This is a genomic window from Herbidospora sp. RD11066, from assembly GCF_054661255.1.
Genome location: NZ_BAAGDO010000001.1, coordinates 57,672 through 173,014, shown reverse-complemented (window position 1 = coordinate 173,014; position 115,343 = coordinate 57,672). Strand labels below are relative to the sequence as shown.

The 115,343-nt window shown below is 69.8% G+C and carries 98 protein-coding genes (1 of these 98 only partly in view); 44 read left to right on the top strand and 54 right to left on the bottom strand.

Translation table 11 applies throughout. The features are described from left to right. The 3 genes in view from ACYQ78_RS00725 to ACYQ78_RS00715 are tightly spaced (each overlapping or abutting the next) and all read left to right on the top strand, a layout consistent with a single transcriptional unit that may run on beyond the window. On the top strand, nt 1–2,148 hold the 3' portion of the coding sequence (locus ACYQ78_RS00725) for a hypothetical protein (RefSeq protein WP_459798659.1). Its footprint begins 525 nt before the window's first position; the window shows 2,148 of its 2,673 coding nt (coding positions 526–2,673); its start codon lies beyond the left edge, outside the window; the stop codon is at nt 2,146–2,148. Further along, nucleotides 2,145–3,068, top strand: coding sequence for an ABC transporter ATP-binding protein (locus ACYQ78_RS00720; protein ID WP_459798658.1), 924 nt, complete (start codon nt 2,145–2,147; stop codon nt 3,066–3,068). Before ACYQ78_RS00725 ends, ACYQ78_RS00720 begins: the two co-directional genes overlap by 4 nt. Next, nucleotides 3,065–3,751, top strand: a complete 687-nt coding sequence (locus ACYQ78_RS00715) for an ABC transporter ATP-binding protein (RefSeq protein ID WP_459798657.1) — start codon at nt 3,065–3,067, stop codon at nt 3,749–3,751. Before ACYQ78_RS00720 ends, ACYQ78_RS00715 begins: the two co-directional genes overlap by 4 nt. Here ACYQ78_RS00715 and ACYQ78_RS00710 read toward each other — a convergent pair. From ACYQ78_RS00710 to ACYQ78_RS00690, 5 genes are all read right to left on the bottom strand, one after another. Next, nucleotides 3,681–4,196 (bottom strand): HAD domain-containing protein, encoded by a 516-nt coding sequence (locus ACYQ78_RS00710; RefSeq protein ID WP_459798656.1) that lies wholly within the window; start codon nt 4,194–4,196, stop codon nt 3,681–3,683. The genes ACYQ78_RS00715 and ACYQ78_RS00710 overlap by 71 nt on opposite strands. Nucleotides 4,197–4,291: 95 nt before the next feature. Then, complete coding sequence (gene holA, locus ACYQ78_RS00705; protein WP_459798655.1) at nt 4,292–5,257, bottom strand: DNA polymerase III subunit delta; 966 nt, start codon at nt 5,255–5,257, stop codon at nt 4,292–4,294. A 17-nt stretch (nt 5,258–5,274) separates the two neighbouring features. Further along, nucleotides 5,275–7,455, bottom strand: a complete 2,181-nt coding sequence (locus tag ACYQ78_RS00700) for a DNA internalization-related competence protein ComEC/Rec2 (RefSeq protein WP_459798654.1) — start codon at nt 7,453–7,455, stop codon at nt 5,275–5,277. A 941-nt stretch (nt 7,456–8,396) separates the two neighbouring features. Beyond that, a complete protein-coding gene (locus ACYQ78_RS00695; protein ID WP_459798653.1) occupies nt 8,397–9,023 on the bottom strand; it encodes a helix-hairpin-helix domain-containing protein in 627 nt (208 codons plus the stop codon). A gap of 392 nt (nt 9,024–9,415) precedes the next feature. Next, nucleotides 9,416–9,895, bottom strand: a complete 480-nt coding sequence (locus tag ACYQ78_RS00690; protein WP_459798652.1) for a hypothetical protein — start codon at nt 9,893–9,895, stop codon at nt 9,416–9,418. A 152-nt stretch (nt 9,896–10,047) separates the two neighbouring features. On the opposite strand from ACYQ78_RS00690, the gene ACYQ78_RS00685 reads away from it, so the two are divergent. Further along, nucleotides 10,048–10,614, top strand: coding sequence for a cysteine hydrolase family protein (locus ACYQ78_RS00685; protein WP_459798651.1), 567 nt, complete (start codon nt 10,048–10,050; stop codon nt 10,612–10,614). A 126-nt stretch (nt 10,615–10,740) separates the two neighbouring features. Here the strand turns inward: ACYQ78_RS00685 and ACYQ78_RS00680 are convergent, their stop codons facing one another. The 5 genes from ACYQ78_RS00680 to ACYQ78_RS00660 all read right to left on the bottom strand — a co-directional run bounded on the left by ACYQ78_RS00680 (nt 10,741) and on the right by ACYQ78_RS00660 (nt 18,545). Next, complete coding sequence (locus tag ACYQ78_RS00680) at nt 10,741–11,325, bottom strand: GIY-YIG nuclease family protein (protein WP_459798650.1); 585 nt, start codon at nt 11,323–11,325, stop codon at nt 10,741–10,743. A gap of 24 nt (nt 11,326–11,349) precedes the next feature. Beyond that, nucleotides 11,350–12,189, bottom strand: coding sequence for a DegV family protein (locus ACYQ78_RS00675; protein WP_459798649.1), 840 nt, complete (start codon nt 12,187–12,189; stop codon nt 11,350–11,352). Next, on the bottom strand, nt 12,190–13,398 hold the full coding sequence (gene hutI, locus ACYQ78_RS00670) for an imidazolonepropionase (protein WP_459798648.1): 1,209 nt from the start codon (nt 13,396–13,398) through the stop codon (nt 12,190–12,192). 419 nt (nt 13,399–13,817) lie between these two features. After that, nucleotides 13,818–15,215: a GTPase HflX gene (gene hflX, locus ACYQ78_RS00665; RefSeq protein ID WP_459798647.1), complete on the bottom strand. Its 1,398-nt coding sequence runs from the start codon at nt 15,213–15,215 to the stop codon at nt 13,818–13,820. 84 nt (nt 15,216–15,299) lie between these two features. Next, nucleotides 15,300–18,545, bottom strand: coding sequence for a BTAD domain-containing putative transcriptional regulator (locus tag ACYQ78_RS00660; RefSeq protein ID WP_459798646.1), 3,246 nt, complete (start codon nt 18,543–18,545; stop codon nt 15,300–15,302). Nucleotides 18,546–18,623: 78 nt separating this feature from the next. On the opposite strand from ACYQ78_RS00660, the gene ACYQ78_RS00655 reads away from it, so the two are divergent. Further along, nucleotides 18,624–19,961: an FAD-binding oxidoreductase gene (locus ACYQ78_RS00655; RefSeq protein ID WP_459798645.1), complete on the top strand. Its 1,338-nt coding sequence runs from the start codon at nt 18,624–18,626 to the stop codon at nt 19,959–19,961. On the opposite strand, the gene ACYQ78_RS00650 is transcribed toward ACYQ78_RS00655, so the two are convergent. Beyond that, nucleotides 19,943–23,221 carry a BTAD domain-containing putative transcriptional regulator gene (locus tag ACYQ78_RS00650; RefSeq protein WP_459798644.1) on the bottom strand — a complete coding sequence of 1,093 codons (3,279 nt, stop codon included), beginning with the start codon at nt 23,219–23,221 and terminating at the stop codon, nt 19,943–19,945. The two genes, ACYQ78_RS00655 and ACYQ78_RS00650, sit on opposite strands and share 19 nt — an antisense overlap. A 141-nt stretch (nt 23,222–23,362) precedes the next feature. On the opposite strand from ACYQ78_RS00650, the gene ACYQ78_RS00645 reads away from it, so the two are divergent. Further along, entirely contained in the window at nt 23,363–24,709 is a 1,347-nt protein-coding gene (locus tag ACYQ78_RS00645; protein ID WP_459798643.1) for an FAD-binding oxidoreductase, read from the top strand. Nucleotide 24,710: 1 nt separating this feature from the next. Here the strand turns inward: ACYQ78_RS00645 and ACYQ78_RS00640 are convergent, their stop codons facing one another. Then, nucleotides 24,711–25,403 (bottom strand): DUF4097 family beta strand repeat-containing protein, encoded by a 693-nt coding sequence (locus ACYQ78_RS00640; protein ID WP_459798642.1) that lies wholly within the window; start codon nt 25,401–25,403, stop codon nt 24,711–24,713. A gap of 141 nt (nt 25,404–25,544) precedes the next feature. Between ACYQ78_RS00640 and aceB the strand changes: the two genes are divergently transcribed. The 6 genes from aceB to ACYQ78_RS00610 are packed head-to-tail and all read left to right on the top strand — an operon-like array spanning nt 25,545 to nt 31,852. Continuing rightward, a complete protein-coding gene (gene aceB / locus ACYQ78_RS00635; protein ID WP_459798641.1) occupies nt 25,545–27,134 on the top strand; it encodes a malate synthase A in 1,590 nt (529 codons plus the stop codon). Beyond that, complete coding sequence (locus ACYQ78_RS00630) at nt 27,131–28,549, top strand: FAD-linked oxidase C-terminal domain-containing protein (protein WP_459798640.1); 1,419 nt, start codon at nt 27,131–27,133, stop codon at nt 28,547–28,549. The genes aceB and ACYQ78_RS00630 overlap by 4 nt, the downstream gene beginning before the upstream one ends. Next, nucleotides 28,549–29,661: an FAD-binding oxidoreductase gene (locus tag ACYQ78_RS00625; protein WP_459798639.1), complete on the top strand. Its 1,113-nt coding sequence runs from the start codon at nt 28,549–28,551 to the stop codon at nt 29,659–29,661. Before ACYQ78_RS00630 ends, ACYQ78_RS00625 begins: the two co-directional genes overlap by 1 nt. 1 nt (nt 29,662) lies before the next feature. Further along, nucleotides 29,663–30,889, top strand: coding sequence for a (Fe-S)-binding protein (locus ACYQ78_RS00620; protein WP_459798638.1), 1,227 nt, complete (start codon nt 29,663–29,665; stop codon nt 30,887–30,889). Then, nucleotides 30,886–31,626 (top strand): IclR family transcriptional regulator, encoded by a 741-nt coding sequence (locus ACYQ78_RS00615; RefSeq protein ID WP_459798637.1) that lies wholly within the window; start codon nt 30,886–30,888, stop codon nt 31,624–31,626. The genes ACYQ78_RS00620 and ACYQ78_RS00615 overlap by 4 nt, the downstream gene beginning before the upstream one ends. A 10-nt stretch (nt 31,627–31,636) precedes the next feature. Beyond that, nucleotides 31,637–31,852, top strand: a complete 216-nt coding sequence (locus ACYQ78_RS00610; protein WP_459798636.1) for a DUF2277 domain-containing protein — start codon at nt 31,637–31,639, stop codon at nt 31,850–31,852. A gap of 3 nt (nt 31,853–31,855) precedes the next feature. Here the strand turns inward: ACYQ78_RS00610 and ACYQ78_RS00605 are convergent, their stop codons facing one another. The 5 genes from ACYQ78_RS00605 to ACYQ78_RS00585 form a co-directional block, all read right to left on the bottom strand. After that, nucleotides 31,856–32,596, bottom strand: coding sequence for an HNH endonuclease family protein (locus ACYQ78_RS00605; RefSeq protein ID WP_459798635.1), 741 nt, complete (start codon nt 32,594–32,596; stop codon nt 31,856–31,858). 69 nt (nt 32,597–32,665) lie between these two features. Beyond that, entirely contained in the window at nt 32,666–33,427 is a 762-nt protein-coding gene (locus ACYQ78_RS00600; protein WP_459798634.1) for an SDR family NAD(P)-dependent oxidoreductase, read from the bottom strand. Between the two features lie 25 nt (nt 33,428–33,452). Next, nucleotides 33,453–35,738, bottom strand: a complete 2,286-nt coding sequence (locus ACYQ78_RS00595) for a tetratricopeptide repeat protein (protein ID WP_459798633.1) — start codon at nt 35,736–35,738, stop codon at nt 33,453–33,455. Between the two features lie 58 nt (nt 35,739–35,796). Continuing rightward, a complete protein-coding gene (locus ACYQ78_RS00590) occupies nt 35,797–36,531 on the bottom strand; it encodes an SCO6745 family protein (RefSeq protein WP_459798632.1) in 735 nt (244 codons plus the stop codon). A gap of 37 nt (nt 36,532–36,568) precedes the next feature. Further along, nucleotides 36,569–37,513, bottom strand: a complete 945-nt coding sequence (locus tag ACYQ78_RS00585; protein ID WP_459798631.1) for a GlxA family transcriptional regulator — start codon at nt 37,511–37,513, stop codon at nt 36,569–36,571. Nucleotides 37,514–37,584: 71 nt separating this feature from the next. Between ACYQ78_RS00585 and ACYQ78_RS00580 the strand changes: the two genes are divergently transcribed. After that, entirely contained in the window at nt 37,585–38,157 is a 573-nt protein-coding gene (locus tag ACYQ78_RS00580) for an HD domain-containing protein (protein ID WP_459798630.1), read from the top strand. 7 nt (nt 38,158–38,164) lie between these two features. On the opposite strand, the gene dapF is transcribed toward ACYQ78_RS00580, so the two are convergent. Further along, on the bottom strand, nt 38,165–38,971 hold the full coding sequence (dapF, locus tag ACYQ78_RS00575) for a diaminopimelate epimerase (protein WP_459798629.1): 807 nt from the start codon (nt 38,969–38,971) through the stop codon (nt 38,165–38,167). After that, the gene (gene miaA / locus ACYQ78_RS00570) at nt 38,959–39,864 is read right to left on the bottom strand and encodes a tRNA (adenosine(37)-N6)-dimethylallyltransferase MiaA (protein ID WP_459798628.1); all 906 of its coding nucleotides are present in this window, start codon (nt 39,862–39,864) and stop codon (nt 38,959–38,961) included. The genes dapF and miaA overlap by 13 nt, the downstream gene beginning before the upstream one ends. 40 nt (nt 39,865–39,904) lie before the next feature. Here miaA and ACYQ78_RS00565 point away from each other — a divergent pair, with 40 nt between their 5' ends. Further along, nucleotides 39,905–40,132, top strand: coding sequence for an antitoxin (locus ACYQ78_RS00565; RefSeq protein ID WP_459798627.1), 228 nt, complete (start codon nt 39,905–39,907; stop codon nt 40,130–40,132). Nucleotides 40,133–40,143: 11 nt separating this feature from the next. Then, on the top strand, nt 40,144–40,404 hold the full coding sequence (locus ACYQ78_RS00560) for an antitoxin (protein ID WP_459798626.1): 261 nt from the start codon (nt 40,144–40,146) through the stop codon (nt 40,402–40,404). 101 nt (nt 40,405–40,505) lie between these two features. Here ACYQ78_RS00560 and ACYQ78_RS00555 read toward each other — a convergent pair whose 3' ends face one another. Further along, the gene (locus tag ACYQ78_RS00555) at nt 40,506–41,114 is read right to left on the bottom strand and encodes a methylated-DNA--[protein]-cysteine S-methyltransferase (RefSeq protein ID WP_459798625.1); all 609 of its coding nucleotides are present in this window, start codon (nt 41,112–41,114) and stop codon (nt 40,506–40,508) included. A 10-nt stretch (nt 41,115–41,124) separates the two neighbouring features. Continuing rightward, a complete protein-coding gene (locus ACYQ78_RS00550) occupies nt 41,125–41,571 on the bottom strand; it encodes an SMI1/KNR4 family protein (RefSeq protein WP_459798624.1) in 447 nt (148 codons plus the stop codon). 54 nt (nt 41,572–41,625) lie between these two features. Between ACYQ78_RS00550 and ACYQ78_RS00545 the strand changes: the two genes are divergently transcribed. Beyond that, entirely contained in the window at nt 41,626–42,543 is a 918-nt protein-coding gene (locus ACYQ78_RS00545; RefSeq protein WP_459798623.1) for a ribonuclease Z, read from the top strand. On the opposite strand, the gene ACYQ78_RS00540 is transcribed toward ACYQ78_RS00545, so the two are convergent. From ACYQ78_RS00540 to miaB, 4 genes are all read right to left on the bottom strand, one after another. After that, nucleotides 42,471–43,172 carry a class III extradiol ring-cleavage dioxygenase family protein gene (locus tag ACYQ78_RS00540; RefSeq protein ID WP_459798622.1) on the bottom strand — a complete coding sequence of 234 codons (702 nt, stop codon included), beginning with the start codon at nt 43,170–43,172 and terminating at the stop codon, nt 42,471–42,473. The genes ACYQ78_RS00545 and ACYQ78_RS00540 overlap by 73 nt on opposite strands. 188 nt (nt 43,173–43,360) lie before the next feature. Continuing rightward, on the bottom strand, nt 43,361–43,864 hold the full coding sequence (locus tag ACYQ78_RS00535) for a hypothetical protein (RefSeq protein ID WP_459798621.1): 504 nt from the start codon (nt 43,862–43,864) through the stop codon (nt 43,361–43,363). 91 nt (nt 43,865–43,955) lie between these two features. After that, complete coding sequence (locus ACYQ78_RS00530) at nt 43,956–44,600, bottom strand: CAP domain-containing protein (RefSeq protein ID WP_459798620.1); 645 nt, start codon at nt 44,598–44,600, stop codon at nt 43,956–43,958. A gap of 270 nt (nt 44,601–44,870) precedes the next feature. Beyond that, a complete protein-coding gene (miaB, locus tag ACYQ78_RS00525) occupies nt 44,871–46,346 on the bottom strand; it encodes a tRNA (N6-isopentenyl adenosine(37)-C2)-methylthiotransferase MiaB (protein WP_459798619.1) in 1,476 nt (491 codons plus the stop codon). A 93-nt stretch (nt 46,347–46,439) separates the two neighbouring features. Between miaB and ACYQ78_RS00520 the strand changes: the two genes are divergently transcribed. Then, nucleotides 46,440–48,341, top strand: a complete 1,902-nt coding sequence (locus ACYQ78_RS00520) for a GAF domain-containing sensor histidine kinase (protein WP_459798618.1) — start codon at nt 46,440–46,442, stop codon at nt 48,339–48,341. Further along, complete coding sequence (locus ACYQ78_RS00515) at nt 48,342–48,977, top strand: response regulator transcription factor (protein ID WP_459798617.1); 636 nt, start codon at nt 48,342–48,344, stop codon at nt 48,975–48,977. Here the strand turns inward: ACYQ78_RS00515 and ACYQ78_RS00510 are convergent. Continuing rightward, complete coding sequence (locus ACYQ78_RS00510) at nt 48,949–49,590, bottom strand: hypothetical protein (protein ID WP_459798616.1); 642 nt, start codon at nt 49,588–49,590, stop codon at nt 48,949–48,951. The genes ACYQ78_RS00515 and ACYQ78_RS00510 overlap by 29 nt on opposite strands. 150 nt (nt 49,591–49,740) lie before the next feature. On the opposite strand from ACYQ78_RS00510, the gene ACYQ78_RS00505 reads away from it, so the two are divergent. Genes ACYQ78_RS00505 through ACYQ78_RS00480 form a run of 6 tightly spaced genes read left to right on the top strand, consistent with a single transcriptional unit; the run spans nt 49,741 to nt 55,534 of the window. Next, nucleotides 49,741–50,496, top strand: a complete 756-nt coding sequence (locus ACYQ78_RS00505; RefSeq protein WP_459798615.1) for an amino acid ABC transporter ATP-binding protein — start codon at nt 49,741–49,743, stop codon at nt 50,494–50,496. Nucleotides 50,497–50,507: 11 nt separating this feature from the next. Then, the gene (locus ACYQ78_RS00500) at nt 50,508–51,314 is read left to right on the top strand and encodes a glutamate ABC transporter substrate-binding protein (protein WP_459798614.1); all 807 of its coding nucleotides are present in this window, start codon (nt 50,508–50,510) and stop codon (nt 51,312–51,314) included. A 59-nt stretch (nt 51,315–51,373) separates the two neighbouring features. Next, on the top strand, nt 51,374–52,042 hold the full coding sequence (locus ACYQ78_RS00495) for an amino acid ABC transporter permease (RefSeq protein ID WP_459798613.1): 669 nt from the start codon (nt 51,374–51,376) through the stop codon (nt 52,040–52,042). Next, entirely contained in the window at nt 52,039–52,893 is an 855-nt protein-coding gene (locus tag ACYQ78_RS00490) for an amino acid ABC transporter permease (RefSeq protein ID WP_459798612.1), read from the top strand. Before ACYQ78_RS00495 ends, ACYQ78_RS00490 begins: the two co-directional genes overlap by 4 nt. A 53-nt stretch (nt 52,894–52,946) precedes the next feature. Then, nucleotides 52,947–53,681 carry a type 2 periplasmic-binding domain-containing protein gene (locus tag ACYQ78_RS00485; protein ID WP_459798611.1) on the top strand — a complete coding sequence of 245 codons (735 nt, stop codon included), beginning with the start codon at nt 52,947–52,949 and terminating at the stop codon, nt 53,679–53,681. Between the two features lie 41 nt (nt 53,682–53,722). Next, nucleotides 53,723–55,534, top strand: coding sequence for a S9 family peptidase (locus ACYQ78_RS00480; RefSeq protein ID WP_459798610.1), 1,812 nt, complete (start codon nt 53,723–53,725; stop codon nt 55,532–55,534). Between the two features lie 906 nt (nt 55,535–56,440). Here the strand turns inward: ACYQ78_RS00480 and ACYQ78_RS00475 are convergent. The 3 genes from ACYQ78_RS00475 to ACYQ78_RS00465 all read right to left on the bottom strand — a co-directional run bounded on the left by ACYQ78_RS00475 (nt 56,441) and on the right by ACYQ78_RS00465 (nt 61,294). Next, on the bottom strand, nt 56,441–57,235 hold the full coding sequence (locus tag ACYQ78_RS00475; protein WP_459798609.1) for an alpha/beta fold hydrolase: 795 nt from the start codon (nt 57,233–57,235) through the stop codon (nt 56,441–56,443). A gap of 850 nt (nt 57,236–58,085) precedes the next feature. Continuing rightward, entirely contained in the window at nt 58,086–59,726 is a 1,641-nt protein-coding gene (gene rny / locus ACYQ78_RS00470) for a ribonuclease Y (protein WP_459798608.1), read from the bottom strand. 659 nt (nt 59,727–60,385) lie between these two features. Continuing rightward, nucleotides 60,386–61,294, bottom strand: coding sequence for a regulatory protein RecX (locus ACYQ78_RS00465; RefSeq protein WP_459799728.1), 909 nt, complete (start codon nt 61,292–61,294; stop codon nt 60,386–60,388). A 717-nt stretch (nt 61,295–62,011) separates the two neighbouring features. Here ACYQ78_RS00465 and ACYQ78_RS00460 point away from each other — a divergent pair. Continuing rightward, entirely contained in the window at nt 62,012–62,182 is a 171-nt protein-coding gene (locus ACYQ78_RS00460; RefSeq protein ID WP_459798607.1) for a hypothetical protein, read from the top strand. 152 nt (nt 62,183–62,334) lie between these two features. Here the strand turns inward: ACYQ78_RS00460 and recA are convergent, their stop codons facing one another. After that, the gene (gene recA, locus ACYQ78_RS00455) at nt 62,335–63,432 is read right to left on the bottom strand and encodes a recombinase RecA (protein ID WP_459798606.1); all 1,098 of its coding nucleotides are present in this window, start codon (nt 63,430–63,432) and stop codon (nt 62,335–62,337) included. 299 nt (nt 63,433–63,731) lie between these two features. Between recA and ACYQ78_RS00450 the strand changes: the two genes are divergently transcribed. Further along, entirely contained in the window at nt 63,732–63,995 is a 264-nt protein-coding gene (locus ACYQ78_RS00450; RefSeq protein WP_459798605.1) for a hypothetical protein, read from the top strand. A 66-nt stretch (nt 63,996–64,061) separates the two neighbouring features. Further along, complete coding sequence (locus ACYQ78_RS00445; protein ID WP_459798604.1) at nt 64,062–64,814, top strand: SDR family NAD(P)-dependent oxidoreductase; 753 nt, start codon at nt 64,062–64,064, stop codon at nt 64,812–64,814. Between the two features lie 22 nt (nt 64,815–64,836). Here ACYQ78_RS00445 and ACYQ78_RS00440 read toward each other — a convergent pair whose 3' ends face one another. Genes ACYQ78_RS00440 through ACYQ78_RS00430 form a run of 3 tightly spaced genes read right to left on the bottom strand, consistent with a single transcriptional unit; the run spans nt 64,837 to nt 65,829 of the window. Then, nucleotides 64,837–65,097, bottom strand: a complete 261-nt coding sequence (locus tag ACYQ78_RS00440) for a hypothetical protein (protein ID WP_459798603.1) — start codon at nt 65,095–65,097, stop codon at nt 64,837–64,839. A 17-nt stretch (nt 65,098–65,114) separates the two neighbouring features. Then, a complete protein-coding gene (locus tag ACYQ78_RS00435) occupies nt 65,115–65,309 on the bottom strand; it encodes a DUF3046 domain-containing protein (RefSeq protein WP_459798602.1) in 195 nt (64 codons plus the stop codon). 31 nt (nt 65,310–65,340) lie between these two features. Next, nucleotides 65,341–65,829: a VOC family protein gene (locus ACYQ78_RS00430; RefSeq protein WP_459798601.1), complete on the bottom strand. Its 489-nt coding sequence runs from the start codon at nt 65,827–65,829 to the stop codon at nt 65,341–65,343. A gap of 98 nt (nt 65,830–65,927) precedes the next feature. Between ACYQ78_RS00430 and ACYQ78_RS00425 the strand changes: the two genes are divergently transcribed. The 4 genes from ACYQ78_RS00425 to ACYQ78_RS00410 all read left to right on the top strand — a co-directional run bounded on the left by ACYQ78_RS00425 (nt 65,928) and on the right by ACYQ78_RS00410 (nt 73,279). Beyond that, entirely contained in the window at nt 65,928–70,589 is a 4,662-nt protein-coding gene (locus ACYQ78_RS00425; RefSeq protein ID WP_459798600.1) for an ATP-dependent helicase, read from the top strand. A gap of 47 nt (nt 70,590–70,636) precedes the next feature. Then, entirely contained in the window at nt 70,637–71,563 is a 927-nt protein-coding gene (locus tag ACYQ78_RS00420) for an oxidoreductase (protein WP_459798599.1), read from the top strand. A gap of 1,067 nt (nt 71,564–72,630) precedes the next feature. After that, complete coding sequence (locus tag ACYQ78_RS00415) at nt 72,631–72,861, top strand: hypothetical protein (RefSeq protein WP_459798598.1); 231 nt, start codon at nt 72,631–72,633, stop codon at nt 72,859–72,861. After that, nucleotides 72,848–73,279, top strand: a complete 432-nt coding sequence (locus tag ACYQ78_RS00410; protein WP_459798597.1) for a VOC family protein — start codon at nt 72,848–72,850, stop codon at nt 73,277–73,279. The genes ACYQ78_RS00415 and ACYQ78_RS00410 overlap by 14 nt, the downstream gene beginning before the upstream one ends. Here the strand turns inward: ACYQ78_RS00410 and ACYQ78_RS00405 are convergent. The 5 genes from ACYQ78_RS00405 to ACYQ78_RS00385 form a co-directional block, all read right to left on the bottom strand. Then, complete coding sequence (locus ACYQ78_RS00405; protein ID WP_459798596.1) at nt 73,269–74,378, bottom strand: 2-oxo acid dehydrogenase subunit E2; 1,110 nt, start codon at nt 74,376–74,378, stop codon at nt 73,269–73,271. The genes ACYQ78_RS00410 and ACYQ78_RS00405 overlap by 11 nt on opposite strands. Then, the gene (locus ACYQ78_RS00400; RefSeq protein ID WP_459798595.1) at nt 74,375–75,352 is read right to left on the bottom strand and encodes an alpha-ketoacid dehydrogenase subunit beta; all 978 of its coding nucleotides are present in this window, start codon (nt 75,350–75,352) and stop codon (nt 74,375–74,377) included. Before ACYQ78_RS00400 ends, ACYQ78_RS00405 begins: the two co-directional genes overlap by 4 nt. Before the next feature lie 63 nt (nt 75,353–75,415). Continuing rightward, nucleotides 75,416–76,267 (bottom strand): thiamine pyrophosphate-dependent dehydrogenase E1 component subunit alpha, encoded by an 852-nt coding sequence (locus ACYQ78_RS00395; protein WP_459798594.1) that lies wholly within the window; start codon nt 76,265–76,267, stop codon nt 75,416–75,418. After that, nucleotides 76,264–78,090, bottom strand: a complete 1,827-nt coding sequence (locus ACYQ78_RS00390; protein WP_459798593.1) for a condensation domain-containing protein — start codon at nt 78,088–78,090, stop codon at nt 76,264–76,266. Before ACYQ78_RS00390 ends, ACYQ78_RS00395 begins: the two co-directional genes overlap by 4 nt. Beyond that, nucleotides 78,087–79,457, bottom strand: a complete 1,371-nt coding sequence (locus tag ACYQ78_RS00385) for a class I adenylate-forming enzyme family protein (protein ID WP_459798592.1) — start codon at nt 79,455–79,457, stop codon at nt 78,087–78,089. Before ACYQ78_RS00385 ends, ACYQ78_RS00390 begins: the two co-directional genes overlap by 4 nt. Before the next feature lie 282 nt (nt 79,458–79,739). Between ACYQ78_RS00385 and ACYQ78_RS00380 the strand changes: the two genes are divergently transcribed. Genes ACYQ78_RS00380 through ACYQ78_RS00365 form a run of 4 tightly spaced genes read left to right on the top strand, consistent with a single transcriptional unit; the run spans nt 79,740 to nt 88,378 of the window. After that, on the top strand, nt 79,740–85,079 hold the full coding sequence (locus tag ACYQ78_RS00380; protein WP_459798591.1) for an amino acid adenylation domain-containing protein: 5,340 nt from the start codon (nt 79,740–79,742) through the stop codon (nt 85,077–85,079). Further along, a complete protein-coding gene (locus ACYQ78_RS00375) occupies nt 85,039–85,281 on the top strand; it encodes an acyl carrier protein (protein WP_459798590.1) in 243 nt (80 codons plus the stop codon). The genes ACYQ78_RS00380 and ACYQ78_RS00375 overlap by 41 nt, the downstream gene beginning before the upstream one ends. Beyond that, nucleotides 85,278–86,546 (top strand): condensation domain-containing protein, encoded by a 1,269-nt coding sequence (locus tag ACYQ78_RS00370; RefSeq protein WP_459798589.1) that lies wholly within the window; start codon nt 85,278–85,280, stop codon nt 86,544–86,546. The genes ACYQ78_RS00375 and ACYQ78_RS00370 overlap by 4 nt, the downstream gene beginning before the upstream one ends. After that, entirely contained in the window at nt 86,543–88,378 is a 1,836-nt protein-coding gene (locus ACYQ78_RS00365; protein ID WP_459798588.1) for a N,N-dimethylformamidase beta subunit family domain-containing protein, read from the top strand. The genes ACYQ78_RS00370 and ACYQ78_RS00365 overlap by 4 nt, the downstream gene beginning before the upstream one ends. A gap of 104 nt (nt 88,379–88,482) precedes the next feature. Here the strand turns inward: ACYQ78_RS00365 and ACYQ78_RS00360 are convergent, their stop codons facing one another. Further along, a complete protein-coding gene (locus ACYQ78_RS00360) occupies nt 88,483–89,121 on the bottom strand; it encodes a M15 family metallopeptidase (RefSeq protein WP_459798587.1) in 639 nt (212 codons plus the stop codon). Between the two features lie 4 nt (nt 89,122–89,125). After that, entirely contained in the window at nt 89,126–90,292 is a 1,167-nt protein-coding gene (locus ACYQ78_RS00355) for an ROK family transcriptional regulator (protein ID WP_459798586.1), read from the bottom strand. 204 nt (nt 90,293–90,496) lie between these two features. On the opposite strand from ACYQ78_RS00355, the gene ACYQ78_RS00350 reads away from it, so the two are divergent. The 4 genes from ACYQ78_RS00350 (at nt 90,497) to ACYQ78_RS00335 (ending at nt 95,283) form a co-directional block, all read left to right on the top strand. Next, on the top strand, nt 90,497–91,822 hold the full coding sequence (locus ACYQ78_RS00350) for an extracellular solute-binding protein (protein WP_459798585.1): 1,326 nt from the start codon (nt 90,497–90,499) through the stop codon (nt 91,820–91,822). Nucleotides 91,823–91,827: 5 nt separating this feature from the next. Further along, nucleotides 91,828–92,853 carry a carbohydrate ABC transporter permease gene (locus ACYQ78_RS00345; RefSeq protein WP_459798584.1) on the top strand — a complete coding sequence of 342 codons (1,026 nt, stop codon included), beginning with the start codon at nt 91,828–91,830 and terminating at the stop codon, nt 92,851–92,853. Between the two features lie 26 nt (nt 92,854–92,879). Continuing rightward, a complete protein-coding gene (locus tag ACYQ78_RS00340; protein ID WP_459799727.1) occupies nt 92,880–93,737 on the top strand; it encodes a carbohydrate ABC transporter permease in 858 nt (285 codons plus the stop codon). 91 nt (nt 93,738–93,828) lie between these two features. Beyond that, on the top strand, nt 93,829–95,283 hold the full coding sequence (locus ACYQ78_RS00335) for a glycoside hydrolase family 3 protein (RefSeq protein ID WP_459798583.1): 1,455 nt from the start codon (nt 93,829–93,831) through the stop codon (nt 95,281–95,283). Here ACYQ78_RS00335 and ACYQ78_RS00330 read toward each other — a convergent pair. Beyond that, nucleotides 95,280–96,458 carry an ROK family transcriptional regulator gene (locus ACYQ78_RS00330; protein WP_459798582.1) on the bottom strand — a complete coding sequence of 393 codons (1,179 nt, stop codon included), beginning with the start codon at nt 96,456–96,458 and terminating at the stop codon, nt 95,280–95,282. The two genes, ACYQ78_RS00335 and ACYQ78_RS00330, sit on opposite strands and share 4 nt — an antisense overlap. Nucleotides 96,459–96,584: 126 nt before the next feature. On the opposite strand from ACYQ78_RS00330, the gene ACYQ78_RS00325 reads away from it, so the two are divergent. The 3 genes from ACYQ78_RS00325 to ACYQ78_RS00315 all read left to right on the top strand — a co-directional run bounded on the left by ACYQ78_RS00325 (nt 96,585) and on the right by ACYQ78_RS00315 (nt 99,790). Then, nucleotides 96,585–98,336, top strand: coding sequence for an endonuclease/exonuclease/phosphatase family protein (locus tag ACYQ78_RS00325; protein ID WP_459798581.1), 1,752 nt, complete (start codon nt 96,585–96,587; stop codon nt 98,334–98,336). A gap of 51 nt (nt 98,337–98,387) precedes the next feature. Beyond that, nucleotides 98,388–98,855, top strand: coding sequence for an RrF2 family transcriptional regulator (locus tag ACYQ78_RS00320; protein ID WP_061294310.1), 468 nt, complete (start codon nt 98,388–98,390; stop codon nt 98,853–98,855). Between the two features lie 155 nt (nt 98,856–99,010). Beyond that, nucleotides 99,011–99,790 (top strand): DNA-formamidopyrimidine glycosylase family protein, encoded by a 780-nt coding sequence (locus tag ACYQ78_RS00315; protein ID WP_459798580.1) that lies wholly within the window; start codon nt 99,011–99,013, stop codon nt 99,788–99,790. On the opposite strand, the gene ACYQ78_RS00310 is transcribed toward ACYQ78_RS00315, so the two are convergent. The 7 genes from ACYQ78_RS00310 to ACYQ78_RS00280 form a co-directional block, all read right to left on the bottom strand. After that, nucleotides 99,787–100,143, bottom strand: coding sequence for a helix-turn-helix domain-containing protein (locus ACYQ78_RS00310; RefSeq protein WP_030450836.1), 357 nt, complete (start codon nt 100,141–100,143; stop codon nt 99,787–99,789). The two genes, ACYQ78_RS00315 and ACYQ78_RS00310, sit on opposite strands and share 4 nt — an antisense overlap. A gap of 253 nt (nt 100,144–100,396) precedes the next feature. Continuing rightward, nucleotides 100,397–100,894: a CinA family protein gene (locus ACYQ78_RS00305; RefSeq protein WP_459798579.1), complete on the bottom strand. Its 498-nt coding sequence runs from the start codon at nt 100,892–100,894 to the stop codon at nt 100,397–100,399. Beyond that, nucleotides 100,891–101,475, bottom strand: coding sequence for a CDP-diacylglycerol--glycerol-3-phosphate 3-phosphatidyltransferase (gene pgsA / locus ACYQ78_RS00300; RefSeq protein ID WP_459799726.1), 585 nt, complete (start codon nt 101,473–101,475; stop codon nt 100,891–100,893). Before pgsA ends, ACYQ78_RS00305 begins: the two co-directional genes overlap by 4 nt. 53 nt (nt 101,476–101,528) lie before the next feature. Further along, on the bottom strand, nt 101,529–102,935 hold the full coding sequence (gene rimO, locus ACYQ78_RS00295) for a 30S ribosomal protein S12 methylthiotransferase RimO (protein ID WP_459798578.1): 1,407 nt from the start codon (nt 102,933–102,935) through the stop codon (nt 101,529–101,531). Nucleotides 102,936–102,964: 29 nt separating this feature from the next. Beyond that, the gene (locus ACYQ78_RS00290; RefSeq protein WP_459798577.1) at nt 102,965–103,690 is read right to left on the bottom strand and encodes a helix-turn-helix domain-containing protein; all 726 of its coding nucleotides are present in this window, start codon (nt 103,688–103,690) and stop codon (nt 102,965–102,967) included. 59 nt (nt 103,691–103,749) lie between these two features. Continuing rightward, on the bottom strand, nt 103,750–106,269 hold the full coding sequence (locus tag ACYQ78_RS00285) for an FtsK/SpoIIIE family DNA translocase (protein ID WP_459798576.1): 2,520 nt from the start codon (nt 106,267–106,269) through the stop codon (nt 103,750–103,752). A 279-nt stretch (nt 106,270–106,548) separates the two neighbouring features. Beyond that, nucleotides 106,549–108,000, bottom strand: a complete 1,452-nt coding sequence (locus ACYQ78_RS00280; RefSeq protein WP_459798575.1) for a pectate lyase family protein — start codon at nt 107,998–108,000, stop codon at nt 106,549–106,551. Between the two features lie 181 nt (nt 108,001–108,181). On the opposite strand from ACYQ78_RS00280, the gene ACYQ78_RS00275 reads away from it, so the two are divergent. After that, nucleotides 108,182–109,666: a sodium:solute symporter family protein gene (locus ACYQ78_RS00275; protein ID WP_459798574.1), complete on the top strand. Its 1,485-nt coding sequence runs from the start codon at nt 108,182–108,184 to the stop codon at nt 109,664–109,666. Between the two features lie 9 nt (nt 109,667–109,675). Here the strand turns inward: ACYQ78_RS00275 and ACYQ78_RS00270 are convergent, their stop codons facing one another. Next, nucleotides 109,676–109,861, bottom strand: coding sequence for a tautomerase family protein (locus ACYQ78_RS00270; RefSeq protein ID WP_459798573.1), 186 nt, complete (start codon nt 109,859–109,861; stop codon nt 109,676–109,678). Nucleotides 109,862–109,907: 46 nt separating this feature from the next. On the opposite strand from ACYQ78_RS00270, the gene ACYQ78_RS00265 reads away from it, so the two are divergent. Then, nucleotides 109,908–110,864, top strand: a complete 957-nt coding sequence (locus ACYQ78_RS00265) for a sugar kinase (RefSeq protein ID WP_459798572.1) — start codon at nt 109,908–109,910, stop codon at nt 110,862–110,864. Between the two features lie 60 nt (nt 110,865–110,924). Here ACYQ78_RS00265 and ACYQ78_RS00260 read toward each other — a convergent pair whose 3' ends face one another. The 5 genes from ACYQ78_RS00260 to ACYQ78_RS00240 form a co-directional block, all read right to left on the bottom strand. Beyond that, nucleotides 110,925–111,689: an IclR family transcriptional regulator gene (locus ACYQ78_RS00260; RefSeq protein ID WP_459798571.1), complete on the bottom strand. Its 765-nt coding sequence runs from the start codon at nt 111,687–111,689 to the stop codon at nt 110,925–110,927. A gap of 12 nt (nt 111,690–111,701) precedes the next feature. Next, nucleotides 111,702–112,454, bottom strand: a complete 753-nt coding sequence (locus ACYQ78_RS00255; protein WP_459798570.1) for an SDR family oxidoreductase — start codon at nt 112,452–112,454, stop codon at nt 111,702–111,704. Further along, nucleotides 112,451–113,257, bottom strand: a complete 807-nt coding sequence (kduI, locus tag ACYQ78_RS00250; RefSeq protein WP_459798569.1) for a 5-dehydro-4-deoxy-D-glucuronate isomerase — start codon at nt 113,255–113,257, stop codon at nt 112,451–112,453. The genes ACYQ78_RS00255 and kduI overlap by 4 nt, the downstream gene beginning before the upstream one ends. Nucleotides 113,258–113,334: 77 nt before the next feature. Continuing rightward, nucleotides 113,335–114,276 (bottom strand): aldose epimerase family protein, encoded by a 942-nt coding sequence (locus ACYQ78_RS00245; RefSeq protein ID WP_459798568.1) that lies wholly within the window; start codon nt 114,274–114,276, stop codon nt 113,335–113,337. Continuing rightward, entirely contained in the window at nt 114,254–115,249 is a 996-nt protein-coding gene (locus ACYQ78_RS00240) for a LacI family DNA-binding transcriptional regulator (protein ID WP_459798567.1), read from the bottom strand. The genes ACYQ78_RS00245 and ACYQ78_RS00240 overlap by 23 nt, the downstream gene beginning before the upstream one ends. Between the last annotated feature and the right edge of the window lie 94 nt (nt 115,250–115,343).

The window sequence follows — 115,343 nt, the reverse complement described above, 5'->3', positions numbered from 1 at the left end:
GCCGAGGCCCGGGACAAGATGAAGATCCCGGTCGGCGCGACCCTGCTGCTGGGCAACAGCTATCCGGTCGTGGCCCGCATCACGGGGATCTACGAGGTCACCGACCCGTCCGACCGGTTCTGGGAGCACAACTACGAGGTCACCCGGGCGATCATCCGGCCGATCCCCCGCGACACCGAGAGCGAGTGGCTGACCACCGGCCTGGTCGGCGACGAGGGTCTGGAGGACCTCGACGACCGCCGCGAGCTCAGCTACTTCTGGGTCTTCGGGCTGAACCGCGGCCAGGTCGCCGCGGCCGACGTGCAGCCGATGATCACCCAGGTCGACGACTTCACCCGGATCCTGACCGACCTGTCGGGGGGCCGCGCGGGCAGCCCGTTCGACCTCCGCTTCGAGCTGCACACCGGGCTCGTGCTGGTGCTGACCAACTTCACCGGCGTGCTGCGCACCGCCGAGACCCTGCTCTTCCTGCTGCTGGGCGGGCTCGCGGTGGTGGCGATCGGGGTGCTGGCGCTCGCCGTCCAGTTGCTCACCGAGCGGATGCGGACGGGTCTTTCTCTGGTACGAGCTCGCGGTGCCTCCCTCGGCCAGGTCGTGCGGGCCGGGGTATCGGTGATCACGCTGGCCGTGCTGCCCGCCGCCCTGGTCGGCTACGGCCTGTCCTACCTGGTCCCGGGCCCGACGTCGCTGGTCTCGCACCTGGTGCCGGTCGTGCTGACCGTCACGACGCTGCTGTTCGCGACCGGCCGGCTCGCGCTGGCGCACCGGCGTCCCCTGAAGGACACCCGCTCCGATCTCGTCTCTGTACGTTCGTCGCCCCGCCGCGTCGCCCTGGAGCTCCTCGTGGTGCTGCTCGGCGCGGGCGGCGCCTATCTGCTGCGCTCGCGGGGTGTGGCGAGCGAGGCGCAGGAACTGGGCGCCGACCCGTTCCTGATGCTGGCGCCCGCCGGGCTGGCCCTGGCCGCCGGGATCCTGACCCTGCGCCTGTACCCCCTGCCACTGAAGCTGCTCACGAAGTTCGCCGGACGGCGTCCCGGCGCGGTCCCGTTCCTCGGCCTCACGCTGGCCGCCCGGTCGCGCGGCGGGGCGGCGCTGCCGGTGCTGATCCTGCTGCCCGCGCTGGCCGTGTCGGTGTTCGGCGCGCTGGTCTCCGGCGCGATCGCCGACACCCAGAGCCGGGCCGCCTGGCAGGACGTCGGCGCCTCCGCCCGCATCGAGCGGTCGGCCGAGATCCCCGAGGACGTGGTGGCCAAGGTCGAGGCGCTGCCCGGGGTGAACCGGGTGGTGCGGGCGGGCAAGGGCAGCGTCCAGGTCGAGGTCGGCGGGCTGCGGGCCACGGTGGTCTCGATCGACCTGAAGGACTACCGCGAGCTCGTCGCCGGTTCGCCCCTCGTGGTGCCCGACCCCCCGCGCGGGCTCGGCATCCCCGCGTTGCTGTCGCGGACGCTGGCGCCGTACCAGGAATTGGAAATCGGGTGGCACACCCGGATGACGGTCCGCAACATGGGCCGCCTCGACGAACTGCCCGGCCTGACGTTCCCCGGCGAGAACCTCATCGTGATGCCGTTCGACGGGCCGGAGCGGGCGGGGCTGCGGACGTACACGAACATGCTCCTCATCGACGGCGACGTCGACCGCGAGGCCCTGATCCGCGCGGTGGGCCTGGCCGACGCGGAGGTCGACACCTATGCGACCTCGCTGGCCGACGTCAAGGACACCCCGCTGACCAGCGCCGTCACGACCGCCTTCACGATCGCGACCGTGGCCATGGGCGTCTACGCGCTGATCGCGGTGATCGTGGCCCTGGTCATCGGCGCCGCCGACCGCACCAAGGCGCTGTCGTTCCTGCGTACGCTGGGGCTGTCCCAGCAGCAGGCCCGCACGCTGACCGTGCTGGAGGTGGCACCGCTGATCGTCCTGACCGCTTTGGCCGGTCTCGCGCTCGGCCTGGCCCTGCCCCTGGTGCTCGGCCCCGGCCTCGACCTGTCGGCGTTCGCGGGCCTGAGCGTCACCGACTTCCCGCTGACCTTCACCACACCCGCCCTGCTGGCGGCGGGCCTGACCGCCGTCTCGATCCTCGGCGCCTTCGCCCACGCGACCGCCGGCCGCCGCGTCACCACCGCACTCCGAGTGGGGGAATCCTCATGACCACACTGTCCGATCTGGAGGCCCAGGCGACGCGGCTCAAGCCCGCGTTCGGCGAGCACGCCCACATCCTGTGCGACAACCTGGTCCGCATCTACAAGACCGAGGGCGTCGAGGTCGTCGCCCTCCAGGGCCTCGACCTGCTCATCGAGAAGGGCGAGCTGATCGCCATCGTCGGAGCGTCGGGCTCGGGCAAGTCGACCCTCCTGAACGTGCTCTCGGGCCTGGACATCCCGACGGCCGGCCTGGCGCGGGTGGCCGGCATGGACCTGCTGTCGATGACCGCCAAAGACCGGCTGCACTACCGTCGCTCGGTCGTCGGCTTCATCTGGCAGCAGACCGCCCGCAACCTGCTCCCCTACCTGACGGCCCGCGAGAACGTCATGCTCCCGATGAAACTGGCCGGCCGGAAGGCGGGCCGCGACCGCGCCGACGAACTACTCGAACTGCTCGGCGTGGCCGACTGCGCCCTGCGCCGCCCCGGCCAGATGTCCGGCGGCGAACAGCAGCGCGTGGCGATCGCCGTGGCCCTGGCCAACTCCCCCGAGGTGATCCTGGCCGACGAGCCGACGGGCGAACTCGACAGCGACACCTCCGAAGAGGTGTTCGGCGCCCTCCGCCGCGCCAACCGCGAACTGGGCGTCACCGCCGTGATCGTCACCCACGACCCGCTGGTGTCGGAGCAGGTCGACCGCACGGTGGGCATCCGCGACGGCCGCACCTCCAGCGAGACCCTCCGCCGCACCTCGGAGGACGGCGACGTCATCGCCGAGGAGTACGCGGTCCTCGACCGGGTGGGCCGCCTGCAGCTCCCCAGGGATTTCACGAACGCGCTGGCCATGGAGCGGCGCGTCCGTCTCGAACTCGAGCGCGACCACATCGGGGTGTGGCCGGCCGGCGCTGGTGAGGAGAACGGCGAATGAGCGAACCGCTTGTTGTGGTGGACGGGCTGCGGAAGGTCTATCCGCGCGGGGTCGAGGCGTTGCGGGGGCTGTCCTTCTCGGCCTACCCGGGCGAGCTGATCGCTGTTCGAGGGCGGTCGGGGTCAGGGAAGACGACCCTGCTCAACCTGCTCGGTGGGCTGGACGCTCCTACCGAGGGGCGGGTGGTCGTGGATGGGAAAGAGGTGACGTCTCTTCCCGAGGCCGGGTTGCTGGAGCTGCGGCGTGATGTGATCGGGTTCGTGTTCCAGTCGTTCGGGCTGATTCCGGTGCTGTCGGCGGCGGAGAACGTGGGGGTGCCGATGCGGCTCAGCCGCACTGCGCCCGGTGAGCGGGATGAGCGGGTGAAGTCTCTGCTCGCGCTGGTCGGGCTTGAGGCTCATGCCAATCAGCGGCCTTATGAATTGTCCGGAGGGCAGCAGCAGCGGGTGGCGATTGCGCGGGCCCTCGCTAATCGGCCCAAGTTGCTGATCGCGGATGAGCCTACGGGGCAGCTCGACTCTCAGACGGCGCGGCAGATCATGCAACTGATCCGGGCTCTGGTACGGAGTGAAGGGGTCACGGCTGTGGTGGCCACTCACGATCCGAGTTTGATCACCTTGGCTGATCGGGTGCTGGAGCTGCGGGACGGGGTTTTCCTGGAAGCCGAGCCGGCCACGACCTGACGGTCTGGAGGTCTTCGTCGGTGATTCCCTGGGTGGGGTTGACCTGGTGGACCAGAGCTCTTGCCGGGTGGTGGCGGGTGATCCAGCGGCGGTCCAGGTCGGTGGGTTCGTCGTCCAGCCAGATGAAGTCGCGGCCGTTGGCCCAGGTGACCAGGTGGGCGGTCTTCCAGTGGAGTTCGCCCCAGGTGTCGGTGTCGGGCCAGTCGACGTAGGGGAGGTCGGGGAGGCCGAGAAGGGGGGCGATGACGTCGTTGGCCTCGGAGGTCCAGGTGGTGGCCCAGACGAGGGTGACCGGGAGGGCGGCTAGTTTTTCGCCCAGGGTGGGGTCGATGCGGGAGAGCAGCGGGTTCGCGCCTTGGATGGTGGTCCTCGGGGGGTGGTGACCGCCGAAGGGGATGATCGGGCCGTCTACGTCGAGGAAGAGGATGGGGAGATCATCCGGCATTGACGGAGCATACGCGGCGGGACGTCCTCGGCCGCCTTACCGAACACAACGATCACTTACGGATAGCGATATGTAGAAACGCTCCCTGTGGTGCGTCAGCGGCCGTTTCGGCTGTGGACGATCGTCTGGATGGTGTTCTCCAGAGCGTAGGCCGCGTCGGTTCCGCCGCCCTTGACCTGTTCGTCCGCAGATGCGACCGCCTGGATGGCCCGGGTCAGGCCACCGGGCCCCCACCCGTTGAGCTGGCGGCGGGCGTTGCGGATCTTCCAGGGCGGCATGCCCAGCTTGCCGGCGAGCTGGTTCTCGTTGGCGTTCCTGGGCGCGCCCGACACCTTCGCGAGCCCGCGCAGGCCCCCCGCCATCGCGCTGACGATCAGCACCGGGGCCACACCGGTCGACAGCGCCCAGCGGAGTTGTTCGAGGGCTTCGGCGAGTTTGCCCTCGATGGCCATGTCGGCCACGTTGAAGCCGCTCACCTCGGCCCGGCCCCGGTGGTAGCGGGCCACGGCGGTCTCGCCGACCGTCTTCTCCTGGGTGTCGAACGCCAGCTGGCTGCACGCCGCCGCCAGCTCACGCAGGTCGCTGCCGACCGCGTCGAGGAGGGCGTGGGCGGCGGCGGGGGCGATCGTGCGGCCGAGGTTGCGGAACTCGTTGCGGATGAAGTCGATGCGTTCGCCCGCTTTGGTGAGCTTGGCGACCGTGACCACCTGGGCGCCGGACTTCTTCAGCCCGTCGACCAGCGCCTTCCCCTTCACCCCGCCCGGATGGACCAGCACGAGCGTCACGTCGTCGGACGGGTGCGCCGCGTATTTGACCGTCTCGGTGATGACGTCTTTCGACAGGTCCTGGGCGTTGCGGACCACCACGACCGAACGGTCGCCGAACAACGAGGGCGACATCAGCCGGGTCAGCTCGCCGGGCTCGACCTTCCCACCGGTGAGGTCGTGGACTTCGGCGGTGGGCTCCGAGGTGCGTACGGCCGAGACGACCGACGCGACCGCCCGGTCGGCGAGCAGTTCCTCGTCACCCGACACGAGCGTCACCGGCGCGGCGTTCCCCATCCCGGCAGCATGCCACATCACGGCCCCCGCGCGACCACGGCCAGCACGCCGTCCCTGGTCACGACCGCGATGTCGCCCTGAAGATCGGTGCGGTGGATCCGGTTGCCGAGCATGGTCAGGGTGCTGACCGTCGAGGGCGCCGGGTGTCCGTAGTCGTTTCCGGCGCCCACACTGATCAGGGCCAGCCGGGAGCGGGTGGCGGCGAGGAAGGCGGGGTCTTGCCTGGCGCTCCCGTGGTGGGGGACCTTGAGGATGTCGGCGGGCGGGAGACTGCGTACGAGAGCGGACTCCGCCTCGGTCTCCAGGTCACCCGCGAGCAGCGCCGACGTCTCGGGCCACTTGGCGTGCAGCACCACACTCGCGTTGTTCAGCACCGACCCCTCGCCCGCGCCCTTCGGCGGCGCGTCCGGCGGGGGCGAGACGACGGTGAGGACGAGATCGCCGAACTTCCACGTGGTGCCCGGCGTGACGACCCACTCGGGCACGCGGCGCGTGACCAACTCCGGATTGACCACCCGGCGCGGACTGACCACGACGGCCCCGACCTGACGGTCGCGGAGAACCCCGGCGAGCCCGCCGGTGTGGTCGGCGTGCGGATGGGTCAGCACGAGGAGCGGCACCGCCTCGATCCCCAGCCGGTCGAGGCAGGCGTCGACGAGGTCGGGCTCCGGCCCCGCGTCCACGACCACGCCTTTCCCGTCTCCCGCGTCGAGCACGATCGCATCGCCCTGCCCGACGTCGCACATCACCATGAGCCACCCACTGGGCGGCCAACCGGACACCACCGGCCCCGCCACGAGCGTCGCGACCAGCACCCCCGCCGCGACGGCGAGGCTCACGCGCCTGGCCCCTCGATGCCACAGGGCGAATCCGATCGGTACGAGTAACGCCACCCCCACCAGCCCGCCGGGCCACCCGATGGTCGCGGCCGGTACGTCGGCCGCCCGATCGGCGACCAGGATGATCCACCCGACGGCCAGCCCCGCCGGACGGGTGACGAGCTGGGCGAGGTCCATGCTGATCGGCGCCGTGATCGCGGCGACGAACCCGATGATGGTCGCCGGAGCCACGGCCGGACCGGCGAGCAGGTTGGCCGGGATGGCGATCAGCCCGATCTGCCCCGACATGAGCACCAGGACAGGCGTGACCGCGACCTGCGCCGCCGCCGGGACCGCGATCGCCTCCGCGCACCAGCGGGGCATCCGCGTGGCCATCCGATCGCGCCAGTACGGAGCCAGCAGGATGATCCCGGCGGTCGCGCACACCGAGAGGGCGAAGCCGTACTCCCTGGCCAGCCCGGGGTTGAACAGCAGCAACAGCAGCACAGCGACCGAGAGGGCGGAGACGCCGTCCCGCTGACGCCCGGTGCCGAGGGCGAGCGCGGCGACCGTCCCCATGACGAGGGCCCGCAGCACACTCGGCGAGAACCGCGCGACGAACGCGAACGCGACCATGGCGGCCACGACCAGCACGGCCCGCCAGACGAGCGTGAGCCCGACGGCCCTGCCCAGGAGGAGGATCGCTCCGCCCATGATGGCCAAGTTGGCGCCACTCACCGCCGTGAGGTGGGAGAGGCCGGCGGTTTTGAAGTCGGCTTTGACGTCTTCGCTGAGATTGGTCACATCGCCGACGACCAGGCCGGGGAGGAGGCCGCGTTCGGCGGGGGCGAGTACGGAGCTGGCCTCGCGGAGACCCGCCCTGATGACGCCCGCGAGACCGTGTGAGGTGGACGGCGGGGTGAGGACCTGCGGTCGTCCTCTCGCCATGAAGACGGCGGCGAGGAGTTCGCCCGGTTCGGCGACTCCCAGACGGCCGGAGACTTTGACGTGCTGGCTGGGGAGAAGGGTTGCCCAGGTGTCGCCTCGGGCGAAGACGAGCACCGGGGCATCGAGCCTGAGCTGATCCACTGCGACCACTCGGGCCTCGACGAAGACGAGGTCTTCTTTGACGCGCGGGTCGGCGGAGATGATGAGTTCGGCCGAGACGGTGGCGTTCTTCTGCGCCATCTGGGTCAGCGGGCCCGAAGTGACGCCGTGCACCTTGATCCCGACGATGACCGAGACCGCGCATCCCGCGATGGCGACCGCGACCAGGACTCTCTTCCTGGCCAGAGCGACCAGGCAGAAGACACCTGCGGCCATGAACGAGACCCAGGCCGGAAGCCCGATCAGGAACAGCGCCGCTAACCAAGCGACCACGGCCGGGACGACCAACTCGACGGAGTGCCCCTGCCAGACGTTGGCGGGCGGGACGATGACCTCGTCGTCAGGCCTCGGCCGTTTGGGGCGATACCGATCCTTCCGCCGCTGGACGTGAGCCCTCAGCTCATCGGCGACTTTAAGCCCTCTGCTTGAGCGCAACCGACTGCTCATCGGGAGCCACCGCACTGGCCGCCCAATGAAGAGGCGGCCGAACGGAACCCCCGAACCCGGCAACTCACGGAAACTCCTTTCACTGAGCTGAACCGATACCTTCCACACCACCGCCCGCGGTTGAAGCAGGTGATCAGTGGCGTACGACCGCACCAGCACCAAGGCGGCTTTGGTGGAACCCTTCCTCAAGGGGAGCGATGGACCTTTGCCGTCAACAGCCTCGGGGAAGCAGGACCGGATCGCAGCGCCGCACCAGAACCAAGGCAGCCGACGACCTTGGTGGAACGCGTTCAGCCAGGATCGCGGTGGGTCCCTCGCGTTCACCGGCCTCGCGGAGGTGGCGCGGGACCGCACCAATACCAAAGCGGTCGGCCACCTCGGCGACGCCGAACGGCCAAGGCCACAGTGCGCCTTCACCTTGTTGAAGCGGGAACGCAGCGCTTCACCAGCACCAAGGCGGCTGGCAAGCTCCGCGAACTCGGACGGCCAGGATTGCGACGCGACGGCCGCTTCCCGTTGCTTCCTCCCGTCAAGCTTGCGGCTGCGTGGGCGCTTGCTCTCTCGGGCTCAGAAACGTAGGGAAGCAACGCTGCCCTACCGGACCCTCCGCTTGAGTTTCTCAGCGCCTGCCAAAGGCGACCTGGAGCATCACGCCCATCCCTTACACCGTTCGTCAGTCGCATGTAATAGAAGCCGACATGGCATAGCCGGCCAGGTCGTCGAGCAACTCCGTTCAATCCAGTCGTACAGAAAACGGGTTTGGGCTTTTAGAGGGTGACCTGGTCTTTCAGGTCGGCGAATTTTGCTTCGCCGATTCCTTCGACCTCGCGTAACTGTTCGATGCTCTGGAAGCCGCCGTTGGTGTCGCGGTATTCGACGATGCGTTCCGCCAGGACTTCGCCCACACCGGGTAGCTGATCGAGTTGATCGGCGGTGGCGGAGTTGAGGCTGACCACGCCAGAATCGGTGACTCCCGGCGGCGGGATGGCCGAACCAGGTTCTCCGACCGCGATCTGTTCTCCGTCGATCACCCGTCTGGCGAGGTTCAGCCCTCCCGGGTCGGCGCCCTGTTTGAGGCCGCCCGCCGCCATGATCGCGTCGACCACGCGTGATCCCAGCGGCAGTGCGATCACACCCGGGCGCCTGACCTTGCCGGTCACATAGACCGTCACCTCGCCGGTGGGAGCCGATTTCGACGGGGTCGGAGCCACAGACGAACCGGCCACGGGGGTGGGTGGGGCCAGTGGTTCCTCGCGTGGACGTGTCCAGATCGCGATGGCCACCGCGACCAATGCGGCCACGATGCCCACCACGATCAGGCCCTTGATCCCCCGGCGACCGGGGTCGAGCGGGCCGTCGAGTTCGTCTTCCTCGGGGAGAGGCCATCGGGGCAACGGTGGTGCCTTGCCGAACGAGGGTGGTACGCCACCGGGAGAGAAAGGCTGAGCGTCGGGCGACGGCTCTGGACGGTAGGGGTCGCGCCCACGGGGGCGGGCCGGCCTCGGGGCCCTGGACTCCGACTGCACCGGGTATTTCGGCATGGGCTGATCAACGCCGAAAGACGGCGGCGGCCCATCGACGATCTGGTTCAGACGCGCCTGCGCCACGGCCTGGTGACTTTCCCGCTCCCTGCTACGCACCCGGCGAAGGTAAAGCCTCACGCGGTGATCCCGCCGCCACAGAAAACGATTCTGTGGATAACTCCTCGAAAGCAAATGCCAAAATACCGAGCAAGCCGGACTTTATGACTCGGCTTTCCCCATCTGTGATCCTGAATGACGGGGACTCATCGAAACGGCCCGGAGCGCCTTATCTCCGCGATCCTGGTCAGGCAGTAGCAGTAGCCCTGTTCGTTGACCGGCGCCAGTTCGATCATCTTCTCGAAGAACGTCGTGGCCTGATCGCACAGGGCGGAGCGGAACTCGTCCTCGGGCACCATGGCCGTCCGGGTCGTGCTCGCCCAGGTGAGGGAGACCTTCAGCATCCCCCGCCATCGCACGCGCTCGCATTTGAGCTTCAGGGGCTGGTCGGGGAAGTACGTCTCGGCCGAGTCGCCGGTCTCCAGCTCCTCCATCATGTTGACGATGTAGGCCCACAGCACATCGACGTCATCCCAAAGGGTCGTGTCCAGGATCGCGGTGCCGTCGATGACCAACTCGATCGCGCCCTCGATGTACCGCCCATCACCTGGGAGAACGTCCACATCGAGCACTCGAACGAAACCACCGCCGACCAGCAGATAACTCTCCACGACCACGTCCGCCAAGACGCCTCCTCTTGCCTCCGCCCTGGTGGGGACGGCATCCGAAATTGTCGGTGGCCCGGCCTAGTGTGGACGGGTACGTCGTCGGCCGTGAACAGCCGGACAGTCCCCGCCGGTGAGTGCGAGGCCATCCCTACGGAGCACCAGGAGGTCCCATGACGACCCTGCCCAACCGCCCGAACAGCGCGCTGCTCATCATCGATGTGCAGAACGGAGTGGTGGAGGGTGCGCTCCGCCGAGACGAAGTGATCGCCAACATCAACACTGTGATCGGCAAGGCCCGCGCGGAGGACGTTCCGGTCGTCTGGGTTCAGCATTCGGACGAGGGTCTCAAATACGGCAGCGACATCTGGGAGTACGTCCCCGAGCTGGCGCGGGAGGAGTCGGAGCCGCTGGTGCACAAGCTCTACGGCGACTCGTTCGAAGACACCGAGTTGGAGACCCTGCTCGCCGAACGTGGTGTGGGCCGTGTGATCGTCACGGGCGCCCAGACCGACGCGTGCATCCGCTCGACCATGCACGGCGCCTTCACCCGCGGCTACGACGTCACCCTCGTCGCCGACGCCCACACCACCGAAGACCTCACCGCCTACGGCGCCCCGCCGGTCGACCAGGTCATCGCCCACACGAACCTGTACTGGAAGTTCCAGTCCGCCCCCGGCCGCGAAACAGCCGTGGTCAACGCCGCCGACGTGACCTTCGCCGAGCCCGAGGAGAAGTGATCGACACGGCGGGAGCGCGGGAACCTACGCCCTAATTCGGCACAGGCGTTCAGAGCATCGGACTCATCATCCGTTGGTCGTTCACGTCACACTCGCGCCCCCGCCGACAGACCGGTTGCGGAACGATCACGTTCTCTCAACCGGCAGCGACCGGGCGAGCGCCTTCTGCTCCGCACGACGTGCGGAAAGCTCTTGGTGAAAAGGGCTGTGGCGGTTCTGATCAAGGTTGAGCGGCAGCACCAGCGACCGAATCAGCTGCTCCTCGATCTCCCAAGGACGGTCCGCGACCATCCAGACGACACGAGCATGCCGAGCCATCCACTCCGTGAGCCGCGCCTCCCCCTCACGGCCGAACGTCATGCGCTTACCACTCCCCACCCGGCGCAGACCGATCTCCAGCTCATCCGCCAGAAGACACCCAAGAGTCAGGCGAAGGGTCGAACCTTCCGCGTTGCCCCGATAGTGATACCGGACCCTGCTCCGGATCGTCTGCCGACTGGGGGCACGTCCGTTGACAGGTGGCGCCTTCGGCGAGATGCCCACATAGAGGAGCACCGCGTCCTGCCACACGTGACAGCCCTCCAGCGGCACACCAGGCGGCGCCGCCGTGAAATACCAGGCATAAACACCCGCAGCCGCCGGCATCGGGCAGTCCCGTGAGCGAATCTCCTCGGCCCTGTAAAGCCGGGCCGGATCGAGTAACGCTTCCACCCAAGACCCCCACACTGACGACGCTCACGCAGGTGAAACCGTGACCCCCACCACGCCAGGCCCCGTATGGACCCCGATCGCGGCCCCCATCTCCCCCACCCAAACTTCTCCCAGCTTGGGCACCCGCCCCCGCAACCTCTCCACCAACGACTCAGCCCGCGAAGCAGCCCCCAAATGCTGCACCCCCACGTTCACGAGCTCCTCCCCCGCCGCCACCACCGCCAGATCCTCCAGCCGCGCCAACGCCCGAGAAGCAGTCCGCACCTTCTCCAAAAGAGAAACAGCCCCGTCGTTCACATAAAGCAGCGGCTTAACGGAAAGCGCCGTCCCCCATAGCCCGGCCGCCACCCCGATCCGCCCACTCCGCCGCAGATACTCCAGCGTGTCCACGTAAAAGAACGACCGCGTCCCATAAGCACACCACCGCGCACCCGAAACCACCGCAGAAAGCGATTCCCCCCGAGCAGCCGAATGCGCCGCGGCCAGAACGGAGAACCCGAGCCCCATCCCCACCGACCGGCTGTCGACGACCTCGACGGGCAGAGGCGCGGACTGGGCGGCCAGACGAGCCGCGTCCACCGTCCCCGACAGCACCCCCGACAGGTGCACGGACACCACCCCCGTGGCGCCCCGGGCGGCCGCCGCCGCGTACACCTCGGCGAAGCGCGAAGGAGAAGGCCGGGAGGTCGTCACCCCACCAGGCTCACGCAAAGCACCGGAAACGGCCTCAGCGGAGATCTGGGCTCCGTCCAGGAACTCCTGTCCGCCGATGACCACGGTCACCGGCACCACCGCGATTCCGTACCGGGAAACCTCCCCGGGCGGGAGGTAGGCGGTCGAGTCGGTGACGACGGCGACCGTCATCTACTGCACGGGCACGCCGCCACGCCAGACGCGGCGCGGCTTCAGTCCGAAGGCCCAGGCGAAGGCGCCCTCGTGGTCGGCGTCCCACTGGACGATGTCGGCGAGCCGCCCGGGGGCCAGGATGCCCCGGTCGGGGGCTCCCAGGACCTGGGCGCCACCGAGGGTGGCGGCGCGCAGGGCGTCGCCGACGCTCATACCGAACGCGGCGACGGCGAGGCTGATGACGAGGGACATCGACGTGATGCCGCAGTGGCCGGGGTTGTGGTCGCTGCCGAGCGCGACCGGCACGTGCTGCGAGAGCAGGCGGCGGACCGGCGGGAGCGAGCCCTGCTGGAGGGCGGTGCCGGGGCAGACGACCGCGGGCACGCCGTAGCGGGCCATCAGCGCGATGTCCTCGTCGGTCACGTGGTGGAGCAGGTCGGCGGAGGCGCAGCCCATCTCGGCGGCGAGCTGCACGGCGCCGCGCTTGGCATAGGCGCCGGCGTGGACGCGCGGCAGCAGGCCGACGTTGCGGCCCGAGGCGAGCACCCAGCGGGCCTCCTCGGTGGAGAAGTGGCCGTCGTCGCAGTAGACGTCGACGGAGTCGGCGCCGGCCGCCGCGGCGTCGGCGCACCACGCCGCCACGGCCTCGACGTAGTCGCGCTGACGGCCGAAGTATTCCGGCGGGACCACGTGGGCGGCCATGAACGTCACGTGGACGCGCGGCATCATCGGTTCCTTCTCCAGTTCACGGAGAAGGCGCACGTCGGCGAGTTCGCCGTCGCGCGTGAGGTGGTAGCCCGTCTTGGCCTCGACGGTCGTGGTGCCGCTGAGGAGCCATTCGCGCAGCCGCTCGCGGACACCGTTGCACAGCGTCCAGGGGTCGGTGCCGCGCGTCACCGTGACGGTGGAGCCGATGCCGCCACCGGCGGCGGTGATCGCCGACGCCGACGAGCCACCCGACCGCATCGCCAGTTCGGCGTAGCGGTTGCCCGCGTAGACGGGGTGGGTGTGGGCGTCGATGAGGCCGGGCGTCACAAGGGCGCCGCCCAGGTTCTCCACCTGGTCGACGTCGGTGATGTCGTCGACGACTCCGGGGACCGATTGCGGCAGGTCGGCCGCCCGGCCGACCCAGGCGATGCGGTCGTTGTGGACGAGAATAGAAGCGTTGCTGCAGACATCGTGGCCGGTCCAGAGACGGCCGATGTTCGTGAGCAGCCGAACGGTCATCCGACCACCGCCAATGAGGACGCCAATGCCGTCGCCACTGGTGAACCCACTGGGTCCGCGCCGTGTCCGGACGTCATCGGGGGGTCTCCTGCTCTCATCGCGCACCGGGTTGTGCGATGGACCGATCGCCGGGGGGGTTACCTCGGCGATTTCAGTCCAGTTACGTTATTTCACAGGTCGGCTCGCTGTACAGGGTTATTGAGAAGAACGCCGGTTCGCCTCCTGGGCATCCGGTTGGCCCGTCCTGCTCTCCTGTCACGCCGGGACCCATTCCCCCAGGTAGGGCCCGGTAAAGCGCGCGTCCCCCACGCGTAACCACACTCACAGCGAAACTCGCCGCAAGTTTCGGCATATCGTACCAACGGCGAAGCATGCTAGCTACCGCCGCTTTCCTGCCGTTTTGCGGGAATGGTACGAAATTAGACGGTTTCTACCGGCTTGGCCACCCGGTCGAGCTCGTGGAGCAGGGCCGACGGGACCCGGGCGTGCAGAACCGTGCCGTCGCCGGTGTGGTCGACCGACAGGACCTCGCCCTCCTTGTGGGCCCGCGCGACCAGGTCGCCCCGGTCGTAGGGGACCAGCATGTGGATCTCGTGGTCGAGGTGCGGGAGCTCCTGCTCGATGAGGTCCATCAGCTCGGCGATGCCCTGGCCGGTGCGGGCGCTGACCACGATGCTGTGGCGCTCGCGCATCGTCAGGCGGTCGAGCACCTCACGGCTGGCGGCGTCGGCCTTGTTGATGACGACGATCTCGGGGATGTCGCGGGCGCCCTCGATCTCCGAGAACACCTCGCGGACGGCCGAGAGCTGCGACTCGGGGTCGGGGTGGGAGCCGTCGACCACGTGGAGGATCAGGTCGGCGTCGCCGACCTCCTCCAGGGTCGAGCGGAACGCCTCGACGAGCTGGTGGGGCAGGTGGCGCACGAACCCGACCGTGTCGGCCAGGGTGAACAGGCGGCCTTCGGGGGTGCGCGCGCGGCGTACCGTCGGATCGAGGGTGGCGAACAGGGCGTCCTCCACCAGCACACCCGCGCCGGTCAGGCGGTTGAGGAGCGACGACTTGCCCGCGTTGGTGTAACCCGCGATCGCCACGGCCGGCACCTCGCGGCGCTGGCGGCGGTTGCGCTTGGTGTCGCGCGCGGTCGACATCTCCTTGATCTGGCGGCGCAGCTTCGACATGCGCTCGCGGATGCGGCGCCGGTCGAGCTCGATCTTGGTCTCACCGGGGCCGCGGCCGCCGATGCCGACGCCGCCGGCCGCCCGGCCACCGACCTGACGGGACAGGTTGCCACCCCAGCCGCGCAGGCGCGGCAGCAGGTAGGAGAGCTGGGCCAGTTCGACCTGGGCCTTGCCCTCACGGCTCTTGGCGTGCTGGGCGAAGATGTCGAGGATCAGCGCGGTGCGGTCGATGACCTTGACCTTGACGACCTCTTCGAGCTGGCGGAGCTGACCGGGGCTCAGCTCACCGTCGCAGATCACGGTGTCGGCGCCGGTCGAGGCGACGATGTCGCGCAGTTCGACCGCCTTGCCGGAACCGATGTAGGTGGCGGGGTCGGGCTTGTCGCGTCGCTGCATGAGGCCTTCGAGGACCTCGGAACCGGCCGTCTCGGCCAGCAGCTTGAGCTCTTGGAGGGAGTTCTCCGCGTCGAAGACACTGCCGCTGGTCCAGACGCCGATCAGGACGACCCGTTCCAGACGGAGCTGCCGGTATTCGACTTCGGTGACATCTTCGAGCTCTGTCGAAAGACCCGCGACCCTCCGTAGCGCCTGACGCTCTTCGAGTTCGTAATCGCCGATGTCTTCGGGCTCGTTAGTCATATATGTCATTTCCCTTGTTAACAATGCGACACCACCGTGTCTTCCCACCGATGGTGGCACGACACGGGAATCCCCCGCATCACGTTAAGCTCCCAGCTCGGTGAGGATCCTGCGACTCTCGCCCGCCCAGTGGGCCAGGCCGAGGCGTTCGTGCAGCCCGAGCGCGGCCTCGGCGTGCCGCCGGGCCAGGTCGTGGTCGCCCATCGCGCGGGCCAGCCGCGCCAGGGGGAGGTGGGTGCTGCCGAGCGCGGCCGTGCCCGTCCCGCTCACCACGATTCTCTCGCTGTACGGCTTGAGTCTGCCGTACAGGAAGGAAGGGTCGGGCGTGCCCAGTCGGCTGGAGATCTCGGCCCAGAGCACGGTGAGGAAGCCGGTGCTCCAGTTGTCGGGGATCTCGGTGCCCCATTCGGCGATCATCCGGCGGGCCCCTTCGGCGTCGCCGACGTCGAGGGTGGCCAGGATCGCGGCCGGGCGGAGCGGGGTCATGTCGGGCTGCCGCGCGAACTCGACCAGCTCAGGGAGGATCTCGGCGGTCCGGCCCTGGGCGCGGCGCGAGATGAAGACGGTGACCAGGCGGGGGTAGTCGCGGCCCCACATGGTCGTGGCGCCGAGCAGGCCGCCGAACTCCCCGGCGAGGCGTTCGGCCTCGGCCCAGTCGCCGCGCAGGATCCGCATGGCCGATTCGGCGTTGAGCACCATCGCGGTGAGTTCGGGGCGCCGGGCCTCGGTGAGCAGGTGCCTGCAGCGGGCCAGGTCGTGTTCCCACTCGGCCAGGCGGCCGCCGCGCAGCAGGTTGGACATGCGGAAGACGCGGGCGACGATCTCGGTGCGGGCGGGCAGGCCGGGGATGGTGAGCATCTCGTCGGCGGCGGCGGTGCGCTCGGCCTCGCGTTCGCTGAGGTCGGCGATCACGAGGTAGTTGTTGATCGTGCGCACGCGCAGGTCGTCGTCGCCCGCCCTTCTGGCCAGTTCGACGGCCTCCGCCGCCATGGCCTCGCCTTCGGCGCGGCGGGGTGAGTAACCGAGTTCGAGGGCGAGCACGCCCAGTACGGCGGCCCGGTCGGCGAGGTCGAGGGGCTGGCGCAGCAGCCCTTCGAGCACGGCGACCACGCGTTCGTCGACCCAGCCGTAGGGCTGCCAGTTCCAGACGGTGGCGCTGCCGAAGACCGAGACGGCGCGGATCACCGCGGCCCGGTCGCCGAGTTCGTCGGCCAGGCCGATGGCGTCGAGCAGGACGACGCGGGCCTGCTGGGGGTCGCCGACGGCGCGCAGCGCCTGGCTGTGCTCGATGAGGAGGTCGCAGCGGCGGGCCGGGTCGCCGGGGCCGAGGGCGGTCAGGGCGCGGGCCCAGAAGGCGGCGGCCTCGTGGTAGGCGTGGCGGGTGGCCGACTGGCGGGCGGCCCGGATCGCGTATTCGACGGCCTTGTCCGCGCCGCCGACGCGGGCGGCCAGGCCGTAGTGGTGGGCCAGCGCGGAGACCTCGACGGCGGGCAGGCTCTCCAGGGCGGTGGCGGCGCGCAGGTGGAGGCGGGCGCGGGCGAGGCGGGACAGGCCCGCGTACAGGGCGTCGCGGACCAGGGCGTGGGAGAAGCGGTAGCCGTCGTCCGACTCGATCAGCAGGCCGGTGCCGACGGCCGGTTCGAGCAGCGACATCACCTGTTCGATGTCGGTGCCGGTGACGCGTTCGAGCACGTCGAGCTCGGCCTCGCGGCCGAGCACCGCGACCGCTCGCAGGACCTCCTGTGTGGGCTCGGGCAGCCGGGCGACGCGGCGTCCGATGACCTCCCGCACTCCGTCGGGCACCTCGGTCAGGCCGCGCTCGCTGTCGGCGAGCCGCAGGACCTCACCCAGGTAGAAGGGGTTGCCGCCGGTGCGTTCGTGGAGGCGTCCGGCCAGTGCGGGATCGTCGAGGTCGCGGCGGCGCAGGTAGGCCGAGACCTCGGCGGGGCTGAAGGGCCGCAGCGGCACCCGGTCGACCCCGAGTTCCCGGGAGAGCGCCCCGAGGGTGTCGCGCAGCAGGTCGCCGGGATCGGGCCGGAGGGTGACCAGGATCAGGACGGGCCGCCGGGACAGCTCTCCGGCGGCGAACTGGAGCAGACGCAGGGAGGCGGCGTCGGCCCAGTGGAGGTCGTCGAGGACCACGAGGGCGGGCAGCGGCGCCGCGGTGAGGTCGTCGACCACCCGGGCGTGCAGTTCGAACAGGGCCGCGCCGGGGTCGTCGGCCAGCGCCACGTCACCGGTGAGCAGCGACAGCGCGGTGTCCCTGCCGAGGTCGCGGAGCGCCTGGAGCCACGGCCAGAAGGCGGGCGCGCCGGTGTCCTCGGCGCAGCGTCCCCAGCCCACGGCCATCCCCCGGGCCTCGGCCTCCTCGGCGGCGGCCTGGGCGAGCCGGGTCTTGCCGACCCCGGCCTCCCCGGTCACGATCAGCACGCCGCCCTGGCCGCGCCGGACGGCCGACAGCCGCTCGTCGATCCGGGCGAGCTGCTCGCCCCGCGCGATCAGCCGTTCCCCGGGCACCTGCGGCGCGGGCGGCGCCGGGGCGGCGGTCACGGCGGGCGCGGGCCCGTCGAGGTCGGCCGACTGCCCGAACACCGCCTGTTCGAGCCGGCGCAGCTCGGGCCCGGGTTCGATGCCGAGCTCGCGGTCGAGGATCGTGCGGACCTGGCGGAGCGCGGCCAGCGCGTCGGCCTGGCGCCCGGCCCGGTAGAGGGCCAGCACGAGCAGGCCCCACATGCGTTCGCGATAGGGGTGCTCCTTGACGAGCGCCTCCAGGCCGGGGACGCACGACCCGCTCTCGCCGAGCGCCAGCCGGGCCTCGAAGCGGTCTTCGGTGGACGACACCCACAGGTCGGCCAGCCCGTCGATCACCGGCCGGGCGAAGGGGTAGGCGGCGAACTCCTCCAGCGGCTCGCCCCGCCAGACGGCGAGGGCCTGGTCGTAGGCCTGGAGGGCGCGGGCGTGCTGGCCCTGGGCCAGGAGGCGGCGCCCGTCGTCGGCCAGCGCCCGGAACCTGGCCAGGTCGACCTCGCCCGGCGCGACCGCCAGCAGATAGCCGGGCTCGCGGGTGAGCAGCACCTTGGGCGGGGTACGGGGCGCGCGGCCCGGTTCGAGGGCACGCCTGAGCTGGGAGATGTACGCCTGGAGCGTTCCGGTCGCACTCGAAGGGGCCTCGCCCGACCACAGCTCGTCGATCAGCCGGTCGAGGGAGACCACCCGGCCGGGATCGATCGCGAGCATGGCGAGCACGGCGCGCTGCTTGGGGGTGCCGATCTCGATGCGGCGTCCGTCGGCGTCCCGCACCTCCATGGGACCGAAGAGGCGAACGTCCATGAGCGTCACATTACGACCACTAGTGGGTCACTAGTCACCCCCAGCCCCACCGCAAACGGGTCAACCCAGAGTGGCGTCATGGATGACTTCACCACTGCGATCCGGGGCCGGGTGCTGGTGCCCGGCGACGACAGTTTCGAGACGGCCAGGCTGCCCTGGAACCGGGCCGTCGACCAGGGCGGCGTACGGCTCGTCGTGGTCCCCGAGGACGCGGCCGACGCCGCGGCGGCCGTGCGGTGCGCGCGGATGGCCGGGGTGCCGGTGGCGACCCAGCCCAACGGGCACGGCGCGGGCGGCGGCCTCGACGGCGAGGTGCTGCTCCGCACCCACCTGCTGCGCGGCGTGTCGGTCGACCCCCTCCGCCGGATCGCCCGCGTCGAGGCGGGCGCGAGCTGGGGCGAGGTGCAGGCCGCGGCGGCCGAGCACGGCCTGACCGGGCTGTGCGGCAGCTCCCCCGTGGTCAGCGCGACCGGGTATCTGCTCGGCGGCGGGCTGAGCTGGTTCGGGCGGAAGCACGGGTTCGGCGCGTCCAGTGTGCGGGCCTTCGAGGTGGTCGACGCCGACGGGCACCCCGCCCGGGTCACCGGTGACACCGACCCCGACCTGTTCTGGGCGCTTCGCGGCGGCGGCGGTGACTTCGCGCTGGTCACGGCGGTGGAGATCGAGCTGTTCCCGGCGCCGTCGATCTTCGGCGGCCGGTTGCTGTGGCCCTCGGAGCACGCCCCCGAGGTCCTGGACGCCTTCCGCGACGCCACCGCGACCGCCCCCGAGGAGCTCACGCTCTGGTTCAACCGGCTGGAGTTCCCGCCCTTCCCCGAGGTGCCGGAGCCGATCCGGGGCCTGTCGGCGGTCGTCCTGGACCTGGCCTACCTGGGCGCGGAGGCCGAGGGCCGGGCGCTGACCGACCGGCTGGCGGCGATCCCCGGCCTGATGATCGACTCGCGGCGCCCGCTGCGGGCCGGCGAGATGGGCTCGATCTGCAACGAGCCGACCGAACCAGGCGCGTCGATCTTCTCCGGGCAGATCCTGACCGGCCTGCCCGACGAGGCGGCCCGGACGATCCTGTCGGCCGCGGGAGGACCGATGGTGTCGGTGCAGGTCCGCCACCTGGGCGGCGCGCTCGCCCGGCCGTCGGAGACCCACGGCGCGCACGGCCACATCGCCGAGCCCTACCTGCTCGGCCTGCTCGGGGTGGCCCCGGCGCCGCCGGTGGCCGAGATGGTCACGCGGCGGCAGGCCGAGATCTCGCGGGAGCTCGTGCCGTACACGACCGGACGTAAGCCCTTCACCTATCTCGGCCCGGGAGAGAAGGCGGCGGCGGCGTTCCCGGCCGACGCGCTGGCCCGGCTGCGGGAGATCAAGCGGCGCCGCGACCCGCACGGGACCTTCCGCAGCAACTACCCCGTGCTGGCGTAGCGGTCGAGCAGGGCGCGGCTGCGCTCCACCAGGTGCGGGAGCCCGAGCCGGGTGTGGACGCCGAGCGCGGCGGCGGCGTGCTCCCCGGCCAGATCCGGCCGTCCGAGGGCGGCGGCCAGCTCGGCCAGGACCAGCCGCATCGAGCCCCAGCAGCTCACCGAGCTGCCCATCTCGACGAACCGGTCGGCGAGCGGTTCGAGCTCGGCGTATTTGGCGGCCGGGTCGGGGACCCCGATCCGGGCCGCGACCAGCCCCCAGCTCGCCGCGATGAAGTCGTGGCTCCAGTCGAGCGGGATCCAGCCGCTCCAGCGCTCGGCCAGCCGCCGGGCCTCCTCGATCCGGCCCGCGTCGATCGCGGCCAGCACGGCGATGGTGCGCATCGGGGCGTGCTCGGGCTCGTGGGCCGCCGCGATCAGCTCGTCGGCCAGTTCCCCCGCGCGGCCCTGGGCCTCGCGGGCCGTGTAGAGGTTGAGCAGGCGGCAGTCCTCCATGCCCCACATCGTGGTGAGGTCGAGGAGGCGGCCGGTGTCGGCGTAGAAACCGAGCGACTCGTCGAAGCGGCCGGCCAGCGCGGCGCCGGTCGACTCGGCCAGCCAGACCATGGCGGCCAGGTCGGGCCGGTGGACCTCGGCGAGCAGGTGGCGGCAGCGCCCGAGGTCGTCGGTCCAGGCCGCCAGGTCGCCCATCTGGAGGGTGACGACCATGCGCAGGATGCGGGCCACCAGCTCGGTGGATTTCGGCAGGCCGGGGAGCGCCAGCATCTCGTCGCAGTAGGCGACCCGCTGGGCCAGGCCGTCGTCGGTCCAGAAGGCGGTGATGGCGTTGTTGAGCGTCTGGGCGCGCAGGTCGGGGTCGCCGAGGCGGCGGGCGATCTCGACGGCCTCCATGGCGTGGGCGCGGCCTTCGAGGACGCGGGGGCCGTAGTGGAGCTCCAGGCTCAGGGTGCCGAGGAGGGCGGCGCGCTGATAGTCCTCCAGCGGGCCCGCGAGCAGGTCTTCGAGGGTGGCGACCATGCGGTCGTCGACGACGCCGTAGCGGCGCCAGTTCCAGACGGTGACGCCGCCGTAGACCATCGCGGCCTCGGCCATCGCCGAGCGGTCGCCCAGGGTCTCGGCCAGTTCGATGGCCTGCTCCAGCACGGCGTGGGCGCCCGAGACGTCGCCGGTGGCGCGCCGGGCCCGGCCGAGTTCGGTGAGCAGTTCGACGCGTTTGGCGGGGTCGGCGGCGCCGTGGGCGGCCAGCGCGCGCAGCCAGAGTTCGACGGCCTCGTCGTAGGCGCGCTGGGCGACGGCGCGGCGGGCGGCGCGGGCGGCGTACTCGACGGCCCGCTTGGCGCCGCCGACGCGGGCGGCCATGGCGAAGTGGTGGGCCAGCACCGGCAGGCGGGCGGTGACGTCGCCGCCGGGCAGCGACTCCATCGCCTCGCCCACCTTGAGGTGGAGGCGGGCTCTGGCCAGGCGGGGCAGCCCGGCGTAGAGGGCGTCGCAGACCAGGACATGGCTGAAGCGGTAGTCGAACCCGTCGGATTCGGACAGCAGGCCGACGGCGACGGCCGGTTCGAGCTCGTACATGACCTGGTCGGCGGGGTCCCCCGCGGCCACCGACAGCACGTCGAGCGAGACGTCGCGGCCGAGCGCCGAGGCGACCCGGAGGAGTTCCTGGCAGCGGTCGGGCAGCCGGGCGACGCGGCGGCCGATGACCTCGCGCACGCCGTCGGGCACCTCGGTCAGGCCGTGTTCGCTGTCCGCAAGGCGCAGGAGTTCGCCCAGGTAGAAGGGGTTGCCGCCGGTGCGCTGGTAGAGGGTCTCGGCCAAGGCGGGGTCGTCGCGGCCGAGGAAGGCGGCGACGTCGGCCACGCCGAAGGGCGGCAGCGGCAGGCGTTCGGTGCCGGGTTCGCGGGCCAGCCCGGCCAGGGTGCCGCTGAGCTGTTCGGGCTCGCGGCCGGGCTCGGGGCGCATCGTGGCCAGGATCAGCACCGAGCGCCGGTGCACCTGCCCGGCGGCGAAGGCCAGCAGGCGGAGCGAGGCGATGTCGGCGGCGTGCAGGTCGTCGAACACCACCACCGTCGGACCGCCCGCCACCAGCGCGCCGAACACCTTGTCGTGCAGGTCGTAGAGGGCGGCGCCGGGGTCGACGGTCGGCGTGGCGACGTCGCCGGACAGCAGCCCGGCGGCTTCCAGGCCGGGCTCGCCCAGTTCGCGGACCGCTTGGAGCCAGGGCCAGAACGCGGGCGCGGTGTCGCCCTCCGAACAGCGGCCCCACACCACCCGCAGGCCCAGATCCCTGGCCTCCTCGGCGGCGGTCCGGGCGAACAGCGTCTTGCCGATCCCGGCCTCGCCGGTGACCAGGACGATCCCGCCCCGGCCGCGCCGGGCGTCCATGACCCGTTCGGCCACCCGGGCGAGCTGCGGGCCGCGCGCGATCAGCCGGGGCGCCGTCGTGGTCACCGGCGCCACGACCGTGACCGGGGTCTCCGGGACGTATCCCGCCAGATCGGCCGACTGCTCGAAGACCGCCTTCTCGATCCGCCGCAGGTCGGGGCCGGGCTCGATGCCGAGTTCGTCGGCCAGCAGGGCGCGTACCCGCCGGATGGCGGCCAGCGCGTCGGCCTGCCGCCCCGACCGGTAGAGGGCCAGCACCAGCAGCCCCCACATCCGCTCCCGGTAGGGATGCGCCTGGACGAGTCTCTCCAGGTCGGCCACGCACGAGGCGGCGTCGCCGAGCGCCAGGCGGGCGTCGAGCCGGTCTTCCGACGCCGAGGCGTACACCTCGGACAGGCGGGCGGCGACGGGCCGGGCGAACTCGTAGTCGGAGAACTCGGCCAGCGGCTCGCCGCGCCAGGTGCCGAGCGCCTTGTCGAGGGTCTCCAGCGCGCCACGATGGTCGCCCCTGACCAGCATCCGGCGCCCGTCTTCGGCCAGGCGGGTGAACCTGGCCAGGTCGACCTGCCCCGGCGGCACCGCCAGCAGGTAGCCGGGCTCCTTGGTCAGCAGGATCTTCGGCGGCGTACGCGGCGCGCGGCCCGGTTCCAGGGCCCGGCGCAGGTGCGAGATGTACGCCTGGAGCGTCCCCGTCGCGCTGGAGGGCGCCTCGTCGGCCCACAGTTCGTCGATCAGCCGGTCGAGCGGCACGATGTGCCCGGCCTCCAGGGCCAGCAGCGCCAGGACGGCCCGCTGTTTGGGCGGGCCCAAATCAAGCGGCCCGCCGTTCCCCGGACGGACCTCCAAGGGCCCGAACAGGCGAAAGAACAGCGGTTCCACGGTTCTCCTTGCATCGATCGACGCCCACACTACGACCGATTCGCACCCCTTCAAAGCGGCTTCAAGTCACTCTCCAACCGCATCGCAACTCGACCCCAAACCCCCGCACGGATCCTCGATCCAGACGAACGAGGAGGAACCATGATCAACGACTTGCGGCAGGTAGTCAGGGGCCGGGTGCTCACCACCGGCGACGAGGGTTTCGAGCGGGCCCGTGAGCCCTGGGACGGCGCCGTCGACCAGCGCGTGCTGGCCGTCGTGGAGGCCGAGGACGCCGCCGACGTGGCCGCCGTGGTCCGCCACGCGAGCCTCTACGGCCTGGCGATCGCCACCCAGCCCAACGGCCACGCGCCCTCGGCCGGGTTCGACGGGACGATCCTGCTGCGCACCTCCCGGATGCGCGCGGTGCACGTGCGGCCCGAGGAGCGGGTGGCCCGGGTGGAGGCCGGGGCGTCGTGGCAGGAGGTGCTGACCGCCGCCGCCAAGCACGGCCTGACCGGTCTGGCCGGCAGCACCGGCGCGGTCAGCGTGACCGGGTTCGTGCTGGGCGGCGGGCTGAGCTGGTTCGGCCGCAAGCACGGCTTCGCCGCCAACAACGTGGTCGCCTTCGAGCTGGTGGACGCCCAGGGCGAGCACCGCCGGGTGACCGGCGACACCGACCCCGACCTGTTCTGGGCGCTGCGCGGAGGCGGCGGCGACTACGCGATCGTCACCGCCGTCGAGATCAATCTGTTCCCCGCGCCCGAGCTGTTCGGCGGCCGCCTCATGTGGCCGGCCGCCCGCGCCGCCGAGGTGCTGACCGCCTTCCGCGAGGCCACCCGCACCGCCCCCGACGACCTCACCCTGTGGTTCACCCTGCTCCAGCTCCCGCCGCTCCCCGAACTGCCCGAGCCGCTGCGCGGCCTGTCGGCGGTCTGCCTGGACGTCACCTACCTCGGCGGCGAGGAGCGGGCCCGTGAGCTGCTGGCCCGCTTCGACGCGATCCCCGGCGCGGTCATGGACACCCGCGGCATGATGCCGGTCGACCGGCTCGGCGAGATCTGCATGGAGCCGACCGACCCCACCCCCGCGCTGGTCACCTCACACCTGCTCACCGACCTCGACGAGCGGGCCGCGACCACGCTGCTCGCCGCGACCGGCCCCGGCACGGTCGCCCCGCTCGCCTTCGTCATGATCCGCCACCTCGGCGGCGCCCTGGCGGTCGAGAGCCCCGACGCGGGCGCCTGCGGTCATCTGACCGAGAAGTACCAGGTCCACGCGGCCGGGATGCTGATCTGGCCGGAGATGGCCGGGCCGATCGTGGAGCGGCAGGCCTCGATCGCGCGGGCACTGGAGCCCTGCACGTCCGACCGCAAGGTCTTCACGTTCCTCGGCCACGACGAACCGGCCGACCACGCCTTCCCCGTGGAAACGCTCACCCGGCTCCGCCGGATCAAGACCCGGCGGGACCCCCTGGGCACGTTCCGCAGTAACCACCCCGTGAGCTGAACTAGAGCTTGAGGACCTTGCTGTCGCCCGAACCGGTCTGGATGACGATCTTCTTGGCGGCGGCCGGGTCGTTGGTGACCTCGACGACCCGCTCGCCCGAGCCGGTGTGGAGGGTGGCGTGGTAGCTGCCGCCGGGGACCCACGCGATGCCGTCGCCCGAACCGGTCTGGATGTCGACCGAGTCGGGGGCGGCGCCGAACTTGGCCTCGACGGTGCCCGAACCGGCCTCGGCGACGAAGGTCTTGCCCAGCAGGCCGGAGGCGTCGACCTCGCCCGAGCCCGTCGAGACGTCGACCGGGCCGCTGAGGGCGCGCAGCGTGATCTCGCCGGAACCGGTGTCGACGTTGACGTCGAGGCCCTTGGGGACCTCGACGGTGTAGTCGATCGAGCAGTCGCCGCACTTGTAGGAGAGGGTCAGAGTGCCGTCGCCGACCTTGTGGCCGTCGGTCGGCTTGTCGCCCCGGTAGTGGAGGGTCTCGGTCACCGAGACGCCGGTGCGGTCGGACTCGTTGACGACCACGTCGCCCGAGCCGGCCTCGATGCGGAGTTTGGTGACGGCGTCTTTGACGTCGTACTTCTCGACGGCCTCGTTGCGCGGCCCGAAATCGAGGTCGAAGTCGAGGTCGCCACAGGCGGTCAGGAGCAGCGCGGATCCGGCCAGCAGACCCGCTGCCGCGAGGCTCTTCATTCTCATGCCATCAGTCTGGGAGCGCCGGAGCCCCGGTCCCATCGGGGATGGCCCCCAGGACTCCCTGACCGGACCCTCAGGAACGCCCTCTGATAATCTTCCATTGGACAGAATCGAGTTTCCATAGAGTGGAAAAGAGTGGGGCGAATGACGAACGGCGTTGAGATCAACGGCCCGATGTCCGACCGATTCGACGAGATCCTCACCCCCGAGGCCCTCGCCTTCGTGGCGGAACTCCACCGGGCCTTCGACGCCCGCCGCCGCGACCTGCTGGCCGCCCGTCAGACCCGCCAGGCCGAGCTGTCGGCGGGGGGCACGCTCGGGTTCCTGCCCGAAACCGAGGAGATCAGGCGCGGCGACTGGCAGGTGGCGCCCCCGGCGTTCGGCCTCGAAGACCGCCGGGTCGAGATCACCGGCCCGGTCGACCGCAAGATGACCATCAACGCCCTCAACTCGGGCGCCCGCGTGTGGCTGGCCGACTTCGAAGACGCCAACTCCCCCACGTGGGACAACAACATCAACGGCCAGCTCAACCTGCGGGCCGCGCTCGACCGTGAGATCGACTTCGAGAGCGGCGGCAAGGCCTACACGCTCAGGCCCGACGAGGAACTGGCCACGATCGTGGTCCGCCCGCGCGGCTGGCACCTCGACGAGAAGCACCTGACCGTCGACGGCCAGCCGGTCTCCGCCTCGCTCTTCGACTTCGCGCTCTACTTCTTCCACAACGCGCGCCGCCTGCTGGCCAAGGGCAAGGGGCCCTACTTCTACCTCCCGAAGATCGAGTCGCACCTGGAGGCCCGCCTCTGGAACGACGTCTTCGTCGCCGCCCAGAACGCGGTCGGGCTGCCCCTGGGCACCGTCAGGGCCACGGTCCTCATCGAGACCTACCCGGCGGCCTTCGAGATGGAAGAGATCCTTTACGAGTTGCGCGACCACTCCGCCGGTCTCAACGCCGGCCGGTGGGACTACCTGTTCAGCGTGATCAAGAAGTTCCGCACGCGTGGCCGCGAGTTCCTGCTCCCCGAACGCAACACCGTGACGATGACGGCGCCCTTCATGCGGGCGTACACGGAACTGCTGGTGCGGACCTGCCACAAGCGCGGCGCCCACGCCATCGGCGGGATGGCCGCCTTCATCCCCTCCCGCAGAGACCCGGAAGTGAACGCGGTCGCCCTGGAGAAGGTCCGCGCCGACAAGACCCGCGAGTCGGGCGACGGCTTCGACGGCTCGTGGGTGGCCCACCCCGACCTGGTGCCGATCTGCGAAGAGGTCTTCGACGGCGTGCTCGGCGACAAGCCGAACCAGCTCGACCGCAAGCGCGAAGAGGTCTCCGTCACCGCCGAAGACCTGCTGTCGGTCTCCAAGACGCCCGGCGAGATCACCGAGACCGGCCTGCGCAACAACGTCGACGTCGCCCTGCGCTATCTGGCGGCCTGGATGGGCGGCAGCGGCGCGGTGGCCATCCACAACCTGATGGAGGACGCCGCCACCGCCGAGATCTCCCGGTCGCAGATCTGGCAGTGGATCCACAACGACATCGAGCTCGCCGACACCCGCGAGGTGGTCACCAAGGAGCTCGTCGAGCGGATCATCGACGAGGAACTCGGCAAAATCAGAAAAGAGCCGATCTGGGACGAAACCCTGTTCACCCAGGCCACCGCGCTGTTCAAGCAAGTTGCCCTTGACGATGACTTCGCCGAGTTTTTGACCCTTCCGGCGTATTCTCAGATGCCGTGACGGTGCTCGACCGGCTCGACGCGCTCTTTCCGCCCGACCGGGTCATCACCGACCCGGTCAGGCTGCGGACCTACGAGTGCGACGGCCTCACCTACCACCGCGCGACCCCGATGGTCGTGGTCCTGCCGGAGACCACGGAGGAGATCGCGGCGGTGGTCAAGGTCTGCGCCGAGTTCGGCGTGCCGTTCGTGGCGCGCGGCTCGGGCACGGGGCTGTCGGGGGGCGCACTGCCCCGCTCAGACGGGGTCCTCATCGTGACGTCGCGGATGCGGCGGATCCTCTCGATCGACCTCGACCAGCGCCGGGCGGTGGTCGAACCGGGGGTCACCAACCTGGCGATCACCGAGGCGGTCCGCGCCCAGGGCTACTACTACGCGCCCGACCCGTCGAGCCAGCAGATCTGCTCGATCGGCGGCAACGTGGCCGAGAACTCGGGCGGGGCCCACTGCCTCAAATACGGGTTCACCGTGAACCACGTCCTGGCCCTGGAGATCGTCACCCCCGAGGGGGAGATCGTCGAGATCTCCGAAGACGACTTCGGCTACGACCTGCTCGGCGCGTTCGTCGGGTCGGAGGGCACGCTCGGCATCGCCACCAAGATCACCGTCAGGCTGATGCGCGCCCCCGAGTCGGTGACCACCCTGCTGGCCGCTTTCGCGTCGATCGAGGCGGGCGGCCAGGCGGTGTCGTCGATCATCGGCGCGGGCATCCTGCCCGCCGCCATCGAGATGATGGACGCCCTCGCCATCGAAGCCGCCGAGGCCGCCGTGGCCTGCGGTTATCCCGCCGACGCCGGGGCGGTGCTGATCGTCGAGCTCGACGGCCCCTGTTCCGAGGTCGAGGCCCAGTTGGCCGAGGTGATCGCGATCTGCGTGGGTACCGGCTCGTTCGAGCAGCGGGTGGCCGCCTCGGCCGACGAACGGGCGAAGATCTGGAAGGGCCGCAAGTCGGCGTTCGCGGCCGTGGGCCGGATCAGCCCGGCCTACATCGTCCAAGACGGCGTCGTGCCCCGGACCTCCCTCGGTGAGGTGCTGGCCGGGATCGACGCGCTGCAGGCCGAGTTCGGCATCCGGGTCGCCAACGTCTTCCACGCCGGCGACGGCAACCTCCACCCGCTGGTGCTCTTCGACGACGCCGCCCCCGGCGAGGGCGAGCGCGCCGAGATCGTCAGCGGGCGGATCCTCGACCTGTGCATCCTGCACGGCGGCTCGATCACCGGCGAACACGGCGTGGGCGTCGACAAGGCCCGTTACATGCCGCGCATGTTCACCGACGCCGACCTCGACACCATGCAACGTCTGCGCTGCGCCTTCGACCCCGGCGGCCGGTCCAACCCCGGCAAGGTCTTCCCGACGCCGAGGCTGTGCGGCGAGGTGCCCCGCGTCCACAAGGGCTCACCCGGGGAGATCTTCTGATGCTCGGCCACACGGGAGTGATGATCCGCGACGGCGGCCCGCTCGACGCGGTCGGCGGGGTGGTGCCGCGCTGGGTCGCCCGGCCCGAGAGCGTCGACGAGATCTCCGTCATCCTGGGCGCCTGCGCCGACGCCGGGCTGTCCGTGACCCCCGCCGGGGGCCGCAGCAAGCTCGGCTGGGCGGCGCCGCCCGAGCGGGCCGACGTCCTGCTCGACCTGTCGGCGATGCACGAGGTGCTCGAACACGTGGCCGGTGACCTGGTGGTCAGGGTGCAGGCGGGCATCCCCGTCGCCCGGCTGGCCGAGGTGCTGGCCAAGGCGGGGCAGGAGCTCGCGCTCGACGTCCCGTTCGCCGAGGCGACCATCGGGGGGACCCTGGCCGCGCCGTGTCCCGGCCCCCGGGCCTTCCGCTACGGCAACGCCCGCGACCTGCTGATCGGGGTGACGGTCGTGCTGTCCGACGGCACGGTCGCCAAGGCCGGCGGCAAGGTCGTGAAGAACGTCGCCGGATACGACCTCGGCAAGCTGTTCACCGGCTCCTACGGGACGCTCGGGGTGATCGCCGAGGCGACCTTCCGGCTCCACCCGATCCCGGCCGACCGCCGCTGGCTCTATTTCGAGTGCGAGAGCTGGGAGGACGCTTCGGCCCTGCTGAAGTCGCAGCTCGAACCGAGCGCGGTCGAGATCGACCATCCGTTCAATGAGTTGTCGACGGTGGCTGCGCTGTTCGAGGGCCCCGCGTCCGAGCAGCGCGCTCTGGCTGCGCGGGAGCTGTTCGGCGGTGGCGACGTCCACACCGAGGCTCCGCCGTGGTGGGGGCGGCCACCCGGCGAGCCGTTGTACTCACTGCGGTGCCGGGTGGCACCGTTCGTCCCAGATGGGGTGTCGGTACGCGGCTCGCTCGCCACCGGTGTCTACCTGGCCTCCGGATCGACCGACCTCGACGCCTGGCGGGCGGAACTGCCCGACCACGCCCGGCTGGTCGGCCTGTCCGGGGAGTTCGGCGGCGACCGGTGGGGGCCGGTTCCCTCGCTACCGTTGATGCGGCGGGTCAAGGAGCGGTTCGACCCCGAGCGGCGCATGTCGCCCGGACGGCTCGCGGGAGGCATCTGAGATGGACCCAGAGCTCATCAAGGACTGCGTGCACTGCGGGTTCTGCCTGCCGACGTGCCCGACCTACGTGCTGTGGGGCGAGGAGATGGACTCCCCTCGCGGCCGCATCCACCTGATGGCCCAGCACAACCAGGGCGCCCCGATGTCGCCCGAGATGGCGGGCCACTTCGACGCCTGCCTCGGCTGCATGGCGTGCGTGACGGCGTGCCCTTCGGGGGTGCAGTACGACAAGCTCATCGAGCACACCCGGCCGGTCGTCGAACGCGAGCACTCCCGGGCGCCCGCCGACCGGGCGGTCCGCGCGCTGGTGTTCGGCCTGTTCCCCTATCCCCGGCGGCTGCGGCTGATCAAGCCGTTCACCCGCCTGAACCGCCGTCTGGCGCCGTTCCTCGAACGCGTGCACCCCACGCTGGGCGCGCTGGCCGAGCTGACCCCGCCCAGGTCGCGGACCCGGGTGCTGCCTCCGCTCGTCCGCGCGCGAGGACGGCGGCGAGCCCGGGTCGGCCTGCTGACCGGCTGCGTGCAGGGGGCGTTCTTCCCCGACGTGAACCGGGCCACCGCCCGGGTGCTGGCGATGGAGGGGTGCGACGTCGTCATCCCGCCCGGCCAGGGGTGCTGCGGTGCGCTGTCCCTCCACTCCGGGTACGACGCCCACAAGTTCGCCCGGCGGACCATCGAGACGTTCGAGAAGGCCGGGGTCGACACCGTCGTGGTCAACGCCGCCGGATGCGGGTCGTCGATGAAGGACTACGCCGACGTGCTGGCCGACGACCCCGGCTGGCAGCGCCGGGCCGAATGCCTGAAGGTGCGCGACCTGGCCGAGTTCCTGGTCGAACTGGGCCCGGTGGCGGTGCGGCATCCGCTGCCGGTGACGGTGGCCTACCACGACGCCTGCCACCTGGCCCATGCTCAGGGGGTGCGGTCGCAACCTCGTGAACTCCTCGGTGAGATCCCCGACCTGAAGGTGCGGGAGATCTCCGAGTCGGCGATCTGCTGCGGGTCGGCCGGAACCTACAACCTGTTCCAGCCCGTCGCCGCCCGCGACCTCGGCGAACGCAAGGCGAGCCGGGTCGACGAAACCGGCGCCGACCTGCTCGTCTCCGCCAACCCCGGGTGCACCATGCAGATCACCGCCGCCATGCGCCGGATGGGGCTCCCGGTGATGCCGGTCGCCCACACCGCCCAGGTCCTCGACGCCTCGCTGCGCGGGCTCGGGGCGGTGCGGTGAGCGTCCAGTCGGTCGAGCGCGCGCTCGACATCCTCGAAGCCCTCGCCGACCACGGTGGTGAGGCCGGCCTGTCGGAGATCGCCGCCCGCACCGGCCTGCCCTACGGCACCATCCACCGCCTGCTGCAGACGCTGCTGTCCCGTGGCTACGTGCGCCAGGAGTCCGACCGCCGTTACGCGCTGGGCGGCGCCCTCGTGCGGGTCGGCGGCGCGGCCGAGCGGCTGGTCGGCGCCTGGGCCGAGCCCTACCTGACCAAGATGGTGGAACTGTCCGGCGAGACGGCCAACATGGCCGTCCTCGAAGGCGACTTCGTGGTGTACGTCGCCCAGGTGCCCTCCCCCCGGAGGCTGCGCATGTTCGCCGAGGTGGGGCGGCGGGTGCTCCCCCACAGCACGGCGGTCGGCAAGGTCCTGCTGGCCGACCACCCCAACGCGGCCGCCGTCTTCGAACGCACCGGCCTGCCCCGGCGCACCGGCCAGACCATCACGTCGATCCCGGCGATGATGACCGAACTGTCGGCGGTCGCCCACCGGGGTTACGCGATGGACCTGGGCGAGGAGGAGTCGGGCGTCCACTGCCTGGCCGTTCCGGTGGCCGACGGCTCGCGGGTGGTCGCGGCGATGTCGGTCTCCGGCCCGTCCGAGCGGATCTCCGCCCTCGACCGCGACGAGCTGGCCCGGGGCCTGCGGAAGATCGCCGACGACTTCGGCGCGGAGGTCTTCGGAGCCCGAGGTTAGGGTTGACGGCATGTGCCGAAGCATCAAAACCCTCCGCCCGCCGTTCACCGAAGACGTGACCGAGAACGACGTCGAGGCGGCCGCGCTCCAATACGTCCGCAAGATCAGCGGCTTCCGCGCCCCGGCGGCCCACAACGAGGCCGCCTTCAACGCGGCCGTCGCCGAGATCACCGCCGCCAGCGCGAAACTGCTGGCCGCTTTGGAGGTCAGGGGCGCGAAAGCGTAACAGTCAGGCACACTGCGTCAGCATGATGTCCTTGTCGGCCGTGGTGACCGGAAGGTCGTACTTCAGCGCGACCTGGGCGAACCTGACGACGTAGGAGCAGCGGATCTGCCGCACCGGCGGTAACCACGACGCGGGGCCCGAGTCGCTCTTCGAGGAGTTGGTCGACCCGTCGACCGGGAGCAGGTTCAGCGGGTCGTTGGCCAGCCGCTTGCGCTCGGCGTCGCTCCAGCGCGAGGAGCCCATCTGCCAGCTGTACGACAGCGGGATCACATGGTCGATCTGGACCTCCGAGGCGTCCTCTTTCCGGAAGTCGATCGTCTTCCCCGTGTACGGGTCGTCCAGGGTCATCGCCACGACCACGCAGTCGGAGCCGCTCCGGAACTCGAGGTCCTCGCCGTCCCGTTGCAGCAGGTCGTTGCGGGTGTCGCAGCCGTTGCGCGCGAGGGGGACGTCGTCGGCGTTGTCGGCCCACGCGTAGCCGAACTCGTCGCGGTCGTAGCCGGTCTTCGGGCCGCGCCCCTTGGTCTCGACCTTGCCGATCAGCTCACGGGCGTCCTTGAGATCGGCCTTGGAGTCGATCACGGCCAGCCCGGGTTTGGTGCCCTCGGGGTTGTCGAGGGGGTTGGTCCCGGACGACGCCCCGCCCCCACCCGAGTCACCCGGAGGCGACGCCGCGTCGATCGCCCCACAGCCCGACACGAGTAATCCGGCCAGCACGAACCCGGCGCCCATCTTGCGCAGCACCGCTCACCCCCAGGTCATGGAATCTCCTGCCCAGGTATAGCAAATGCCCAAATTTCGGGCTTTAAGAGGTCATGTGATCAGGATTCCGCCGTCGACCGGGAGGACGGCGCCCGTCACGTACGACCCCGCGTCGGAGGCCAGGAAGATGGCCGCGCAGACCAGTTCCTCCGCCTCCCCCACCCGGCCGGCCGGAACGCGGATCTTGAGCATCGTCTCCAGATAGCTGGCCGGATACTGCTCGGTCATCTCCGAGGCGAAGAACCCCGGCTCCAGGCAGTTCACCCTGATCCCCTTGCGGCCCGTCCACTGCTGGGCGAGATCCCTGGTCAGCCCGGTGATCGCCGCCTTGGACGCCGAATAGGCCGCCTGCGGCAGCCCGCCGGTCGTCTCGCCCAGGATGCTCCCGATGTTCACGATCGACGACCCCGGCCGCATCACCCGGGCGCACGCCTGCGCCATGAAGTAGGCGCCGTTCAGGTTGACGTCGACGACGGCCCGGAAGTCGTCGGGGTTCTCCTTGAGCGCCGGCACCGCCGTCCCGACCCCGGCGTTGTTGATCAGGATGTCGACCGAGCCCAGCTCCTCGACGGCCGCGGCGGCCAGGCGGGCGCAGTCATCGGGTGAGGTCACGTCGGTGGGGACGGCAACGCAACGGCGGCCGGTCTCCTCGACCAGCCGCCGTGTCTCCTCCAGGCGTTCGGCCCGGCGTGCCCCGATGGCGACGTCGGCTCCGGCCTCGGCCAGCCCGCGCGCGAAAGCGACACCCAGGCCGGACGAGGCTCCGGTGACGACCGCGACTTTCCCGTCCAGACGAAAACGTTCGAGAATCACGGCCGCCACACTACCGAACCAAGTTCTAGAGGCCGTACTCCTTCACGATGTGCTCGTGGCGCTCGGCCTCGACGCCGACCTCGCGGGCCAGGTCGAGCCAGGCCAGCGGGTGGACCCACGTCTCGGTCACGTCGTCGAGGACGGCGTCGAGCTCGACCGCACTGGCGTCCGGCGGGATCGCGATCCAGCCGAACACGCCCGGCAGCTGCTCGCCGGTGCCGGGGTGGGTGACCTCGTAGCCCTTGTCGGAGTAGACCCACATCGGCCAGCCGCGCTCGGCCATCAGCTCGTCGAACTCGGCCCACTCCTCGTCGGTGGGGGCCGCGCCGTCGAAGAACCAGCTCGTGTAGCCGCCCGGACGGAGCATCGTGACCCCGGCGAACGGGATGACGAAGTTCTCCTTCTCCTCGTCGGACTCGGGGACCGGCTCCAGCGGGCGCGGGTCGATGACGACGATGTCGCCGGCGTTGTACTCCATGCCGCGCGGCTGCGGGATCGCCAGCCGGGCCGTAGCCGGGCCGGTGCGGACCGCGAGGACCTCACGCTGGCTGCCGTCGGGCGCGGGGAGGATGGTCCGGATGAGGTGCCACTCCTCCTCGATCGGACCCTCGGTCGACTGGATCGGCATGCCCAGCTTGGCGGCGCCCTTGCGGACGGTCACCCAGTCTTCGGCGGCCGTGGCCAGCACGATCACGCGCCAGATGTCCTCTTCCTCGCCCTGGACCTCACCGTCGATGATCGGACGGAGGATCTCGGCGGCCCGGACGTTGTCGCCGAGCTGCTGCACGGCGCCCGACCACAGGCGCAGCGCCTCGAGACCGGCGCCACCCTTGGCGGCCTTCTCGCCCTCGTCGGCGGTCTCCTCCCAGCGCTCACGCGCCCGGTGGAGGCGCGCCAGCGCCAGGTGGGAGCTGGGCGCCTTGAGGCGGCCCGCGAGGTCGTGGACGCGTTCGTCCTGCTCGGCCTCGATGAGGAGGCCGGTCAGGTAGGCGATGTCTTCGAGGTCGGCCTCGGCCGGGTCGCCCTCGACGGCGGCCATCTGCCAGTAGACGTCGGCGCCCGTGGGGGCGTAGCCGAGGAAGCCCAGCGTCGTGGTGTGGCGGCGGGTGGCCTCCAGGTCCTTGCCCGAAAGGGGCCAGAGCCAGCCGACCCAGCGCTCGGGGTCGGCGGTGCGGCCGTCGGCGGCGTCGAAGTAGGCGACCAGCTCGTCTTGCGGGCCGGGCGCGGGCGTCTCGACGGCGGCGTCGCACTCGGCGCGCAGCGCGGCGATCCGCTCGGCGACGCCCTCGGACGACTTCAGCTCACGGGAGGCCGCCTCGGCGAGGTCGGCGAGCAGCCGCGCCTGCCAGACGCCGTTGCGGCGCAGCGCCAGCCGGGCGCCGGTGAACGCCAGCTCGACGCGGGCCCGCGGGGAGCCCATGGTCTCGAAGTAGCTCATCCACTGACGGACGATCCGGCCGAGCTGCCACGAGTTCTGGATGGCGTCCTGCTCGGCGAGCTTGAAGACGACCTGCGCCCACTCGACCCAGTCGCGCGGGTGCTCACCGACGACGTCGAGGTCGGGCAGCGACTCGACGGCGTGCTGGGTCTGGCCGATCTCGACCAGGATGCGCGAGTGCAGGATGCCCTCGCGGCGGCCCTTGGAGACCGGGTCGTCGGGCTTGAAGCCGTTGGCTGCGTGGAGCGCGTTGAGCGCGTCCTGCGCGCGGCCGGTCGCCAGCAGCGCGCGGGCCGACATCGCGGCGAGCTCCCACGACGCCTCGCGCCCGGCGCCGCGCAGCCGCTCGACGGCCGCCTCGGCGTAGGCGACGGCCTCGGCGGGCTTGCCCGCGTCGAGCAGTGCCAGCACATATTGAGTGGTCAGCCCCGAGAAGGCGAGCGAGTCGGGACCCACCGTCTGCAGCGCGCGCCCGAGCGACCCGAGCCGCTCGTCGGCGTAACCGGGCCCGTCGGTGTTGGCCTGGGCGATCGCCAGCACCTCGACGGCGCAGGAGGCCGCCGGGCAGTCGGCCACGTCGCCGCGGGCGGCGAAACCGACCAGCTCACGGGCGTCGTCGATGGCCACCGAGCCGTTCGCGCGGTCACCGACCCGGCCGATCAGATGCCAATAACGGGCGAAGAGTTCAAGCCAGGGCTGCTCCATGGTCTCCGCCTGCTGCGCGATCGCCGGAGCCACGACGTCGAGCTGGCCGTAGCGGCCTTCGAGGGCCTGCGCCGGAACGTCGCCCAGCGCCATCGCCAGTCCGACATTTCCCGCTTCGTGCAGTTGCCGCTGGGTGCCGCCGACCCATGACCAGATGTCCACGTCCATGGGCAGCCAGTCTGCCAGGTCACCAGGGCTGCCCCAAACGTCCGCACGGCTGCGCGCACTATTTCACACTGGCTTCCGCCTCCCGGAGCAGCTCACCCAGCTCCTCGGCCTCCCCGCCGGTGAGCACGGAGTATGCGGGCGCGACCAGCACGTCGGTCAGCTCCTCGGCGCGGGCGCGCTTCTCCACGTCCTCCTCGGCCGGTACGGGATAGGGCTCGGGCCACGACAGAAACCTGGCGACCTCGGCAGTGCTGGCGGCGGTGCGCGGCGCCCCCGACTCCTCGCTGCCGACGAGGGTGGCCATGAGGGGGTCGATCAGCCCGGCGGCCACGGCGATGGAGTGCATGGCCCCACGGTGCTCCCTGGCGACCTGGAGCGCGTGGGCCGCGCGGGCCGGCGCGTCTTCGGGGAGCGGCAGCGCCCGCCATCCGGCGAACAGCGGCGCGGCCAGCGGCGACGCCGCCGACGTGGCCTTGGTGAGCAGGTCGGCCAGCCGCCCGGCGCCGTCGAAGGCCAGGTTGCGGCGGCCCCAGTTCGCGCACGCCTGGGCGTACAGGAAAGCGGCCTTCTCCGCCGGAAGCGACCGGCCGGATTCCCACTGCGCGCGCACGAAGCCGGGCTCGAAGAAGAGCGCGACGGCGACGACGACCTCAGCGTCGACCTCACCGAGGACACCACAGCGGCCGCGGAAGTACATCTCCCACCGCCCCAGCCCGGTCTCCTCACAGAGCGCCCTGACCTCCCGGGAGATCATGAACCTGCCGCCGAGCGAGCCGATCGCCTTCTTGTACATGTCGGCCAGAATGGAATACAGAACAATATTCTGCAACCTAGCGATCGAGTGGGGATTTATCCCGGAACACCGCGCGATACTCCTGCGGCGAGGTCCCCAGCCGGCGATGGAAGGCGGCCCGCACGGAGGCCGGATTCCCGAGCCCGGTGAGCCCGCCGATGCGCTCGATCGGCTCGTCGGTCGTCTCCAGCAGCTCCCGCGCCCGGTCGAGACGCGCGTCGATCAGCCACGACATGGGCGAGGTGCCGGTCTCCTCCCGGAACCTCCGAACGAAGGTGCGCCGCGACATGTGAGCCCGCTCGGCGAGCCCGTCGACGGTGACCGCCTCGGCGAGGTTGCCCCGCAACCACACCCGCAGCCCTTCGAGCTCCCCACCCCCCGGTTCCGCCCGCAGCCGCTCGACATATTGTGCCTGGTCACCGCCCCGCCGAGGCGGCGCGACCAGCGCCCGCGCCCGCGCGTTCGCGGCGGCCGCGCCGTGGTCGGCGCGGATGAGGTGCAGGCACAGGTCGATGCCGGCCGTGACCCCCGCCGAGGTCAGGATGTCGCCGTCGTCGATGAAAAGCCGATCCTTCTGTACGTCGACCGCCGGATACCTCCGCCGAAGTTCGGCCGAGACCTGCCAGTGGGTGGTGACCGGCCGCCCGTCGAGCAACCCGGCGGCGGCGAGCGCGAACGCCCCGGAACAGATGGAGACGATCCGGGCACCCCGGGCATGCGCGGCCCGCAGTGCGGCGAGCACCTCGCCCGGGATCCTCATGTCGAGGTCCTCGTAGCCAGGCACGATCACCGTGCCGGCACTCTCACAGACCTCCAGCGTGGACGTCCCGGTGACCGCGAACACCGACCCCGCGACCGTCTGACGCCGGTGAGGGGAGACGACGGTCAGATCGTAGTGGGGGTCGGAGCTGAAGATCTGGGCCGCGATGCCGAGCTCCAGCGGGAGGACGCCGGGCAGCGCCAGGACCACGACGCGATGCATGGCCCGATCCTAGCGACGGTTGACCTCCGGGCCACTGTTCGCCCAGTACGGCTCACTTCTACGGTCGGCACATGAACCTCTCGCTGCCGGTCGGCGCCCTGGCCGACGCGGCCCTCACCCTCCTGCGCACGTTGGAGAACCGGCCCATCGAAGACCACAGCCTGCGCAGCTTCCACTTCGCCCGGCTGATCGCCGCCCATGAGGGGTGCCTGACCGACGCGGCCTACGACGAGGACCTCCTCTTCGCCGCGACCCTGCTCCACGACCTCGGCCTCGGCAGCTTGGCTCCCGGAAAGACCAGATTCGAGATCGAAGGCGCCGACCTGGCGGCCGCCCTGCTGTCCGACCACGGAGTCGCCGAAGCGGACATAGCCCGAGTGTGGGAGGCCATCGCCCTCCACACCTCAATGGGCCTGGCCGAACGCATGGGCCTGCTGACCTATCTGACCCACAAGGCGGTCTTCACCGACGCCGGCCGCGCGACCGGCCTCCCACCCGAGCTGCTGGCCCCCGTCCGCGCCGCCTACCCGAAGCCGCCCGACGACACCTCGATCCCGGACGCCATCGTCACCCACGCCCGACGATCCCCATCGGCGGCTCCGCCCTACTCCATCGCCGCCGAACTCCTCAGGCAGCGCCTTTAAGAGAGGTTCAGCCGTGGTAGTCGCCGCTGGCGACCAGTTCGGCCGGGCCCGCCAGGTAGCTGGTCTCGGCGTCGAGGGTGATCGTCAGGGTGCCGCCGAGGACGCGGACGGACCAGACGCCCTCCTGCTCCCCCGCCATGTGCGCCGCCGCGACCGCCGTGGCGACCGCGCCGGTGCCGCAGGAGCGGGTTTCGCCGGAGCCGCGTTCGTAGACGCGCATCGACACCGAGTGGTCGCCGATCGGGTTGATCAACTCGATGTTGACCCCCTCGGGAAAGGCGTGGCGGTCGAAGGAGGGCTGGGCGGACAGGTCGAGCTCGGTCACCGGGTCGGTGATGACGCAGGCCAGGTGGGGGTTGCCGACGTTGACCCGCAGGCCGCGGTATTCGCGCCCGTTCAGGACCGTGCGGCTCTCGCCGGAGACGACCGGCCTGCCCATGTCGACCTGCACGTCACCGGTCGCGCCGAGGCGCACCTTGCGGACGCCCGCACGGGTGGCCACCCCGAACTCGCCGGGTTCGGCCAGACCGGCGTCGACCAGGTAGCGGGCGAACACGCGGGTGCCGTTGCCGCACATCTCGGCGAGGCTGCCGTCGGCGTTGCGGTAGTCCATGAACCACTCGGCGTCGGCCGCCTGGGACTCCACCTCGGGGACCAGCTTGGTCGGCACCACGTGGAGCACGCCGTCGCCGCCGATTCCGGCCCGGCGGTCGCAGATCTGGGCGACAAGTGGGGCGGGAAGGTCGAGACGCCCCTCCGGGTCGGGAAGCAGGACGAAGTCATTTTCGGTCCCATGACCCTTCACGAAGCGCATGACACAACTCTAATCGCTTGAGCAGGCAGGTCCGGGGCGTCGTAGGGCAGCCAGACCACCCGCGGATCGCGGCGGAACCACGACTCCTGGCGCCGGGCGAAGCGCCGCGTCGCCCTGATCGTCTCGTCGACGGCCTGTTCCTCGCTCCACTCGCCGTCGAGGTATTTGATCACCTGCGCGTATCCGAGCGCCCGCGCCGCGGTCGTGCCGAGACCGGCCTCGTGCAGTTTCCGTGTCTCTTCCACGAAACCGGCCGCCCACATGCGGTGAACCCGGACCTCGATGCGCTCGTCGAGCACCGGCCGGGGAATCTGCAGTCCGATCTGTACGGAGGGATACACCGACTCATACGACGGCATGGTGGCCGAGAAGGGCCGTCCGGACAGCTCGATGACCTCCAGCGCCCGCACCACCCGGCGGCCGTTGCTGGGCAGGATCGCGGCGGCGGCCACCGGATCTTCGACCCGCAGCCGGGCGTAGAGGGGCGCGACGCCCTTCTCGGCCAGTTCCTCTTCCAGGCGAGCCCGGATCGCGGAGTCGGTGCCGGGGAACTCGAGATCGTCGAGGATCGCCCGGACGTACAGCCCCGAACCTCCCACGATCACCGGGGTGACCTCTCTGACCAGCAGTCCGTCGATCACAGAGCGGGCGACCCGCTGGTATTCGGCGACGCTGGCCGTCTGATCGACGTCCCAGATGTCGAACAAATGGTGGGTCACACCTTTTCGTTCGGGGATGGTCAATTTGGCCGTACCGATATCCATTCCTCGGTAAAGCTGCATCGAGTCGGCGTTCACCGCCTCGCCGCCGAGGCGGATCGCCAATTCCACGGCGAGATCGGACTTTCCGGCCGCCGTGGGCCCCACGACGGCGATGACTGGTAGCTGCCCCACGCCCTCCAGTGTCACAGGCTCCCGGGTAACAATGAGACGAGTGGCGCCCGTCAGCGTCACGATCGGGGGATACGACATGTCCATGTTCGACAAGGCCAAGGACAAGCTCGGCGAGCACTCCGACAAGGTGGAGGACGCCGCCAAGAAGGGCGTCGACAAGGCCTCGGAAGCCGCCCGGCACAAGACCGGCGGCAAATACGACGACAAGATCGACAAGGTCGCCGACAAGGCCAAGGAAGCGGCCGACAAGATCGACGACCAGCGGTAGGGGGAACTCTGATGTCGTTCTTCGACAAGGTCAGGGACATGTTCGGCGGACATCACACCCATTCCGCCACCACGTCACCTCGGCCCCAGCGCATGCCCGGAACCGAGCAGGACGGCTTCCGTGACAAGGTGGAGGATTCCGTGAAGAGCGGCATCGACACCGCGGCACGCAAGGCCGACGAAATGACCAAGGGCAAGTACCGCGACCAGATCAACCGAACCGCGGGCTCCGCCAGAAACGCCGCCGACAAGATCGACGGCAAACCGGACTAGGCTCCTCCACTCCGCCCGCCCTCAAAAGCGAGGGGCGGGCGGCCCCTCGGGGGGTGTACGACACGCGCCACAAGCCACGTGAAAGGGTCGACGCACCTCCCTCAGAAGAGCGTCGGCGGAAGATGCCCTTCCATGGTCAGCAGCCACCTCTTCGACTCGACGCCAGTACCCCCGGAGAACCCGCCGAGCCCGCCACCGGCCACGACCCGGTGACACGGCACGATGATCGGGATCGGGTTGCTCCCCATGATCGACCCGATGGCCCGCGCCGGAATCCCGGTCTCGTTGGCCAGATCGCCATAAGTCACCGCCTGCCCATAGGGCACGCTCTCGAACAGCAACCCCAGCACCCGCCGCTGCGTCTTGGACATCAGCCGCCAGTCGATGGGCATCGTGAACTCCTTCAGCTCACCGGCGAAATAGGCGGCGAGCTGACTCCCGACGTCATCACGAACAGCGGCCTCGGAGCGGCCCAGTCGATCACCGGACGACTCGCCTCGGTCATGCGCGTCTGACGCGCCACCGGCATCACCAAGAGCCTCATCGCCGGAGTCGGGCGCCAGATCGTCCAGAAAAGGTCGCATCCGCTCTCGGACGCGCTCACGGAACTCCGGAGTGTCCTCGAACGAGGTGGCCACCACCCCTTCCGGGGTCACCGCGGCCACGACGAGACCGACGTCGGTCTGCACGGACACGAAACTCAGCCCCACAACGGCCTCCTCACAGGTCGTCCCACAGATCCCGGAATGACGGTGCACGGAGGACTTCCCCCCGCCACGACCCCAGATGAAAGGCCTCCCATTCCCCCTCGTCGTTCTGGACGAGAGGGTTCAGCAGGATCTCGCCGTCGTAGTCGCCGATCTGGAGCATCGCCGGCATGTAGTCGGGTGGGATGTCGTCTTCGGACCGCGCGGGATCGTAGGAGAGAAGCGGGTCACCGGGAGGGGGGATCTCGTAGCCGGACGCGCCGACGACGCGCTCCGGGCTCACCTCGCGCACCCAGCCCACCTCGGCCGCCGGCCACAGCATCTCGTCGATCCCGTCGCTCACCAGCAGCAACGACCGATAGCTCGGCGGCAGCGCGACCCCCAGGCGCGCCTCCAGGGCCGTCACATCGGCGGTTCCCCGGGTGTGTCCTTCGAGTATCAGCGCCCAGTCATGCCTCACCCCACGGACCCTAGCCCGGACCACCGACAGAACCGGACCTCCTACCATGTTGCGATGTCCAACCGTGAGCTGATCGTTCTCGGCACGTCGAGTGCGGTGCCGACGCGGTCGCGCAACCACAACGGCTACTTCCTGCGCTGGGACGACCAGGGCGTCCTCTTCGACCCCGGCGAAGGCACCCAGCGGCAGATGCGGCTGGCCGGGGTCAGCGCCCACGACCTCACGTGGATCTGCGTCACCCACTTCCACGGCGACCACAGTCTCGGCCTCCCGGGGATCATCCAGCGGATCTCCCGCGACGGCGTGCCCCACGAGGTCGGCGCCGTCTATCCCGCCAGCGGCGAGGACTACTGGCTGCGCCTGCGCCACGCCACCGCCTTCGCCGACACCGCGACGATCACCCCCCACCCGGCCAAGGGCGACGTCATGACCCTGCCGCTCCCCGGGCTCACCCTGACCGCCCGCCCGCTGTCCCACCCGGTCGACGCCTACGGCTACCGTCTCGACGAGCCGTCGGGCCGCCGGATGATCCCGTCGGAACTGTCCCGGTACGGCATCAGCGGCGCCAAGGTGGGCGAGATCCAGCGTGAGGGCCGCCTCGGCGAGGTCACCCTCGACCAGGTCAGCGAACCCCGTCTGGGCCAGAGCATGGCGTTCGTCATGGACACGCGGATGTGCGACAACGTCCACGCCCTGGCCGAGGGCGTCGACCTGCTGGTCATCGAGTCGACGTTCCTGTCGTCGGAGGCGACCATCGCCCATGAGTACGGCCACCTCACCGCCGCCCAGGCCGGTCAGGTCGCGGCGGCGGCGGGCGTGCGGAAACTCGTGCTGACCCACTTCTCCGAGCGTTACGTCCACGACGACGAGCGCCGCTTCGGCGAGGAGGCCGCAAAGGCCTATTCGGGCGACATCGTGGTGGCCAGAGACCTGATGCGCGTCCCGGTCCCGAAACGGGCCGCGGCGACGTAGTAGGCCACCCCGTAGGGGGCGTCCGAGTAGAGCAGGTCGAGAGGCCGGTCGGGCAGCGTCTGGAAGGCCGCCCGCCCAGCCGCCCACTGTTCTTCGGCCTCGGCCGGATCGAGCGTGGCGGCCCGCCCTTCGACGAGGGCGGAGACCACCCGATCCGAATAGGCCACGGCGCCCGGATGCAGGTAGCCCGGCGACTTCTCGGTCAGCCGGGCCGACCCGTCGCCCATCACGAGCAGCGCCACGCGCCCGGCCAGCTCCCCCACCCGTGACCCGAGGTCGCGGCAGGCATCGGGAGTGGCGTCGTACCGAACGGATTCGAGATGGAGCGGCACCTCGGAGGAGGACAGCAACCACCGCCCGATCGTCAGCGACAGCGGCAGCACCGGCACCCCGCTCCCGACCGTCACGTCGCCACCCCACGGCCGCAACGTCCCAGCGGCGGAAGGGGGGTAGGCGCGTCCATTCTCGGCGCCCCCTACGACCGCGATCAGGTCGGGCGAAGCAGAGTGGAGCACCTCGACGGCCGCGAAACAGGCGGCCCTGAGGGGATCGAGCTCAGCCGACGCGGCCCCCGCGAGAGAGGGAACGATCAGCGGTGGATTCGGGCACACGGCAGCGGCGACGAGCACGCCCCAGCGTATCCACCGCTGATCAGTCCATCGGCCCCGATCACTTCCCAGACTCAACACTCAATGCGACACCGACCCGGCTCGGGCCGCTTTCCACCTCACCGGCCGATGAGCTCGCCGAACTTCATCGCGCCCGCAACATCGGTCTGAGTCGAACACGCCGGAGTCGGTCTGGCTGCCGAATCGGCTTAATAGCCGCCGATCGGCTCGCCCGGCTCGACCGCGCCCGCGTCCCCTGTCCGGTCGATCGCGTCCGGGTCGGTCTGGGCGGCTTTTGTCGGCTTGGCCGTAGGTTTCTTGGTCGGCTTCGGGGCGGGCTTGTTCTGGCCGCTCGTGCTGCCGCTGCCCTGTTCCTCCGGTGTCCCCGGGGAGTCGCCCGAGGCCACGGGCGCGTCGTCCTGGACGTCATCCTGGACGGCGGGCGCTTCGCCCCCTTCGGCCGGGAAGTCCGGTGGGGATTCCGCTTCTGGGGCGCCCGCTTCTTCGGTGTCCGCGGCTGCGGGTGGGGGCGCGGAGGTCGCGGCGGGGGCGGGGCCCGAGGTGGGGGTGGAGGAGTTGCCGTTCAGGGCGAGGCCGATGCCGGCTCCGCCGACGACCGCTACCAGGGCGCCGGCGACGATCGCGATCGTTTTGGTGTTGCCGCCAGATCGTGCGCGGCCTGGCGGGGGTGCCTTTCGCGCGGATCGGTTCATGAGGGTGGCTCCATGCTGCTCGGGTTGAGGGTCCCAGCAGCCTAGCCACAATCCCGAAATCTATGCCTATAAATGCTGATTTAGGTACAAATCAGCGGTAGCCGAAGTCCTGGGTCCACCACGGCCCCTCGGCGCCCTGCTTCAGCCCGACGCCGATCGCCACGAGATCACAGTTGAGGATGTTGGCCCGGTGACCCGGACTGTCGAGCCACGCCTGCACCACCTCGCGCGGCGTCGTCTGGCCGCGCGCGATGTTCTCGGCCGCCGGGTAGTCGTAGCCGGCGGCCTCGATGCGGTCCCACGGGGAACGGCCGTCGAGGGAGTCGTGGCTGAAGTAGTCGCGAGCGGCCATGTCGGCCGAATGGAGCCGGGCCGCCTTGCGGAGGCGTTCGTCGATCCGCAGTGCCCTGCACCCCTCGGCCCGCCGGGCCACGTTGGTCAGCCGGACCACCTCGTCTTCGGCGACCTTCATCGCACTCGACGGGGCGGTGGCGGCGACAGGGGCGGTTCCGGCGCGTTCCTTGTTGGTCTTGCGGGCGGGTTTGTTGGTCTTCACCCGGACCGTCGGCTTCTGCTTCGGCGGGGCGGGGCTCGGCTCCGCGCTCGGGACCGTGTAGGAGTCGACCGGCACGGGAGGCTCACTGGCCATGTCGAACGCCCCGGTCTGCCCGCTCCCGCAGGCCGTCAGGAGCGCGGGCACCAGAAGAAGCCAGCCACGCTGCCGGAACGAGGGCATCCGGGACCTTCCTGTGTCACTCCGCGAACGGTGGACACACTATTCCCAGTAACGAATTCGCCGCACGCGAATCACGAAAGAATCACGACAACTCGGAACCAAGGCGTCCAGAAAAAGCAGAAAAGCCATTTTCCGTTACGGCTCCGCCCACCCCGACCCCGACCGCCGCCCCCGCCGAGCACCGCATCCGAGCGCCGACCGCCCGCTCCCGGTCCTCGGCCAACGACTCATGCCTGACCATCCAAAAACCGGCCCGGCGACCACAACGGCCTACGAGACCTCGCACCCCGAGACGACCGGCAGCGGAGCCGGGCGCCCGATGGTCGGCATGCCCAGGCTGACCCCCTTGGGCGCGGCGGGCCGACCCTGACGGGCCTCCCACGCGTCACCGGAGCGGGTGCGCCGGACCCCGACGACCTTGTCGGCCACCAGGTGGTGCGGCGCCGCATAGGTCACCTCGGCCGTCACCACGTCACCCGGCCGGGCGTCGGCCCAGGCCACGTGAACCAGGCGGTTGTCGGGAGCCCGCCCCGACAGTCGCCGCGTCGCGTCGTCCTTCCGCCCCTCGCCCTCAGCGATCAGCACCTCGAGGACCCGCCCGGTCTGCGCCCGGTTCTCGGCCCAGGCGATCTCCTCCTGGACGGCGATGAGACGGTCGTACCGCTCCCTGACGACCTCTTTGGAGATCTGGTCGGGCATCGTGGCGGCGGGGGTGCCGGGGCGGATCGAATACTGGAACGTGAAGGCGTTGGCGAACCGCGACTCGCGCACGACGTCGAGCGTGGCCTGGAAGTCCTCCTCGGTCTCGCCGGGGAAGCCGACGATGATGTCGGTCGAGATCGCGGCGTCGGGCATCGCGGCCCTGACCCGGGAGATGATCCCCAGGTACTTCTCCGCCCGGTAGGAGCGCCGCATCGCCTTCAGGACCCGGTCGGAGCCCGACTGGAGCGGCATGTGGAGCTGGTGCATCACGTTGGGGGTCTCGGCCATCGCGGCGATCACGTCGTCGGTGAAGGCGGCCGGGTGGGGCGAGGTGAAGCGCACCCGCTCCAGCCCGTCGATGTCGCCGCAGGCCCGCAGCAGCTTGCCGAACGCCAGGCGGTCGCCGAACTCGACGCCGTAGGTGTTCACGTTCTGCCCGAGGAGGGTCACCTCCATGACGCCCTGGTCGACCAGGGCCTGGATCTCGCCCAGGATGTCGCCGGGACGGCGGTCCTTCTCCTTGCCCCGGAGAGCGGGGACGATGCAGAAGGTGCAGGTGTTGTTGCAGCCCACCGAGATGGCGACCCAGGCGGCGTAGGCCGACTCGCGCTTGGTCGGCAGCGTCGACGGGAAGACCGACAGCGACTCCTCCAGCTCGACCTGCGACTCCTGCTCGATGCGGGCGCGTTCGAGGAGGACGGGCAGGGAGCCGATGTTGTGGGTGCCGAAGACCACGTCGACCCACGGCGCGCGGCGGACGATCTCGCCCTGGTCCTTCTGGGCGAGGCAGCCGCCGACGGCGATCTGCATGCCGTCTTCCGCGGCCTTGCGCAGGTGGCCGAGGTTGCCATAGAGGCGGTTGTCGGCGTTCTCGCGCACGGCGCAGGTGTTGAACACCATAACGTCGGGGGTCGCGCCCTCGGGCGCGCGCACGTAGCCGGCGTTCTCGAGCAGGCCCGACAGGCGCTCGGAGTCGTGGACGTTCATCTGGCACCCGTAGGTCCGTACTTCGTACGTGCGGGTGCTCTCCTCTGTCGCAGTCATCTCAATCCACAAGCCTAGGCGCTCCGGCGGACCCGCCAAGCCCGGGACAATGTCCCGGTTAAACGGGCATATCGCTCTATATCCTGACGTGCAATGACAGTGAGATGGGCCGTCTGCGTGGCCGGGCTCGCGGCGGTGGCCGTGGCTCTCGTTCTCGGGCTGGTCAACGGCCTGGGGGTGGTCACGCTCAGCCATCTGCTGTTCGTGGCGGCGTGCGTCGTGATCGGCACCGTGATCGGGGTCCACCGGCCGGACAACGCCGTCGGGATCCTGCTGCTGATCACCGGGCTCGCGTTCACGGCCCTCGACTTCTTCGGGCAGGTCGCCCTCTGGCGGCCCGAACTGTCCCTGCTGGCCTGGCCGCAGAACTTCCTGTGGGTGCCGGCGAACCTGGCGATGGCCGCGATCCCGATCTGCTTCCCCGACCGCAGGCTGCCCCGGCCGAAGATCCTGGTCGCCGTCGTGGCGCTGGCCGCGCTCCCGTGCGCGTTCGCGCCGGGCACCAACCAGCAGCTCGGGTACGGCGCCCCGATGCGCAACCCCCTCGGGATCGAGGCCCTGGCCGGCACGGCGAAATTCATGGAGGTCGCGATCACCGTGGTGGCCGGGCTGCTGTTCCTGGCCGGCGCCGCCGACCTCGCCCGCCGGGCCCGCCGGATCGAGCGGGCCCAGGTCCAGTGGCTCGTGTACGCCGTCTCGATCGCCGGAATCGTGATCGTGCTCCGGCTGGTCGCGGGCCTGACCGACGATCTTCCCGACGACCTGTGGCCGATCGACAGCGGCCTCTGGGAGCTCGCCGGGACGGCCGCGATCACCCTCGTGATGGCCGCCATCGGCATCGCGATCGTCCGGCACGGCCTGTTCGACATCGAGCTGGTCATCAACCGCACGCTCGTCTACGCCGTCCTCACCGCGTTCGTGACCGGCGGATACGTCGCGATCGTGGGCTACCTGGGCGCCGTCTTCGAGAGCCGGGGCCTGCCCCTCTCGGTGGCCGCCGCCGCCGTGGTCGCGGTCGTGTTCGCGCCGCTGCGCTCGGCGGTCCAGCGGGCCGTCAACGTGCTCATGTACGGCCGCCGCGACGACCCCTACGCCGCCATCGCCCACCTGGGGCGCAGCCTGGAGGTCCGGCCCGACGCCCGGGCCGCGGCCGAGTCGGTGGCCGAGGCGCTCAAGCTCCCCCACGCCGCCGTGGAACCCCTCGGAACGGCCGGAGATCCCGGGCTGGTGCGCCTGCCGCTCACGTACAGAAATGAGCTTGTGGGGCATCTCGCCCTCGCGCCGCGGCCGGGGCAGCGGGGGTTCGGCACCAGGGACCTGCGGCTGCTGGAGGATCTGGCCCGGCAGATGGGCTCTGTCGTGCACGCCGAGCGGCTGGCCGCCGATCTGCGGGCCTCGCGGGAGCGCCTCGTGGTGGCCCGCGAGGAGGAGCGGCGGCGCCTGCGGCGCGACCTGCACGACGGTCTCGGGCCGACGCTGGCCGCGCTGACCATGCGGGCCGAGGCGGTGCAGGACCTGGTCTCCGACCCGGCGGCGCAGGAGCTGCTGGAGGAGATGATCGGGGCCGCCCAGGCGGCCACCACCGACGTGCGGGCCCTCATCGACGGGCTGCGGCCCCCCGCGCTCGACACCCTCGGGCTCCTCGGGGCGCTGCGGGCCCATGTGGCGGGGCTGCCCGGAGAGCCTCGAGTAGGTCTCGATCTGCCTGTCGAGCTGCCCGAACTGTCGGCGGCCACCGAGGTGGCGGCATACCATATCGCTGTTGAGGCGATCAATAACGCCCGTCGCCACTCCGGCGCCGGCACCGTCACCCTCCGGCTCGTCCCCTGGAAGAACCTGCTGGTCGAAGTCGTCGACGACGGCCTCGGGGCCGGAGGACCACCGGGCGTCGGCCTGACCTCCATGCGCGAACGGGCCACCGAACTGGGCGGCTCCTTTGTGATCACCACTGCACACGGCACCACCGTGCGCGCCCAGTTGCCTATAGGAGCCTGAATGGAACAGATCCGCGTCCTGCTGGTCGACGACCACCCCGCCTTCCGGGCGGGCCTGCTGGCCCTGCTCAAGCCGGTCATCGGCATCCAGGTCGTCGACCAGGCGTCGACGGGCGAGCAGGCGCTGGCCCTCGTCCCCCAGGTGCAGCCCGACGTCGTCCTGATGGACCTCGCGATGCCCGGAATGGGCGGGGTGGGCACGACCGAACGCCTGGTCAGGGACCACCCGCACATCCGGGTGCTGGTGCTGAGCATGGCCGACGACGACGACTCGGTCTTCGCCGCCCTGCGGGCCGGTGCCCGGGGTTACGTCCTGAAGGGGGCCAGGAAGGCCGAGCTGGTGCGGGCGATCCTGGCCGTCCACGGGGGCGAGGCGCTCTTCGGGCCGGCCATCGCGTCCCGGCTGTCGGGCTACTTCACCGGGCTGGCCAAGCGCGAGCAGGGGTTCCCCGAGCTGACCGTCCGCGAGCGGGAGATCCTCTCGCTGATGGCCGCCCACATGACCAACCCCCACATCGCCGAGCGGCTGGCGCTGAGCGGCAAGACGGTCCGCAACCACGTGTCGAACATCTTCGCCAAGCTTCACGTCGCCGACCGCGCGCAGGCGATCACGCGGGCACGGGAGTCGGGGTTCTGACCGGAGTCCGCAGCACGGTCCTCGCCACCCAGGCGAGGGCGGCCAGCTCCAGCAGCGACCCGATCGACTGCATCGCGGGCGAGGAGCTCAGCACCACGAACGGCCACACGATGCCGGCGACCACCCCGACCGGCACCCACCACGGCGCGACCTTCTTCACCGCCATGCCCACGACCAGGATCAGCACCCCGACGTGGGAGAGGAAGGCCGGGAAGAGCATGCCGAACAGGAAGCCCGGCAGCTCGCCCGCCGCCGCGGTGACCTTCTCGGCCGTCTCGGCGGGCACGTTCTGGGCCAGCGCCAGGTCGTAGAAGTCGGTCATGAACAGGGTGCAGGCCACGGCCGCGCCGAACAGCCCCAGGGTGAGGCCGACGTTGGCGAGCGTCCCGGCCCTCGGGTAGAGGGGCGCGGCCAGGCCGAACAGCGCCGGGATCATGGCGAGGGACGCGTACAGGAAGAGAAGGCCGCTGATCTGCACCTGGCCCGGCATGGAGGCGAACAGGACCGGGTCGTGCTCCTCGCTGGGCGGTGAGGTGAGGAAGGCGGCGAACAGCAGGACGGGCCAGGCGACGAGCGCCCCGGCGGCGACGGTGCGCCGGTATTTATCGGTCATGCCTTCAGCCAACCGACAACGTGCCCCAAAACTCATGAGTCATGCTCGGGAAAAATGTCCCGACCTGCCGGGATGCACAGGACAGTCGTGATGTGATCGGTATAACTCCGCTGCTGACTTGGAGATATCGGCCCCTTTACTTTGAAGCCCATGACGGAAGCCAAGGGATCGACTTCTCTTGTCAGGCTCGAGGGCGTCAACAAGCACTTCGGCGCCTTGCACGTGCTGAAGGACATCGATCTCGACATCTCACGCGGCGAGGTCGTGGTCGCCATCGGCCCTTCGGGCGCCGGTAAGTCGACGCTCTGCCGGGTGATCAACCGGCTGGAGACCATCGACTCGGGCACCATCACCTTCGACGGGAAGAGCCTGGCCGTGGAGGGCCGCGCGCTGGCGCAGCTGCGCTCCGAAGTGGGCATGGTGTTCCAGTCGTTCAACCTGTTCGCCCACAAGACGATCCTCGAGAACGTCACCCTCGGCCCGATCAAGGTGCGCAAGATCGCCCGCGACCAGGCCGAGAAGCGCGGCATGGAGCTCCTGGAGCGGGTCGGCATCGCCTCGCAGGCGGAGAAGTACCCCGCCCAGCTCTCCGGCGGCCAGCAGCAGCGTGTGGCCATCGCCCGCGCCCTGGCCATGGACCCGAAGATGATCCTCTTCGACGAGCCCACCTCGGCCCTCGACCCCGAAATGGTCCAGGAGGTGCTCGACGTCATGATCTCGCTCGCCAGAGACGGCATGACCATGCTCGTCGTCACCCACGAGATGGGGTTCGCCCGCCGGGCCGCCAACCGGGTGGTCTTCATGGCCGACGGCGCCGTCGTCGAGCAGAACACCCCCGACGAGTTCTTCACGAATCCGGGCACCGACCGTGCCCGCGATTTTCTCAGCAAGATCCTCACACACTGAAGGTGGCTGTCATGCGTGTCCGTCGTATTGGTGCTCTCCTGCTGACCGCCGCAACGCTTGCGGCGACCTTGACCGCGTGTGGTGGCGACGACAAGTTCGTCATCGGCGTGAAGTTCGACCAGCCCGGCCTCGGATTGAAGCAGACCGACGGTTCGGTGAAGGGTTTCGACGTCGACATCGCGTCGTACATCGCCAAGGAACTCGGCTACACGCCTGAGCAGATCGAATGGAAGGAGACCGTGTCGGCCAACCGCGAGCCCTTCATCCAGCAGGGCCAGGTCGACATGGTGGTGGCGACCTACTCGATCACCGACGCCCGCAAGGAGATCATCTCCTTCGCCGGCCCCTACCTGATCACCGGCCAGGACATCCTGACCCGCGCCGACGACACCACGATCACCGGCCAGGACAGCCTCCAGACCAAGAAGGTCTGCGGCGCCCAGGGCTCCAGCTCCCCCGCCCGCCTGGTCGAGAAGTTCGGCGAAGAGTGGAAGGGCCAGTTCCTGACCGAGCAGCAGGGCTACGGCGCCTGCCTGCCGCTGCTGGAGCAGGGCCAGGTCGACGCCATCTCCACCGACGCCACCATCCTCGCGGGCTTCGCCGCGCAGAGCCCCGGCAAGTTCCGCCTCGTGGGCCAGCCCTTCTCCGAGGAGAAGTACGGCGTCGGCCTGAAGAAGGACGACAAGGAGACCCGCGACAAGGTGAACGCGGCCATCGAGAAGATGTTCGGCGACGGCTCGTGGAAGAAGGCCGTGGACGCCAACTTCGGCGAGTTCGCCACCGCCTTCGCCACCCCGCCGGCGCTGGAGAAGTACTGATCTGACCGGCTCGCGGCCCTCCCTTCGGGGAGGGCCGTTTCTTCTGAAAGGTGTGGGCCTTGGGTGCCCTCGTCGAAGAGTTCCCGGTCATCCTGGGCGCGTTCTGGCTGACCATCCGGCTCACGCTGGCCAGTGCGGTGGTCGCGCTCGTGCTGGGCACCGTCCTGGCCGCCATGCGGGTCAGCCCGTTCGGCGTGCTGCGCGGGGTGGCCACCACCTACGTCAACGTGCTGCGCAACACCCCGCTGACGCTGGTCATCGTGTTCTGCGGGCTCGGGCTCGGGCTGGTGCTCGACGTGTCGTTCTCCGAGTCGCTGTCGACCAACTACCTGTGGCTGTCGATCATCGGGCTGTCGGCGTACACCGCCGCGTTCGTCTGTGAGGCGATCAGGTCGGGCATCAACACCGTCCCGGTCGGGCAGGCCGAGGCGGCGCGGGCCCTGGGGCTGACGTTCACGCAGAACCTGCGGTTCGTCGTGCTGCCGCAGGCGTTCCGGGCGATCATCGCGCCGCTGGGCAGCCTGCTGATCGCGCTGACCAAGAACACCACGGTCGCCGCCGCCATCGGCGTGGCCGAGGCGTCGCTGACCATGAAGTCGCTGTTCGAGCGGCACCAGGACTCGGTGGTGGCGATCTTCTTCGGGTTCGCGCTGGCCTTCCTCGTGCTCACCCTCCCCACCGGCCTGTTGTTCGGCTGGCTGTCCCGACGGCTGAAGGTGGTCCGATGAGCTCCGTCCTGTACGACACTCCCGGCCCGCGCGGGATCCTGCGCAACCGGATCCTGACGTTCGTGTTCGCCGCCGGGCTGATCGTGGCGGCGTGGTTCGTCTTCCTGAAGTTCGACGAGAAGGGCCAGTTCGACGCCGCCCTGTGGGAGCCGTTCCTGCAGGCCGACGTGTGGGTGAACCTGATCATCCCGGGGCTGCTGAACACGCTGTCGGCCGCCGCCGTGGCGACGCTGATCGCGGTGCCGTTCGGGTTCGTGTTCGGCATCGCGCGGCTGTCGGAGCACCGGTGGATCAGGGTGCCGGCCGGGGCGGTCGTGGAGTTCTTCCGCGCCATCCCGCTGCTCATCATGATCTTCTTCGCACAGTACGGCGGCTCGGCCGTGCTCGGGCTCACGGTGACCTCGTTCACTGCCGTGGTGTTCGGGCTGGTGCTCTACAACGGGTCGGTGCTGGCGGAGATCGTCCGGGCCGGAATCCAGTCGCTGCCGCGCGGCCAGACCGAGGCCGCGCTGGCCGTGGGGCTGCGCAAGGGCCAGGTGATGCGGCTCATCCTGCTGCCGCAGGCGGTCACCGCGATGATGCCGGCCATCGTCAGCCAGCTCATCGTGCTGCTCAAGGACACCGCGCTCGGGTTCATCGTCGCGTTCGAAGACCTGCTCAACGCGGGTGCCCGCATCCTCCCGGCGAACTTCCGCAACCTGATCCCGGCGGTCATCGTCGTCGCGATCATTTACATCATCATCAACGTCGCGGTCGGGCTGGTCGCCAACTGGCTGGAACGCCGCTCCCGCCGCAGCAGGAAGACCACGATCAAGCCCATCGAGGCACCTCAGTCGGTCGGCGTGGGGTAAGCCTTTACGTGTCGTATCGGCGCGACGGGCGATCAAGATCTGATCCTGATCGGGTGTGGCGCGTCCTGGCTGCGGGTATCGCGGCCCTCTCGATCGCGGCCGGGCTCTCTGGTTGTTCGGGCGCCGGCCTCCTGATCGGCGTCCGCGCGGGCCAGCCGGGTCTGGCCGAACGGCAGCCCAGCGGCGGCTGGTCGGGCTTCGACATCGCCGTGGCCCATTACGTGGCCCGGCAGCTCGGCTACCGGAACGACCAGATCCGGTACACCACCGACCTGGCCGAAGCCGACCTGGTCATGGGCCCCGCGCGGGAGCCGTACGTCGGTCCCTACCTCGTCGCGGCCAAGGACATCCTGGTCCGGGTCCGCGACCGCGACCGGACCCTGAAAGACCTGGCCGGAGGCATGGTCTGCGGCACGAGGGCCGACACCCTCGGGCTGAGCGGCCGGTTCGGCGCCGCCTGGCGGGCCGAGCACCTGGCGGAGGCCAACGTGCCCGCCGCGTGCGGGCCGCTGCTGGCCGACCGCCGCACCGACGCGATCATCGCCGACGCTCCCGTGCTCGCCGGTCTGTCGGCGCAGTATCCGGGCCGCTTCCGGCTGGTCGGACGCCCTCTCGCCCAGGAACGGTACGGAATCGGCCTGTCCGAACGCACCGAGTCGTGGCGCGGCGAGATCGAGGACGCGCTACGCCAGATGTTCGACGACGGCTCGTGGCACCGCGCCGTGATCGACTACCTCGGCGAGCTCGCCACCCAGTACGAGATGCCGCCCGCCCTGGAAAAGCGGTAACCGCACGACATCACCAGCCGCGTTCGGGCAGGATGCCGTGCATGCTCCCCGAGCGCGCGCCTCTGCCGTACGCCGCCCGCATATCCACCGCCGACGTCGCCCGTTCCGGACTGGACCTCGGCTTCCCCACCGTGATCGGCGACGAGGTCTGGTGGGAGGAGGACCGGCCCGCCCAGCAGGGCCGCCGGACCATCGTCCACCGCGCCGCCGACGGGCAGCGGCGCGAGATCCTCCCGGCACCGTGGGACGCCCGCACGCGGGTGCACGAATACGGCGGGCGGTCGTATCTCGTCATCCCCGAACACGGCGTCGTTTTCGCCGAACATTCTGACCAGCGTCTTTACCTGGTCGATTCGGGAGAACCCCGGGCGATCACCGATGAACCCGACTGCCGATACGCCGATCTTTCCTGGTCTCATGGGCGCGTTTATGGCGTACAGGAAAAACACCATGACGACGGAAAGGTGGAACGCGCCGTTGTCGCCGTTTCGCTGAACGGCACGGTTTCGGTCATCGCGTCGGGGTCGGATTTCTACGCGTCCCCCACGGTCTCCCCCGACGGGGAACACGTGGCCTACATCTGCTGGAACCACCCGCGCATGCCGTGGGTCGGCACCGAACTGCGCATCACCCGCATCGACGACGGCTCGTCGTGGACGGTCAAGGGCGGCCCGGCCGAATCGGTGCTCGCGCCGACGTGGAAGGACGACCGCAACCTCTACCTGGTGTCCGACTGGTCGGGCTGGTGGAACCTCTACCAGATCGGCATGTTCGGCACCTCCCCCCGCGCGCTGTTCCCCTCGGAGGAGGAGTTCGCCGGACCGCTGTGGCAGCTCGGCGGGCGGCCCTACGTGGTGCTCGGCGACGGCCGCCTCGGAGTGCTCCACGGGCAGGGCAACCTGCGGCTGGGCCTGCTCGACGTCGAGTCGGGCCTCCTGGAGGATCTCGACGTCCCCTACGACGGCTTCCAGCCCGCGCTGTCGGCCGACGGGCGGATGCTCGTCGGGGTCGGATACGGCTGGGACCTGCCGCGCTCCGTCGTGCGCGTGGACACCGTGACGGGCCGGGTCGAGGGCCTGCGGCGGGACATCGCCGAGTTGCCCGACGTCGCCTACCTGCCCCGGCCCTCGGCGGTGATGATCGACCACCGGGTGCCCGCCTATCTGTACCCGCCGCTCGACGCCACCGGCCCCTCCCCTTTCGTGGTGTTCGCGCACGGGGGCCCGACCGGACACGTGACGACGGAGCTCAGCCTGGCGCGGGCCTTCTTCACCACGCGGGGCATCGGGGTGCTCGACGTGAACTACGGGGGCTCCACCGGATACGGGCGGGCCTACCGGGAGAAACTGAGCGGCCAGTGGGGCGTGGTCGACGTCGACGACGTCGTCGCGGCGGCCGAATGGCTGGCGTTCTCCGGCCACGCCGACCCCGACCGGATCGCGATCCGCGGCGGCAGCGCGGGAGGCTGGACCGTGCTGGCGGCCTGCGCGGCCTCCGACGTGTTCGCCGGGGGCGTCTCCATCGCCGGGGTCACCTCGCTGGGGCCGCTCATCGAGACGACGCACGACTTCGAGTCGCAGTACGCCGGATGGCTCGCCGGGCCCGACGGCGCACTCCGTGAGCCGCTAGCCCGGGTCGGGGAGATCGACTGTCCCGTGCTGCTGCTCCAGGGGCTCAACGACCCGGTCGTGCCGCCGTCGCAGGCCGAGACGTTCGAGGCCGCGCTGACGGCGCGAGAGGTTCCGTGTACGTATCTCGCCTTCGAGGGCGAGAGCCACGGGTTCCGCCGCATCGAGACCCGAACCGCCGCCCTCGCCGCCGAACTGTCCTTCTACCTGCAGATATTTGGCTAACGCGAGCACGACCACCGCGACGGACGCGGCGAGGCCGAACCAGAACGCGGGCAGCATCTCGACCTCGAGCATGTGCAGAACCGAGACCCCCCGCAGCGTGCCGGCCAGGCACGACGCCATGAGCCCCGCACCCACCTGCCTCGACCGGGCCAGCGAGGCGAGCACCAGGATGACGACCAGGCTCGTCCAGCGACTTCCAAGCCACGCGAGGTCGATCACCGTGTCCGTGGACGCGGTGCAGCATGCGAAACGGGAGCCGTCCCATCGTTCGATCACGGTCCACGGAAGGGTCCAGACGTAGATGTAGCCCGTTCCCACTGCGACACCCACGACGGCCAGCACCAGGTTCGGCCGGGACAGCCGGAACCTCCACCGTTCCCGCCAGACCACCGCGAACACGACCAGCAGCGGCACCGCCAGCATGCCCCAGTGCCGCCACCAGTCGTGAACGGGAGGGTCGACCCAGACCGCGTCGAGCGGACGGCGAACCGCGGCGGCAGCGTGAAAGACGAGAAGGCCCAGCGTGAAAGCCTGCCCGAAGCACGCCGTCCGCCGGAACAACAGCAGCGTTGCGGCGATCAGGGGGAGATAGAACACGGGATTGGCCACCAGCGAGATCCACAGGTCGCGGTCGGCGACGAACAGGCCCGACCATCCCGCCAACCGGAAATCTTCATCGAGGCTCAACCCGACATACCCGACGATCGCCACCGCACCGGCGAAATCCCCCCACCGGACGCGCCGCCGTTCCGGAGCCGGGGCGGTCTGCTCACAGACCGGGCAGGTCAGCCAGTCGGGAACCGTGTCCGTCCGGCAGTCGAGACACAGCATGCGAGGAGTATGACGTACAACATCATTTCCAACCAGAAAGGCCCGCCTGGCGGGCGGGCCCTCCGCACAGCGGGACTAGCGGGTCGCGGCCTTGAGGATGAGCGAGGTCACCAGGTCGGGGTGGCTCATCATCGGCACGTGCGAGCTGTTGACCTCGACGATCACGCCCTTGGCCCGCTTGGCCATCGCGCGCTCGGCCACCGTCGGGATGATGTTGTCCTGCTTGGCGACCACGAAGTAGCTCGGGATCGTCTTCCAGGCGGCGGGCCCGGAGGGGGTCACCAGAGCCGCGAGGGCGCCGGGACGCTGGGTGGCGGCCATCACCGCGGTGGTGCTGCGGGGCAGGTCCTGGGCGAACAGACGGTGGAAGTGGGCCGGGTCGATGTAGGCGTCGGCGTCGCCCCCCTGGGCGCCGGGGAACGGCTTGGTCTTCAGGTGGCTGGTGACCTCGGTCTCGCCACCGGCCAGGTGGTTGGCGTCGGACACGCTCTCACCCTCGTCGAGGGCGTAGGCGGCGACGTACACGAGGGACTTGACGTTGGCGAGCCCGGTCGCGGCGTTGCTGATCACGGCGCCGCCGTAGGAGTGCCCGACCAGCACGACGGGGCCGGGGATGGTCGTCAGGAACTGGCGCAGATACTCGGCGTCGGAGGCGGGGCCGCGCAGCGGGTTGGAGAACGCGGTCACCTCGTAGCCCTTGCGGATCAACCGGCCGGCGACGTCGTTCCAGCCACTGGAGTCGGCGAAGGCACCGTGGACGAGCACGATGGTCGGCTTCGGCTTGGGGGTGCCGGCGGCCTGGGCCGGTCCGGCGATGGTGAGTCCGGCCAGGAGGAAGGTCGCGAGAAGGGTCTTGAACAAGCGGGTCATGCGCTCATCGTGTGCGGGACGGACATGCTGGCGAATCATGTGGTCTTCGTAGTCTTTGCGCGAGATGTCCCGGTGCCGTCACGTGCTTTCCGTGTCCACGCGCGGCCTGTCGCAGATCTGGCGGGACAAGCGGGAAGCCGACCTCCACGCACCCGAATTCCGCACAGTGCGGGGCTGTGACCTGTGAGCCTCTCGGAGCTCGTAGACGGACCGTGAAGCGCCCGACCGCCCACCAACGCGATCAACGCATCAGCCTGCTCCGCCAGGTCAGCGACTCGAACCCGATCCACCGCCCCGGCGACAGAGCGCCTGGCTCGATCGATCGGTGGCTAACGCGACCTGGCCGAACTTCCTCGATTCCTGTCGGCCTGCGGCGCTGTTCGAGGGGCGCTGAGCCAGCAGAAGGGCATGCGCGCCGATGGAGTCGGCCAAACGGCGGTCCGGCGCCGGGCTTCCCTCGCTGCGATCTGGCGGCGGCGCGGCCTGTCTCATCAATGGGTCTGCCGCATGGTCGATCACCTGCGGGGCGGCACATCGCATGCATCGCGGAACACCCGGCTGACCGGGAAGCGCAGGTGAAGCCCCATCGCTGCGGCAGCTGAGCGGTGTGACGATGCCCGCCCTGTGTAAGCGGCAGATGGGTAGTGGCGTCTTCTCCGCGGACCTCTATGAGCTGCTAACAAAATGAACATCGCTGGTCCCTGCGCGGGTGCTGCGCGGTGCCTCAGCTGCGGGGTCGGCGCACAGCAACGGTGGGTCGCCGAGCACCGGAATGATGCTGTTTGAACTCCTGAGTGCAGGCGACCGAGGAGTCGATCGCCTGCACAACTCGAGGGCCGGAAGATCGCCGCTAGCGTGCGAACTCGGTGGCCCTCGACTCTCGCACAACCGTGATCCGGATCTGACCCGGGTAGGTCAGCTCCTCCTCGACCTGCTTCGCCACGTCACGTGCGATCACCTGCGCCTGGATGTCGTCGACGTTGTCGGGGCGCACCATCACGCGGATCTCGCGCCCCGCCTGCATGGCGAACACCTTCTCCACGCCCTCGTGCCCCTGGGCGATCTCCTCGAGCCGCTCCAGCCGCTTCACGTAGGCTTCCAGGCTCTCCCGCCGCGCCCCCGGCCGGCTGCCGCTGATCGCGTCGGCGGCCTGCGTGAGAACCGCTTCGACGGTACGCACCTCGACCTCGTTGTGGTGCGCCTCGATAGCGTGGACGACGTCTTCGTGCTCCCCGTATCGACGTGCGATCTCGGCGCCGATGAGGGCGTGGCTGCCCTCGACCTCGTGGGTGAGGGCCTTGCCGATGTCGTGGAGCAGCGCGCAGCGCTTCACCAGGTCACGGTCGAGCCGCAGCTCGGAGGCCATGATGCCGGCGATGTGGGCCGACTCGATGAGGTGCTTGAGCACGTTCTGGCCGTAGGAGGTGCGGTAGCGGAGCTGCCCGAGCAGGGTGATCAGCTCGGGGTGCATCTCGGTGATGCCGAGTTCGACGAGGGCGTCTTCCCCGGCTCGTACACAGAGATCCCGCACTTCCGCTTTGCTGCGCTCGTAGGCCTCTTCGATCCGTTGCGGATGGATGCGCCCGTCGAGTACCAGTTTCTCCAGGGTCAGCCTGGCGGTCTCGCGGCGCACGGGATCGAAACACGACAGCAGCACCGCCTCGGGCGTGTCGTCGATGATCAGGTTCACCCCGGTCGTCGACTCGAAGGCCCGGATGTTGCGGCCTTCGCGCCCGATGATGCGCCCCTTCATCTCGTCGCCGGGAAGGTGCAGCACGCTCACGACCGACTCGGCCGTCTGCTCGGTCGCGACCCGCTGAACCGCCAGCGTCACGATCTTGCAGGCCCGCTTCTCGCCCTCCTTCCGCGCGTCACCCTCGATCTCCCGGATGATCAGCGCCGCCTCGCGCTTGGCCTGGTTCTCGATCTCCTTGACCAGCTCACCCTTGGCCTGGTCGGCGGTCAGCCCCGCCAGCCGCTCGAGGATCTCCCGCCGCTGCTCGCCCATCTTGTCGAGCTCGGCCCGGCGCCCGGCCAGATCGGTCTCGCTCTCGGCCAGCTTCCCGACCCGCTCGGTGTGCAGCCGCCCCTCTTCGTCGAGCCGCCGCTCCCGCTCCGCCAGCCGCCCTTCCCGCCGCTCGAGGTCGGCGCGCAGCTCCTTCAGCTCGTTCTTCAGCGTGCGCGACTCCTCCTCGACCTCCCGCCGCATCACCGCGGCGCCCTCGACGATCGCCTCGGACTTCCGGATGATCTCCCCGGCGTCGTTCTCGGCCTTGTCGCGGATCTCCGCGGCCTCCTCGCGAGCCCTCTCCAACTCCTTCTCGCGGAGGCTCTCGCTGAGCTCCGCGCGGATCTGGTCAAGCTGCTCCTGACTCGGACCGAGCTCTTTCGGGGCGGTACGACGGAGCAAAATGATCAGGAGGGCCGCAATCGCCGCGAAGGCAAGCAGCAGCACCGCCACTGCAAGCACGATCACGATCGTCATGTCCATGCGCACCCACCCCTTCTAGCGTCAAGCCGACAAGGGGTCACCAGCACAGCACGAAGACACCTGGTGGCACCACCAGGACATATATTCGTACCCCGAAAAGATCGAGGGCCGTGGTTCACCGTTATGGCAATCCGCGCTGCGCGGAGTAACTCCTTACTGCGGTCGAGGTTAAGCGTCATTCGGGTAACGAGCAAGCAAAGACGCGGCAGGTGGCGAGTTTTTCTCGATCATCATTTCCCGGTTTCCGGACGAGCCGGACGGGGCAAGCGATCACGGAATGGATTTGATCCGTTTCCGAACGTCATGACCGATAGGCCCGAGATGCCGCAAAGAACCCGTTGCGACAACGTCCCAGAGACGGCCAACAACCACGATCAGGATCATTTGAGCACGGGGACGGTCATACTCGGCGTCAAGACACGCGGCCACCGGACACCCCCAGACCACCCCGAACGGGACACCCCAAGCCCGGCCATCCACAGCACCCCGATCGCCCTGCCGAAGCGACGGCAGACGCCTGCTGCCGTCCGGGAAAGGCGCGGAGAAACCCCTCACTCAAAGCCCCAAAAGCCTTGTCTCCGTTACGGCTCCGCCTGGCCGGCACCGCCCACCGCCTCCGAACCTCCCCGTAACCGGCGCCAACCGGCCGTGCCCGGCGATCACAGCAAGTCCAGGTAGCCGCCCTCGCCCTCGTCGGTCTCCTCACCCTCGGCTTCCAGAGCCTCTCTGACGATCCGGAAGGCCAGCCCGGCCGAATACCCCTTCCGCGCCAGCATGCCGACCAGCTTCCGGGTCCGGGCGCGGGGATCGGCTCCCCTGGTCGAGCGCAGCTTCCGTTCGACCAGCCGACGAGCCGTCTCGACCTCCTCATCGGGGTCGAGTTGTTCAACCGCCTCCTTGACGGTCTCCTCCTCGACCCCGCGATGCCGCAACTCCTGAGCCAGCGCCCGCCGTGCCAGTCCCCGCCCGTGATGACGCGAGCTCACCCACGCGGCCGCGAACGCCTGATCGTCGATGAGCCCGACCTCGGAGTAGCGTTCGAGCACCCGCTCGGCCACCTCTTCGGGAATCTCCTTCTTCAGCAGCGCCTCGGCGAGTTGGGCCCGTGTCCGGGGAGCGAGAGTGAGCAGCCGCAGACAGATCCCCCGTGCTCGCGCCTCAGGATCGGAACTGTTCTCCTCGGAAGACGCCCCCCGCCGCTTCGACCGACGACCGGCATCGTCACCACCGCCGAAGAGCCCTTCGCCTTCGGCAACCCCGCCGCCATCCGCATCACCACGACGAGACGCCCGCCGCCCCGCCTTCCCACGCCGCCCCCGGCCGACGGCTTCGTCGTCCGGCAACCCACCCCAGTCACGGGGATTCGGCCGATCACCCGAAACTTCACCGGATCTCGCGCCCCCGACGAACGGATGAGCACTCTCCGGCCGACCCTCTCCAGAAGCGTTCGGCCCTTCGTCCTTGCCCTGACCATCACCACGAGAGGTCGGGACACCATCTCTGCGGTCGTCGTTCGCAGGTGGGCGGCCTTCCTCTCCCTGCCGAACCTCATCTTCTCTGTCATCCACAGGGAACGGGCTCGGTTGCTCCACCTGATCACCGCCGGAAAGCCGACTCAGTCGCTCCCCCACAGCTCCGGGAGAAGACCGGCCCACACGCCTCCGGCCACCACGAGCAGACGAGCGATCTTCCCGCTCCTGCTCGGTCTCACCAGATGACCAGCCCGAACGTTCCCCACTGTCACCCGGTGAGAATGGGCTCAAGTTCTCCGGCTGATCATCGCCAGAACCGCGACTCCGGCCCTCCCGTGAAGCTCCAGGAGATGATCGACCCAGCCTCCGCCGACCGCCCTCAGAAGGCCCGTCAGCGTACTCCCCGTCACCAGGCAACTCAGGGGCGTCGGCATCAAGAGAACGGTCGCGATTCTCCCCATCCGCCCTCAGAGAGCGCCCAGCTCCCCCTCGCTCGCCACGAGGAAATCGACCCGGACTCCCCAGATCGCCACTTCGAGCCGAGCTCTTTGGACCGTCTCCGCGAGCGGTCCGAGCCAACCTCTCTCGGTCGTCCCCACGAGCGGACCGACCCGAACCCCCCGAATCACCGCCACGAGTGACCCGACCCGAACCCTCCGGATCGCCGCCACGAGTAACCCGGCCCGAACCCCCCGAATCACCGCTACGAGTAACCCGGCCCGAACCCCCCGAATCACCGCTACGAGTGACCCGGCCAGAACCCCCCGAATCGCCACCACGAGTGATCCGGCCCGAACCCCCCGGATCGCGCTCATGAGAAGACCGACTCGCACGCCCCCGATCGGCGTCTGCCGGGGATGCCCTCTCGCCGTCGGGCAAGCGGCCGAAACGGGCCCGCAGATCGTCGGCCAGATCGTCGTTGGCACCCCGATCAAGGTGGGCGCCGGGCTCTTCGCCCGGCCATCCACCCCCACCCCGTACTAGCTCCGGGTCGATTTCCGACCACGTCGAACCGCCTGAGGTCCACACCGAGCGCGAATCGTCGGACTCGCGCTCTTCTCCCCAGCGGTCGTCGTTGTCATAGGGCCACCCGGAGGGGCCCCTGTCCCAGGAGTCGGAAGGTCGCACGGGATCGGTTAGACGTCACCCGGCTTCGGGGTGGCGGCGGCCTTGGAACCTCGGCCGGTCGGGGCCGGGGCGGCCACGGGGACGGCGGGGGTTTCGGGCTTGGCGTCGAGGCGGGGGCCGACGCCGAGCTTTTCCTTGATCTTCTTCTCGATCTCGTTGGCGATGTCGGGGTTGTTCTTCAGGAAGTTGCGGGCGTTCTCCTTGCCCTGGCCGAGCTGGTCGCCCTCGTAGGTGTACCAAGCTCCGGCCTTGCGGACGAAGCCGTGTTCCACGCCCATGTCGATCAGGCCGCCCTCGCGGCTGATGCCGAAGCCGTAGAGGATGTCGAAGTCGGCCGTGCGGAAGGGCGGGGCCATCTTGTTCTTGACGACCTTCACGCGGGTGCGGTTGCCGACGGGCTCGGTGCCGTCTTTCAGGGTCTCGATGCGGCGCACGTCGAGGCGGACCGACGCGTAGAACTTCAGCGCCTTACCGCCCGTCGTGGTCTCGGGCGAGCCGAACATGACGCCGATCTTCTCGCGGAGCTGGTTGATGAAGATCGCGGTGGTGCCGGTGTTGTTGAGGGCGCCGGCGACCTTGCGGAGGGCCTGGGACATCAGGCGGGCCTGGAGACCCACGTGGCTGTCGCCCATCTCGCCCTCGATTTCGGCCTTGGGCACCAGGGCCGCGACCGAGTCGATGACGATGATGTCGACCGCGCCGGAGCGGATCAGCATGTCGGCGATCTCCAGCGCCTGCTCGCCCGTGTCGGGCTGGGAGACGAGGAGGGCGTCGACGTCGACGCCGAGCTTCTTGGCGTATTCGGGGTCGAGCGCGTGTTCGGCGTCGATGAAGGCGGCGATGCCGCCCTGGCGCTGGGCGTTGGCCACGGCGTGGAGGGCGACGGTCGTCTTACCGGACGACTCGGGGCCGTAGACCTCGACGATCCGGCCGCGGGGGAAGCCGCCGATGCCGAGGGCGACGTCGAGGGCGATCGCGCCGGTCGGGATGACCTCGACGGGGGCGCGGGCGTCTTCACCCAGGCGCATGACGGAGCCCTTGCCGAACTGCCGCTCGATCTGGGCGAGGGCGGTCTCGAGGGCCTTCTCGCGGTCGTTCACTGCCATTTGGGGTGCCCCCTGTGAGGGTCGTGGGTTGTTCCGGTCACCGGAACGCTATGGGGTGCCACTGACATTTTCTGGAGACGCTGCCTCCAGGGCGGCGGGTTCAAATATAGCCGAACGACTGTTCGATCACACCCGGAACCACCTATGAGTTCGCGTACGGAGAAGGAAAGGGAACCCATCCGGAAGGTCACATTCCCGGGCATTGTGATCAGGGTGTTGCCATGCCGCTGACCTGCGGCGATCCTGGAGGAGACGGGCGAATCAGCCAGACCAGAACCCGCGAGTGAGAAGGCGGCGCCGTGTCGAAGGAAACCGAACGCCGTGCTCTTCTGGAGACGCTCGCCGAGCGGCTCCCCGAGCGCGGGCTCCAGAGCCGGATGCTGGGCGGGGGCGAGCCCGTGCTGTGGATCTGGCATCCCCGCACCAGCAAGCAGACGATCGTCTTCGCCACGCAGTCGGGGGGCGGATGGCTGTTCCTCTGGTCGCCCGACGGGCAGGAGAACGCCGACGATCCCGACGTCGCCGCCGACACACTCGAGAAACTCCTCTCTCAAGCGGCTTGACACCCCATCTCCACAAATGTGTGGCACGCTGATCCGCTGGGCCCGCCGGCGTTGAGGAGATGACAGATGGGCGCACTGGAGGCGAAGGCGGCTCTGGTGACGGGTGGTTCGCGGGGGATCGGGCGGGCTGTCGTACAGAAACTGGCCCGCGAGGGTGCCCACGTGGTTTTCAGCTTCAACGAGAACCGATCGGCGGCCGAGGAGGTCGTCGCCCAGGTGGCCAGGTTCGGCGGCACCGCTCACGCGGTCCGCGCCGACATGGGCTGTCCCGACGACGTGAAACTGCTGTTCGAGCAGGTGGTACGCCATCTCGGCGCGCTCGACATCCTCGTCAACAACGCGGCGATCAACCCGATCAGGCGCATCATCGACGCCACGGCCGACGACTTCGACCGGGTCATGGGCGTGAACGCGAAAGGTCCGTTCCTGGCGATCCAGGCCGCTTCCCGCATTCTGCGCGCGGGCGGGCGGATCGTGAACATCTCCTCGTTCGGCACACGTGCGCCCGCCGAGGGGCTGTCGCTCTATCTGGCCAGCAAGGCGGCGCTGGAGCTGCTGACCGCCGTGGCCGCGCGGGAGCTGGGTGAGCGCGGGATCACCGTCAACGCGATCTCGCCCGGGGTGACCGACACCGAGCTGATGCGCGAGTCGTCGGGCGCGAGCGCCGACGAGACGTTCGACGGGATCACCGCCAAGACGGCCCTGCGGCGGCTGGGCGAACCGGCCGACATCGCCAACGTGGTGGCGTTCCTGGCCGGGCCCGACTCACAGTGGATCACCGGTCAGAATCTGCGCGCGACCGGCGGGCTCATCGTCTGAAAACGGCCCGAGATCACGGCGTTCACCTGTCGAGCGGCGTGGACTCCGCGAAGGTGATCACCATGTATCGCCCATTGGCGTAGCTGACCACGGGACGCCCCAACCGCTCGCCCACCGTGTGGGCCACGCCCTGGAAGAGCTCCACCAGTTCGGGGGTGTCGGCGCTGATCCGGAACCGACCGCTCGCGGCCAGGTGTTCGGCGACCAGGGGAACGAAGTTCGCCTCGGCGCGGATCCGCTCCTCTGCCGTGAGGGGGGTTCGCGTGGGTGCGGGGAGGGTCATCTGCTGATCTTCTCCTGCTAGCGGAGTCTCGGGTCGACGTCGACGACCTGGCAGACCGCCTGCCAGACCTGCTTCGCCGCGAACCCGTCGGCCAGTGCCTGCTCCACGGTCCGGCCGCCGAGTCCTGCGATCACGTAGTCCTTCGCCCAGGACTCGGCGTACGTCTGGCCGAAATGGCTGGACATGCGGTTCCAGAATTCCGTGAGTCGCATGGCCCCCAGTATGGCCGGGTCGTGAGGGTGGTCAGAGCACGCGGGAGCCGTACATCTCGCCGAGGGGGTCGGCGAGGAGTTCGAGGCGGGCGCCGTCGGGGTCGCTGAAGTAGATGGAGGCGCCGCTCTCCATGATGTACGGCACTCCGGCCGCCTCCAGCTTGCCGCGCAGGCGTTCCCACACGACCGGGTCGACGGAGATGGCGATGTGGTGGAGGCCGCCGAGCACCTCTTTGTAGGGGCCGAGGTCGAGGCCGGGGAAGTCGAAGAAGGCCAGCAGGTTGCCGTTGCCGATGTCGAAGAAGAAGTGGTTGGAGCCCTTGTAGTCGCGGTTCTCGAAGATCTCGGTGAGCGGGAACTCCAGAAGGTCCTGGTAGAATTCGATCGTGCGTTCGACATTGGAAGACAGTAGCGCGAAGTGGTGGAGGCCGCGCGCGCTGCTCGGGGGCCGGCGCTCGTGGAGATGGCGCTCCTTTATGGAGTCGCGGGTGGCTTCTATGGCTTCGTAGTCGATGTCCATAGTTCACATGATTGTCGCTTTAACCGCAGATCAACCACATCAGGGCCAACGGAAACCGTCGGTGGCGGGAGGCATGATGTGCGGAGGAGGTGGGGGGCATGGCGAAAGGTGCGCTGAGCAGGTTCGGGGCGGTGACCCGCGAATGGTTCACCGGGGCCTTCGCCGAGCCGACCGCCGCACAGGAGGGCGCCTGGAACTCCATCGCCGACGGTGACCACACGCTGGTGGTGGCCCCGACCGGCTCGGGCAAGACGCTGGCGGCGTTCCTGTGGTCGATCGACCGGCTGGCCACTCGTGAGGATCCCGCGAAGAAGTGCCGGGTGATCTACGTGTCGCCGCTGAAGGCGCTGGCGGTCGACGTCGAGCGCAACCTGCGGGCGCCGCTGACGGGGGTGCGGCAGACGGCGCGGCGCATGGGGGTGGCCGTGCCCGAGATCTCGGTGGCGATCCGGTCGGGCGACACCCCGGCCGAGGAGCGGCGGCGGTTCGCGTCCAAGCCGTCCGACATTCTGATCACGACGCCCGAGTCGCTGTTCCTGCTGCTCACCTCGCAGGCGCGTGAGGCGTTGCGCGAGGTCGAGACGGTGATCGTCGACGAGGTCCACGCGGTGGCGGGCACCAAGCGCGGGGCCCATCTGGCGCTCACCCTCGAACGTCTCGATGCTCTGCTGCCGAAGCCCGCGCAGCGGGTGGGGCTGTCGGCGACCGTGCGGCCGGCCTCCGAGGTGGCGGCGTTCCTGGGGGGTGCGCGGCCGGCGAAGGTCGTCCAGCCGCCGTCCGAGAAGGTGATCGAGGTCGATGTGGTCGTTCCCGTCGAGGACATGGCCGAGATCACCTCACGTGACGACGGGCAACCCGGCCAGCGCAGCATCTGGCCGCATGTCGAGGAGCATCTGCTCGATCTGATCGAGGCCCACCGGTCGACGATCATCTTCGCCAACTCGCGGCGGCTGTCGGAGCGGTTGTGCAGCAGGCTCAACGAGCTGGCCTATGAGCGGAGCACGTCCGAGTCGATGCCCTCCGGGGTGCCCGCCGAGGTGATGGCGCAGGCGGGGGCGTCGAAGGGGGCGATTCCCGAGGTCGTGCGGGCGCACCATGGGTCGGTGTCCAAAGAGGAGCGGTCGCAGATCGAGGAGGCGCTGAAGTCGGGGCGGCTGCCCGCTGTGGTGGCGACGTCCAGCCTTGAGCTGGGGATCGACATGGGGTCGGTCGATCTGGTGGCCTGTGTGGAGGCGCCGCCGAGTGTGGCCAGTGGGTTGCAGCGGGTCGGGCGGGCGGGGCACCAGGTGGGGGCGGTGTCGCGGGGGGTGATCTTCCCGAAATACCGGGGCGATCTCGTCCAGACGGCGGTGGTGGCCGAGCGCATGAAGGCCGGTCAGATCGAGGAGCTGCGTTATCCCCGCAACGCGCTCGACGTCCTGGCCCAGCAGATCGTCGCGATGACCGCGCTCGACGAGTGGACCGTCGACGAGCTCGAGACCGTGATCCGCCGGGCCGCGCCCTATGCCACGCTTCCGCGGTCGGCGCTGGAGGCCACCCTCGACATGCTGGCCGGGCGCTATCCGAGCGAGGAGTTCGCCGAGCTGCGTCCCCGGCTGGTGTGGGATCGGGTGACCGGCACTCTGCGGGGTCGGCCCGGCGCACAGCGGCTCGCGGTCACCAACGGCGGCACCATCCCCGACCGGGGGCTGTTCGGCGTGTTCCTCGTCGGCGAGAAGGCGTCCCGGGTCGGGGAGCTCGATGAGGAGATGGTGTACGAATCCCGCGTCGGCGACGTCTTCGTGCTGGGCGCCTCGTCGTGGCGGATCGAGGACATCACGGCCGACCGGGTGCTCGTCTCCCCCGCGCCCGGGTTGCCGGGGAAGCTGCCGTTCTGGAAGGGCGATCCGCAGGGTCGTCCGGCCGAGCTGGGCCGGGCGATCGGCGCGTTCGTCCGGGAGCTCGCCGGAGCCGGTCCGGCCGCCGGAGATCGGGTGCGCGCCGCCGGGCTCGACGAGTTCGCGGCCGGGAACCTCGTCGGTTATCTCGCGGAGCAGCGGGAGGCGACGGGATACGTACCCGACGATCGAACCCTGCTGGTCGAGAGGTTCCACGACGAACTGGGCGACTGGCGGGTGATCATCCACTCCCCCTTCGGCGCGCGGGTGCACGCGCCGTGGGCGCTGGCCATCGGGCGGCGGCTGCGGGAGCGCTACGGGGTCGACGTCCAGGCCGTCCATTCCGACGACGGGATCATTCTTCGCGTTCCCGACACCCTCGACGAGGCGCCGAGCGACGTGGCGGCGTTCGATCCCGAGGAGATCGAGCAGATCGTCACCGAGGAGCTCGGCGGATCCGCCCTGTTCGCGGCCCGGTTCCGCGAGTGCGCCGGGCGGTCGCTGCTGCTGCCGCGCCGCACTCCCGGGAAGCGGAGCCCGCTGTGGCAGCAACGGCAGCGGTCGGCCCATCTGCTGGGGGTGGCGGCCAAATACGCCGGATTCCCGGTCGTGCTCGAGACGATGCGCGAGTGCCTGCAAGACGTCTTCGACGTGCCCGGCCTGGTGCAGCTCATGCGCGACATCTCGGCGCGGCGGCTGCGGGTGGTCGAGGTGGAGACCCGGCAGGCGTCGCCGTTCGCGGCGTCGCTGCTGTTCAACTACATCGGCGAGTTCATGTACGAAGGCGACGCCCCCCTCGCCGAACGCCGCGCCCAGGCGCTCGCCCTCGACACCTCTCTCCTGGCCGAGCTGATGGGCCAGGCCGACCTGCGGGAACTCCTCGATCCCGACGTGATCGCCGAGACCGAGCGCGAGCTGGCCCGCCTCGACCGGCCGCTGCGCGACGTGGAGGACCTGGCCGACCTGCTGCGCTCCCACGGTCCGCTGCTCGCCGAAGACGTGGCGATCCGCGAGGGCGATCCTGGCTGGCTGACCGAGCTGGAGCGGTCGCGGCGGGCCATCCAGGTGCGGGTGGCCGGGGTGCAGCAGTGGGCGGCGATCGAAGACGCCTGGCGGCTGCGCGACGCGCTGGGGGCGCCGCTGCCGGTGGGCGTGCCGCTGGAGTTCCTCGACGCGCCCGAGACGTCGGCGCGGCCCGATCCGCTGGGCGACCTGCTGTCCCGGCACGCGCGCACCCGAGGGCCGTTCCCCGCCTCCACGGCGGCGGCGCGGTTCGGGGTGGGGATCGCTGTTGTGAGCGATGGGCTGGCTCGGCTGGCGGCGTCCGGGCGGGTGGTCTCGGGCGAGTTCCGGCCGGGTGGGCGCGGCGAGGAGTGGTGCGACGCGGGGGTGCTGCGGCTGCTGCGGCGGCGGTCGCTCGCCCGGCTGCGCAAGGAGGTCGAGCCGGTGCCGCCGGAGGCACTGGCGGTGTTCCTGCCCCGGTGGCATGGGATCCGGACCTACGAACCGCCTGGCCCTTCGGGAGGTGGCCGTTTCGGAACAGGCGACGGCCCTTCGAACGCAGCCGACCGGTCGGCTGTCGGTGCGTCCGCCGGTGGCGGGTCGGGTGTCTCTGGATCTGCCGCTTCCTATCGGGCGATGGATTCGCTGGTGGCGGCGATCGAGCGGTTGCAGGGGGCGGCGGTGCCCGCTTCGGCGCTGGAGACGCTGGTGCTGCCGGGGCGGGTGCCCGGGTATTCGCCCGCGCTGCTCGACGAGCTGACCTCCTCCGGGGAGGTGCTCTGGGTCGGGCAGGGGGCGCTGCCCGGCGGTGACGGGTGGGTGTCGCTCTACTTCGCCGACACGGCGCCGGTGCTGATGCCGGTGCCCGGTGAGATCACCATGACCCCGGTTCACGAGGCCGTGCTCGGCGTGCTCTCGGGGGGCGGGGCGCTGTTCTTCCGGGATCTGTCGAACCGGGTGGTGCACGGCGGGATACCCGACGACGCCACGCTCTCGGCGGCCCTGTGGGATCTGGTCTGGTCGGGGCGGGTCACGGGCGACACGCTCGCACCGTTGCGCGCCACCCTCGGCACGGGCAAACCGGCGCATCGTCCCGCCGCTCCGTCGCGGCGGCGCCGGGCCGTGCTGCCGACGCGTTCGGGTCCGCCGACGGTCGGGGGGCGGTGGTGGCTGCTGCCCGAACCCTCGGGTGAGGTGACACTGCGGGCCCAGGCGCAGGCCGAGATGCTGCTCGAACGCCACGGCGTGGTGACGCGCGGCGGGGTCATGGCCGAGCGGCTGCCGGGTGGGTTCGCGGCCGTCTACCAGGTGCTGCGGGCGTTCGAGGAGAGCGGGCGGTGCCGACGGGGCTATTTCGTCGAGGGGCTGGGCGGGGCGCAGTTCGCGCTGCCGGGGGCGGTCGACCGGTTGCGGGCGTCCGAGAAGAAGGAAGCGGCGGTGGTGCCGCCTCCGGCCGAGGGTGACTACGTCGATCCGTGGACGGCCTGGCGTCCCCAGGGCGCCGAACGCGAGGCCCCCAAGGCGACCGTGATGGCGGCGGCCGACCCGGCCAACCCGTTCGGGGCGGCGCTGCCGTGGCCCGACCGAGGCGGGGACGCCGGGCACCGGCCGGGGCGCAAGGCCGGGTCATTGGTGGTGACCGTGGCGGGGAGGCTCGTGCTCTATGTCGAACGAGGCGGGAAGACCCTGCTGTCGTTCGGGGAGGACGAGCATCTGACCGTGGCGGTGGCGGCGCTGGCCGGGGCAGTGAGGGAAGGGGCGCTGGGGCGGTTGACCGTCGAGCGGGCCGACGGCGCCTCGATCAACGACTCGCCCCTGGGTGCGGCGCTGGAGGCGGCGGGTTTCCACCCGACACCGCGAGGCCTGCGGATAAGGGGCTGATCGGCGCTTATGGTGAGGAATGATGCGGGCTGAGGCGAGGAGGCGTAATGGCATGGACTGCGGCGGACATCGCCGACCTGTCGGGCAAGGGCGCGATCGTGACCGGTGCCAGCAACGGGCTCGGGCTCATCGCGGCGGGTGAACTCGCCCGGCGAGGAGCGAAAGTCGTCTTCGCGGTACGTGACGTGGGCAAAGGCGAAGCGGCTGCGGCTAGGGTCCGATCTGCGGCACCGAAAGCCGAGATCGTGGTGTCCCGGTTGGATCTGTCCGACCTTTCCTCTGTACGCGACTTCGCCGGTCGTATCCCCGAGGTGTTCCCCCACGGGGTCGACATCCTGATGAACAACGCCGGCGTGATGGCGCTGCCCCGGCGGGTCTCCCCCGACGGATATGAACTGCAGTTCGCGACCAATCACCTGGGGCATTTCGCGCTGACCGGGCTGCTGATGCCCTCTCTGCTGCTACGGCGTTCGCCCCGGGTGGTGACGGTGAGTTCCAATCTCCATACGCGGGGACGGATCGACTTCAACGACCTGAACGGGAACCGGCGCTACACGCCTTACGGGGCTTACTCGCAGTCCAAGCTCGCCAACCTGCTCTTCACCTATGAGCTGCAGCGGCGGGCCGCGGCCACCTCGCTGCTGTCCCTGGCCGCGCATCCCGGGTATGCGTCGACGGGGCTGCAGGAGGCGGGGCCCCGGATGACGGGGAGCGCGTGGCAGGCCGCGGTGGTGCGGGCGGTCAACTCGGTCATGGCACAGCGGCCGGAGATGGGCGCCCTGCCGCAGCTCTACGCGGCGACGGCGCCGGGGGTACCGCGTGCGGGGTATTTCGGGCCTGACGGGCGCGCGGGGATGCGGGGGTATCCGACGCTGGTGGAGAGCAGCCCGGCGTCGCATGACGAGGCTGTGGCTCGGCGGCTTTGGGATGAGTCGGAGCAGATGACGGGAGTGCGGTACAGCTTCGCGGGGTGAAGCGCCGTAAGTGCGATACGGACTCGCGGTGTGGGGCCTCGTGCCGGGAATGCGGCCACCATCTCGGGAGGAGAAGCCACAACCGGAACGCGGGACGACTTCGCAGGACGCAGCGCCATGATGCGAGTGCGATACAGCTTTACGGGGTGAGACACCGTGGCGGGAACACGATAGAGCTTCACAGGCGAGGTCTATCCCGGGAATGCGGTTTGGTTTCGTAGGGGGGATGTCGCGACCGAAACACAGCGCCGCTTCACAGGAGGCGACTCCGCGGCACGCATGCGATACGGCTTCGTGGCGTGGGGCCGTAGCGGAATGCGGCACAGCGTCACAGGAGGGGACGCAGCGCTGCGACGGAATGCGGCGCCGCTTTACGATGTGAGATCCGTGACGGAAATGCGGAGCAGCATCTCAAGTTGGACGCAGCGACCAGAACGAGGCACAACTTCGCAGGACGCAACGCCGTGACGCGCGAGAGTGATCCAGCTTCACGGCATGAGGCCCGTGGCGGAATCGCGGCAGCATCTCAGGTTGGGACACCGCGGCCGGAGTGCGGCACAACTTCGCAGGACGCGGCGCCATGACACGAGTGCGATACAGCTTCGCGGGCTAGCGGTTGGAGTGGAGGTTCTCAGCGCCCATCAGGCCTTCGTGGCGATGACGGAGTCATGCCGGATCGCCAGCAGAGCCGCGGCGGCACAACGGGATCGGCCTGATGTTGAAGAACGGCCGGGAAACCATTCCCGATTTCAGTCTTGGTCGGCCAGGGTTTCGGTGTTACTTAATTTGGTTGATATCGAGGCGACCTATAGGCCCGGTTGAGTTCCACCCGATGGGCAGTTCCGGAAATCATCGAAATCAGGCTGTGCGTGGTGGATCTCGGTTCTCAAGCACGGGTCGGGCGGCATCGGATTCCGGTCGGCCGGAGTGGTCCACGGTCAGCGAATTCTGTACCGAGCTGACCGGTCTCACACAAAGCGAAGCCGGCACCGGTGCTTCCTTCTCCGAAGCTTGTTCTCTGCTCGTACAGGCACATGAAGGCAAGGCCAGACCCCGGGCCAGCTGGGGTGATTTCGATCGGCGGCGGTTCTCGGAACAGTGCGCTCGTTCTGGTGTGCGCTACCTGTTCGGTCCCGATCACGCCAAGCGCTGCGCATGGGCTTTCTCCCCCGGAAGCCTTTCTCGAGGGCGTGGAACATCGCGGCGGCAACGACGAATGGAAAGCGGCGGCTCTGGTGCTCGACCTGGTCGCGCGGCGCCTGTGGTCACGTGTGGTTGACTGGAATGGTGAAAACTAATCGGTCTGTTCCGGCCGCCACCGTTATCCCCGTTTTGATTTATCCCGATGTCCGGGAGGCCGTTGCTTGGCTTTCCGGGGCGTTTGGGTTTGTGGAGCGGGTGCGCATTGGGGAGAATCACCGCTCGCAGCTTCGTGTCGGCGACGGAGCGGTGATCCTCGCGGATATGGGAGGCGCCCAGCGGCCCCCCAGCCCGGGTGAGGTCACCCATTCGGTCATCGTGCGGGTCGACGACGTGCAGGCCCACTTCGAGCGGGCCAGGGCCTTCGGGGTCACGATCATCATGGAGCCCGCCGAATTCGGGTTCGGAGAATGCCAGTACTCCGCCGAGGACGTCGCCGGGCACCAATGGACCTTCTCCCAGACGCTCTACGACGTCGCGCCCGAGGAATGGGGTGGGGAGACCGTCAATCCGTAGTCGCCAGGGCCTTGGTCTCCCGTTGGAGCGCGTGCAGGAATCTGGCGGCGTCGCGGCCGTTGATGAGGCGGTGGTCGTAGGCGAGGCCGATGTGGGAGACCTGGCGGGATTTCACTTCGGTGCCGTCCAGGTAGAGGGTCTGCTGGGGGGCGGTGATGGCCAGGGCGCAGGCGGTGCCGGGGAAGATGAAAGGGATCGCCAGGCTGATGCCGCCGTCGTGGTGGAGGGTGACGGCGATGTTGGCATTCGACAGGTCCGAGGTTTTGAAGTCGCCTTTCATCGCGGCGACGCGGTATTCCATGAGTTTCGTCGCGACCTCCTGGAGGGATTTCGCGGCGGCGTCGTGGATGACCGGGACGTACAGGCCATCGCCCGTGTCGAAGGTCACGCCGACGTTCGCCGTTTCCGACAGGACGGCCGAGGTGCGGTCGTCGCTGAGGGTCGCGAAGAACAGCGGGAATTCCTCGTGGAGTTTCGCGACGGCCATGACGAAGAGTTCGGGGAGTCCGACCGGGCGGCGGACCTGTTTCGTCAGGCGGCGGGTCGCGGCCAGCTCCTCGTCTAGGGGCATGTCGAGGACGGCATAAGCGGCGGGGATCGTGGAGTGCGAGAGCGAGACCGCTCGCCCCACGGCCTGCTGCACTTTGGACAGCGGTGCCGTCGGGACGGAGTTCGCCACCGCCAACCGCTCCACGTCGGTCCGCCGGATCACGGGGATCCCCAGGGCGGCGACCTGGTCTTCGGTGACGCCGAGTTCGTCCATGGCGGCGCGCGCGGGGGCGGTGATCACCGGGCCGGGGCGCTGGGCGGGAATCACTCCGGCCGCCGCCAGGGCGCCCTTCTCGAAAGCGCCCGAGGTCAGGGTGTCCGGATACGGCGAAGCGCCGATGGTGGCGAGGAGGTCCCCGGGCGCGCAGTCGGCCATCAACGCCACTTCCTGGCGCAATACCCCCGTCGCGTCGGCCTCGACCTCTTCGGCCGACTTCGAGGTTTCCAGGACGGCGATCGGGTCGCCCTCCTTGACCTCGGTCCCCGTGGCGACCAGCCACTCCACCAGGACGTAGGAGTCGTCGTTGTTGTTGAGCTTGGGGACCTTCACTTGAGGGACTCCAGCACCGTGTCGTGGATGGTGTTCTCGGTCAGCAGGACGGCACGTTCCAGGTGGGACGCCGTCGGGATGACGCTATCGGCCGAATGGGCCAGCGCGACCGGATTGCGCAGTACGCCCCACAGCTCCCGGTGCAGCGCGTGGGCCACGTCGGCGCCCCAGGTTCCGCCGGCGGTGCTCTCCTCGGCGACGACGACCGACTTCGCGCTTCTCGCGTGGGCGACGAGCGGGGTCACGTCGAGGGGGTGGAGGCGGGAGGGGACGAGCAGGGTGCAGATGATCTCCTGCTCGATCAGCAGCCGGCGCATGGCGGCGATGGCACGGTGGGTGACGCCGCCGGGGGCGATGATCACGCAGTCGGGGGGTGCGTCGACGTGGACGCGGGCTAGGCCGTCGGTCTCGTCCCAGGTGAACAGGTCGTCGATCTCGTGCATGCGCTTGGTGTAGAGGATCTTGTCCTCGAAGAAGACGCAGGGGCGCTCCGAGGCGATCATCCGGGTGAAGACGGCGTGGTTGTCGTGCAGGGGGGACATCTCGTAGACGTCGAGGCCGGGCACGCCGATGAAATGTTTCTGCAAGCTCTGGCTGTGGGTGGGGCCGTAGCCGCGTCCGCCGCCGGTGGGCAGGCGGACGATGAGGCGCATGGGCACGCGGGAGCCGTACATGCTGACCGATTTGGCGGCGAAGTTCACGATCTGGTCGAACGCCAGCGTGACGAAATCGCTGAACATGATCTCGACGATCGCGGTGTTCCCGCACAGCGCCAGGCCCGCGCCGACGCCGGTGATCGCCGATTCGCTGATGGGGGTGGTGAGGACCTGCGCGGGGAACGCGGTCGACAGGCCCCGGGTCGCCTTGAAGGCGCCGCCGTAGGGGTCGAGGAGATCTTCGCCGAGTAGGCGGGCCCTCGGGTCGGCGGCGAGCACCTCGTGGAGTGCATGGTTGAGGTTCTCTACGACTCGCATGTCCGCCTCATCGGGAAAAACCAGTTTTCTGTACGGCTCCGCACACCCTGAGACCCGACCGGTTCACCGGTCCCACCTCGACAGCGGGCGAGCCTTCACATCGCGTACCACCGCGTCGACCAGGTCGCGGGCACGGGCATCCGCCTCCGCGAAATCGATCGCACCCGACATCTCCCGATACCAGTCACGGAGCTCCTCGACGCCTGAACGCGTGTCGTCGCCCTTGCTGTGCGGACCCAGGCGGTTGACCTGGAACTCCACCACGAGAGGTGACCCGGCACGTACAGAAGCGATCAAAGGCGTGAGAACCGCCCGGATCTCGGAGATGTCCTCGGCGGGCAACGCCACATGCGCGACGCCGAAGGCCGCGCAGCGTGACCCGATGTCTCCGGACATGGCGAGCGCGGTCGGCGTCGTCTGCGCGATGCCGTTGTGCTCGACCACGACCAGCAACGGGAGCCCCCACAGGCCGGCCAGGTTGAGCGTCTCGTAGACCGAACCCTCCCCCCACGTGCCGTCACCGATGTAGGCGCAGGCCAGCGCCCCCGAACCCTGGAGGTGCAGGGCCACGCCGGCGGCCACCGGAAGGCTCTCGCCCTGGATACCGGTCGACAGGTAGGTGTCGCGGAGGATGTGCTGGCTGCCGCCGACGCCGCCGCAGACCGCGCCCTCGCGGCCCATGATCTCGGCCAGCAGTCCGGCGGGGTCGTCGAAGCGGGCCAGGTAGTGGCCGTGGCCCCGATGGTTGCTGAAAACGTGGTCGGCGGGGCCGAGCAGCGGCGCCAGGGCCACGGGAACGATTTCCTGGCCCAGGCACGTGTGGGTGGTGCCGTTGAGCTCGCCCTTCGCGAACAGGTCGAGCAGGGCGCGTTCGAAATGGCGGATGAGCAGCAACCGGTCGACGTCGGTGGTCACCTGACGGCCGGTTCCGCCTCGCGGATCGCCTCCACGACGCCCGCGATCGTCGGGGTGTCGAAGAAGACGTCCAAGGGGACCTCGACGCCCAGGCGTTTGCGCATGCGGGCGATGATCTGGGTGATGGTCAGGGAGTGTCCGCCGAGGTCGAACAGGTCCTCGTCGTCGCCGATCTCGTCGATGCCGAGCACTTCCTGCCAGATCTCACGGATGGCGTCGTCCAGGCCGGTCGCCTGTGGGGTGCCGTCCACAGGGGTTTCGGGGTTGTTCATGATGGTGAGAAGGTCCTCCGCTATCCGGGCGACGTCGGAACCGGCGCCGTGTTGCATGATCACGTAAAGGCCGTCGGGATGGTCGACGGCCTGGAGGTGCAGGACGCTGCGTACGGAATGGTTGAAAACGGCCCAGTCGATGGTGGTCTGCACACCGATGAAAACGGGGTCGGGGCGGCGCTTGCGGTAGCTGACGGAGACCTGCGCGAGCGCGGTGCGCGGCCGCACTCCCCTGACGGCGCGGGCGTAGGGGACGTGCCGAAACCGGTACATCTCGCGCAGATCGCGGTGCAGCGTCCGGGCGACGTCGGCGACGGTCCCCTCGACGGTGACCGAAACGGGGAGTTCGTTGACGAACAGGCCGATGTTGTCGCGCACGCCGGGGACGCGGGTGGAGAGGTCGACGGCGACGGTCGGCGCGGGGTTGCCATAGCGGTGCAGCAGGGTGTGCACGGAGGCGAGGAACAGCTCGAATCGCGAGATGCCAGGTAAGTCGGGCATCCGGGCGCGGAACGTGTGCACCGCACCCTCAGACGCGCCGAGTCCGGTCGCGGTCAGGCCCGGCAGCAGCGTCTCGGCGGCGCCCCTGCCTGAAACCAATGCCGCCGCTCCACTGCCTGAAGCCAGCGCCGCCGCTCCCCTGTCTGGACCCGGCGCCACCACGCCCATGTCTGAAACCGGCCCCGCCGCTCCCCTGTCCGAACCCGGCCCCGCAGCACCCCTGACTGAAACCAGTGCCGCTTCTCTGCCTAAACCCAGCGCCACCGCTCCCATGTCTGAAACCAGCGCCGCCGCGGCCCTGTCTGAACCCGGCGCCACCACGCCCATGTCTGAACCCGGCGCCACCACGCCCATGTCTGAAACCGGCCCCACCGCTCCTCTGTCTGAAGCTGGCCCCGCCGCTTCTCTGTCTGAAGCCGGCGCCACCGCTCCCTCGCCTGAAACCGATGCCGCCGCGCCCCTGCTCGAAACAGGCGCTGATGCCCGGTCTGTCACAACGGGCCCTGAAAGCCTTGACGCCCAGTAGGCCTTCGCCTCGGCGAGATCGTCGCGGACCCGTTCCCGCTCGTCCTCCGCGAAGCTCGCGTACGTCATGTCCAGCCGGGGCCGCGACTCGCCGTTGTAGAAGTCGGCCAGGTCTCTGACCAGGATGTCCTTCGACTCGCCGTCGAACACGAGGTGGTGCGCGACGAACACCAGCGCGTGCCGCTCGGGCCCCAGCTTGGCGATCACGAATCGGGCGAGTGGCCCGTTCCCGACGTCGAACGGCCGGAGGGTCTCCTCCCGTACAAGCGACGGAAGGTCGGTGACCTTCGTCAGGCGCACCTCGGGACGCTGTCCGGGGACCATCACCGGAAGCCCGTCGTCCTCGTCGACCGCCGTGGACAGCACGGCGTGCCGCCGGATGACCGCCTCGCACGCCGCGTACAGCGCGCACGCGTCGAGCGCTCCTTCGAAGTCGATGACCAGCGGCATGTGGTAGGCCGTCCGGGCCCGTCCCATGCGCTCGGTGATCCACATCCCGGTCTGCGCGAACGACGCCTCGGTCATGACAGCGCCCGCTTGTCGACCTTGCCGCCCCGGTTGCGCGGCAGCGCGTCCATCGTGGTCACCTTCGCGGGCAGTTCGTGCGACGCGAGCCTTTCGAGCAGGAACGCCCGGAGATCGACGGGTGTGATCTCCTCCTGGACGACCAGGGCCACCGCCACCACTTTCCCGAGCACCGGATGGGGCACCCCGTAGGCCGCCGCCTCCTTGACCAGCGGATGCGCGTGCAGCGCCTCCTCGATCTTCAAAGTCGAGACCTTGTGGGCGCCCGACTTGATGACGTCGCCGGTCCGGTCGACCAGGAACAGGTAGCCCTCCTCGTCGAGGTAGCCGAGGTCCCCCATGCGCACCCACCCGTTCCGGAACGTGTCCGAGTCGGGTTCACCGAGGTAGGCGCGGGGCGCGGGCGACCGCATCCACACCTCGCCGATCTCCCCTGCGGCCGCCGGGGTCCCCTCAGAGGAGGTGATCCGCACGGAGCCGCCCGCGGCGGCCCGTCCCACCGAACCGGGGCGTTCGGGGTCGAACACCATGATCGTCTGAGCGGGCGCGGCCTCGGTGGAGGTGTAGTAGTTCGTGATCATCGCCTTCGGGAACAGCTCTCCGAGCCGCGTCGCCACGGCGGAGGGCAGCGGCGCGGCGGCCGAGCCCAGCAGCAGCACGCTGTCGAGCGGGTCGACCTTCGCCGACAGCAGTTCGATGGCCATCGCGGGCACCAGGAAGACCGTTCCGGCCTGATATTTCGCGATGAGGGAGGCGAACCGCGCGGGGGTGAAGAGCGGGGTCGTCACCACGGCCGGGTGGGCGGCGATGGCGTTCACCAGCATCATCTGGCCGGCGTTGGTCCCGATGGGGAAGGCGTGCGCGAGGTGCTTCGAGTGCCGGAACGCCCGGCGGCGCGGGTCCTGGTGCAGGCCGAAGGCCAGGTTGGCGTGGGTGGCGGTGACGCCCTTGGCCACGCCCGTCGTCCCGCTCGTAAAAAGAATCTGCGCGGGGTCGGAACCTGAAACTTTCACGGAGGCCGAACCCTCCGCACCCTCCGGGACATCCCGCAGAATCCGCTTGATTCCGACTCGATCCGCCAGAAGTCGGATCTCTCCCTCGGGCATCCGGTCGGACATCGGCACCGCGACGGCCCCCGCCCGGAGGACTCCCATGAAGGCCACGGCGTAGTCGAGCCAGGCCGCGTGGGGGAACACCAGCCCCACCGGTTCCGCGGGTTGCACACCGTCGTTGATCAGGATGTTCGCCACCGCGCCGGAGCGCGCGTCCCACCCGGCGTAGGTCAGTTCCCCGACGCCGTGGACGATCATGGCGACGCCGTCAGGCTCGGCGGCGGCGCGGGCCGCCAGCAGATCCGAGAGCGTCATGGGACTTCCTCAAAGATCGGATGAATTATGCCCGTGCGTTATATTACTGGAAAGAATCTTTCCAGTTGGGTCTGTCGCCAGTCTGGCATGGCGCAGAGCCTCGTCACAAGGGGTGCCAGGCTCCGCCAGCCCAATAGGGTTGGCCAGTTTGAGGCTTGTGAGCGGAGCAGGGGCGTGCCAGACTGACGCCGTCCGCTAATTGCAAAGAACCTTTCCAGTTAGCTTCCCCGGCCGAGGCGTTTGGCCTCTTTGTGCTGCAGTCGTCCGATCACTTGAGGGAAGATGCTCGCCGTCACACCGGCCAATCCGCTCTCGCTCGGACAGGAACGGCTCTGGTTCCTGCACGAGCTCAACCCCGATGACGCGTCGTACAACATCTGTGTGACCGAGCGGCTCGTCGGGGATCTCGACGTGGCCGCACTGGAGCGGGCGCTGAACACGGTGGCGCGGCGGCACGAGGTGCTGCGGACGCGTTATCCGGCCGTCGACGGCGAACCGGTCGCGGTGGTCGACGACCGGTTCCTCCCGCTCGAACGCGTGGACACCGGCCTGGAGGAGCTCACCAACCGGCCGTTCGACCTGGCCCATGGGCCCGTCGTCCGGGCCTACCTGACCGCCGACCAGACGCTCGTCATCGTGCTGCACCACATCGCCGGCGACGGCTGGTCTCTCGGGCTGCTGTACGAGGAGATCGCCACCCTCTACGCCGGCGGCGACCTGCCCGACCTGCCGATGCAGTATGGCGATCACGCCCGTGAGCAGCGGAGACGTCCGGTCGACACGTCCTTCTGGCGGGACACGCTCGACCGGGTGCCGGTGCTCGACCTGCCGGCCGACCTGCCCCGGCCCCGGGTGCGCACGTCCAACGGCGCGGTCGTCACCCGGAAACTGCCGAAAGAGCTCACCGACCAGGTCAACGCGCTCTCCCGCAAGGAGCGCGTCACCCTGTTCATGCTGCTCATGGCCGCTTTCCAGACCCAACTGCACCGTTACACCGGGGCCTCGGACTTCGCCGTCGGCACGCCCGTCGCGGCCCGGCCCGACGAGGACACCGAGAAACTCATCGGGTTCTTTCTGAACACGGTCGTGCTGCGCGCCGATCTCGCGGAAGATCCGACCTTCCGGGAGGTGCTGAAGCGCACCCGCCGGACCGCGATCGACGCCTTCACCCATGCCGACACCCCGTTCGACCGGGTCGTGCAGGACCTCGGGGTGGCCCGCGATCTGAGCAGGACGCCCGTCTTCCAGACGCAGTTCAGCATGCGCAGCGAGGCCGGAACCCGCTTCCACCTGCCCGGACTCGTCGCCGAACCGGTCGACCCCGATTTCCACCAGGCCAAGTTCGACCTGTCTCTGGAGATCACGCCGACCGCCGAGGGCCTGGACGCGTTCTTCGTCTACTCGGCCGATCTGTTCCACCACGAGACGATCGAGCGGTTCGCCGCGAACTTCGAGACGCTGCTCCGGTCGATCGTCGACGACCCGGGGCAGCCGATCTCGCGCCTCGGCCTCATCTCGCCTGATGAGCAGTCTCTTCTCGGCACGTGGTCATCGGCAGAGCATGCGGAGACTCCGGAAAAAGAGACGCTCGCCGAGGTCATCTCGCACACGTCACCCGAACGGGTCGCTATCCGGCATGGGGACGACGCGATCTCGTACCGGAAACTGCACCGGAGGGTCGCCGGGACAGCGAGGAAGCTGCGGAACCGGGGGGTCGGCCCGGGGGTTCGGGTCGCGGTCTGCATGGAGCAGTCGATCGACCTGGCCATCGCGCTGCTCGCGGTGCTGAAGGCGGGCGGGGCCTATGTGCCGATCGATCCTGAATATCCCGAAGAACGCCGTGCCTTCATGCTGGCGGATTCGGGCGCCGCGCTCCTGCTCACCGAGATCGACGACGCGGAGGCCGACGACCTCGAACCGCTCGGCACCGCCGACGATCTGGCCTATGTCATCTACACCTCGGGTTCGACCGGAAAGCCCAAGGGCGTCGCGGTGGAGAACCGGGAGATTCTTCGCTATCTGGCCGATGCCCGTCAGCGCTTCGCGGTCGAGGAGCAAGCGGAGTACGCCCTCCTCCAGTCGCTCGCCTTCGACTTCGGCATCACGATCCTCTACCTGTGCCTGAGCACCGGCGGCACCCTTCATCTGCTGCCCGCGCGCATCTCCGGCCCGGAACTGGCCGCCCACATGCGCGGCATCGATTACATCAAGCTCACCCCCTCGCACCTGGGCGCGCTGGCCGCCGACATCGACGACGTCGGCGACCTCCTGCCGAGGAAGCTGCTGATCTTCGGTGGCGAGGGATCGAGCTGGGACTTCGCGCGTGACCTGGCCAGACGCGTTCCGGTCGTCAACCACTACGGCCCGACCGAGGCCATCGTCGGCGTCTCCACCCACCGCGTCTCGCCCGACGTGACCCCGACCGGCCCGATCACCCCGATCGGGAAGCCACTGGGGCATTCGAGCCTGTACGTGCTGGACCGGCACCTGGCATCGGTTCCAGCCGGCGTGGCGGGCGAGTTGTGCATCGGTGGCCGGTTGGCCCGCGAATACCTGGGTCGTCCCGAGCTGACCGCCGAGAAGTTCGTCGAACATCCCGTGCACGGCCGCCTCTACCGGTCGGGTGACCTGGCCCGCTGGCTCCCGACCGGCGACCTGGAGTTCCTGGGCCGTCGCGACCTCCAGGTCAAGATCCGCGGCTACCGGGTGGAGCTCGGCGAGATCGACGAGGCGCTGCGCGTGCTGCCCGGGATCTCCCATGCGGTCACCGACGCGCGCGAGGGCGAGCTGGTCGGCTACGTCGTCGCCGATCCTCGGCCGACCGTCGGTGACCTGCGGAAATACCTGGGCGAGCGGCTGCCGGAGTACATGGTGCCGACCCGCTGGGTGTTCCTCGACGAGCTCCCGCTGAAGGGCCACGGCAAGGTCGACCGCGCCGCGCTCCCCGCGCCTGAGGACGCCCGCCCCGACTCCGACGCCCCCTTCGAACCTCCGGCCGACGCGGTCGAGGAGGCCATCGCCACCGCCTGGTGCGAGGTCCTGGGGCTCCAGCAGGTGGGCGTTCTGGACGATTTCTTCGACCTCGGCGGCCACTCCCTGCTGGCCACCCGGGTGGTCGCGAAACTCCGCAGGACCCTGCCTGAAGGTTCGTCGCCGATCGCGCTGATGGACCTGTTCCAGCATCCGACGATCCGCGACCTCGCCACCGTCGCCCGCTCGGCCGGTGGACCGAGGCCGCTCCTCTACCGCCTGACGGGCAAGGGCACCAAAGCCGTCGTCTGTCTGCCCTACGGCGGTGGCAGCGCGGTCGTCTACCAACCGCTCGCCGACGCGCTCCCGCCGGAGTGGGAGCTCTGGTCGGTCGCCGTGCCCGGCCACGACCTCGGCTTGGCCGAGGAGTCGCAGCCGCTGGAGGTGGTGGCCCAACGGTGCGTCGAGGAGATCCTCCGCATCGAGGCGCCCCTCACCCTGTACGGCCACTGCGGCGTCGGCGGCGCCCTCACCGTCGAGATCGCGCGCCGCCTCGAAGCGGCCGGACGCGCGATCGACACCGTCTTCCTCGGCGGAATCTTCCCGTTCGCCCGCCCCACCAAGGGGGTGCTCGGGCGCTGGGCCAAGCTGGCCAGGCTGGAGCGGTTCCGCAGCGACAAAGGCCAGTTGAACTGGCTGACCGCGCTCGGCGCCGACCTGTCGGACCTGGACGACGCCCAGAAGGCGTTCGTCATCGGGAACATGCGCCACGACGCCCGCGCCGCCGAGGACTACTTCACGACCCTGATGGACAGCGGCGCCCCGAAACTGAAGGCGCCCATCGTCTCGGTCGTCGGCGAGTACGACCCCGCGACTGACTACTACGAGGAACGCTTCGCGGAGTGGGGCTTCATCGCGGAACAGACCCGGCTCGTGGTCCTGGACGAGGCGGGTCACTACTTCCTGAAATATCGCCCGGACGAACTCGCCGAGATCGTCACGACCTTACCCGCGGAAACCGCGGGCACCGCAGAGACCACGGGAACCGCAGAGGGCGCGAGCGACCCTGACCTCGCCTCGCGCGCCGATGCAGGTCCGGCCGAGCCGCCCGCATCCGGCTCGGCCGGATCAACCCCGACCGCATTGTCCAAAGCCGGACCGACCCCGGCCGATTCATCCAAGACCGATTCATCAAAGGCGGGCTCATCTAAGGCCGGTTCGACTGGCGCCAGCTCATCCAAGGCCAGCTCATCCACAGCCGGCTCGGCCGCATCCAGTTCGCCCGCATTCAACTCGGCCGCATCCAGCTCGGCCAACGGCCGGCCGCCCACAGGCCGGTCGTCCAAAACCGCATTGTCCAAACCGGCCCCCTCGGTCACGAGATTCCTCCTGATCGCCTTTGGACAAATGGTCTGCCTGGCCGGATCCACCCTGACCGAGTTCGCGCTCCCCCTCTGGGTCTACCTCCAGCACCAGTCGATGACCCAGCTCGCCATCCTCCAGGTCCTCGCCGTCATCCCCGGCGTTCTCGCCGCCCCATTGGCAGGCGCGATCGTCGACCGTTCGTCCAAGCGCGCCGTGATGATCGGCGGCAACGCGGCGGCCCTGGCGGTGCAGTCGGCCACGGGAATCCTCGTCTGGACCGGAAACCTGCACGTCTGGACCCTGTACATCCTGCTTCCGATCCTCTCGGTCGCCCTGACCACCCAACGGCTGGCGTTCACCGCGGCCGTACCGCAACTGGTTCCGAAGCGGTATCTCGGTCACGCCAACGGCATCGCCCAGATGGCGCTCGGCATGGCCCAGTTCGTCGCCCCGCTGGCCGCCGTCGGGCTCATGTCGGTCTGGGGGCTGAGCGGCATCCTGGTCCTGGACGTCGTCGGCCACGTCTTCACGATCGCGGTCCTGGCCCTGGTCGCCTTCCCGGCCGCGATGGCGTTCAAGCGGCGGGAGACCGTCGGGCGCGAGATCGCCGAAGGGTTCAGGATCTCGTTCGGCAACCCCTACTTCCGGGCGATGGTGATCTTCTTCGCGTTCCTGTCGCTCGGGCTGTCGCCGGTCTTCATGATGTACTCCCCGCTCGTGCTGGAGTTCGGCACCATCCAGGACGCCGGCGTGATCGCCCTGGCCGCCGGTTCGGGCGCGGTCGCGGGTGGTCTCACGATGGGCCTGTGGGGCGGGCCGTCGCGGCGCCGGATGCGCGGCATGCTGTTCCTCACGTTGATCATCGCGGTGTCGTGCGGCGTCGTGGCGCTGCGCGACGACCTGACCCTCATCGGCGTCGGCGCGTTCGGCGTCAGTTTCGGCCTCGCGCTGGTCAACGGCGTCTACACCACGATCATCCAGGTCAAGGTCCCGCAGCGGTTCCACGGCCGGGTGTTCGCGCTCAACCAGATGGTCGCCTGGTCGACCATCCCCATCGGCGTCGGGATCATCGCTCCCGTCGGCACCGAACTGCTCGGTGACGTCTCGTTGATGTACGCCGTCTTCGCCGGATTCATCCTGCTGGTCGCCGTGGGAGCGTTGCTCACGAAGAGGCTGGCCCGTTTCGACGACGCGGTCCCCGACGCCACCCCCGACGACCTGGTCGGGCTGGAACGGAAGGTAAGCAATGAGGGAAAGACTGGCCGAACTGGTGTCGGAGTCGTGTGACGGCGAACTCACCCCGGCCGACGTGCTGGCGGCGACCGTGCCGCTGGCCTATCTCGGCGTGACCTCGCTGGCGCAGATGCGGCTGATCGACGCCGTCGAACGCGAATACGGCGTCGAGGTCGACCTGAGCGGCGACGTCACGTTCCTCGACAGCGTCGACGGGCTGGCCGCCTGGGTCGAGGCCGCCCGGTCACCGGCATGACGCGGGTCGTCTTCTCCGGCGGCCGCACCGGGACGGCGCCGTTCACGTGGGGTCAGCGCGCGATCTGGGAGGCGATCGAGCGCACCCGCCCGGACGACCACTACTTCAACTTCGGCCGGGTGCTGCCGCTGGGCGCGCGCCCGGCGTCGGTGTCGTCGGCGCTGTGGGCGCTGGGCCGCCTGGTCGAACGCCACGAGTCGCTGCGCACCCTCGTCCACGACGGCGGCCAGTCGCTCAAGGCGGGCGGCGAGCTGACCGTCCGGACCGGCGACCACCCCGACACCCTGCTGGCCGAGCTGGCCGCCGCGCCGTTCGACTACGAGCAGGAGTGGCCGCTCCGGGCCGGTCTGGTGCTGTCGGAGCAGGGCGAGGTCACCCATCTCGTCCTGGTCTTCTGCCATCTGGCCGCCGACGGGCTGGGCGCCGAGCAGGCCATCCGTGACCTGCGGCTGCTGCTGCTCCGGGGCGGCACCCCCGCGACCCGTCCGCCGCAGCCGATGGACATCGCCCGCTGGCAGGGGTCCCCCGCCGGGCGCCGGGTGGCCGACGAGGCCGCGGCCTACTGGGAGGACGCGCACCGCAGGATCCCGCCGACCATGTTCCACGTGCCGTCGGGCGCCGGGGAGACGCCGCCGATCTGGCGGGCGTCGCTGCGCTCCCCCGCCGTCGACCTGGCCGCGCAGCGACTCGCGGTCCGGCACGGCACGAGCACCTCGACCGTCCTGCTGACGGCGGTGACGGCGCTGGTTTCGGAAATGACCGGCCACGAGACCGTGGCGATGCTCCCGATCGTCGGAAACCGATTCCGCGCCGACACCCGCACCGCCGTGACCACGATGTCGCAGGAAGGACTCTTCGTCCTGGACGTCGAGAAGGTCCGCTTCGACGAGCTGCTCGGCCTCGCGGGGGCGGCGGCACTGCGGGCCTACCGGAGCGCCTACCACGACCCCGCCGACCGTTCGGCGGCCCTGGCCCGGGTCGCCGCCGACCGGGGCACGACCGTGCACCCGTGGTGCTGTTTCAACGACATGCGCTTCGCCGACAACCCCGTCTACCGCGACGAGGCCCTGATCCGCCGTGCACTGGGCGAGAGCACACTGAGCTGGCCGATGTCGCAGGATCAGCTGAACTGCCGGTTCTGCGTCCATCTGAGCGGAACCATGGACGTCTCGGTGACCGCCGACACCCGCTGGCTGTCCCGGGCCGACATGGAACGCTTCCTGCACGGCCTGGAGACGATGCTGGTCGAAGCGGCCCTGCGGTGATCGCCTACGCGGCGGCGACGTCGTGCCCCCAGGGCGCCCCGCTGACCTTCCACCTGAGCGGCGACAGCGGCGTCCACATCCACGACGCCACCACCGGCGCCCACGTACTGACCACGCGGGCGACCGGCCCGGAATGGGTTTTGGAAATCCCCGGCGACTGGCCGAGTTCGCTCTACCGCGCCCACTTCACCGACGCCCCGACCAGTGAGGTCCCGAGGGCGACAGGCGAACTGCCGGGCACGAACGTCTCCGGCGACGACGAGGTCTACTTCGTCGTGACGGCGTCCGGCGCGAGGAAGGACATCCTGGTCTCCATCCCCTTCGGCACCTGGCAGGCCTACAACCGGGCGGGCGTCCCCGGCGAGGGCCTCTACTGGACCGAAGACCCGTCCCGCGCGACCGAGGTGACCTTCGACCGTCCAGGAGGCGGCCCGTCCCCGGAGAGGTGGGAGGACGGCTTCCTGCGCTGGCTCCGCCCCGCGGGCTTCGACGCCGACTTCTGCGACGGCCTCGACCTGTCCCCCGGCCTGCTCGACGGCTACAAGCTCCTGGTCGTGAACGGCCACGACGAATACTGGACCCGCGAGATGCGCGACGCGTGCGAGGACTTCGTCCGGCGCGGCGGCAACATGGCGATCTTCGGCGGCAACACCGCCTGGTGGCAGGCCCGGCTGGAGGGCCGCACCCTGGTCTGCCACCGCGACCCCTTCACCGACCCCGTCGAGGATCCCGCGCTGGTCACCGCCGAGTGGTCGAGCGTCGGCCGCCCCGAGAACAGCCTGACGGGCGTCAGCTTCCGGGCGGGCGCGGGAACCTGGGGCCCGTCGATGCCTCTCATGAACGAGGAGTCGTACGTCACCCGCTTCGCGGGCCACTGGGCCTTCGACGGCACCGGCCTGACAGAAGGCGACAAATTCGCCCAAGGCGCCCTGGGCTACGAAACCGACGCGGCCGAATTCACCGAAGTAGGCGGCGTCCCCAGAGTGACCTCACGGGACGGCACCCCGTCGTCCTTCACCATCCTGGCCACGGCCGACCTCCGCCACTGGCGCGGCGGCGGCCAGGGCGGCTGGGCCACGATGGGCGTCTTCACCTCGGGCCGCGGCACCGTCTTCAACGCCGCGACGGTGAACTGGGGCAACACCCTCCACGACCCCGTGGTCGACCGCATCACCCGCAACGTCATGACCCGTCTGAGCTCCCCGCACCAAGGCTGGGACGCGATCGGCGACTCCGCCGACATCCGCGCGCTGGCCGCCGACGCCCGCGTCCTCTACGGCGTCAGCGCGGACGGCGCCCTGATGAGCCGCGAGCTCTGCGCCCAGAACCTGCCGTGGCGCCCCATCGGCTGGGCCGGCGACGTGATCTGCCTCGACACCCCCCGCGAAGCGGCGGGCTCAAGAGGCGTCCTCCTGTACGGCGTCACCCCGGACGGCACCCTGAGATCAAGAGCAGCCGTCGAAATCCCCGCTCCCTGGACCGACGAGGCCACCTGCCCCCAGGGCACCGTGGCCATCGCGATAGCCGACTGCACCTTCTGGGCCGCAACCGAAGAGGGCCGTCTCTGGGCCCTGCCCTTCACGGGCGAGACCTGGCAGGACCGAGGCGCCTGCGACGCCGTGGCCATGACAGGCATGAACGGCCGCCTCTACGCCTTGACGAGCACCGGCACCCTGGTCACCCGCCGCCCGAACGCCACGGACGAGTGGCACCCAGCGGGCGACCTCCCCGAGGGAACGACGACGTTCACCGCCCACGCGGGCCGCTTCATCGCCACCGCCCCGGGCGACCCGCTCCGCTGGCGCGAGGCCCGCAGATCGAGAGACCTCTAGGAGTCCTCACGGCGACGTGCGCCGTGGCGCATGTCGAAGACGCAGGACAGACAGCACAGAACCCTGGCCCGGCGTCGGAGAGCAGTGCGGCCCCGCCGCTCAGCTCAGAATTCGACCGGACCGTAAACCGCCGACTCCCGCCCCCGCGTCATCGCCCAGTAGCGGTCGCCATAAGACCAGTGCCACCACTCCGTCGGATAGTTCACCAGCCCCACGCCCTCCAGGGCCGTCACCAGAACCTTCCGGTTCTGCATCGCCTCCGCCGAGATATCGGTCGACGCCGTGTAACAGGCCCCGGAGCTCTGCTCCGGCGTGGCGTTGACGGGCGTCCCCATGTCGAGTTCCACGCCCTCGTCATCGCACAGCGTCAGGTCGACGGCCGCCCCCGCCGTGTGGGGCGCCACCTCCACAGGCGACACGAACCGGCTGGCCGCCACGTGGAGCTCATCTCCCGACATTTCCGGAAATGTCGTCCGCAGCGTCTCCCGGTACTCCTCGAACCACTTCCGCTGAAGGGACACCGGCCGGTACCCCTCGACCACGACGAGGTGCACCCCCAAGGGCAGCACCACCCGCCGCAGCCGGTCGGCCACCCCCGCGCGCAGGTGCGCGAATGCGCCCGCGGGGTCGGCCAGCCGTTCGTCAACGCGGAGGAAAGTCCGCACATCGACGAGCGGTTCGAGGCAATCGGTCACCGGTATGGAGGTCACCCGGGGGTCGGAGATCAGAATGACGTCGCCCATAAAGTCAGACCGTATCCGAGAAGACCTGCTCTCTCGCCTCTTCCAGGGCGGCCACCAGCGCCCCCTGGAGCACCGGGTTCCCGTCCACCTCGGTCACCGCGACCTTCGGGCGTGAGGGACAGACCCGCGCGACCTCGTCCTCGACCCTGGCGGCCAGCTCGCGGCCTCCGGCCCGGCCGACGTCTCCGCTCAGGACGATGAGGCCGGGGTCCAGAACGACGGCGACGGCCGCGACGCCGACGGCCAGGCGGCCGGCGAGTTCGTCGAGGAAGCTCCCGTTCCCCTCGGCGACGGCCTTGGCGACCAGTTCGGCGACGGGTGCCTCCCTCGGGTTCACCCCGTGGGCCAGCGCCATGCCGTAGAGCGCCTCCCCGCCCACCAGGCGCTGGAAGGAGCCCGACTGCGGGTCGCGTACATCAGAGGGAAGCGGTTCGCCGGGGACGGGGAGCCAGCCGATCTCGCCCGCGCCGCCGGTGATGCCGCGGTGGAGGCGGCCACCGAGCATGACGCCGAGGCCCTGTCCTATTCCAGCCCACATGATGACGAAGTCGTCGAGGCCCCGCGCGGCGCCGTGGGCCTGTTCGGCCAGGGCGGCGAGGTTGACGTCGTTCTCTATACGTACCGCCCGCCCCAGATCGGCGCGGAGCTCGGCCAGGACTCCGAAGTGCCAGGCGGGCAGGTCGAAGGAGTAGCGGACGTCTCCGCTGCGCGGGTCGACGACGCCCCGGGTGCCGATGACCAGGCCCATGAGCTGGTCGAGGCCGATCCCGGCGCTCTCGCAGGCGCGGAACAGCGCGTTGTGGACGAGCTTGACGGGATCGCGCGCCTCGCTGGGGTCGACGGTCACCTCGGCGATGGCCCGGCCGGTGATGTCGGCGACGCCCGCGGTGACGCTGTCGGGGGAGACCTCCAGTCCGGCGACGTAGGCCGATTGGGGGTTGACGGCGTAGAGGGCGGCGTTCGGACCGCGTCCACCGGCCCTCTCCCCGGCCGTGGTGACCAGGCCCCGGTCTTCGAGGCGGGCCAGTAGCTGGCCGGAGGTGACCTTGCTCAGTCCGGTGAGTTCGCCCAGCTCAGCCCGGGTGAGCGGGCCCTGCAGGAGAAGGAGCTCCAGGGCTGATCGGTCATTGATCTGCCGGAGCAACCGGGGTGTTCCGGGGCGTCGGGGCACCGCACTCTCCCTTCTCGTCACGATCCGCTAACGCGGGTTTTTTTTAAGAAAGTTTCTTGTTAGTTTAACGGCAGTCACCCCATAGGCAAGCGATCAAGCCTCTGAGGTGCCACAAACGCCGACCGTCAGCAAACCTCAGGTGCGCGGCCCGCCGTCACCTCACAACTTGCCTCGACGCGAAGCCGGGAAGGGAGAACCCCAATCGTGAAGATCGTGAAGATCGCCGGCATCACCGCCGCCCTCGCCCTGGGTGTCGCCGCTTGTGGTGGTGGCGAGACCACCGAATCGGCCCCCGCCGCCTCCGCCTCCGCCGCCGCCCCCGCGGAGACCGGACCCAAGTTCGCCGGTCAGACGCTGACGATGTGGCGTCTCGGCGACTCGAACCCGCCGGCCCAGGCCTACATGGACGACCTCAACGCCGAGTTCCAGAAGCAGACCGGCGCGACGGTCAAGCTGGAGTGGATCCCGTGGCCGCAGGTGAACGACAAGTTCACCGCCGCCGCCGCGGGTGGCGCGGGCCCCGACGTCACCGAGATCGGCAACGACCAGGTGCCGCTGTGGGTCAGCCAGGAGGCGCTGTCGCCGATCACCCCCCTCACCTCCGCCGGTGAGCAGGCGATGATCCCCAAGAACCTGTTCGGCTTGGAGACCATCGACGGCGAGGTCTACGCCGTGCCGTGGGGCGCCGGTACCCGCGCGGTCCTCTACCGCAAGGACTGGTTCGACGAGCTCAAGATCGAGGTGCCGAAGACCTGGGACGAGGTCCTCGCCGCCGGCAAGAAGATCCAGGAGGAGAAGGGCAAGGACGTCGACGGCTTCGCCTTCAACGGCGGCTCCGACGCCAACCACCTCCTCGGCGCGATGGCCTGGTCCGAGGGCGGCGAGTACGCCGTCAAGGAAGGCGACAAGTGGGTGGGCAAGCTCGCCGACCCGACCTTCAAGGCCGGCTTCGAGACGTACACGGGCCTGGTGACCGGCGGTCTGTCCGGCAAGGCGCGGCTGACCCAGAACACCGTGGACATCCGCACCCGCTTCGCCAACGACAAGGTCGGCATGTACCTGACCGCGTCGTGGGACATCCCCGGCATCGAGACCGACTCCAAGGGCAAGGTGAAGGCCGACCAGCTCGCCTTCTTCCCGCTCCCCGCCAAGTCGGGCGGTGAGGCTCCGGCCTTCTTCGGCGGCAACGACATCGCCGTCTGGGGCACCACCAAGAACGCCGAGCTGTCCAACGAGTACATCAAGCTCGCCACGAGCAAGCAGTGGGCCGACCGTTACGCCAAGGACGGCGGTCTGCTCCCCGTCTACCCGGACACCCTGGCCTCGCTGGCCAGCGACCCGGTCCAGGCGCCGTTCGCGGCGGCGTTCGCCAACGCCCGCTCGTTCCCGGCCGACCCGAACTGGACCGAGGCGGGCGAGACCAAGGCGGTGCTGCAGAACGCGGCCCGCTCGGTCATCGAGGGCAAGGCCTCGGCCGATGAGGCGCTCGCGGCGGCCAACAAGGAACTCGAAGAGATCCTGAACCAGTAGCGACGATGACCGACACGTCGATCGCCCGCCGGGGTGGAGGCAAGAACGCCTCCGCCCCGGCCGGGCGCCCCCGCCGCTCTCACCGTCCGCAGAAGGCATCGGGCCTCAACCCGAGATTCATCCCGTACGCGCTGCTGATCCCCGGCCTGCTGGTCATGGTGGCGCTCCTGCTGTACCCGATGATCCAAGTGATCGTCATGTCCTTCCAGAAGGTCGGGCTGCCGCAGATCCGGGAGGTCAACCCCCGTCCGGCCGACTGGCTGGGCTGGGAGAACTACACCAAGGTCTTCGAGAACGACGTCTTCTGGTCGTCGCTCCGCAACACCCTCGTGTTCGCCTTCGTGGCGGTGAGCCTCACCCTGATCGTCGGAACGGCCGTCGGGGTCCTGCTCCAGCAGCTCAGCAAGCGCATGTCCACCTTCCTGATCATCGGCATCATGTTCGCGTGGGCGGTCCCGCCGGTCGCGCAGGGTGTCATCTGGCGCTGGCTGTTCGACGCCGAGGCCGGGATCATCAACTGGGCCCTCAACCTGCTGCCGGACTTCCTCTCCAACGCCCTGTTCGGGCGGGCCGACTGGACCGGCGAACCCTGGCTCAACGAGGCGTTCACGATCTACATCGTGCTGGTCATGACGGTGGTCTGGGCGTCGTTCCCGTTCATCGCGGTCTCGGTCCTGGCCGGGCTCAAGAGCATCCCCGGTGAACTCTACGAAGCGGCCAGGGTCGACGGTTCGGGCCCCTGGCGGACCTTCCGCAAGATCACATTCCCGCTGCTGAAGCCGGTCTTCGCGGTCCTGACGATCCTGTCGATCATCTGGGACTTCAAGGTCTTCTCGCAGCTGTACGTGCTCATGAACGGCCCCACCAACCGTGAGGCGTTCAACCTGTCGATGTTCTCGTACGCGGAGGCGTTCCGCAGCCCGCCCAAGATGGGCTCCGGAGCGGCCATCGCGGTGATCCTCACGATCATCCTGCTGGTCGTCACCGCGTTCTACGTCCGCCAGATGGTGAAGTCGGAGGAGGTGCAGTGACCGTCACGTCGTACGACATGGACCGCATGCGCAAGTCCGCGAAGTTCCGCAGCAAGGCGCGCAAGTTCGCCCTCAACGCGACCGCCACGGCCGTCTTCGTCGTGGCGATGTTCCCCGTGTACTGGATGGTCTCGACGGCGTTCAAGACCAACGACCAGATCTTCACCACGGAGTTCATCCCGTTCCCGACGAGCTTCACCTTCGAGCACATCGAACGCGTGCTCAGCGAGGGCGTGGCCGGCAACTCCATCTGGCTCTACCTGCGCAACAGCGCGATCGTCGCCCTCGGCACGGTCGCGGTGGGCGCGGTCTTCTCGCTGCTGGCCGCGACCGCCGTCTCCCGCTTCAAGTTCAAGGGCCGCACCTCGTTCCTGATCACGCTGCTGGTCGTGCAGATGATCCCGGCCGAGGCCCTGCTCATCCCGCTCTTCCTGAGCATCAAGCGGCTGGGCCTGTACGACCAGCTGCTCGGCCTGATCGTCGTCAACGTCGGCCTGACCCTGCCCTTCGGCATCTGGATGCTGCGCACCTTCGTGGCGGCCGTACCGAAGTCGCTGGAAGAGGCGGCGTGGATCGACGGCGCGAGCCGGATGACGACGTTCTGGAAGGTGCTCTTCCCGCTGGTGGCGCCGGGCCTGGTGGCGACCAGCATCTTCTCCTTCATCACCGCGTGGAACGAGCTGATCTTCGCGCTGGTGCTGATGAGCGACTCGTCCGGTTACACGATGCCGGTCGCGTTGCAGTTCTTCTTCGGGCAGCGGGGCACCGACTGGGGCGCCATCATGGCGAGTTCGACCCTGATGACGATCCCCGTCGTCGTGTTCTTCCTGCTGGTGCAGCGGCGCATGGTCTCCGGACTCGTCGCCGGCGCCGTCAAGGGCTGACCAGCCCGAAACCCTTCCCTGAGCGGGCACGGCCCCCGGGCACACCCGGGGGCCGTCCCTTCCATGTCCCTGATCGGAGTCATGAGTTCCCATGCCTGGAGTACCCGCGAGCCACAGCGATCGGGGGCTGCGCCGTCTCGCGGCCGGCACGCTGCTCGTGACCTTCCGAGGCCTGACCGCGCCCGACTGGGTGCTGGACGGCCTCTCTGACGGTCTCGGCGGCGTCTGCCTCTTCGGTTTCAACGTCGAGAGCCCCGGCCAGGTGGCCGCGCTCACGTCGGTGCTGACCGGCGCCGGCGACCCGGTGATCTCGCTCGACGAGGAGGGCGGCGACGTCACCCGGCTGGCCTACCACGTGGGCAGCGAATATCCGGGCAACGCGGCGCTGGGCGCGGTCGACGACGTCGACCTGACCGAGCGGGTCTACCGCTCGATCGCCGGTGACCTCGTGAACGCCGGGGTGAACCTCGACATGGCCCCGTCGGCCGACGTGAACACCGCCGACGACAACCCCGTCATCGGCACCCGCTCCTTCGGCTCCGACCCCGCGCTGGTCTCCCGCCACACGGTCGCCGCCGTGCGCGGCCTCCAGTCGCTCGGCGTGGCCGCCTGCGTCAAGCACTTCCCCGGCCACGGCGCCACCACCGAGGACTCCCACCTGGCCATCCCGGTCGTGGACGCCACCCTGGAGGTCCTGCGCGAGCGCGAGCTGGCCCCCTTCCGCGCCGCGATCGAGGCGGGCACCCGGTCGATCATGACCGCCCACGTGGCCGTCCCCGCGCTGACCGGCAGCACCCCCGCCACGCTCAGCCCGAGGGCGCTCACGACGCTGCTGCGCGGCGAACTCGGCTACGACGGCGTCGTCGTCACCGACGCCCTCGACATGCACGCCATCACCAAGAGCGTGGGCCTGGGCGGCGGCGCGGTCCTGTCCCTGAAGGCGGGCGCCGACCTGCTGTGCATGGGCTCGATCCCGACGCGGGAAGAGACCGCCGCCGTCGTCGACGCCATCGTGGCCGCCGTCGTCGCGGGCGACCTGCCGATCGAGCGCCTCGAAGAGGCCGTCTCCCGTGCGCAGAGGCTCCGCGACTGGGCCCGCGAGACCCGCGTCCAGCACACCGGCGACACCGTGATCGGCCTCCAGGCCGCCCGCCGGGCGGTCCGCCTCACCGGCACCCGGACCACGCTGACCGACCCGTTCGTCGTCGAGGTCGACACCCCACCCACGATCGCCGTCGGCGACGTGCCGTGGGGCGTGGCGCCGTGGCTGCCGGACGCCGAGATCGTCCGCGTCAAGCCCGAAGAGGCGCAGGCCGCCGACCTGCTCGCCCGCGCCCAGGGCCGCTCACTGGTCGTCGTCGTCAAGGACGCCCACCGCTACCCCGCGAGCCGCGACCTGGTCACCGAACTCATCCGGGCCCGCCCCGACGGCGTCGTCATGGAGATGGGCCTGCCGATCTGGCGCCCCGAACACGGCGTGCACATCGCCACCTATGGCGCCGCCCGGGCCAACGCCCAGGCGGCGGTCGAACTCCTGACCGCCTAGGAGGCGAAGATCTCCTCGCGGGCCTGTTCGAGGGCGGCGATCACCGCGCCGCGCAGAACCGGGTTGCCCACGACCGACGAGGTCACCACCTGCGGCCGGATCGGGCAGATGCGGGCCACCGCCTGTTCGACCCGGCCGGTCAGGGACACCCCCCCGGCCAGCCCGACCTCTCCGGCCAGCACGATCAGCCCGGGGTCGAGCACCACGCACACCGACGCCACACCCAGCGCCAGCCGGGAGGCGATCTCGTCGAGCAGCCGGTCGCCCTGGTCTCCCGCGTCGGCGGCGGCGGTCACGCACTCGGCCGCCGTCGCCCCCTCGAAGCCCAGGTCACGCGCCAGGTCGAGCACCGCCACGGAGCTCACCAGCGACTGGAGACCGCCCGCCAGCGAGGGCAGCCGCCCCGGCTCGGAGCGCACGTCTTCGGCCAGCGGCACCCCGGGAACCGGCAGATAGCCGATCTCGCCCGCGCTGCCGGACCGGCCGCGGTGCAGCCGCCCGCCGAGCACCACGGCGAGACCGATGCCGCGCCCGACCCAGAGCAGCACGAAGTCGTCGACCTGCCGCGCCGCCCCCTTCGACCGCTCAGCGATGGCCGCAAGGTTCACGTCGTTCTCGATGCGCACGGACCGTTTCAGGTCGCGCGCCAGCGCCTCGTGGATGCCCTCGTGCCAGTGGGGCAGGTCGAACGAGAACTGCACGTCGCCGGTGCGCGGATCGACCACGCCCGGCGTGCCGATCGTGACGCCCTTCAGCCGCGACAGCGCGACCTTGGCCGACCGGCAGGCCTTCACCACGGCGTTGTGGACCATGGAGACGGGGTCGTCGGCGCCGTTGGGCAGCAGGGTGACCTCGGCCACCACGTCGCCCTTGATGTCGGCGATCGCCGCCGTCACGTGTTCGGGCCCGACGTCGAGCCCCGCCACATAGGCGCACGAGGCGATCACCCCGTAGAGGGCCGCGTTGGGCCCCCGGTTCCCGGCCTGCTCGCCCACGACCTCGACGAGCCCCCGCTCCTCGAGGCGTGAGAGCGTCTGCGACGCGGTCACCTTCGACAGTCCGGTCAGGTCGCCGATCTGGCCGCGCGTGAGCGGCCCGGACGACAACAGCAATTCGAGGGCGGCCCGGTCGTTGATCTCCCGGAGCAACCTGGGCACGCCAGGACGTCGCTCCATGTTCCTGCTTTCGATGGTCGCCCCCGCGAAACTGTCAACAAACTTTCCCGGCCAGCTTAGCGACTATACGGGCTCCCGGAAATTGGACCTTGATACCGCTCCCATATGGACGTAAGGATCATTTCCATGCGCCCCGTAGCGGCAGTGACCCTGGGCCTGCTCCTGTTCATGGACGCCGTCCGCGTCCTGCTCCCGTCCCTGATCACCATCTACGGCCAGGCCGGCGACACCCCACCCGAACAACTGGGCCTCTTCGCGGCGTTGTGGTTCGTCCTGCCGCTATTGGCACTTCTCATTCCGCCGCGATGGGCTTTGTTAGGCGGCGCCGGAGTTCTGGCACTGGGCCGGGTGGCCTTACAGGCCACCGACGGCGGTTTCCCCCAGCTGTATGTGAGCGCCGTCTCCGTGACCGCCGCCATCGTTTTTCTGTACGGCTCCGCCAAACTCGTGGCGAAATCCCACATCCGGCCGGCCCTTCCCCTCGGACTGGCGCTCTCCCAGGCCCTCCACCTGTCGATCGGCCACATCGACCTGGTCTGGCGCGACGGCCTCCTGCCGTGGATCCCAACAGTGTTGATCACCGCCGCCTTCGCCTGGGCCGTGCTGGGCGTTCGGCAGGCCGGCGACCTCGCCCCCGGCCGGTTGTGGTTCGCCCTCGGCCCCGCGATCCTGCTGGCCGGGATGTACCTGGGCCCGTCGGCGCTGATCGGCGAGGGAAGCGGCCCCCATGACCGCCTCTGGCCGACGCTCACGCTGCTGGCCGCCCTGGTCGTGCTGGCCGTGGCGGGGGTGGCGGGCCATCCGGCCCAGCTCGCGCCGATCCTGATGGGCGCGGGCGCCTGGTTCGCGCACTCGGACGGCCACCTCCAGATGGTCACGCTGCCGGTCTTCGCCCTCGGCCTGGGCTGGTGCCTGAACGTGGCCGGGGACGGCCCGCCGGGCCGCCGCCCGGGAATCGCGCTGCTGGGCGGCATGATCCTGTTCTTCGTCGGCACCTTCCTCTACTACGCCACCTACGACCTGAACCTCGGCATCGACAACGCCTCCATCCCGCTGGGCCTCGGCCTCATCGTCGCGGGGATGGGCGTCCGGCTGCCCGACCTGCCGCGGCTCCTCCCCGTGGTGGCCGCCGCGCTGGCGGTGGGCGCCCTGTGGGTGCTCCCCAAGGAGTGGGTCGTCCAGAGCCCCGGGCAGGCGGTCGACCGCGACGAGTTCACCCTGATCACGTACAACATCAGAATGGGTTTCGGCACCACGGGGACCCTCGACCTCGACGAGATCGCCGACTGGGCCGCCACGAAGAAGCCCGACGTCGTGCTGCTCAGCGAGGTCGACCGGGGCTGGTTCCTCAACGGCGGCCACGACGACCTCGACCGCATCGCCACCCGCCTGGGCATGCACTTCCACTTCGCCCCGGCCGCCGACGAGCTGTGGGGCGACGCCGTGCTGACCAACCTCCCGATCCGGAACATCCAGTCGGCGCCGCTGGTCACCGAGGGATATCCGACCGGCGCGCAGGCCCAGACGGTGGTGGTCGAGGTCGGCGGCAGGCCGGTCGGTATCGTCAACACCCACCTCCAGGAGCCGGAACTCCAGAGCGCCACCCTGCACAGCGTCACGCCCGAGCCGCCCGCCCTGATCGCGGGCGACCTCAACCTCACCCCCGCCGACCCCGCCTTCCAGGCCCTGCTCACCAAGATCGGCCTGACCGACCCGCTGAAGGATTTCGGCGACCCGCCGACGTCTCCGGCCGAGAATCCGGTCAAGCGGATCGACCACGTTCTGCTCACCGAGGGCCTCACCGCCGTGTCGGCCGAGGCGCCGAGGGTGCCGTTCTCCGACCACCTTCCGGTCGTGACGCGAATCCGGGTCGACTGAATAGAGGGGTACGAGGCCAACCAGTCCTAACCAGGCGGGATAATCGTTTACATGCGACTTTCTGCGCGTGTCGACTACGCCCTGCGGGCGGCGGCCGAGCTGGCCGCGTCCGGCGACGGCCCGACCACGGTGGGCGAGCTCGCCAAGGGCCAGGAGATGCCGCCCAAATACCTGGAGAACATCCTTCTCCAGATGCGCCGGGCCGGCCTGGTCCGCGGCCAGCGCGGCCCCGAGGGCGGATATGTGCTGGCCCGTCCGGCCAGCCAGATCTCCCTCGCCGACGTGATCCGCGCGGTCGACGGCCCCTTGGCCAACGTCCGCGGCGAGCGGCCCGAACACGTCGGCTACACCGGCGCGGCCCAATCGCTCCAGCAGGTCTGGATCGCCCTCCGGGCCAGCGAGCGGGCCATCCTCGAAGAGGTCACCCTCGACCAGATCGCCACCGGCGACCTCCCCAAGCGGGTGACCGACCTGTCCGACGACCCATCAGCCTGGGACTCCCCCAACGCCCCGGTCTGACACACCGACCTCCATGCCCGGCTTCCCGACGACCGGCGAACCGACGACCGAGGCGCTCGGGTCCGAGGCGCCCGAGTCCAGACGACTCGCGTCCGGGGCCGTGAAGCCTTGGGGCGCCGTGAAGCCTTGGGGCGCCGTGAAGCCTTGGGGCTCGGATGCCTGAGGGCGATGCCGTCTGGCGGGCGGCGAAGCGGTTGCGGGAGGCGCTCGACGACCGTGAGCTGACCCGCTCCGACTTCCGCGTGCCCCGCTACGCCACCGCCGACCTGCGCGGACGCCGGGTGCTGACCACGGCGTCCCGGGGCAAGCACCTGCTCACCCGGGTCGAGGGCGGCGTCACTCTCCACACCCATCTGCGCATGGAGGGGCGCTGGCGGATCACCCAGGCAGGCGCTCCCCTCAGGGGCGGCGACGTCGTGCGGGTCGTGCTGGCCAACACCGTTTGGCAGGCGGTCGGGACGAAGCTGGGCGTGGTCGACCTGCTGCCGACGTCCAGGGAGGACGAGGTCGTGGGTCACCTGGGCCCCGACCTGCTCGGCCCCGACTGGGACATCGAAACGGCGGCGGCGAATCTACAAAGAGCACCCGATCGGACGATCGGGGAGGCACTGCTCGACCAGCGCAATCTGGCGGGGATCGGCACGATATGGCGTGCGGAGACGCTCTTCGTCGCCCGGGTCTGGCCGTGGCGGCGCGCCGGAGACGTGGCGGATGTGGCGGGGCTGGCCGAGACGGCCCATCGCCTGATGGACGCGGGCAAGGACGAACATGGACCGGTCACGACCGGCGACCCGAGACCGGGTCGTGAGCTGTTCGTCTACGGCAGGGAACACCGCCCCTGCCGCGTGTGCGGAACGAGCGTCGAACGTGAAGAGATGGGGTCACAGCCGCAGGAGCGGCTGATCTACTGGTGCCCGCGCTGCCAGCGGGGCTAGGCGGCCACCATGTCCTTGACTTCGGGGAAACCGTCGAACTCCGGCCCGGAGGGCACGGTCTCCGTGATGGGCAGGCGCTCACGCTCGGGCACGTCGGCCAGAACAGGCGCGTGCTGAAGCTCGGCGAGAGCGAACTGATCGGAGACTTCCCGCAGCACCTGCGACAGCGGCACGCCAAGGGCACCGCAGATCGAGGCGAGCAGCTCGGACGACGCCTCCTTCTGACCGCGCTCCACCTCGGACAGATAACCGAGGGAAACACGGGCCAGCGTGGAGACTTCGCGCAGCGTGCGACTCTGCCGCACGCGTAGCCGCCGCAGGACGTCGCCGAGAAGCTGACGCAGCAGGACCATCTGTCGCTCCCTTCCCGGCGCGGGAGTCGTCACGACGCTCCGCGCTTTCGGTTCATATCGCCCGTTCTTTCCACGCCCTTCGTACATACTCCTCGCCGTCATCATTGGGTCGCTCGGCCCCTGCGCCGGGCGCGCGGTGGACTTACTCCTCGCCGATGGCTCACGGACCTCACTCACAGCTCCACCGTACCTGTATCGAGCGACACCACGGCAGACCATGGTGAGCATGTTCGCTGGGGACGTAACGCGGTAATCACCCCGAATGTTCCCCCGAATTGGTCAGTAGCACACCTAGAAGTAGATCCAAAGCCATCTCACACGTATGGATACGTATGGAGTGACGGTCTCCGGTCAACCGCAGGTCAACGACTTTCAAGGTGCCCTCGGGACCGCTCAGCCCGCAGAAGACGGTGCCGACCGGTTTCCCGTCTTGGGGGTCGGGGCCGGCCACGCCGGTCACCGCGATCGCCCAGGTCGCGCCGGTGAGGCCACGGACCCCTGCGGCCATCTCGGCCGCGACGCCGGGGTGGACGGCGCCCTCGGCGGCCAGCAGCCCCTCGGAGACGCCGAGCAGCTTCGCCTTCAAATCGGTGGCGTAGCTGATCACCCCGCCGACGAAGGCGGCCGACGAGCCGGGCACCTCCGTCACGGTGGCCCCGATGAGCCCACCGGTCAGCGATTCGGCCACGGCGAAGGTCTCACCCCGCTCCGCGAGCAGGGAGACGATCTTCGCTGCGGTCGAATGGGTCACACCTGTTCCCTCCGGGCCACCTGACGGAGCCTCACTGCCCGCACAACGTAGTCGACGCCGGTGGCCACCGTCACGAGGATCGCGGTGCCCATGGTGGCCCAGCGGATGATGTCGGGCAGGCCGGGCGCGAGGAAGAAACCGATCGCGAAGATCTGGAGCACCGTCTTGATCTTGCCGCCGGTGCTGGCCGGGATGACGCCGAAGCGGATGAACGCGAACCGCAGCAGCGTGACGCCCAGTTCCCTGACGATGATGACCACCGTCACCCACCAGGGGATCTCACCCAGGATCGACAGGCAGACCAGCGCCGACCCGATGAGCGCCTTGTCGGCGATCGGGTCGGCCATCTTGCCGAAGTCGGTGATCAGGCCGTATTTACGGGCCAGGAAGCCGTCGAGCTGGTCGGTGATCGAGGCGAACATGAAGACGCCGAGGGCGGCCAGCCGCCAGCCGGTGCCCTCGACGAACAGGAACACGATGAACGCGGGGACGACCAGCAGCCGCGCGACCGTGAGCGCGTTGGCGATGTTCCAGGGGCTCACGGGAGGCGCGGGCGGTTCGACCGGGTCGGTGACCACCAGTCGTTCCGGGGCGTCGTCGGCCACGACCGACGGCGGCGGGTCGTTGCTCTGACTCACGTCGAAGCCTTGATCCTCGCGATCAGGTCAACCCCTTCCGAGTCGACCGCGACGGCGCGCACGATCTGACCCGGCACCAGCCCGATGCCCTGGACCGTGACCGATCCGTCGACCTCGGGACCCTGGTGGGCGGCGCGGCCCTCGTAGCCGCCGTCGCCCAGGTCGTCTTCGACCAGGACCGACAGCTCGGTGCCGATGCGCTCCTCGGCGCGCTGGCTGGTGAGCTCCTCGGCCAGCTCGCTGAGGGCGGCGACCCGCTCGTCGACCAGGTCGGGGTCGAGCTTGCCGTCGAACCCGGCGGCCTCGGTGCCGTCTTCGTCGGAGTAGCCGAAGACGCCGATGACGTCGAGCCTGGCCTCGGTCAGGAAGTCGACCAGCTCGCCGAACTGCTCCTCGGTCTCACCGGGGAAGCCGACGATGAAGTTGGAGCGCACCCCGGCCTCGGGGGCGCGGTCGCGGATCTGCTTCAGCAGCCCGAGGAACTGGTCGGGGTCGCCGAAGCGCCGCATGCGCCGCAGGACGGGGTTGCTGGCGTGCTGGAACGACAGGTCGAAGTAGGGGGCGATGCCCTCGGTCCCGGCGATGACGTCGAGCAGGCCCGGGCGGAGCTCGGCGGGCTGCAGGTAGCTGACCCGCACCCGGTCGATGCCCTCGATGACGGCCAGCTGCGGCAGCAGCTTCTCCAGCGCCCTCAGATCGCCCAGGTCCTTGCCGTAGGACGTGGAGTTCTCGCTGACCAGGACGAGCTCCCGCACGCCCCGGTCGGCCAGCCAGAAGGCCTCGGCGAGCAGATCCTCGGGATGCCGCGACACGTAGGCGCCGCGGAAGGCCGGGATGGCACAGAAGGTGCAGCGCCGGTCGCAGCCCGAGGCCAGTTTCAGCGAGGCTACCGGGCCACCGGTCAACCGCCGCCGGAGCGTGCGCGGCCCGGAGGCGGGCGCCAGCCCGCTCGGCAGGTCGCCGTGCCCCGGCACCGCGACGGGCGAGGCGTGGCGCTCGACCGGGGTGATGGGCAGCAGGGTGCGCCGGTCTCGCGGCGTGTGGGGGGTCAGCGCCCGCCCTTCGAGCACGTCGTCGAGGCGGGCGCCGATGTCGGTGTAGTCGTCGAACGACAGCACCGCCGCGGCTTCGGGCAGCGCACCGGCCAGCTCCGCGCCGTAGCGCTCGGCCATGCAGCCGGCCGCGACGACCTTGGCGCCGGAGTCGGCCGCCGCGAGCATGGTGTCGATCGAGTCTTTCTTCGCCGACTCGATGAAGCCGCAGGTGTTGACCACGATCACGTCAGGGTCGTCGTCGCCGAGCGCCCAGCCCGAGGCTTCGAGGCGCGCGGCGAGCTCCTCGGAGTCGACCTCGTTGCGGGCGCAGCCCAGCGTGATCATCGATACGGTTCGGCGTGCAGACATGATGAAGCTACGGTATCGGGGATCTGCCACTACCGGGGACGCGGGATGTCGAGCCCGTACGTCTTGCGGACCGTCTCCCCCGCCCGGCCCGGGCTGCCCAGGTCCTGGCCGTTCACGTTGAGCTGCACCGACCCCGCGTTGCCGAAGGTCAGCTTCACCTTGTCCTTGATCCGGAAGCTGCGGGTGTTCCCGGTCGGGATCACCCCCATGAAGACGCGCTTGTTCTTGGCGTCGCGCACCTGGATCCAGGCCTCGCTGAGCGCCTTGATCTTCACGGTCACGTGGGTCGCCTTCGCCGGGACCGCCGGGGCCGCGGGTGCGGCCTTGGCCGCCGCCGGGGCCGACTTGACCTTGACGGCCTGCTGCTCGGGCGCCTTGATCGCGCTGCCCATGATGCGCCCGATGCCGAACACGGCCACGATGGCCAGGGCGACCGCCATCGCGAGCGTCCAGTTGGGCGCCCGGCGTTCGCGCAGCTTGATGCCCTTGTCGATCGGATACATCGCGCCCACGCCGGGGCGTGGACCGCCCGTCAGGGCGTCGTACTCACGGACCAGGGCATCGCCCTCCAGGCCCAGTTCGCGGGCCAGCGCCCGCAGGTGACCACGGGCGTAGAAGTCTCCGTTGCAGGCGGAGAAGTCGTCTCGCTCGATCGCGGCGATGATCGCCTCGCGGATCCGGGTGCGCTGGCTCAGGTCGGCTACGGACAGCCCTCTCTGCTCCCGCGCCTCCGAAATCGTTCCACCGATGGACATCTGCGGCCCCCCGCCCATCCCGACGCTGTGTAGTGAGTCACATTCAATCAGTAACAACACTATGATGTGGCGTCGGGGTCACCACCCCGGAGATCCGCGAGCAGCCCGGCGAGTTCGTCCGGCTTCACCATCACGTCGCGGGCCTTGGAGCCCTCGCTCGGGCCCACGACGTTGCGCGATTCGAGCAGGTCCATCAGGCGGCCCGCCTTGGCGAAGCCGACCCGCAGCTTGCGCTGGAGCATCGACGTCGAGCCGAACTGGGTCGTCACGATCAGCTCCGCGGCCTGGATCAGCAGGTCGAGGTCGTCGCCGATCTCCTCGTCGACCTCCTTCTTCGCCGCGGCCGTGGGGGCGACGTCCGGGCGGTATTCGACCTGCATCTGGGTCTTGCAGTGGCCGACGACCTCGGCGATCTCCTTCTCCGACACGAAGGCGTTCTGGAGCCGCATCGGCTTGCTCTGGCCCATGGGCAGGAACAGCGAGTCGCCCTGGCCGACCAGCTTCTCGGCGCCGGGCTGGTCGAGGATGACCCGCGAGTCGGCCAGCGACGAGGTGGCGAACGCCAGCCGCGAGGGCACGTTGGCCTTGATCAGGCCGGTCACGACGTCGACAGAGGGCCGCTGGGTGGCGATCACCAGGTGGATGCCGGCGGCGCGGGCGAGCTGGGTGATCCGCACGATCGAGTCTTCGACGTCGCGCGGGGCGACCATCATGAGGTCGGCGAGCTCGTCGACGATCACCAGCAGGTAGGGGTAGGGCTGGTAGACCCGCTCGCTCCCGGGCGGGGCGGTCAGGGCCCCGGCACGGACGGCCTTGTTGAAGTCGTCGACGTGCCGGAAACCGCTGGCGGCCAGGTCGTCGTAGCGGCGGTCCATCTCGCCCACGACCCAGTCGAGGGCCTCGGCGGCCTTCTTCGGGTTGGTGATGATGGGCGTGATGAGGTGCGGGATGCCCTCGTAGGCGCTCAGTTCGACGCGCTTGGGGTCGACCAGGACCATGCGCACCTCGTCGGGCGTGGCGCGCATCAGCACCGAGGTGATCAGGCCGTTGATGCACGTCGACTTGCCCGCGCCGGTGGCGCCCGCGATGAGGATGTGCGGCATCTTGGCGAGGTTGGCGACTATGGTGCGGCCCTCGACGTCCTTGCCGAGGCCGACGATCATCGGGTGCTGGTCGTTCTGGGCCACCTGCGAGCGCAGCACGTCGCCGAGCGAGACCAGGTCCTTGTCGACGTTGGGGATCTCCACCCCGATCGCCGACTTGCCGGGAATCGGCGACAGGATCCGGACGTCGGCCGACTTGACGGCGTAGGCGATGTTCTTGGTGAGCGCGGTGACCTTCTCGACCTTGACCGACGGGCCGAGCTCGATCTCGTAGCGGGTCACCGTCGGGCCACGGGTGAAACCGGTCACCTGGGCGTCGATGGCGAACTGCTCCAGCACGCTGGTCAGGGCGTTCACGACGATCTTGTTGGCCTTGGTCTCGGCCTTCGGCGCGCTGCCCGCCCGCAGCATCTGCGGGTCGGGGAGCGTGTAGGGGCCGGCCTGCGGCGAGAGCATGAGCTGCTCGACCTTGCGCGGCGCCGGGGTCGGCTCGGGCGGGATCGTCTGCTGCGGGACCGGCGGCTCGTCGGCCGGCACGGGCGGCGGCAGCGGCACGTCGTCGACCAGGCCCGGGACGATCTCGGGCGAATGGTCTTTCACCGGCTCGCGCAGGATGGGCGTGTCGTAGGGCTTGACGTGCTCGCCCGGCTCCGGGCGCGCCGGCTTCTTCTTCGGCTTCTTCTCGCCGGACCCCTCGAAGGGCTTCTGGAACAGCAGGACCTTGATCTCGCCCAGCCGCTCGGGCACCCGGTGGATGGGCGTGGCGGTGACCACCAGCACGCCGAACCCGGCCAGCATCAGCAGCAGCGGGATCGTGATGAACGACGGCAGGATGCTGTCGGGCGGCGCCGACACGATGAACCCGAGCATGCCCCCGGCGGCCGAGACCTTGTCCATCCCGTCGTTCGAGGTGCCCGCCGGATAGGGGGTGCCGTGGGCGACGTGCACGATGCCGAGGATCCCGGCCGCGAGTGCGGTGAACCCGATCAGCATGCGGCCCGTCTCGCCGTTCTGGTCGGGATGGCGCAGCAGCCGCCAGGCGATCAGGCCCATGATCAGCGGAATCGCCCAGAAGAGCGACCCGACCGTGCCGCGCACGACCGCGTCGACCACCATGGCCACCTGGCCCTTGGTCGTCCGCCAGGTCATCGCGGCCAGCACGATCGCCCCCGCCAGCACGGCCAGCCCGAGGCCGTCGCGCCGGTGGGCCGGGTCGAGGTCGCGGGCGCCGTTGCCGATGGCCCGCGCCGCGCCGCCGATGGCGTTGGCGAGCAGCGTCCAGATGCCGACGACGAGCTTGCCGATCATCAGGAACACCCACGAGAGCGGATCGTTCCCGGTGCCGATCGGCCGCTTGGGCGGCGCCGCTTTCCGGCGGGGCGGTGGCGCCTTCTTCTTGACGGGCGGGCGGGGGGCGGGTCGAGGCGTCTGCCGAGACGTCGGCCGCTTCCCACCGGAGGACGCACGGGTGGCCATGATGGTCACGGTATTGCGCAAGCGCCCCATAAACACGTAAGGCAGCCGAGCGTGTCGGAAGCACCGCCGGGAACCTCCCCGCCGTCGTGCGCGGAAAGGCCTTCTTTCTTTACGGCTCCGCACACCCTCCGGCCATGCGAGCGGCGCCGGTCTCCCCCCGACGCCGGAGCCCGATGCGATGGGGCGGCGCCCAGGTCGTACAGGAGAAAACGCCGGCCCCCGTGAGGGCCGGCGCTTCCTTTTCTGTCGCCCGGTCAGGTCAGGTAACCGGGTGACCTTCTAGATGGAGATGCGTCCCGCGCCCGCGCCGCTGGTCACCGACGACTTCACGTTGGAGGCCGTCTCGACGGAGTAGGAGTACGGGATCGAGTTGACGCTGCCGCCCGCCTGGCCCGTGCCCGAGTTGACGAAGTGGTTGTTGCGGGCCACCAGGGTGCCGGGGCCGGAGTCGCCCTCGCCCAGGTGGTAGGGGTCTTCGGTGTTCTCGAAGTAGTTGCCCTCGACGAGCACGCCCGCGCCCTCGGTGGAGGCCACGCCGTAGCTGGTCACGCCGCCGTAGTAGTTGTTGTAGACGTGCACCGGGTTGCCGAACCGGACGCGCGGGTGACGCTGGCCGGTGCCGTCGAACCAGTTGTGGTGGTAGGTCACCCGCAGGTGGCCGCGGTCCTCGGAGCCGTTGCCGTCGTCGTGGCCGAGCAGCATCGACTTGTCGTGGTCGTAGATGCGGTTCCACGAGACGGTCACGTAGTCGCTGGCGCGCTTGATGTCGATGGCGCCGTCGTAGCCGTTGGACAGGGTGTTGTGGTCGATCCAGACCCGAGTGGAGTACTGGACGTTGATGCCGTCGTCGTTCCAGTTCCGGAACGTCAGGTTGCGGATGATCACGTTGGAGGCGTTGGAGACGTTCAGGCCGCAGCCCTGGATCACCGCGCCCGAGTTACCGATGATCGACTTGTTCGAGCCGACCGAGATCATGCCCGAGCACGAGATCGTCCCGGACACCCGCACGACCGCGGAGCCGGAGCCGGAGACCGCGCTGGCCAGCGCCGACGAGCTGGTCACCGTGGTGGGCGAGGTGCTGCCGCCGCCGGTGGTGCCGCCGCCCTGGGTGGCCCAGCCGACCAGTCCGCCGGGCGGCGGGCCGACCGTGGGAGTGGGCGTCGGGGTGGGGCCGACCGTGGGGGTCGGCGTCGGCTGCGGGCCGCTCGACGGGGTGAACGTCCAGTGCTTGGTGACGACGTTGTCGCACGAGTTCTGCTGGATCACGGCGTTCGACGCGGTCGAGTTGTCGCGCGTGTTCACGCACTTGGCGCCGTTGCCGTTGATGATCCGGGTGCCGTTCGAGGCGTCCGAGAACGTCCACGTCTGGCTGGCCGAGCCGTTGCAGGTCTGCTGCACGATGGCCTTGCCCGCCGAGCTGCTGTTGTCCTGGACGCCCAGGCACTTGCCGCTGTGACCGGCGGTGATGCGGTAGCCGCCGCTCTGGGCGGTGAGGGTGAAGCGCTGGTTGGTGGTGCCGGTGCAGGCGTACTGGATCAGCCCGGCGTTGTCGGCCGTGCTGAAGTTCAGCACGTCGAGGCAGAGGTTGCTGCCCCGGTTGACGACGGAGTAGGTTCCCGCGCCGGGAGCGGCCTGGGCACTGGTGGCCAAGGGGATGACCACACCGGCGACGGCCATGACGGCGGCGCCGAAGACGGCGAGCAACCGTCCTCTGACACTCAATCTGGACACGTGTGAAGCTCCTCTCTCAGATTCGGTGCACAACATAAGCGCACGTTTCATGTAGTGAAACGGTGAGGTCCTGGCGATCTCTGCGACGTGGGCGTACGGGAAATGAGGGCTGAAAGTTTCATGACATGGAACAGTTTTCTATGTGTTGACACGCCGTTCTGTGTAGTGGAATCTCCAAGGCATGTCAGCTCTCGATTGGTCGGTCCTGGCCGCCTACTTCGTCGTGATGATCGGCATCGGCGTCTGGTCCAAGGGCCGCATTCACACCGTCATCGACTTCTTCACCGCCCGAGGCCGCATCCCCTGGTGGCTGGCCGGGATCTCGCACCACATGTCCGGCTACAGCGCGATCATGTTCGTCGCGTTCGCGGCGGTGGCGTACAACTACGGACTGGCCATGTACGTGTGGTGGGCCCTCACCATCGGCATCGGCGTCGGCATCGGGGCGTTCCTGTGGGCCGCGCGGTGGAACCGGCTGCGCGCGGTGCACGGCGTGGCCTCGCCGCTCGAATACCTGGCCCGGCGCTACAACCTGCCGGCCCAGCAGGTGCTCGCCTACAGCGGCGCGCTGCTGAAAGTGGTCGACATCGCCGCCAAATGGGTGGCCATCGCGATCCTGTTACGCGGGTTCGCGGGCATCCCCATCTTCTGGGGCATCCTGATCACCGGCCTGGTCACCATGGTCTACATCACGGCCGGAGGGCTCTGGGCCGACGTCCTCACCGACTTCGGGCAGTTCGTCATCCAGGGCGTCGCCGGGATCGCGATGTTCTTCGCCGTGCTGAGCCATCTCGACGGGCTCCCGACGCTGTGGACGATGTGGGACAGGCTGCCCGAAGGGCACGGTGACCCGTTCGCGGGGCCGTACACGGTGACGTTCTTCCTGGCGCTGCTGTTCATCAAGACCTTCGAGTACAACGGCGGGATGTGGAACCTGGCGCAGCGCTACATGGCCGCGCCGAGCGGCAGCGACGCGAAGCGCTCCGCGCTGCTGAGCAGCGCGCTCTGGCTGGTCTGGCCGCTGATCCTGTTCGTGCCGATGTTCGCGGCGCCGCTCATCGTGCCGGGCCTGGCCAACGCCGAGGAGGCCTATGTGAAGCTCGCGCAGACGCTGCTGCCGCAGGGGATCATCGGGCTGGTGCTGGCGGGCTTCTTCTCCCACACGATGGCCATGGTCTCCTCCGACGCCAACGTGATCTCCTCGGTGATCACCCGCGATATCGCGCCCGTGCTGATGCCCCGCCTGCGCCGCCTGGCCGACGCGGCCCAGCTCACCTTCGCCCGCGTCACGACCTTCGCGTTCGTGCTGATCAGCATGTTGATCGCGATCACCACCGAGGGCCAGGGAGTGGTTCTGAAGATCGTGGTCGACCTGGTCGCCGCCACGATGGGCCCGATCTCGATCCCGCTGATGCTGGGCATGCTGCCGTGGTTCCGCCGCAGCGGCCCGTGGGCGGCCATCGTGTCGTGGGCCGCCGGGCTGGGCGTCTGGGCCTACGTGAAATGGATCATCGGCTCGACCGACCAGGCCGTGGTGGTCGGCGTGCCTCTGGTCACGTCTCTGGTCCTGTACGTGCTGGTCGGGTTCCTGCGCCCCGAGCGCAGCCCGGATCGCGACGAACTGATCGACTCGCTGGGCGACGATCGCGATCCGGCCCACACGTGACCTGCGGGTTCAGCGGTCGGACTCCAGCGTGCCCCCGTTGGCGACGTCGGACTTCTCGATCTCCCAGAAGACGATGCGCACCGCTTCGGGGCGGGCCTTCAGAATGTCCACGGCGGCCTCGGTGACGGCGGCGACGAACTCCCTGCGCTGGTCCATGGTGCGGCCGGACAACAGTTCCACGGTGATGTTGGGCATGACGTCCTCCCTAGGCGTTGCGTAAAATAAGACCATATTCCGCTACATGGAACAACAACAGAAGAAGGTGCGCATGGATGTGGTCGTGGCAGGCGAACCACTGATCGAATTCTCCGCCGACCGCCCGCTGACCGAGGCCGAGACCTTCCGGCTGTCCTTCTCCGGCGACGCCCTGAACGTGGCCGTCGCCGCGGCCGCCGCAGGGGCTCGCACCGCCCTCGTGGCCCGGCTCGGCGACGACGAGTTCGGCGAACGCCTGATCCGCTTCGCCGCAGGCCACGGCGTCGACACCCGCTGGCTGACGGCTGGCCCCGGCCCGACGGGCGCCTACGCCGTGGGCGCCGACCCGTCGGGGGAACGCGCCTTCGCCTACCTGCGCCAGGGGTCGGCCGCCTCCCGTCTGTCGTATGAGGATCTGGCGGACTCCCCCGCCGCCGTGGCCAGGGTGCTGGTGCTGAGCGGCATCACCGCCGCGTTGTCGGCCAGTTGTGAGAAGGCGGTGCGCACCGCCTCGGAGACCGCGACTGGTCAGGTCGTCTACGACGCCAACTTCCGGGCCCGCCTGACCGCCCCGGAAGCCGCCGCGGCGACCCTGCGCGCCGTCGCCCCGCACACCTCGGTGGTGAAACTTTCAGCCCCGGCCGACAGTCTCGCGCTGGTGGGCTCGGCGGATCCGGTCGAAACGGCCCATCGGCTCCGCGAACTCGGCGCCCCCTCGGTGGCCGTGACCATGGGCGCCGACGGGGTGCTGCTGGCCGACGGCGACGTCCTGCACGAGATACCCGCGGTCCCCGCGCGCCTGGTGGTCGACCAGACGGGCGCGGGCGACAACTTCACCGGCGCCATGGCCGCCTGGCTGGCCCGGGGCGCCTCCCTGCCCGAAGCGGTGAGGGCGGGCACCGCCGCGGCCTCACTCTCCCTGGCCGGACGCGGCGGCACGGGCCGAGTCGCGGCGGCGGCCGAGATCGAGGACCTGCTGGGAGACCCGGTCGGCGGCGGCTGAAAGATCACGGTTCCGGCGTAGGGCGAAGACGCCGGAGCGACCTGGCCCGGCGCGAGTCTCTCAGCGCCGGGTCAGGGTCGTCGGTGCGCCCAGAGCCAGGGACACCTCGCGGGCGGCCGACACGACGTCGGAGGCCAGTTCCTTCAGGGCCTCGGGCTCCAGGTCCATCGCGAGGGTGGAGATGGAGATGCCGCCGAGCACCTGGCCCGTGTGGTCGAAGACGGCCGCGCCGACGCAGCGGATGCCGGGCACGTTCTCCTCGTCGTCGATCGCGTAGCCGACCGCGCGGACGGCGACGAGGTGGGTGAGCAGCTCTTCTTCGCCCGTGAGGGTCTGGGGGGTGAGCTTGATGGGCTGGGTGCGGGCGACGATGCCGCGCACCTCGTCGTCGTCGAGCTGGGCCAGCACGGCCTTGCCGATGGCGGTCGAGTGGAGGCGCAGGCTCATGCCGACCCGTGAGGGCATCTGGTAGGGGCGGCGGCCTTCGAGTTTCTCGACGTAGACGGCCTCGTCGCCGCTGCGGATGGCGAAGTGGGTGGTGAAGCCGGTGCGTTCGTGGAGGCTGCGCAGGGCTCCGGCGGCCTGGCGGGCCGGGTCGAAGCGGCTCATCACGCGCCCGGCCAGGGTGAGGATGCGGGGGCCCGGTTCGTAGCCGCCGTTGCCGTCGGTGCGGGCGAAGCCCCACTCCACCAGTGACTGGAGGATGCGGTGCACCGTCGACTTCGAGACGCCCGTGGCCGCCGCGATGTCGGTGATCCGGTGATGCTCGGCGATCGCCTCGAGAACCGCGAGCGCCTTGTCGATGGAACTGCCTTCCCTGACCACGCCCTGAGCCTACTAGCGGGCCAGCCAGCCGCCGTCCACGGCCAGAACATGACCGTTGACGTAATTGGAGGCGGACGACGCCAGGAACACCGCGGCGCCCGCGATGTCCTCGGGGGTGCCCCACCGCCCGGCGGGGATGCGGGCGCGGATCGCGGGCTCCCTTTCTGCATCGCCCTGGAGCGCGGCGGTGTTGGCGGTGGCGACGTAACCGGGGGCGATGGCGTTGACCTGCACGCCCGACGGCGCCCATTCGCAGGCCAGCGCCTTGGTGAGCCCGGCGACGCCGTGCTTGGCCGCCGCGTAGCCGGGGACGGTCACGCCGCCCTGAAAGGAGAGCATCGACGCGAGCGTGATGATCTTCCCGTTCCCCCGGGCCAGCATCGGGACGCCGAACGCCCGGCACAGCAGGAAGACGGCGTCGAGGTTCACGTCGAGAACCTCTCTCCAGCTCGTGTACGAGTGCTCCGCGACCGGGGCGCGCCTGATGATGCCGGCGTTGTTGACCAGCACGTCCACCCGCACCGAAGCCAGTAGTTCGGCGGCGGCCGGGGCGATCGCCTCCGGCGCCGCCAGGTCGAGCACCCAGCGCCGGGCCTTGCGGCCGAGTGCGACCACGTCGGCCTCGACCTCGTCGAGGTCGTCGCGGTGGCCGTGGAGCACCAGATCGGCCCCTGCCTGGGCCAGCCCGACGGCGATGGCCCGCCCGATGCCGGTCCGCGCCCCGGTGACCAGCGCGGTCGTGCCCTCCAGGGAGAACGGGTTCACCGCAGGTCGCCGATCGCGACTGGGACGACGTCCTGGTAGTCCTGGTTCTCGCCGCCCATCGCCCAGACGAAGGCGTAACTGCGCGTACCGAAACCGCAGTGGACCGACCACGGCGGCGAGATGACCGCCTCGCGGTCGGCGAGCACCAGGTTGCGGGTCTCGGACGGCTCGCCCATCAGATGGATCACGCGGTCGTCGGGGCCGAGGCCGAAGTAGAGGTAGGCCTCGGTGCGGCGGTGGTGGGTGTGGCAGGGCATGGTGTTCCACATGCTGCCGGGGGCGAGCACCGTCACGCCGAGCACCAGCTGACAGCTCTGGATCCCGCCGGCGTGGATGTGCTTGTGGATCACCCGCTCGTTGGCGCCCTCCGGCCCGCCGAGGGCGACCGGTTCGGGGTCCTTCGACAGGGTGGTCGGATGGTCGGCGTGGGCCGTGGTGGAGACGAGGTAGAAGGCGCCGCCCTCGAAGACGACGTCGCGGGCGCCCCGGCCGACGTACAGGACCTCCTGGTGCGCCAGGTCGAACACGGTGCCGTCGACGGTCACCGTGCCGGGGTCGCCGATGTTGACGACGCCCAGTTCGCGGCGTTCGAGGAAGGTCGCCGAGCCCAGCGCCGACGGGCTCGGCAACGTGAGAGGCCCGGCGGCCGGGAGCGCGCCGCCGAGCACGAGACGGTCCTCGTGGGAGTACAGCAGCCGGACCTCCCCCGGGCGGAACAGGTCACCCGCCAGGAACCGGGCGCGGAGGCGCTCGGTCGTCATGCCGGGGATCTGGTCGGGGGCGGTGGCGTGCCGGACGTCCATCTCTCAACCCTCCACCTGATTCCATAAGACAGAAGAAGAAACCGCTACATGGAACAACCGAGAGCATAAGAGAGCGATCAGCGGGAGGGGAAGCGGTATTCCGTGCGCGAGACGAACTCCTCGCCGGGCCGCAGCACGACCGGCGGGAAGCCGGGCCGGTTCGGGGAGTCGGGGAAGTGCTGGGTCTCCAGGCACAGGCCGGAGAACGGCCCATAGGGGGTGAGCTCGGGCGAGAGCATGCCCCCGGCGTAGAACTGCACGCCCGGCTGATCGGTGGTGACCTCCATGACCCGGTCGCCGCACTCGACCCTCATCCGGCCGCCGGGGTTGAGCACGTAGTTGTGGTCGTAGGCGCCGCCCATGCGGGCGCCGACCGCGCACGGCCGCCGGAAGTCGAACGGGGTGCCCTCGACCGGCGCGAGCTCCCCTGTGGGGATCTTGTGCTCGTCGACCGGGGTGTACGCGTCGGCGTCGATCGTCACCACGTGACCGAGGACGTCACCGCTCCCCGCCAGGTTGAAGTAGCTGTGGTTCGTCAGGTTCAGCACGGTCGGGGCGTCGGTGGTGGCGGCGTACAGGATCTGGAGGGCGCGGTCGGCCAGGGTGTAGGTGACCGCGACCGACAGGGTGCCCGGGTAGCCCTCCTCACCGTCGGGGCTGACGTAGCGCAGGGTGATCGAATCCGACGACGCCTCGGCGGCCCAGACGCGTTTGTCGAAGCCGCGCGCCCCGCCGTGCAGCGCGGCGGTGCCGTTGTTGCGGGCCAGGCGGTGGCTGATGCCGTCGAGGTCGAAGCGGCCCTCGGCGATGCGGTTGCCGTAGCGGCCGACGACCGCGCCGAAGTAGCGGCTTCTGGTGCGGTAGTCGTCGAGGGTGTCGCAGCCCAGCACCACGTTGACCCCGTCGACCTCCAGCGACTGGATCACGCAGCCGTAGGTGAGCACGGCGGCGGTCAGGCCGCCGCCGGTCAGGACATGGCGTTCGACCTTCTCGCCCTCAGGGGTCTGTCCGAAGTTCATGCCTCACCGGTCCCGTCGAGTCGCGGATGATCAGGTTGGTGGCCAGCGTGGCGAGGGCCGGGGCGGCCGTCTCTCCGGCGCCGACCAGTTGCAGGAGCAGGTCGACGGCGGTACGCCCGGCGGCCACGGCCGGCATCGCGACGGTGGTCAGCTTGGGCCGGCTGACCCGCCCGGCCACGATGTCGTCTATGCCGACCACGCTGACCCGCTCGGGCACCTCGACGCCGAGCTCGGTCAGGCCCTCGACCAGGCCGATCGCCATCAGGTCGTTGTAGGCGAGCACGCCGGTCACGTCGGCCGAGGCGACCTGTTCGGCCAGCGCCAGGCCGCCGTGTTCGGTCGGGGAGTTGGGGCCGAAGACCGTCAGGTCGATGCCGGGCACCGACCGGGCGGCCTCGGTGATCTCCTTGGACGTCCACGACCCGGCAGGCCCCGCCAGCAGGGCGATGCGCGAGTGGCCGAGCGACACCAGGTGGGCGATGGCCTCGCGGGCGCCGCTGCCGACGTCCATCAGGACGTTGGACATGCCCTTCATCCGCCGGTTGACCACGACGAACGGCACGTCTTCGCGCAGTTTCTCGATCACCCGGTTGGACAGCCGCGGGGAGCACAGCAGCACGCCGTCGACCTGCTTGGCGAGCGTCTGGATGAGCTCTTCCTCGACCTGCGGATCTTCGTCGGTGTCGGCGACGAACACGTGGTAGTCGCGGGTGCGGGCATGGGCCTGGGCGCCCTTGATCAGATGGGAGAAGAACGGGTTGGCGATGTCGGCCACGATCAGGCCGAGGTTGTGGGTGCGGCCCGTGGTGAGCGCGCGGGCGGCCCGGTTGGGGCGGTAGCCGAGATCCTCCGCCGCCGCCAGGACCCTGTTCCTGGTCTCGGTGTTGACCAGATGCGGCGCCGAGAACGTGCGCGAGACGGTCGATACATGGACCCCGGACATCTGCGCCACATCACGGATCGTTGCTGCCACGGGGAAATTAATGCAAACGGTTGCAACCATGTCAAGCCGTAGAAATTGACCCCTTGACGTTTCTTGCGAGTGAAGGGAATGTTTCGTGCAACCG

Coding starts and splice junctions, on each gene's coding strand:
- ACYQ78_RS00720 (WP_459798658.1), top strand. CDS start 2,145: ATGACCACACTGTCCGATCTGGAGGCCCAGGCGACGCGGCTCAAGCCC.
- ACYQ78_RS00715 (WP_459798657.1), top strand. CDS start 3,065: ATGAGCGAACCGCTTGTTGTGGTGGACGGGCTGCGGAAGGTCTATCCG.
- ACYQ78_RS00710 (WP_459798656.1), bottom strand. CDS start 4,196: ATGCCGGATGATCTCCCCATCCTCTTCCTCGACGTAGACGGCCCGATC.
- holA (WP_459798655.1), bottom strand. CDS start 5,257: ATGGGGAACGCCGCGCCGGTGACGCTCGTGTCGGGTGACGAGGAACTG.
- ACYQ78_RS00685 (WP_459798651.1), top strand. CDS start 10,048: ATGACGACCCTGCCCAACCGCCCGAACAGCGCGCTGCTCATCATCGAT.
- ACYQ78_RS00675 (WP_459798649.1), bottom strand. CDS start 12,189: ATGACGGTCGCCGTCGTCACCGACTCGACCGCCTACCTCCCGCCCGGG.
- hutI (WP_459798648.1), bottom strand. CDS start 13,398: ATGACCGTTCGGCTGCTCACGAACATCGGCCGTCTCTGGACCGGCCAC.
- hflX (WP_459798647.1), bottom strand. CDS start 15,215: ATGACTAACGAGCCCGAAGACATCGGCGATTACGAACTCGAAGAGCGT.
- ACYQ78_RS00660 (WP_459798646.1), bottom strand. CDS start 18,545: ATGGACGTTCGCCTCTTCGGTCCCATGGAGGTGCGGGACGCCGACGGA.
- ACYQ78_RS00655 (WP_459798645.1), top strand. CDS start 18,624: ATGGATGACTTCACCACTGCGATCCGGGGCCGGGTGCTGGTGCCCGGC.
- ACYQ78_RS00645 (WP_459798643.1), top strand. CDS start 23,363: ATGATCAACGACTTGCGGCAGGTAGTCAGGGGCCGGGTGCTCACCACC.
- ACYQ78_RS00640 (WP_459798642.1), bottom strand. CDS start 25,403: ATGAGAATGAAGAGCCTCGCGGCAGCGGGTCTGCTGGCCGGATCCGCG.
- aceB (WP_459798641.1), top strand. CDS start 25,545: ATGACGAACGGCGTTGAGATCAACGGCCCGATGTCCGACCGATTCGAC.
- ACYQ78_RS00625 (WP_459798639.1), top strand. CDS start 28,549: ATGCTCGGCCACACGGGAGTGATGATCCGCGACGGCGGCCCGCTCGAC.
- ACYQ78_RS00620 (WP_459798638.1), top strand. CDS start 29,663: ATGGACCCAGAGCTCATCAAGGACTGCGTGCACTGCGGGTTCTGCCTG.
- ACYQ78_RS00610 (WP_459798636.1), top strand. CDS start 31,637: ATGTGCCGAAGCATCAAAACCCTCCGCCCGCCGTTCACCGAAGACGTG.
- ACYQ78_RS00595 (WP_459798633.1), bottom strand. CDS start 35,738: ATGGACGTGGACATCTGGTCATGGGTCGGCGGCACCCAGCGGCAACTG.
- ACYQ78_RS00590 (WP_459798632.1), bottom strand. CDS start 36,531: ATGTACAAGAAGGCGATCGGCTCGCTCGGCGGCAGGTTCATGATCTCC.
- ACYQ78_RS00585 (WP_459798631.1), bottom strand. CDS start 37,513: ATGCATCGCGTCGTGGTCCTGGCGCTGCCCGGCGTCCTCCCGCTGGAG.
- ACYQ78_RS00580 (WP_459798630.1), top strand. CDS start 37,585: ATGAACCTCTCGCTGCCGGTCGGCGCCCTGGCCGACGCGGCCCTCACC.
- dapF (WP_459798629.1), bottom strand. CDS start 38,971: ATGCGCTTCGTGAAGGGTCATGGGACCGAAAATGACTTCGTCCTGCTT.
- ACYQ78_RS00560 (WP_459798626.1), top strand. CDS start 40,144: ATGTCGTTCTTCGACAAGGTCAGGGACATGTTCGGCGGACATCACACC.
- ACYQ78_RS00545 (WP_459798623.1), top strand. CDS start 41,626: ATGTCCAACCGTGAGCTGATCGTTCTCGGCACGTCGAGTGCGGTGCCG.
- ACYQ78_RS00535 (WP_459798621.1), bottom strand. CDS start 43,864: ATGAACCGATCCGCGCGAAAGGCACCCCCGCCAGGCCGCGCACGATCT.
- ACYQ78_RS00530 (WP_459798620.1), bottom strand. CDS start 44,600: ATGCCCTCGTTCCGGCAGCGTGGCTGGCTTCTTCTGGTGCCCGCGCTC.
- miaB (WP_459798619.1), bottom strand. CDS start 46,346: ATGACTGCGACAGAGGAGAGCACCCGCACGTACGAAGTACGGACCTAC.
- ACYQ78_RS00520 (WP_459798618.1), top strand. CDS start 46,440: ATGACAGTGAGATGGGCCGTCTGCGTGGCCGGGCTCGCGGCGGTGGCC.
- ACYQ78_RS00515 (WP_459798617.1), top strand. CDS start 48,342: ATGGAACAGATCCGCGTCCTGCTGGTCGACGACCACCCCGCCTTCCGG.
- ACYQ78_RS00510 (WP_459798616.1), bottom strand. CDS start 49,590: ATGACCGATAAATACCGGCGCACCGTCGCCGCCGGGGCGCTCGTCGCC.
- ACYQ78_RS00505 (WP_459798615.1), top strand. CDS start 49,741: ATGACGGAAGCCAAGGGATCGACTTCTCTTGTCAGGCTCGAGGGCGTC.
- ACYQ78_RS00500 (WP_459798614.1), top strand. CDS start 50,508: ATGCGTGTCCGTCGTATTGGTGCTCTCCTGCTGACCGCCGCAACGCTT.
- ACYQ78_RS00490 (WP_459798612.1), top strand. CDS start 52,039: ATGAGCTCCGTCCTGTACGACACTCCCGGCCCGCGCGGGATCCTGCGC.
- ACYQ78_RS00480 (WP_459798610.1), top strand. CDS start 53,723: ATGCTCCCCGAGCGCGCGCCTCTGCCGTACGCCGCCCGCATATCCACC.
- ACYQ78_RS00475 (WP_459798609.1), bottom strand. CDS start 57,235: ATGACCCGCTTGTTCAAGACCCTTCTCGCGACCTTCCTCCTGGCCGGA.
- rny (WP_459798608.1), bottom strand. CDS start 59,726: ATGGACATGACGATCGTGATCGTGCTTGCAGTGGCGGTGCTGCTGCTT.
- ACYQ78_RS00460 (WP_459798607.1), top strand. CDS start 62,012: ATGAGAAGACCGACTCGCACGCCCCCGATCGGCGTCTGCCGGGGATGC.
- recA (WP_459798606.1), bottom strand. CDS start 63,432: ATGGCAGTGAACGACCGCGAGAAGGCCCTCGAGACCGCCCTCGCCCAG.
- ACYQ78_RS00445 (WP_459798604.1), top strand. CDS start 64,062: ATGGGCGCACTGGAGGCGAAGGCGGCTCTGGTGACGGGTGGTTCGCGG.
- ACYQ78_RS00440 (WP_459798603.1), bottom strand. CDS start 65,097: ATGACCCTCCCCGCACCCACGCGAACCCCCCTCACGGCAGAGGAGCGG.
- ACYQ78_RS00435 (WP_459798602.1), bottom strand. CDS start 65,309: ATGCGACTCACGGAATTCTGGAACCGCATGTCCAGCCATTTCGGCCAG.
- ACYQ78_RS00430 (WP_459798601.1), bottom strand. CDS start 65,829: ATGGACATCGACTACGAAGCCATAGAAGCCACCCGCGACTCCATAAAG.
- ACYQ78_RS00425 (WP_459798600.1), top strand. CDS start 65,928: ATGGCGAAAGGTGCGCTGAGCAGGTTCGGGGCGGTGACCCGCGAATGG.
- ACYQ78_RS00420 (WP_459798599.1), top strand. CDS start 70,637: ATGGCATGGACTGCGGCGGACATCGCCGACCTGTCGGGCAAGGGCGCG.
- ACYQ78_RS00410 (WP_459798597.1), top strand. CDS start 72,848: ATGGTGAAAACTAATCGGTCTGTTCCGGCCGCCACCGTTATCCCCGTT.
- ACYQ78_RS00400 (WP_459798595.1), bottom strand. CDS start 75,352: ATGCGAGTCGTAGAGAACCTCAACCATGCACTCCACGAGGTGCTCGCC.
- ACYQ78_RS00390 (WP_459798593.1), bottom strand. CDS start 78,090: ATGACCGAGGCGTCGTTCGCGCAGACCGGGATGTGGATCACCGAGCGC.
- ACYQ78_RS00385 (WP_459798592.1), bottom strand. CDS start 79,457: ATGACGCTCTCGGATCTGCTGGCGGCCCGCGCCGCCGCCGAGCCTGAC.
- ACYQ78_RS00380 (WP_459798591.1), top strand. CDS start 79,740: ATGCTCGCCGTCACACCGGCCAATCCGCTCTCGCTCGGACAGGAACGG.
- ACYQ78_RS00375 (WP_459798590.1), top strand. CDS start 85,039: ATGAGGGAAAGACTGGCCGAACTGGTGTCGGAGTCGTGTGACGGCGAA.
- ACYQ78_RS00370 (WP_459798589.1), top strand. CDS start 85,278: ATGACGCGGGTCGTCTTCTCCGGCGGCCGCACCGGGACGGCGCCGTTC.
- ACYQ78_RS00360 (WP_459798587.1), bottom strand. CDS start 89,121: ATGGGCGACGTCATTCTGATCTCCGACCCCCGGGTGACCTCCATACCG.
- ACYQ78_RS00345 (WP_459798584.1), top strand. CDS start 91,828: ATGACCGACACGTCGATCGCCCGCCGGGGTGGAGGCAAGAACGCCTCC.
- ACYQ78_RS00340 (WP_459799727.1), top strand. CDS start 92,880: ATGCGCAAGTCCGCGAAGTTCCGCAGCAAGGCGCGCAAGTTCGCCCTC.
- ACYQ78_RS00335 (WP_459798583.1), top strand. CDS start 93,829: ATGCCTGGAGTACCCGCGAGCCACAGCGATCGGGGGCTGCGCCGTCTC.
- ACYQ78_RS00330 (WP_459798582.1), bottom strand. CDS start 96,458: ATGGAGCGACGTCCTGGCGTGCCCAGGTTGCTCCGGGAGATCAACGAC.
- ACYQ78_RS00325 (WP_459798581.1), top strand. CDS start 96,585: ATGCGCCCCGTAGCGGCAGTGACCCTGGGCCTGCTCCTGTTCATGGAC.
- ACYQ78_RS00320 (WP_061294310.1), top strand. CDS start 98,388: ATGCGACTTTCTGCGCGTGTCGACTACGCCCTGCGGGCGGCGGCCGAG.
- ACYQ78_RS00315 (WP_459798580.1), top strand. CDS start 99,011: ATGCCTGAGGGCGATGCCGTCTGGCGGGCGGCGAAGCGGTTGCGGGAG.
- ACYQ78_RS00310 (WP_030450836.1), bottom strand. CDS start 100,143: ATGGTCCTGCTGCGTCAGCTTCTCGGCGACGTCCTGCGGCGGCTACGC.
- rimO (WP_459798578.1), bottom strand. CDS start 102,935: ATGTCTGCACGCCGAACCGTATCGATGATCACGCTGGGCTGCGCCCGC.
- ACYQ78_RS00290 (WP_459798577.1), bottom strand. CDS start 103,690: ATGTCCATCGGTGGAACGATTTCGGAGGCGCGGGAGCAGAGAGGGCTG.
- ACYQ78_RS00285 (WP_459798576.1), bottom strand. CDS start 106,269: ATGGCCACCCGTGCGTCCTCCGGTGGGAAGCGGCCGACGTCTCGGCAG.
- ACYQ78_RS00275 (WP_459798574.1), top strand. CDS start 108,182: ATGTCAGCTCTCGATTGGTCGGTCCTGGCCGCCTACTTCGTCGTGATG.
- ACYQ78_RS00270 (WP_459798573.1), bottom strand. CDS start 109,861: ATGCCCAACATCACCGTGGAACTGTTGTCCGGCCGCACCATGGACCAG.
- ACYQ78_RS00265 (WP_459798572.1), top strand. CDS start 109,908: ATGGAACAACAACAGAAGAAGGTGCGCATGGATGTGGTCGTGGCAGGC.
- kduI (WP_459798569.1), bottom strand. CDS start 113,257: ATGGACGTCCGGCACGCCACCGCCCCCGACCAGATCCCCGGCATGACG.
- ACYQ78_RS00245 (WP_459798568.1), bottom strand. CDS start 114,276: ATGAACTTCGGACAGACCCCTGAGGGCGAGAAGGTCGAACGCCATGTC.